Genomic DNA, 114,271 nt, shown 5'->3' with positions numbered 1-114,271 from the left:
AACGGCATCTTGACGGGTGGCGATTGGCGCCGCTGCACCGCGCCCGCAGGTATCGCGACGCCAATCCACGCCGCGTTTGCCGCCGTCACCGCGGCGGCCAGCAGCATCGGCGTGCGCAGCGACATGGACGCCGCCCATCCTCCCAGCACGGGCCCGAGCATGAATCCGAGGCCGCCGGCAGCGCCCAGCAGGCCGTACGTCCGGGCGCGTCCTTCGGGCCGCGTGACATCGGCCGCGTAGGCGTACACGGCGCTGACTCCGCCTGCGGTGAGGCCGCCGACGATGCGCCCGGCCCACAGCATCGCGAGTGAGTCGCCGAGACCGATGACGAGGTAGCCCGCCGCGGCGCCCAGTAACGAGAGCAATACGACGGCGCGCCGGCCGATCCGATCGCTCCATGCGCCGAGCACGGGCGCCGCGATGCACTCGCATAGCGCGTAGACGGCGATCACGAGCCCCACGACAAGTGGTACGCGATCCGCGACCGCGTAGCCTCCGACGAGGAACGGAATGACGGGATCGATCAGCGTGAAGCCGACGGCATTCAGGAAGACGGAAACGAAAAGCACGCCGGTGCGCAGGTTTGCGGGCGTGGGAAGTGCGGTGTCGCGGGTAGTGTCCATGGTGGGCTCCGATCCTTCAATGAGGATTCATCCGGAGCGCGGAGCGGTCGGCACGAGCACCACGGACGAATCCATACGCGATTGCGATGGAATCGTCGGGGGAACTCATGCATGGCACGGAACAGAACTTCCCGGTGGGAAGGGCTTGGGCCTACCCAGACCAAGCCTGCCTTTTTCGACCGGGCGAGTATGGAGGGCGGCGGCCGCGTTTGTCAAGCGGCCGCCCGCTCACGGCGACGGCCGCAGCGCGATGCCGTGCTCGAACAGGCGCGGCAGCCAGGCGTGCTCGAAGATGCGGCGGAAGCCGAGGTTCGTGGGATGCATCTCGTTGGCCCAGTAATCGCGGTACGTGCCGTCGCGCGGCAGGATGCCGCGGCTGTCGATGTACACGACGCCGGGGATCGACGCGGCGAGCGGGCGCAGCAGGTCGTCGTTCAGCCGGTCGATGAGGTTGCGCGCGATTTCATCCCGCAGTGCCATGTCTGGCGGCACGCCGCGCCTGTCCATCGCGGGCGCCAGCCACGGGCCGGCGTGGATCAGGCCGAACTCGAAGCCGCGGCCATCCGGGATCGGGTAATCGTAGCCGTGCACGAAGATCGGCGGCGGCGTGGGCTTGTCGCGCTTGGCGAAGCGGATGCTGGCGATCAGCCGCGTGAGCGACTGCTGGAGCCGGAACAGCATGGCGTCCATGCCGTCGCCGTCGACCCAGCCCTCGGCGTCGGTGCCGGGCGGGCAATGGTCGCGCAGCGCCAGGTCGACGTCGACGGCGTCGTTGCCCGCGCCGCTGATGTAGAACTCCGAGAACACCTCGACGAAGCCTGGCCGTAGAAAATGCTCGACCGTGTCGGCATACTTGCCTTCGCCGACGTAATCCTTCAGCCGCGCGCCGTTGTAGCCGACGAGCTGGATGTTGCGATGGTCGTCCGACAGGGCGCGGTGATTGATCATCGTGCCGAGGATGTTGTTGTTGACGTACCAGAACCAGGAATCGCCGATGGCAAGCGCGGACGGATAGCCGATGTCGGCGTTGTCCCAGCGTTCCTCGGGTTTGTAGATGTGCGGCATTGCGGCCTCCGTATCGATAGGGCGCGCCTGTTCGATTGCGCGCTGATCTCTATCATGCGGAAGGCTTGACGCAAAATAAAGCGCATTTTGCGGGAGGGGTTCGTGGACGTGCGTGCTGCAATGCCTCGACATTTAACGTGATGCATCACGTGAACAATTTTACGTGTCGTGGATGGCTTTGGCGGTGGAGCGCGGTCGCAGATGCGCGCGGCATTGATGCGTCGAAGTGCCTATATTTGCTCCCCGGGGGGGCGCCGTCGACACGAGCCACGATGCCACGACGACGGTCGCAAGCAGAACCGCCGCCTCGACCAACAAGATGCGCTTGAAGCGGCGTGGGAGCGCCGGCGGTGCTGCATCGTCCGCGGCTTCGGACGAGAGCCATGGTGGCATCACGACAAGGCGGTTGACTCCGCCCAGCAGCACCGCCACGGCCACGAGGAGTAATTTTGCGACCAGAGTGTTCCCATAAGGGGTGCCGACGAGGTCATCGATACTGCGGACGCTCCGCCACGTGGCGTAAAGGCCTGTCACGACAATGCCTGCCAGCGCGGTCGTCGCAGAGTCGGACAAGAACGTTACGTAAACCGCCCGGGCGCGCCGATCGGCCGTGGCCATGGCGCGAGTCGCACGCAACATGATCCCGCCGGCCACAATCACTTCGCCGACCCAAAGGTTGATGAGGCCGAGGTGTACCCAGTCGGCCAGCATGCGCACGCTGAAGTCGCCGTCGCTCGCCGCGTGGCTGACCATGCTGCGCGTGTACCAGAATACCGCGAGTGCCGCCACCGCCGCGATGGACGACCATGTCCTTCGGCCATCTCCGATGCCCGCGAGGATGGCGGCAACGGTCAGCGCGGCAAACCCGACGCCCCAGGCTAGCCCGAGATGCGTGGAGGTCGCCATCGTCCACGTGGCGTTGCTGGCCGCGTAGACCGGAACTTCGGCCATTGCGGCCGATTCCATCCAGAGCCAGACGATGTCGGACGCCAGCGCGACGACGGCGCCGGCAAGCGCGACGCTGCGCACCGGCCGGCGCCGCATGTCGGCCCATCCGGAAGGGTGCCGCGCCAGCCACCAATGTGACACAGTCGCGCCGGTGAACACCGCCACGGCCAGGTTCAGCAGTGCAGTGACGAGAGGGTGGGCGGTTTCCAGGCCCGACCCCATCACTTGACCTTGAACGTGAATTCGCCCTTGACCTTATGTCCGTCGTGCGCCATCGCGGACCACAGTACGCGGTATGCGCCTCCAGGCAGCGCCGGCAGCGGCGCCGTCAAGACGGTCGGGTCGGCCTTGTCGACCGTCGCCGCGGCCACACGGATCTCGGTGTTGTGCGGGCCGGTCAGCCTGATCTTGCTGAACGCGGGCTCGAGCGCTTCGTTGAACTTGAGGCGCACCTGCGCCGGTGCCGTGTCGAGCGTGCTGCCCGATCGGGGATCAGACGATTGAAGTGACGCATGTGCGAAGGCGGACGATGTGACGGCACCGGCGAGGCCGAAGGCCGCGACGGCGAAAATGCGTTTGACAGACATATTGGCTCCCGCGCTGCTCAATGAAATGAAAGGCGCATTATCCACGGCGCCGGCAAGGAGGAGGGCGCAAACAGGTAAAAACCAGCCGCCGCTCTTCAATTTGCTTGAATGTTGCGATCCCGTATCGTGCGATGACACGACTTTGCATGATGTTACCGTCGGCCTCGCGCAGCATCCGCCGCTTTCCACTTTCAATCATGGCGCGGGTCGGCACGGCACATCCCGCGACTCCAACTGGGTCCTGAAGGAGTTTCAATCGACATTGACAAGGAGCAGATGATGCAAAACCAACAATACGAATCCTGTATCGAGGCGTGCAACGATTGCGCCGACGCATGCGATACCTGCGCGGCGGCATGTCTCAAGGAAGACGATGTGAAGATGATGGCGCGCTGCATCGCGCTCGACATCGATTGTGCCCAGTTGTGCCGTCTGGCCGCTGCCGTGATGGTGCGCGGCGGCGAGGCGGCGTCGGCTATTTGCCAGGCGTGCGCCGACGTGTGCGACATGTGTGCGGACGAGTGCAGCAAGCATGACGCACAACACTGCCAGGACTGCGCCGCCGCATGCCGCCGCTGCGCGGCCGAATGCCGCAATATGGGTGGCATGGGTGGTGGCCGGACGACGGGCATGGGCGCGGGAGCACATTGAGGGCTGCCGGGAAACGGCGCGGTCAGGAAAGGCCCGTCGCGTGCGGGCTTTTTTTTGTGATGCGTCACGCAGGCTGGATCGGAGGCGGGTTGGTACGCGGCGTGTCGTCCTGCACGTGCAAAAACACGTGACGGTCGCGGAGCTCGGCCTCACGCGCTTCAGACGCGTGATCTCTGGAACACACCAGGGTACCCGTGAGCGACCCGTGAGCGCATCGCGGACAACGCGTTCGCTGCGGCGTAGGCGGCGCGCCAGCTGGGACAGTGAGATCCCGGTGACGTAGAATGCGAACTCGGCGGGATTGCCGTATCTCAGGGTTGGGTCGCGCATAGCGTGGTCAATTTTCCGTGTTAAACAGGTTCCTAGCCTGGAAGTCGAATTACGCATAATCTATATTATGTCAAATATGATCCGCGCTTGTATCGTGCCTGGCTGCATTGCCCTCACCGACGGGGTAAACCCATTGATCTGCCCGGTCACGCCCAGGCTGCCCGATCCGGTACCGTAGCCGGTTCGGCTATCGTTTTCTGGTGAGGCCACCGGCAGCGCAGACCCGTCCGGCGCTGTGTGGTGTTGGCGGTCCGAGGCCAGCAGCCGCTTGCATGCGTGGATTCTCGCCGGGTCCGAGCCGTTCCGCGCGCCTCTCGATACGCCTGGACTTCGTCCGCGGATCGCCCTGTGCGTTGGCTCCCGGGCGCACCCGTCCCACAGTCGCGCCCGCCAGCGCCTCGGCGCAAACGTTCAGCCCGATGTCGGCAGCGCCGACATCGGGCCCATGACCTATGCGGTTGCGGCGCGACTGGCGAACGCTGCCTGAGCCGGCGCAACGAAAATGGCGTTCAGTCAGGCGAACGGACGCGCGGCTCAGCAGCGGCCGAGTTCCTCTAGCCGGCCGATCGAGAGAACGACAGGTTCGCGGTCGCCGGTGTTGGGAGCTCGGAGTCCGCAGATCACCCAACGCCGCTGGCGAGCGCCCTTGCTGGCACCACGTGGCGAACGTCACCGGGCAGAACGCTCGCCAGCGCGGCGCTTATGGCGCATCCATGATCCGGATCATGTCCCTCGTGTCGAAAAAACGCGGAGGCGGCGAACTAAATAATCGACATTACGGAACATATTGTCGATTTAAATAAATAGGGATGCTTGACGAAAATCTGAAACACATCGAACACGAACATCACCACACGCTTCGCGGACAACATTCCCCAGCCACACCGCCCGCATTCGGACTCCTGACCGCTGTCAATAACGTTCGGCCCATTTGTAACGATAGTGAATGGCGCCCGAATTTAGTGCGGGCCGGTTGACGTTACTCTGCAAAAAGATTCAATCGGACGTCCTATTGTCTCCGGCGCTGCAAGTCATTTCAATGAACCAGGAGTGATGCCGTGAAACTATCGTCAGTAGAAATCGGGAACCAGTTGGAGGCCTCCGCCCCGCATGTCAGGACCGTCGAAGTCATGCTGCAAGAGATGGAAAATAATCCGCCCCCTGCTCCTCGCGCAATTGCGCAGGGAAAATCGAAGCCATTCCTCCCTACCATGCCGGCCGACGAATACGAGGAATTGAAGGCGACGCTGCTGGCACGCGGCCCGGCCGCCGAAAAGCCTTCCGAATTCGAAGCGGAGGCGCTGCCGCATGCCCCTGTCATCCTCGTCGGCCCGAACGTGCCTGGTGCGACCGATGTGGACGGATTGATTCCGCCGGACACCCACGGCGCCGTCGGTCTCGACCATTTTGTCGAAGTCACCAATTCGCACGTCGATATATTTGTTCGGACGAATCCGAGCCAGCGCACCAGTATTTCCCTCGCGGCCTTTTTCGGTTATAGCGCCCGCGTATTATTCGATCCGCGCGCCGTCTATGACAGCACCTGGAATCGCTGGATCGTCACGGCCGATGCATTTCAGGAATCGACGAGCCGTCAATTGTTTTTCGTCGCCATTTCCACGACGCCAAATCCGCTCGGCTCCTATTTTATCTACGCGCTGAACGTGACGTTCAACGCGGGCGATTTCTGGGATTATCCGCAACTCGGCATGGATCAGGATGCCGTCATCGTGACGGCCAACGTGTTTACGTCGTCCGGCGGATTCAGGGGCGCCGACATGTTCGCGGTCGCGAAAGCGCGCCTTTACAATGGCCTTGGATTTTCCGTTCCGGTCTTCACGGGCCTGCGCGCCACGCTGGCGCCGCCCATTGTGCTGGATCAGAACGCGAAAACCTTCCTGATCGCCGCGTCAGGCGGCAGCGCGCTGAGCTTGTATGCGCTCACCAATTCGAGCAGGCCGAACGCCATCCAGTTGATGGGTCCCGTGAATATCTCGGTGCCGTCGTACACCGCCCCGCCCCCTGCTCCACAACCCGGTACCAATGCGAAGCTCGATACCCTCGACGGCCGCTTCGTCAACGCGAGTACCCAGATCGGCAATTTCCTGTGGCAGGTGCACACCGTCAACCTCGTCGGTTACGCGGCGCCGAAGTTCTACCAGATCAATACCGCGACGAATTCGGTCGCGCAAAGCGCGTTCTTCTTCGGCACGTCGACGTCGTTCGATTTCAATGCCTCGATCGCGGCCAATGGCGCCAACGACGTGTTCGTGACCTGGACGATGACCGATCCGCCAAACGGTACCAACGCCCAGGTGCGTTTTTCCGGCTATGACCACAACAACGGAGGGACGTACGTGCTCAGCCCGGGCACGGCGGCCTTTACGAGCCCAACCTCGTTCGGCGGCGGCCGCTGGGGCGACTATTCGGCCGTGACGGTCGACCCGCGCAACGGCCGGCGCGCTTGGCTCGTCAACGAGGATATTCTCTCCAACCATGATTGGGGCAGCCGTATCGTCGGCATCGGCTTCGCGTCGTGACATGTGGGCGGGCGCGCCACCCTGCCCGCCCATTGGTCGCATGCCTTCACCCGATGCTACTGACGTAGGCGATGTGGACGGGCATGAACCGCCCCTCGGCGACGGTGACGGTTTGCGTGGGGGGCATGCGGATAGATCGCTGTGCACCTCGGCGATGGTCCGATCAAGGCCTGGTAAGCGTGTGCCCTGCTTCCGTCGACGGCACGCCGATCGTTCGTGCCGATATTCAGTATAGCGAATGTGCACGGCGCGCGACCCGCGCAGCGGACTTACAGGATGCCGCGTCCATTCACGGAAGCGATGATCTCGTCGTAGCGCTCATTGTCCGTCTTGTGCAGGTAGGCGGCCGTCGTCGCGATGTTCGCGTGGCCCGCCGTGTCCTGCAGCGTCTTCAGTTGCACGCCGTTGTTCGCATGGTTCGTCAGCATGCTGTGGCGCAGCCAATGTGCCGAGGCCTGGCGCAATGTGGCGGCCGTGTCCGCGTCGCCGCGCGTGGCAGCAGCAGTCGCCGCATCGGCGAAGATCGCCTTGATGGCTTCCGCCGCCGCTTCGTCGGTAATGCGCGCGAGGGCGCGGCTGCGGCTCGACAGGACGAGCGGCGTACGGTCGGTCCGGCTCGTCTGCGGAGGTAGCTCGAATGCTTCGCGATATGCGCGGTACGCGTCCAGCATGGCGGGCGGCACCGGCAGGCGGCGCGGTTTGTTGCCCTTGCCAACGACGTCCAGCCACCAGCGGTCGTTGCCTTCCGTGTAGATGGAGCCCATTGCCGCGCCGACGATCTCGTTCAGGCGCGCGCCCGTGTGCGCGAACGCCACGAGCAGGAAGCGGTCGCGCGCACGCCGCTTCATCGCGGCCGGCGTGTCGGCAAGGCGGGTCGCGACGGTGTCGAGCGCCAGTCCGATCGCGGTCTGTGTCAGGTAGCGGGTGATGCGGCTCGCTGTCGGCGTCCGTACGTTGCGCACGAGCGCGCCCGGATTGCGGCGCAGGTAGCCCGTCTGCTCGGCGAAGCCCATCAAGCCCTTCACGGCGATCAACGCCTGACGCCGGCTCGCATCGGACAACGGTCCCGTAAATGGCCGGTAACGAGGGTCGGTCCGCGGCCATTTCGTCGTCGACACCCAGTCGGGCGGCGGATCCTTGAGGAATTCCTTGTACGCGTTCAGGTCGGCGACGTTCAGCTGCACGAGTGTCTTGCCGGCTTCTTCGCGGCACCAGGTCAGGAAACGGAACAATTCCTTCTGCGTATTCTGGATCGACTTGGCGCTCAGTTCGCCGTGGGCGATGAATTCGCGCGCCAGATCGATGTCGGTCGTCGCCTCGGTGATCGCGTCGTCGAGTTGGCGGTACATCTTGACGTGCAGCCGGCTGCTGGCGCCGGTCGCGATCTGTTCCGGTGACGTGGGGCCAAGATCGATGGGTGTGAAGTTGGGCATGGTGGTTCGTGGCGATACTGTGTTTATATACAGTATAACACTCGGCCGCGCACGCTTGAACACCGTTTGCAGGCCGGCCGCGCCTACGGGACAATGGTCCTGACGACGCGCAAACCGAAAGGAGCTTGCATGACCATCACGGTAAAAAACACGACGCCCGATACGACGCGGGTCACCTTGTTCGGCGAATTGCGGAACGGCAGTTTCGATGCCCGCATCATGGCCGAGACGGACGTGCCCTATACGCGCTGCTGGGACGACCAGATCGAACAGCGGATCATCTATATCCAGCCCGATCCGGACCAGTTGAAGGCGATCCTAGTCGCCCTCAACGAGCGGCGCCTCTCGCTGGAGCAATTGCAGGAGTTCGGGAGCGTGAGCGGCGGTACGTCCGAGATTCCCATCTGAGCATTCGCGCCGGCATCCTACACGCACGCGCAGCGCGTGCCGACAGCCGGCGCTCGCTCACGCGGCGACAATCGCTCATCGACCACGGACCAGGAGGCGAGATGAACACACCATCGACGAACGGCGGCACAGGCCCGCAGAACGAACAAGCGGCGACGATCGGCGTCGGCAACCCGACGAGCGGCGAGGAAGGCAGCACCCTCACTCACGAGACGATGGCCGAGACGGGCGGCAGCGGCGGCCCTGCCCTGACGAAACCCCGTCCCGAGGAAGAGGCACCGTCGGCGTGCGGCAACCGCCAGCGCGCGTCAAGCGATGACGCCGAGGGCGCGGGCACGGCCGCGACGGCCATCAACCGCGGCTACCAGGACACGCGCAGCCGCCAGGCCAGCCCGGGATCGACGGGACTCGGCGCCCCGGAAACGGGCGGCAACCAGGACGAGGACGACCTCGCGCCGCCGCGGCGGGGCTGAAGCACGCGCGCGCCGCGTGCACGGCGCCTTCGCGCGCGTTGCGTCGTTCAAGACCAGGAACGTTCGGACGACAGCGCACCGGTCGCCGGGGCTGCGTCCGCGCGCGGCGTCGCCAGCCGATACCAGTTGCGCCACGACACCATGGCATTGACCCAGAAGCCAGCGTACAGCACGGCCGTCAGCGTGAGGCCGCGGCTGAAATACAGCGGTGCGGCGATGCTGTTGACGAGCAGCCAGAATGCCCAGTTCTCGACGCGGCGCTGCATCATGAGGATCTGGCCGATGACGGAAAAGACGAGCACGGCCGAATCGAGGAAAGGAGCGTACGCGTTCGTCGTGAAATGGAGCAGCGCGCCATAGCCCGCCGTGGCGACGGCACCCAGTGGCACTGTCCACGCGAGGTTCGCGACGCTGGCATGCGTGATCGGCAGCGGATCGCCATGGTCGCCGCGCGCCCATTTCCACCAGCCCGCGACGCTCGTCGCCACGAAAAAGCCCTGCAGTGCCACGTCCGCATACAGCCGGCTCTCGGCGAACAGGATGGCGAACAGCGTGCAGCCCACGATGCCCGTCCACCACGTATGGACGTTGTTGCGGCCGGCCAGCACGATCGCGACGGCGGTCATGCCGTTCGCCGCCCATTCCAGCGGCGCCGTCATCGCGTCCTGCCCTGCCCGTCCCGTTTCATGCACGCTCCCCGAAGAAGCGTGTACTGTACGCCAGGCCACAGGTTCATTGCAAGGCAGGCATCCCGCGCCGCCGGGGTGTTACAGCTTCAACGTCCGGTGTTCCGCGTCCATGTCGGGGCGGGTGCCCGTCATGGCCGCTTTTGCGTAGGCGAACATGCGGACCATCTTGCTGTCGTTGGAATCCCAGTATTCGGCCGAATGCGGCTCGACGCGGATCAGCACGGCATGCTCGTCGTCCGGGCCGGCGGGAAACCATGCCTGCGCGCCCGTGTTCCACATGGCGCGGATGCGCTCGCGGTCGACGACCCGTTCCGCGAGGCCGCTCACGGAGACGAACAGGCTGTCTTCCGGCTTCGCGAACGACAGGTTGACTTGGGGCCGGTGCCCGATGCAGTCCCACAGTGCGGTCTGCGTCGACGTGAAGAACCAGATGCCGCCGCCGTCGTCGACCTCTTCCTGTGTCATCGGCTGGCTCAACAAATGGCCGTGCTCGTCCTGCCATGTGAACATAGGGAAGCGGACTTCCTTGATCCGCGATGTCAAATCGGCGATGGCCTGCGTGTCGTGTGTGCTCATGTTGGGTCCTCGTGCGGATGGAAGCGCCATCGTAGCGCGCGCCCGTCCGGCGTTCGGTGCGGCGCCGTACCGATCGCCTGTCGGCATGCGCGTTGGACAGCGCCGGGCGCCCGCTGCTGCATGCATCCGCCCCATTCTTGAGACGAGTCAACGGCGTCAAAAAGCGAAAAAAACGCCGCGTTGCAGCGCAATATAATGGCCCCTGCGTCGACCGGGCACCCCGCTCGGCGCCACCGTCAACGAGCGTGGGAGCCGCCATGAAGCACACCGACCGCCATGCAGGATCGCTTGTCGCCGGGCGCATGCGCCGGAACGTTCTGTTCGGATTCTGACGCGTGGCCACATGGGCGCCCAGCATCCCGCAGCATTGTCGCTGCCCGAGTCCGGTGGGGCCGCGCGCCTGGTCGTGCACGTGGTCGACGCGCTCGACACGGCGCAGGCCGAGCACGGCTTGCTGAACCTGATCCGCCACCTGCCGCCCGGGCGCTATCGGCATGCCGTCGTCTGCCTGCACGACCGCGGCGGCTGCGAGGGCGAGATGCGCGAGCACGGGGTCGAGATCGTGAACCTGCACAAAGGCGTCGGGCGGGATCCACTGTATTACGTGCGCATGTTCGGCGTGCTGCGTGCATTGCGGCCCGACCTTGTCCACACCCGCAACGGCACCGGGCTGCCCGCGCAGGCCGTCGCCGCGCTGGCCGGAGTACGTCTCCGCGTGCATGCGGAGCACGGGCGTGCGACGGCGCACGGCGGCGTCCCCGCGCGCATCCTGCGCCGCCTGCTGTGCCCGTTGATCGACCATTTCATCGCCGTCAGCGGCGATCTCGAGCAATGGCTCATCGAATCGGTCGGTGCCGAGCCGGCGCGCGTGTCCCAGATCGCGAACGGTGTCGATACCGTGCAATTCCACCCGCGGCTGGGGCCGTCCGCGGCCGTGGGCCCGCCCGGCTTCATGCGCGACGGCGTATTCGTCGTCGGCAGCGTGGGCCGGATGGACGACCCGGCCAACCACACGACGCTCGTCGAGGCATTCCTGCGGCTGATCGCATCACCGCACCCGGCCCACCAGCGGCTGCGGCTGCTGCTCGTCGGCGACGGCCCCGCGCGCACGGAGTGCCAGGCGCTGCTGCATCGGGCGGGCGCGGCCGCGCGCGCGTGGCTCCCCGGCGACCGGGCCGACATCCCGCAACTGCTCCGCGCGATGGACCTGTTCGTGCTGACGTCGCTCGCCGAGGATCGCTCGCACGCGATCCTGCAGGCGATGGCGACAGGGCTGCCGGTCGTGGCATCCGCGGTCGGCGGCAACACGGAACTGGTGCATCCGGGTTTCACGGGCATCCTCGTGCCGCCGATGGCGACGGACTTGCTGGCGTCGGCGATCGCCGACTACTGCCGCATCCCCGAACTGGCGACCCGTCACGGCGCGCGGGCACGCAGCCAGGTGATCGCGCGCCACAGCATGCCGGCGATGGCGCGCGACTACCTGGCCGTGTACGACGCGCTGACCGGCAGCGAGCCGCCGGTCCGGATGGGACGGGTGCGCTGATGCGCGTCCTGCACGTCCTCGATGCCGCTTGCGCGCGCCCGACGGACTACGGCCGCCGCACGCAAGCGCTGTTGGCGGCCCTGCGCGCGCAGGGCGTGCAGACGGTGCACCTGAGTGCGCCCGATGCGCACGACGGGCCGGCCGACGCCGGTCCGGCGCCGCCACCGGATGCGTGGCCCGGCGATGTCTGGCATTTGTACCGCACGCCCGTGAGTCGCTTGCCACGGTGGCTGGGGCGTCCGTGCCGTGGCGTCACGGCGACGGCCTTGCTCGCGGTCCGGCTGCGCGAGATTGCCCGCCTGACGCGACCCGACCTGATCCACGTGCACCCGCCCGGCGCGCACGCGGCGGCCACGTGGCCCATGGCGTGGCTGGCACGGATGCCGCTCGTCGTCGATGTCGACCGCCGGACTGCGCTCGGACATGGCCCGTCGGCATTTGCGCGATTCGCGTACGCGCGGGCGCACGCGGTCGCCGCACCCACCGCCGAGATGCGGGCGGTGCTGTGTGCAGCCGGCGTGCCTCCGTGCAGGATCGCGATCCTGCCGCCGCCCATCGGTGTGCAAGCCGGCGCACGGCACGCCGTCCGGGCACGGGAGATGCTGGACGCGCCCCTGCTCGCTTATGCCGGGGATCTCGATCCGGCGGCCGGCATCGACCTGCTGCTCGACGCACTACGTGACCTGCGCCGACGGTGCGGCACGCTGCGCCTGCTGATCGCGGGTGGCGGCAGGCATACAGAGGCGCTCGAGGCGAGGATCGCGACGTACGGACTGGGCGGGTACGTGCACGTGACCGGGCCGTTGGCGGGCCGCCGCACCGTCGACGTGCTGGCGCGCGCCGATGTGGCCGTGTTCGCGACGTTGCCGAACGCCGCCGCGCGCACGCCGTCGCGCCACCTGCTGCAGGCGATGGCCAGCGGGTGCGCCGTCGTCGCGTCCGACATTGCCTGCCACCGCGAACTGCTCGTGCACGGGCACAGCGGGATGCTGTTCGCGGCGGGCAGCCGGGCTGCGCTGGTCGACGTGCTCGCCCAGTTGCTGGAACAAACCTGCCGCCTGCGTGCGCTCGGGTTGGCCGCCGCGCGCAGCGTCGCCGCGACGCACGACTGGACGGCGACGGCCACGCGCTATCGGCGCCTGTACGAAACCGTCCTGGCGGATACGCGGCGGCGTCGATCGACCGGAGGATAGTGAACAGGCCTCTCTTCGGCACACGCGCGCCAAATGGTCTATAGTGATGCCTCTTTACAAAAGCAAAACCAAGAGAGTGCGATGAAATTTGACGTAGCCATCGTCGGCAGCGGCCTGGCCGGCCTGTCGGTCGCCCTGCACCTGGCGCAGACGCGCAAGGTTGCCATCATTTCCAAGCGCGAGCTGCTCGACGGCGCCAGCAACTGGGCGCAAGGTGGCATTGCCGCCGTGCTCGACTCGGGCGACAGCCACGACCAGCACATCGCCGACACCCTCGTTGCCGGCGCAGGCTTGTGCGACGAGGCGGCAACCCGCTACATCGTCGAGCATGGGCGCGAAGCGATCGAATGGCTGATCGAACAGGGCGTGCCGTTCACGCGCGACGAGACGGCGGAGCTCGGTTTCCACCTCACCCGCGAAGGTGGCCACAGCCAGCGGCGCATCATCCACGCGGCCGACGCGACGGGCCACGCCGTGCAGGTGACCTTGGAGCAGAAGGTCCGCGCGCACCCGAACATCTCCCTGTTCGAGCACCATTGCGCGATCGACGTCATCACGTCCGACAAGCTGCAGCCGGACGGCGTGCACAGCGGCCCGGCCCTCGTCGGCCAACCGCGCTGCCACGGCCTGTACGTGCAGGACGAAAAGAGCGGCAAGGTGCAGACGTTCGAGGCGGAGCATACGGTGCTGGCCACCGGTGGCGCCGGCAAGGTCTACCTGTACACGACGAATCCCGACACGGCGACTGGCGACGGCATCGCGATGGCCTGGCGCGCGGGCTGCCGCGTGTCGAACATGGAATTCATCCAGTTCCACCCCACCTGCCTGTATCACCCGTTCGCGAAATCGTTCCTCATCACGGAAGCCGTGCGCGGCGAAGGTGGCCTGCTGAAGCTGCCGCCCGAGGCGGGCACGGCGGCCGGCACGCGCTTCATGCCCGCGCACGACGAGCGGGGCGAGCTGGCCCCGCGCGACGTCGTGGCGCGCGCCATCGACTTCGAGATGAAGAAGCGCGGTCTCGACTACGTCCACCTGGACATCTCGCACCAGAGCCCGGAATTCATCAAGGAACACTTCCCGACGATTTACGCGCGCTGCCTCGAGCTGGGCATCGACATCACGAAGGAACCGATTCCCGTCGTGCCTGCCGTGCACTTCACGTGCGGCGGCGTCGTGACCGACCTCGCGGGCCGCACCGACATCCCCGGCCTGTACGCCGTCGGCGAGACCGCGTACACGGGCTTGCACGGCGCCAACCGCCTCGCCAGCAACTCGCTGCTGGAATGCCTCGTCGTCGGACGCGCGTGCGCGCACCAGATCGCCGCCGCGCCACCCGTCGACCTGCCGCAGCTGCCCGCGTGGGACGAAAGCCGCGTCACGAACGCGGACGAGGAAGTCGTCATCGCCCACAACTGGGACGAGCTGCGCCGCTTCATGTGGAATTACGTGGGCATCGTGCGTACGACCAAGCGCCTGGAGCGCGCGCAGCACCGCATCAAGCTGCTGAAGGAAGAGATCGACGAGTACTACCGCAACTTCCGCGTCACCAACGACTTGCTGGAGCTGCGCAACCTCGTCGAGGTGGCGCACCTGATCGTGCGCAGCGCCCTGTCGCGCCACGAGAGCCGCGGCCTGCACTTCTCGCGCGACTATCCCGACACGCTGCCGAAGGCCCTGCCGAGCGTGCTGACGCCGCGCCGGCGCTGAGCGCGCATCCCGTCGCGGCCGGTGCATGCATACCGGTCGCCGTCCGTCGTAGCCGATGAATCAGAAACTCACGCCGTCCACCGTCCTGCTGCTGACCGTCCCGCCCCTGCTGTGGGCGGGCAACGCGATCGTCGGGCGTCTCGTGCGCGCGGCCGTGCCGCCGATGACCTTGAACCTGCTGCGCTGGACGATCGCCCTGGCCGTCCTGTTGCCGCTGGGCTGGGCCACGTTGCGCCAGGCGGGCGTGCTGGACGGCATCCGAATCCGCTGGCGCCGCTATGCGCTGCTGGGTCTGCTCGGTATCGGCATGTACAACTCGCTGCAATATCTTGCGCTGCAAAGCTCGACGCCGATCAACGTGACCCTGGTCGCGTCCGGCATGCCCGTGTGGATGATGCTCGTCGGCCGCCTGTTCTACGGCGTCGCCGTGCGCACGCGCCAGGTGGCGGGTGCGCTGCTGTCGATCGTCGGCGTGCTCGTCGTGCTGTGCCGGGGCGACGTCGACCAGTTGCTCGCGCTGCGCCTCGTCGCCGGCGACCTGACCATGATCCTCGCCACGATCGCGTGGTCGTTCTACAGCTGGATGCTGCTGCAGCCGCAGGACGCGCCCGCGTTGCGCGCCGACTGGGCCGCGTTCCTCGGCGCGCAGGTCGCGTTCGGCCTGCTGTGGTCGGGCGCGTTCGCCGGCGTCGAGTGGGGGCTGGGCGCGCAACCCATTGCGTGGAGTTGGCTTGTCGCGGCCGCGCTCCTGTTCGTCGCTGTCGGCCCGGCGGTGTTCGCGTTCGCGCTGTGGGGCGCGGGCATCCTCCGCGCGGGTCCCGGCATCGGCGCGTTCTTCGTCAACCTGACGCCGCTGTTCACCGCGGTGCTGTCGTCCGCCTTCCTGGGCGAAATGCCGCACGGCTATCACGTGCTTGCGTTTGTGCTGATCGTCGGCGGCATTGTCGTGTCCGCCAAGCGTTGACGGCGCCCCGTGGCGATGGCCATGGGAATCGTGTTTTCGTGCGAGCATCGGGGATGTTACGATCCAGCCGGGAGGAGCACATCTGTGGCCGAAGCATTCACCATCCACGATCACGCGGCGCGCATCGCCGCATTTCTCGACCGTCACCCGCGTGCCCTCGTGCTGACGGGCGCCGGGCTGTCGACTGCCTCCGGCATTCCCGATTACCGCGACCGTGACGGCACACGCCGCGGCCGGCCGCCGATCCACGGGCCCGACTTCCGCAAGTCGGACGCCGTGCAGCGCCGCTACTGGGCGCGCAGCATGATCGGCTGGCCCGTGCTCGCGCAGGCGCGCCCGAACCGGGGTCATCAGGCTATCGCGGGCCTGGAACGCATCGGACGGATCGGCTCCGTGCTGACGCAGAACGTCGATGGCCTGCACGGCGAGGCCGGCACACACGGGGTGCTGGAGCTGCACGGCAATATCCACACGGTCGTCTGCCTGGAATGCGCGGCGCTGTTTCCGCGCGCGTTCGTGCAGGGACAGCTCGAGGAATTCAATCCGCAGATGGCGGGCGCGAACGCGACGCCGCTGCCCGATGGCGATGCGTCCGTCGAGCCGACGGAACTGGCCAGTTTCCGCTTGCCGTACTGCACGTGCTGCGGCGGTACGTTGATGCCCAACGTCGTTTTCTTTGGGGACAATGTGCCGCCAGCACGCACCGCGATCGCGCTGGAACAGATGGAACGCGCGGACGCACTGCTCGTCGTCGGCTCGTCGCTGATGGTGTATTCCGGCTTCCGGTTCTGCCGCATGGCGCAGGCCGCCGGCAAACCGATCGCCGCCATCAACCTCGGCCGCACGCGCGCCGACGACCTCCTCGACATCAAGATCGAAGAATCGGCCGAGCGCGTGCTGCCGCTCGCGCTCGAATTGTTGACCAGAGGTTCGGATCAGACCGACGGAGACACACCATCCATACCACTTGACGGGGGAATACTGTGACGAACACCTTACGCAGCACGGGCATCAAACCATGGCAAGCGGGAGCGGCGCTGGCCGGCCTCGGCTTGCTGGCCTCCTTCTTTTACGTGCGTTCGAAAACGAAACAGGCCGAGGCCGACAATCCACCGCAAGGCCGCTTCGTGACCGTCGACGGCGTCCGCCTGCATTATGTCGAGCGCGGCAGCGGTCCCGCGCTCGTGCTGCTGCACGGGAACGGCGTCTTCGCCAGCGATTTTCAATGCAGCGGCCTGATGGACAAGGCGGCCGAGCACTACCGCGTCATCGCCTTCGACCGTCCCGGCTTCGGCTACAGCGAGCGCCCGCGCAACAAGGTGTGGACGCCGCAAGCCCAGGCGCGCCTGCTGCACCATGCGCTGCAGGAGATCGGCGTCGATTCCGCCATCGTACTGGGCCATTCGTGGGGCACGCTCGTGGCGCTGTCGATGGCGCTGGAAGTGCCGGATTTCGTCCGGGGTCTCGTGCTGCTGTCAGGCTATTACTACCCGAGCCTGCGCGCGGATGTCCCGCTGCTGTCCGGTCCCGCGATCCCGCTCGTGGGGGACCTGATGCGCTATACCGTGTCTCCGCTCGTGACGCGCATGCTGTGGCGTCCGCTGACGAAACGGGTGTTTTCGCCGCAACCGGTCGACGCCCGCTTCCGCGACCTGCCCGTCTGGATGTTGCTCCGGCCCGGCCAGTTGCGCGCCAGTGCGGCGGAGACGGCGATCATGGTGCCGGCGGCCGTCGCGCTCGCCAAGCGCTATCCGGAACTGAAGGTGCCCGCCGTGATCATGGCGGGGACGCAGGACAAGATCGTCGATTTCGGCCACAACTCCGAAAGGCTGGACGAGCGCCTGCCGGACAGCGAGCTGCAATTGCAGCCCGGCGTCGGGCATATGACGCATTATGCGCACCCGGACAAGGTCTTGGCCGCGATCGACGGGATCGCGGCGCGGGTCGGGGAATCCGTCTACCGGCGCAATCCGCAGGCAGAGGCGCTGGCGCGGGCCAGCGAGAGTGGGACGTAACGATCTGCGTGATGGCGGGCACCCCGTGCCCACCATGCACATTGTTAGCCGACGATACGCAACGAGTAATCGGTGGCCTCGACATCCTTGGTCAGGCTGCCGATCGAAATTCGGTCGACACCGGTTTCTGCAATCGCGCGCACGGACTGCATATTGATGCCGCCGGACGCTTCCAGCAACGCCCGCCCACCGTTGATGCGGACGGCGTCGCGCATCATGGCCAAGTCGAAATTGTCGAGCAGTACGGACGTCGCGCCGGCAGCCAGCGCCTCTTCCAGCTCGGCGATCGACTCGACTTCGATCTGGATCGACACGCCCGCGTTCAGCGCGGCGGCCGCCTGCAGCGCGGGCGTGATGCCGCCCGCAGCCGCGATGTGGTTTTCCTTGATCAGGATGCCGTCGTACAAGGCCATGCGCTGGTTCGCGCCACCGCCCACGCGCACGGCGTATTTTTGCGCGAGGCGCAGGCCCGGCAAGGTCTTGCGCGTGTCGAGGATCTGCGCCTTCGTGCCCTCGATGACGTCGACGTAGGCGCGAGTCGCCGTCGCCACGCCCGACAGCAGCTGCAGGAAATTCAGTGCCGCACGCTCGGCCGTCAGCAAGGAGCGTGGCGAACCTTCGATCATGCAGACGATGCTGTCGGCGGCCATCGTGTCGCCTTCGGCGTACTTCCAGTCGATCGTGATGTCCGGATCGACGGCGAGCATGATGCCTTCGAACCACGGCGCGCCGCACAGGACGGCCTGCTCGCGCACGAGCACGCGCGCCCGCGCGCGGGGCGTCTCCGGGACGAGCTTGCCCGTGACGTCACCGGTGCCGACGTCTTCCAGCAGCGCGGCGAGTAAATTCTGTTCGAACGCGGCTTGCAGCTTTTCGTCGAATTGTCCCTCGGTGGCGTAAGGATTGCGCAAATTGCTCATGCAGGTCCGATTCCGTTGAAAAGTTTGGCTTCCTGTTCCAGCGCGCCGGTCGGCAGCGCCTTGGCTTTTTTCGCGGCGGCGAAGTCGAGCATGCGGTCGATCGCGCGCTTGGCCTGCTTGCCGATCTCAGGATCGACAAAGATCTCGTTCGCGCCGTCCGTCGCTTCCAGCACGTCGGCCAGGTTCTGCAAGCCGTTCATCGCCATCCACGGGCAGTGCGCGCAGCTCTTGCACGTCGCGCTGTTGCCTGCCGTCGGGGCTTCGATCAAGGTCTTGCCGGGCGCGGCCATGCGCATCTTGTGCAGGATGCCGTTGTCGGTGGCGACGATGAAGTGCGTCGCGTCCATCGTCTGCGCGGCGTTGATCAGCTGCGTGGTCGAGCCGACGACGTCCGCCTGGGCGACGACGTTCGCGGGCGATTCCGGGTGCACGAGGACTTTCGCTTGCGGGTATTCGGCACGCAGCAGGTCCAGTTCGATGCCCTTGAATTCGTCGTGCACGAGGCAGGAACCCTGCCACAGCAGCATGTCGGCGCCTGTCTGCTTCTGGATGTACGAGCCGAGGTGGCGGTCCGGCGCCCACAGGATCTTCTTGCCCTGGTCGTGCAGGTATTTGACGATCTCCAGGCCGATCGACGACGTCACCATCCAGTCCGCCCTCGCCTTCACGGCCGCGGACGTGTTCGCGTAGACGACGACGGTGCGATCCGGGTGCTGGTCGCAGAACGCGGCGAATTCATCGGCCGGGCAGCCCAGGTCGAGCGAGCACGTCGCGTCCAGGTCCGGCATCAGGATCGTCTTTTCCGGGCTCAGGATCTTCGCCGTCTCGCCCATGAAGCGCACGCCCGCCACGACGAGCGTCTTGGCCGGGTGGTCGCGGCCGAAGCGCGCCATTTCCAGCGAGTCCGAGACGCAACCGCCCGTCTCCTCGGCCAGGTCCTGCAGGTCGGCGTCGACGTAGTAGTGGGCGACGAGGACGGCTTCGCGTTCCTTCAGCAGGCGGCGGATGCGGTCCTTCAATGCCGTCTTTTCCGCAATTTCCAACGGGGACGGCGTACGGGCCCAGGCCTCGGCGGTGGAACAGACGCCGCCGACCGGACGGTCGTATTCGAAGATCTTAACGGGGGCAATGGTGTTCATAGCAATATCATCGCATGGCGGCGAAAATGGTGCCGGCGTGGGCCGGATTATCGCCGATTGTATTACGTTGTCAGACGTAGGGTGGGCACCCCGGTGCCCACGCGTAAGGCGGCGTGACGCGAACGTCCGCGCGGGTCATTCAGGCCGGGGGCCTGAATGACGAGAGCCCACCCTACCAATGCGCGACACGTCGTGTCGCGTCACGACAATCATTCGAGACCCTGGCTCTTCAGGTAATCCTCGTAATTCCCCTGGAAGTCGATGATGCGGTCTTCCTTGATCTCGAGGATGCGCGTGGCCAGAGACGACACGAACTCACGGTCGTGCGACACGAAGATCAGCGTGCCGGCGTATTTGTCGAGCGCGATGTTCAGGGACTCGATCGATTCCATGTCCATGTGGTTGGTCGGCTCGTCGAGCAGCAGGACATTGTGGCGGCCCAGCATCAGCTTGCCGTACATCATGCGGCCCTTCTCGCCGCCGGACAGCACGCGCACGGACTTCTTGACCTCGTCGCCGCCGAACAGCAGGCGGCCCAGGATCGAGCGGACGGCCTGGTCGTCGTCGCCTTCCTTCGTCCACCGGCCCATCCAGTCGGTCAGGTTCAGGTCGGTGGCGAATTCTTCCGTCGGGTCCTGCGGCATATAGCCCGGGTTCGCGTTCTCGGCCCACTTCACGCGGCCCGTGTCGGCGTCGAGGCCCGTGATGGGGCCGCTGCCGATGCAGCGCAGCAACGTGGTCTTGCCGGCACCGTTGGCGCCGATGATGGCGATGCGCTCGCCGGCCTCGACCATGATCGAGAAATTCTTGAAGAGCTGGCGGTCGTACGACTTCGACAGGCCTTCCGTCTCGACGGCAAGGCGGTGCAGCTTCTTCTCGCCTTCGAAGCGGACGAACGGGTACGCGCGCGACGACGGCTTGAATTCCTCGATCTTGATTTTCTCGATCTGCTTGGCGCGCGACGTCGCCTGGCGGGCCTTCGACTTGTTCGCCGAGAAGCGGCGCACGAAGTCCTGCAGTTCGGCGACTTTTTCTTTCGCCTTGGCGTTGTTCGCCAGCTGCTGGTTCCTGGCCTGCGTCGACGCTTCCATGTAGTCGTCGTAGTTACCCGGATAGACCTTCAGCGTGCCGTAGTCCATGTCGGCGACGTGCGTGCAGACCGAGTTCAGGAAGTGGCGGTCGTGCGAGATGATGATCATCGTCGAGTTACGCTGGTTCAGCATGTCGGCCAGCCAGGAAATCGTGTGGATGTCCAGGTTGTTGGTCGGCTCGTCGAGCAGCAGGATGTCCGGATCGGAGAACAGCGCCTGCGCCAGCAGCACACGCAGCTTCCAGCCCGGCGCCACGGCGCTCATCGGGCCCTGGTGCAGGTCGGTGGCGATGCCCAGGCCCAGCAGCAGTTCGCCGGCGCGCGCTTCGGCCGAGTAGCCGTCGTATTCGGCGACCTTGCCTTCGAGCTCGGCGGCCTTCATGTAGTCGTCGTCCGTCGCTTCCGGGTTCGCGTAGATGGCGTCGCGTTCGCGGATGGCGTTCCACAGCTCCGTGTGACCCATCATGACGACGTCGAGCACGCGCACGTCTTCGTAGGCGAACTGGTCCTGGCGCAGCTTGCCGAGACGTTCGTTCGGGTCGAGGCTGACGTTGCCGCCGGACGGATCGAGGTCGCCGCCGAGGATCTTCATGAAGGTCGACTTGCCGCAGCCGTTCGCGCCGATGAGGCCGTAACGGTTGCCGTCGCCGAACTTGACGGAAATATTTTCGAACAGCGGCTTCGCGCCGAACTGCATCGTGATGTTGGCTGTACTGAGCACTGGGAAACCTTATGGCTTGGGTTTTCGATTAACCGTGCATTTTACCACTGAGGGGGGGGCGCGTCAGCCGCGCTGCAAGGTCGGGTAGCCGGACAGCGTCAGCGTCCAGCGGTCGCCGTCGCAGGCCAGACGTCCCTGCGCACCGAACGGAATCGTCACGTGGCGCGCGATGTGGCCGAACTCCAGGCCTGTCAGCACAGGCACGGGCAACGTGGCGCGCACATAGCTCAGCATTTCGTCGAAGTTATAGCCATTGTCCATCGCGCCCAGGCGGTAGCCGGAGAAATCGCCCAGCACGATCGCGCGCTGCTGCGCCAGTACGCCCGTATGCATCAGCTGCAGCAGCATGCGTTCGACCCGGAACGGGTGCTCGGCAATGTCTTCCAGGAACAGGATGCCGCCATCGATCTGCGGGAAGTACGGCGTGCCGATCACGGACATTACCATGGCGAGGTTGCCGCCCCAGACGGTGCCGGTCACGTCCAGCCGCGGGTTTGCGGCGCCGTGCCCGTAGACCGTGTGCGTGGGCCCGGTCAGGCAGTCCAGGAAGTCGTCGAGCGTGAACTCGTCGGGCTCGGCGGTACCGATGTCGCTCGTGAACATCGGGCCCGCGTAGCTGAGCGCACCCGTCTTCGCATACAAGCCCATGTGGAAGGCGGTGACGTCGGAATAGCCGACGAAGATCTTGCCGCTCGCCGCCATGCGCTCGAAGTCGATGTCCGGCAACAGACGGGTGATGCCGTACGATCCGCGGATCGCCATCACGACCTGCACGTCCGGGTCGGCGGCGGCCTCTTCCAGCTGGGCCAGGCGCTCCGCGTCCGTCGCGCCGAAGCGCTGGTGGCGTTCCTCGTGCTTGTAATAGTTCTTGACCAGGATGCCCTGGGCTTCGAGGCGCGCGATGCCGCGCGGGATGGCTTCCGGTTCGGGCGCGTAGCCGGCCGGCGCGATGAGGGCGATGCCCAGTTTCGGGATGGTCACTGTTTGACGAAGAGCCTTGGTGTCGAGTCGGGCGCCATCTTACCGTGCGCATGGGCGTCGATCAAGGCGAGGAGCCGCTCCAGCAGCTGGGCCGGCAGGTCGTGTCCCATGCCCTCGATGACCTCCAGCCGGGCACCCGGGATCGCGTTCGCCGTGTCGATTCCGCACGCGAGCGGGACGAGCGGATCGGCCGCGCCGTGGATGACGAGCGTGGGCGCGACGATCGTCTGCAGTTCCGGCGTGCGGTCGCCGCACGCGGTCACGGCCAGCATCTGGCGCATGACGCCTCCGGGGCAGCAATTGCGGCGCAGCGCGCGTGCGACGCGGCGGCGGAGATGCTTTTCCGGCGTGGGATACGCCGGACTGCCGACCGCTTGCAGCAGTTGCACGTTGTAGTCGACGGCGGCGTCGATGTCGCCCGCGCTGGCCCAGCCGCGCGGCCGGCGCAGCAGCGCGCGGCGGGCGGCCTGCGTCGGACCCGGCAAGCCGCGGCGGCCCGTGCTGGACATGATCGACGTGAGGCTGAGGACGCGCGACGGGAATTTTGCCGCCATCAACTGGCCGACCATGGCGCCCATCGACATGCCGACCACGTGCGCGCGCGCGACGCCGAGCGCGGACAGCACGCCGATCGCATCGTCGGCCATGTCTTCCAGGGTGTACGGCGACTTCAACGGGAGGTGCAGCAGCGATTTCAGCCAGGCCAGTGTGAGGCTGGGCGTGCCGGCGTGCTCGAACTTCGTCGACAGGCCGCTGTCGCGATTATCGAAACGGATCACGTAAAAGCCCAGGTCGACTAGGCCTTCGACGAATTCGTCCGGCCAGGCCGTCAGCTGCAGGCCGAGGCCGGAAATCAGCAGCAAGGGCACGGCTTTCGGATCGCCCGCGGTGTCGAAGGCGATGCGGATCCCGTTGGCGTTCAGACTAGGCATGGCGGCGTCGCCGGCACCGGGTCGACCGGATCAGGTAGGGGTGCCGAGCGTTGATCGTATGGTCCAAGGAATACTCCCGTGCCGAAATGTGGCGGGGGCTTTGGACCAGCATACCATTTTCGTAAAAGCGGTGGCGTCAGCAGTGTGCGCGCAACACTCGCCGATGTTCAGTCCGTGGAGCCGGACGCGGCAGCGTCCGGCACAGGCGTGCGCCGTGCCGCGCGCCGTTCGGCGAAAAAGGCTTTCAACATGGCGCTCGCCTCGTCGGCGAGCACGCCGCCGACGACGTCCGTATGGTGGTTCAGCTGTTCCAGCGCGAACAGGTCGACGATGGAGCCGCATACGCCCGTCTTCGGGTCGGGCGCCGCGTACACGACGCGGGCCAGGCGCGCGTGCATCATCGCGCCCGAGCACATCGCGCACGGCTCCAGCGTGACGTACAGCTCGCAGCCCGGCAGGCGGTAGTTGCCGAGCTTTTCGGCGGCGGCGCGCAGCGCGACGATCTCCGCATGCGCCGTCGGGTCGTGGCGGCCGATGGGCTGGTTGAAGCCGGCGGCGATGACTTCGCCGTCGCGCACGACGACCGCACCGACAGGGACTTCGCCGGCCGCCCACGCCTTGCGGGCCTCCTGCAGCGCGAGGCCCATATACGTATTGTCGTCCGCTTCAGGCATCCGTGATTTCGGCCCAGCAGTTCGGCGTTTCGTGCAGCACGAGCTTCTGCAGGCGCAGGCCCGTGCCGTAGCGGTCCTTGTACGCGGCCTTGAGGATGTTCCACGCGACCTGTGCGAGGTTCTCGACGGTCGGGATGCGGTCGATCACGACGGTCTTGTGGTTCGGCAGGCTGGCGAGGAAGCCACGCACGGGCTCGTCCTTTTCATAGACGAGGAACGCATGGTCCCAGACGTCGACGAGGTGCTCCTTCGCGAGCGCCTTGATGTCCGAGAAATCCATGATCATCCCGTTGTCGGAATTGCCTTCGACGTCGATGACGGCGCCCGTCAAGGTGATTTCCAGGGTGTAGCGGTGCCCGTGCAGGTTGCGGCACTGGCTCTTGTGGTCGGGAATGCGGTGGCCGGCGTCGAATTCCAGCTTGCGGGTAATGGTCAGCATTTGCTTCAGGGAATGTTCAGGAGTTTATGGGTCTGGAGGCTCAGCTTCCACTTCGGATTGCGCCGGCACGTATCGATCGCCAGCTGCGTGTTGAAGGCCGCCAGCGGGCCGTCCATCGGCTGCACGAAGAAATTGTCGAAATCCAGGCGTTCGTAGGCGGACAAGTCCTGCCCGGCCTGCGGGATCACGACCTTGATCTCGTTACCCCGTTCGACGACGAGCGTCGAACCCATCTTCGGGCTCACGCAGATCCAGTCGACCCCGGCGGGCACGGGCAACGTGCCGTTCGTTTCGATGGCGATCGTGAAACCGACGGCGTGCATCGCGTCGATTAGCGCCGCGTCCAGCTGCAGCAACGGCTCTCCGCCCGTGAACACGACGTACTTGCTCGCCGGGTAAGAAGCGGGCCACAGGCTGTCGATCTCGGCGGCGAGACTGGCCGCGTCCTTGAATTTGCCGCCCCGTTCGCCGTCGGTGCCGACGAAGTCCGTGTCGCAGAACTGGCAGACGGCGGTGGCGCGGTCGCTTTCGCGTCCCGTCCACAAATTGCAGCCGGAAAAGCGGCAGAACACGGCGGGACGGCCCGCGTGGGCGCCCTCGCCCTGCAGGGTGTAGAAGATTTCTTTGATGCTGTATGTCACGGTAACAATCCGGGTAAGGCTCGCGTCAACCTTCCATTATACCGCGAGTGGCGGCCGTCGCCGAAGCGCTCCCTCGCCAAGCATGGTCGATGTAAAGACGCTAAAATTGACGACGAGCAAAAACAGACCGTTCAGAAAGCCGTACCTTTGGATACGGAAAGTTCCTAACAGCGTCGTCCTAGTCCTCGTCGAAGGGATCGTCATGAAAACCCTGCTGCTCCAGTCGCTGCGCGCCATCGTCGGGGTCTTGCTGGTGCTGACCGTATGGCTCGGATGGGCCGACCGCGACCGCATGCTGGCGATGCCGGGCCGACTGCAGGCGGGCGCGCTGGGCCTCGCCATGATGGCCGTGCTGTTCGCGCTGTTGTGGCGGCGCGTGCGCAGCGAGGACCGCATTGCCCGGCTGGAAGCCGCGCTGTGCCGCGAACAGAAGGCGCGCAGCCAAGCCGACCAGGCGCTGGCCGAGTCCGACATGCTGCTGGGCCGCTTGACGGGTGGCAGCGATGCGCGCCGAGGCAACCTCGATCCGCTCGCGCAACTGGTCGCCATCCAGTCCGAGCTGCTGCAGGTACGCCGCCAGTATGCGCTCGAAGATCCGTTGCTGGCGTCGCGCATCGACCTGCTGTGTACCCGCGTCGACCGCGTCGCGCAGGCCGTCATCGCCGTGCATGCGGCCGAGTCGGGCTGATCACCGCTTTTCTCTTGAAAAAAATCAAGGGGCGTTATTGTCTCGAGCGCACAATCGGTTCTCGTCAGCAAGAAATTGCTCAATAGACAGAACCGAAGGACGGCTCATGACAAGCACAACAACAATACAGCGCCTCATGGATTCCTCGGGCGCTGCGGATCGCGCATTCGCCCACCAGCTGATGGAGACGCTGGCGATTCCCGTGTTCGTGCTCGATACGTCGTCGCGCGTCATGCTGTGGAACCGTGCCTGCGAACGGTTGACGGGCGTGCCGGCGCGCGACATCCTCGGCACGCGCGACCACTGGCGCAGCTTTTTCGAAGACCGCCGCCCTACCCTCGCCGACCTGCTGATCGAAGAGCGCGCCGCCGCGGACGGCCGCATCCCGACCTTGCACGGCCCGGCCGACGACCAGCATTTGACGGCCGAAAGCTGGTGCGACATGCCGCGCGTGGGCCGTCGGCGCTACCTGGCCGCGGACGCGAGCCCGATCTACGACGAACGCGGCCGGCTGGCGGCCGTCGTCGAGACCTTGCGCGACCTGACGGACGAAAAGCTGGCCCAGATCGCGCTCGAGCAACTGGCCACGCGCGACGGGCTCACGGGCCTGGCCAACCGCCGCTGCTTCGACGATACGCTGCACGCCGAGTGGGCGCGCTCGCTGCGCCAGCGCCAGCCGCTGTCGCTGCTGATGGTGGACGTCGACAATTTCAAGGCCTACAACGATGCCAACGGCCACCTGGGCGGCGACGAATGCCTGAAGCGTATCGCCACGGCGGTCGCGAGCGAGATGCGTGCGAACGACCTCGTGGCGCGCTACGGCGGCGAAGAATTCGCCGTGATCCTGCCGAACCAGTCGCTGAAAGGCGCCGCCAGCGTCGCCGAGCGCATCCGCACCCGCGTCGAGCAGCTGCAGGTCCCGAACCGCCAGGCGGCCCGGCACGGGACCGTGTCGATCGGCGCCGCCACCGCCATCGCCGCGCCGGACAACAGCGCCAGTGAACTGGTCGCCATTGCCGACGCCGCGCTGTACCGCGCCAAGCACATGGGGCGGAACCGGATCAGCCTGCCGTTGTCCGAAACCGCCTGACCGGCTTTACAGCGTGGCGCGGTCCCAGCCGTGCCGGATAGCCGCCTTCATCTTCTCCCAGGTAGACGCGCCGCCGGTGCCGTAGCGCGCATCCCAGTCCGCCCGCAGGTCGTTCTCGACGTCGGACCAGTCGCGGTTGCGGTAGCGTACGTCGTTGCGCATCTGGGCGCCGTAGCGGTAGGCCGGCGCGGTGTCGTCGTAGCTCGTGCCGCTGGAGGCGTACTGGCTCGACCAGTGCGTGCGGTAGTAGCTGTCGTCGTCCGCGCTCGTCGTGTCGCCCGTCATCTTTTCCCAGCCGTGGCGTACGGCCGCCTTGATGCGCTCCCATGCGGACGGCTCGCCATGCGCGCCGTATTTGCTGTGCCAGTCCTGCTTGAGGTCGCTTTCGGCATCGTCCCACGAGCGGTCGCGGTACGTGTCGCTGCTGCGCATCTCGTTACCGTAGCGGTAGGCCGGCTCGACGTCGTCATAGTCCGTCCCGGTGGACGCGTAATTGGACTCATAATGCGAGTGGTAGTACGTGGAATCGTCCATGTCGGGCGTGATCTTGTCCCAGCCATGGCGCACGGCGGCCTTGAATTTTTCCCACGTGGACGTGCCGCTCGTGTAGCGCGATTCCCAGTCGGCCTTCAGGTCGGACTCGGCGTCGTCCCAGTGGCGGCTGCGGTATTTCTGCAGCCGGCGCGCCTCGTCGCCGTAGCGGTAGGCCGGCAGATAGTCGTCGTATTTCTCGTTGGCGTTCGAGTAGCGCGCGTTCCAGTGCGTGCGGTAGTAGCGGTCGTCGTCGATGTCCGGGGTGATCTTGTCCCAGCCGCGGCGTACGGCGGCCTTGAACTTGTCCCACGTGGAGGCGCCCGGGTAGCGCGACTCCCAATCACGCTTCAGATCAGATTCGACCTCGTCCCAGGAGCGGTCGCGGTATTTGGAGGTCGCACGCATCTCGGTGCCGTAGCGGTAGGCCGGCTCGTACTCCTCGTAGCCGCCGCCCAGGCTCGAGTAATTGTCGTGCCAGTCGGAGTGGTACCAGTCGTCCGTGTTCAGGTCCGGCGTGATCTTGTCCCAGCCGTGGCGCACGGCCGCCTTGAATTTCTCCCACGTCGACGCGCCGGGGTTGCGGGCTTCCCAGTCCGTCCGCAGGTCGGATTCGACGTCGTCCCACGAGCGGTCGCGGTATTTGGCGTTCCTGCGCATCTCCGTACCGTAGCGGTATGCGGGTGCATAGTCGTCGTAGCTGTCGCCCAGGCCCGAGTAGTGCTGGGTCCAGTCGTTGCGGTAGGCGTCGTCGTAGGAGCTGCCGATGTCCTTGTCATGCGAGAACACGCGCACCTTGCCGCGCGAGCTCGACGTGGACGTGTCGCGCTGCATCGAACCTGACTGGGTGCCCATCATCGCGGTGCCGCCCAGCGACGTGTCGTCCGAGCCGGGAATCGACGCCGTGCCCTGCAGGACGGAGCCGGACTGGTTCAGCGAGCCGCCCTGCGACGCCTGGCGCGATGTGCCCGGATTCAGCGACGAGCTCTGCGTGCCGCTCAGCGTGTTGCCGCCGGTAGCGCTGTCGAGCGAGCCGCCGGATTGCTCGTTGGCCCCCAGCGGTTCCTGGTACGTCATGTCCTTCGGGACCGGATCGTTGATGTTCTGCGTGCCGAAGAAATTGCGGTCTTCCTCGGACGAGTATTGCAGCGAGCCCGGTTCCGTCCCCGGCGGCGTGCCCTGGTACGAGCCGGACGATGCGGCGCCGCTGCCGGCGCTGCCCGACTGCGCCGACATGCTGCGCGACTGCTGCATGCCGGACGCGCCCGCGCCGAGCACGCCCGCGCCGCCCGTCTCGCGCGCCCACTTGTCGTGGTGCTCGTCGATGTCGACGGGGCCGAAGCGCTCGATGATGTCCGCCGCGCGCTCCACTTCCGGCTCGGATTCCGTCGAGAGGGTCAGGACGTGGTGGCCGCGCGTGACGGCGTACGAATACTTCATCGCGTGCTCGTTCGTGTCGGACCCGAACAGGCTCGTGAAGAAATGCTTGATCGACGCGCCGAAGCCTTCCTCGTGTGCGCCCGCGAGCAATTCGTCGTTGCCCGTGACGCTGTTCGACTGGCCCGTGGGGTCGGCGCTGGAGAGGCTCGCATCGGTGCGCGAGAAGCCCGACGCCAGCAATTCGTCCAGCGCGTTCTGGGCATCGCTTCGGTTGTCGAAGACTGCTACTAAGGTATGTCGCATGATGGTTTCCTCCGGTGTCATCGTATGTTGCCGGCCTTGCCGAAGCGCGCCACGCCGACCTGCTCGCCGCCGAGCATGACGTTTTCCGCGTGGAGATCCTCGTGCCGGTTCCTTGTCGAGACTACTCCAAAGCGGCAGCGTTGCGCGCACCATTGACCCCGTACAACTCATGCGTAAACACCCTCGCGCGCGCCCTTGAAAAACGGGCCTCGCGGCCCGTGTCATCGATGGGTTTCGTGCGTACGCGCACGGACCGGCAAGCGCTCAGCCGAACGGATTCGCGACGGTCTTGACGTCCGGCGGCGGCAGCTTGTCCGGCAGGTTTTTCGCTTCCAGCGCGGCGACGACGCGGCCCAGCAGGTCGTGCAGCTGGCGGGCCTTGGCGAGGCCGTCCTTGTCGGCCGTGAGGTCGACGTCGCCGGACACCGTGATCCGGTCGACGCGGTTCTCCACCATCAGGCGTCCCACTTCGACGACGTCGGCTTCATTTTCGTACGGGGCGAAATTCGGTTTGCTGCTCATGGACTTCCTTTCAGTGGCGGTTGCGCCGGCCGCGCGGCGCCTTGTCGTGGATCTCCGGCAGGTCCAGCACGCGCTCCTTCTCCGCGTCGGAGAGCGCGGGCAACAGGTTGATGCCGATGATGCGTTCGAGCTCCGGGATCGGGATCACGTTCGCCTTGGCGTCCGCCGTGTTCTCCACGAACCAGGCGGCGCCGGCGCGCTGGCGCGGGCTGTACACCAGTTTATACAAATGCGTGGGCACGAGCACGTTGCCGATCTTGCGCAAGTCCGTGCCGAGGAATGCGGGACCCGTGACGACGTACAGGTCGCCTTCCTTCTTCGCCATGCGGCGGACGGCCCCTTCGATGCCGGCCCACAGGTTGCGGTTGTTCTCGCCGTCCTGCGGGACGATGTTGGCAAGGCTGAAGCTGTCGCGCTGGCTGTCGCGGTCGGGCATGTCGCCGTTCGGCGCCATGTGGCCGCGGTCGTAGCCGCTGCGCGCATAGTCGGACAGCTCGGCGCGCTGGTCGGACGGCAGCCGGGGCTCCGGGTGGAACGAATTTTCACGCGACAATTCCTGCGCCGCCTCGATGTTCTGCGCCTGCAGGTGCTCCGCCGACCACAGCGGCGTGCGCGTGACGCCGGAGTGCAGAACGCTGAACACGTTGAAGCACAGCGCCTCCGTTTCCTTGCCCAGCCGCGGGTTCGTGATGCGCGGCGGTTCGCCCGCCATGAAATGGTCGTGGCAGGTCTGTGGGCGCGGCGCGCCGGCGTCCGCATGCGCTGCCGTGTCGACCGCCGCCGGTCGCGCGGACCCGTGCGCGGCCTCGCGGTGGCAAGCGCCGAGCGACAAGAGCGACGTCAGCAGGAGTGCGGGTGTTAGCAACTTCTTCAGCATGATGAATCGACAAGATCAAGAATCCCACCATTTTAGCCGACGAGAGCTTGATCTCCCGCACGGGTTCCTGTCGCGAATACCGGGCGCACGGTTGCAAGCACACATGCATGTGCCGCAGGAATACTATAGAATCCCAGTTTCAAAATATAAAGTATGTTTGTCCAAACGTAGATGGCGATGGATAACTCATCCATACCCGAGGACCTCCGGCGCTTCGTGCTGACCAGCATTCCGTCGGTTCCTTTCCTGGAAGCGTTGCTGCTGATGCGCGCGGCGCCGGGCCAGATGTGGCACCGCGACATGTTGGCGCGGCGTCTGTACGTGCGCGAAAAAACGGCCGAGGATCTGCTGGACGAACTGTGCCGGGCGCGAGTCGCCGCCCTCTGCACGGAGCACGGCGTGGAAGGCTACCGCTACGCCCCCGCCGATGCCGGCCTGCGCGAGCGCATCGACCGCCTCGCCGACCTCTACGCGACCCACCTGGTCGAAGTCACGCACCTGATCCACTCCTCCCTCGACCGCAAGGCGCAGCAATTCGCGGACGCGTTCAAATGGCGCAAGGATTCCTGATGGCGATTACGATCTATACGCTGTGCACACTGACGTCGCTGGCTTGCGCCTGGCTGTTGTTCTGCAGCTACCGGCGCACCGGCCACCGCCTGCTGTTCTGGAGCGGCGCGTCGTTTGCCGTACTGACGATCAACAATGTGTTCCTCATGCTGGACAAGGTCGTGTTTCCCGACGTCTACCTGCTGCCCGTGCGCCAGGTGTCGGCCCTCGTGGCCGTGCTCCTGCTGCTGTACGGCCTGATCTACGAGAAAGAATAACGGGACCGATATGAGCGACCTGTTCTCCGGCGCCATCGCCATGGCCTCATTCATCATCGCGCTGTTCTTCCTGCGCTTCTGGCGCGATTCGCGCGACCGCTTCTTCCTGTACTTCGCCCTGTCGTTCGGCATCGAGGGCGTGCACCGGATCGTGTCGGCACTCAGTTACGACGACAACGAGGACTCGCCGCTGCACTACCTCGTCCGCCTGCTCGCATATGGACTGATCCTGTGGGCGATCCTGGAAAAGAACCTGCCCGCGCGCGGCGGCGGCCGGGAAGACGGCCGTTAGCGTGCGCCCGGCCACCCTCCCCTGCGCCATAATCGGCCTTGAGATCACCATCGGGAGGACGGCATGACCCAGCAAGACAAACCGAAAGACGGGCGCAGCGAGCAGCGCGCCGACCCCGGACAGGCGCAACGGGCGTCCAGCGGCGCCAAGGACCGCTCGGAGAACCTGCTGCCGGCGGACGACGCCGAGGACGGCCGCTACGACGTGGCCGAGGAAGTGAACCTCGACCAGCAATCCGACCAGCTGCGCCGCGTCGGCAAGCCGCCGAAGGACATCCCCGGCCGCTAACCCATCACTCCCATGCGCAGGCCCTCGATCGTGTGGGCCTGCTCGATGTTTTCCAGCGCCGGGACGATGCGGCAGCGCAGGTGATCGCGCACGGCATCCGGCAGCGCATCCCAGTACCCTTGCGTCACCTGCAGGTCGTGCTTGTCGGCGTTACGGCCGTCCGGCGCGTCCACGCCCAGCACGAGCACGGGCCGCGACTGGTTGCTGCGGTTCGCCGTGCCGCGATGGATCGTCAGCGCCGAGCGGGCCGAGATGTCGCCCACTTGAGGCAGCTTGCGCTGGGCGCGGGCCTCGTAGCGCGGATACAGCGACTGGTCCGGAAACATCGGATCGCCACCGGCCAGGTCGTCCCATTGCGTCCCCGGCGCGATCTCGAACGGCCCGATCTCCTCCGTCACGTCGACCGTCGTCAGGTTGAACGCGAGCGAATTCAGCCGGCGTCCCACGAGCGTCTCCGGCGGTGCCGGGAAGTCGCGGTGCCACGGCTGGTGCATGGCGCCGGGGAACGGGATGTCGAAGCCGACCTCCACGATCTTGTAGTCCGGCCCGAGTACGGCCCGGCACACGGCCACGACCCACGGATGCGTGGCCAGCTCGACGAAGCCGCGCAGCCGCTCGGGATGCACCTCGACGTAATAGCGGAACGGGCCGCGCTCGAGGGCGCCGCGCGGGCGCGCACGCGCCTCGGCGAACAGGGTTTCGATGTCTTCCTTCACTTGCGCCACCCATCCGGCGCTGAGGGCGCCCTTGCAGGCGATGATGCCGTCGCCGTACAGGCCGCCCATGATGGCGGCCACGTCGTAGCCGGCGCTCTCGTTCGATACTTGCATGGTGTTCTCCTTGCTGTGCAGCGGGACCGGCACGGTGGACCGGCGCGCCCGCGGCCCCATCCTACCGGCGATGCGTGGCACACGGCGCCCGGCTGTCCGGAGGCAGTTGACAGCGGGGCCCGCAACTCCTACATTCGGAACACAATGAACTCGACACTCTGCATATGCATGCCGCGGTAACGACCGCTCCGGACGCGTCCCGGCGCGCGCCGTGCCTCGCGCCTGCCGCGCGCGGAGCATATGCATGAGTGGCGCCTCCCAAGGACGCGTGCTGTTCCTGTGCGACCGTCCGGTCCCGGACCCGGCCGTCGGCACCGTCGCCGCGGAACAGGGCTATGAGCTCGTGCGCGCCCGCACGCTGGACGAGGCCCTGTGCCACGCGCGCCACCCGGACGACCAGCCCGGCTTTGCCCTGGTCCTGGCCGGCTATTCCGGCGATACCGGCCTTCTGCTCGAGAGCGTGCGCCGGTTGCGCGCGGCGCTGCCGGAAGCGCCCGTCATCGTCCACGGCATCCCCGCCGCACCGCCTTTCACGCTGGAGTCGCTGTACGATGCGGGGGCGCTCGCCGTGCTGCACGACCCCGTATCGCTGCCGATCCTGCGGGCCAAGGTGCGCTTCTTCCTCGATGCCTACGCGACGGCGGACAAGCGGCGGCATGCGGAAGCGGCGTTGCAGGAAACCCGCGCGCGCCTGGAAGCCATCATCACCGCCGCCGAGGTGGCCGTGTGGACGATGGACATCGCGACCGGCCGCGTCATTGCCGACGCCCGCATGGTCGAGATGTTCGGCCTGGCGCCGGAGGACGGGGCCGGCGCCGACGTGGCGGCCTATTTCGCCGTCATCCATCCCGACGACGTGCCGCCCACGCAAGCGCTGCTCGGCCGCGCCATGCAGACGGGCGAACCGTACGACGCCACGTTCCGCGTCCGGACGGCCGACGGCGGCTGGCGCTGGGTCATCGCGCGCGGCCGTCTGGACCGCACCGGCGGCGGCCCGCGCGGCATGATGCGGGGCGTCGTGATCGACGCATCGCTGCAGAAACAGGCCGAGGAGCGGCTGCAGGCCAGCGAGGAGCGCTACCGCACGCTGTTCGATGCGATCGGCGAGGCCGTGTGCGTCATCGAGATGGTGTACGATGACGCCGGCATCCCGTGCGACTACCGCTTCCTCGAAGTGAACCCCGCCTTCGTGACGGCCACCGGCCTCGCCGGCGCCGCCGGGCACACGGTGCGCGCGCTGGCGCCGTCGGAAGCGGCGCGCTGGCTCGACGCCTTCGCCAAGGTCGCGGCAGGCGGCGCACCCGTCCACTTCGTCGACCAGATCGAGCGGCTCGAGCGCTGGTACGACGTGTACGCGGCGCGCGTGGGCCCCGTGGGCAGCCGCAAGGTCGTCGTGCTGTTCACGGACATCACGGAACGCCGCCGCACCGAACTCGAACTGCGCCGCCTCGCCGACGACCTGGCCGAGCAGGACCGCCGCAAGACGGCGTTCCTCGCGACGCTCGCGCACGAGCTGCGCAACCCGCTCGCGCCGATCCGCAGTGGCCTGCAGCTGATGCGCCGCACCCGCTCGGACCCCACCGCCATCGCGCGCGTGCAGGACATCATGGACCGCCAGCTCGACCACCTCGTGCACCTCGTCGACGACCTGCTCGACGTGGCCCGCATCACACGCGGCCAGGTCGAACTGAAACCCGCGCTCGTCAACCTGGCCGACGTGCTGAACGCGGCCGTCGAGACGAGCATGCCGCTGATCGAGGCGGCGCGCCACCGGCTCGACGTGCGCCTGCCGCCGCAAGCCTTGACGCTGCATGCGGACGCCACCCGCATCACCCAGGTGGTCAGCAACCTCCTGAACAACGCGGCGAAGTACACGCCGCGCGGCGGCCATATCGTGCTGGCGGCGGAACGCGACGGCGACCAGGCGTTGATCGCCGTGTCCGACAACGGGATCGGCATCCCGCCCGAATCGCTGGGCGAGGTCTTCCAGATGTTCACCCAGGTGGCCCACGCGGTGCAGCACATGCCGGGCGGGCTCGGGATCGGCCTGTCGCTCGTGCGCAGCCTCGTCGAACTGCACGGCGGGACGATCACGGCGGCCAGCGCCGGCACGGGCACGGGCAGCGTATTCACCGTGCGGCTGCCGCTCGCGCGCAGCGCGCCCGCGACGGACACAGTCCCGGCGCCGGCACCCGCCGAGGCGCCCGCCGTGCACGCGCTGCGGCTGCTCGTCGTGGACGACAACCGCGACGCCGCCGACACGCTGGCCGCCCTGTTGTCCGTGATGGGGCACGACGTCGTCGTCGCGCATGGCGGGCACCAGGCGCTGCGCATGCTCGACGGCTTGCAGCCGGACGCCGTATTCCTCGACATCGGCATGCCCGGCATGTCCGGCTACGAGGTCGCCGAGGCGGTGCGGCGCGAGCCGCGCAACGATGGCGTGATGCTGGTCGCGCTCACGGGCTGGGGCGGCGCGGCCGACCGGGCGCGCACCGCGGAGGCCGGGTTCGACGCCCACCTGACGAAGCCGGCGACGGTGACGGCGATCGAATCCGTGCTGCGCGACGTCGAGGCGCGCCGTGCCCCCTCACCAGCCGATCGCGAGTAGCCGCGCGGCCATGCGCGGCCAGCACAAGGTCGCCACTTCGTCGCGCGTGGCCCAGCGGAAGCCGTCCATTTCCGGCGTCGGCGCGCCCGTCGCGTGGTGCGGATACATGCTCGTGCAGGCGAGGTGCGCGAGGTCCGGCAACGTGGCGCCGACGTCCACGCGGTACAGGTGCAGCACCTTGTCGCGGCGGTAGTCGAAGCGCCCCAGTTCGCGGAACGCTTGCGGCGCAAATTCCAGGCCCATCTCTTCGCGCAGCTCGCGCATCGCCGCTTCCAGCGTGGTCTCGCCCGGGTCTTGCAAGCCTTTCGGGATGTCCCAGCGGGGCGTGTGCGTCACGTGGCCCAGCAGCAGGCGCCCGGTCGCGTCGACGACGAGCGTGCCGCATGAGACGTCGACGGTGGTTGGTCCCTTCCTCATGGCAGTGTGCGCCCGGCGGCGGCCAGCGCCTGTTCCAGCGCCTCCAGGCTCACGGGCTTCGTCAGGTGCTGGTCGAAGCCCGCATCGTGCGACTGCTGCTGGTCGCTCTGCGCGCCCCATCCCGTCAGCGCGATGAGGACGATCTGGCGCACGCCCTGGCTGTGGCGGATCGCGCGCGCCACCTCATAGCCGCTCATGCCGGGCAGGCCGATGTCGAGCAGTACGAGGTCGGGCCGCACGTCCAGCGCCAGGTGCAGGCCTTGCGGACCGTCGCGCGCGACCCACGTCGTGTGGCCGAGCACTTCCAGCAGCGCGACGAGGCTGTCGGCGGCGTCCGCGTTGTCGTCCACGACGAGCACACGCAGCGGCGCCGGCGGCCGCGGCTCGGCGTTGTCGCCCGCATCCGCGCCGGCCGTGCGGGCGTGCGGCGAACCGGGATGCAGCGGCAGGCGCACGGTGAACGTGCTGCCCCGGCCGCGCCCGGCCGAGAACGCGCTGACGCGGCCGCCGTGCAGTTCGACGAGGCGGCGCACGAGCGAGAGGCCGATGCCGAGGCCGCCCTGCGCGCGGTCCAGGCTGCCGCGCACCTGCGTGAACATCTCGAACACGGAGCCGATCGCCTCGGGCGGGATGCCGATGCCCGAGTCGGACACGGCGACGACGGCATGCCCGTCCTCGCGCCAGGCGCCCAGCGTGAGGCGCCCGCCGGACGGCGTGTACTTGGCCGCGTTGTTGAGCAGGTTCGACAGCACCTGCACCATCCGCGTGACGTCCGCCAGCAGCGGGAGCGGCTCGGCGGGCACGTCCACCTCGAGCCGGTGGCCGTGGCTCTCGACCAGTGCGGCGCTGGTCTCGACGGCCATCTGCACGATGGCTTTCAGGTCGACCTCTTCCTTCTTGAGCTCGATCTTGCCGCGCGTGATGCGGGCGATGTCGAGCAGGTCGTCGACGAGGTGGATCAGGTGGCCCAGCTGGCGGTCCATCATCGCGTGCACGCGGGCGGCCGCGTCCGGGTCGCGCGGGGCCATGCGCAACAGGTCGAGGCCCGTGCGGATCGGCGCGAGCGGGTTGCGCAGCTCGTGCGCCAGCGTGGCGAGGAATTCGCTCTTGCGGTGGTCCGCTTCCGACAGGTCGGCGGCCACGCGGCGCAGCTCGCCCTCGGCGCGCTTCTGCGCCGTGATGTCGCGCGTGATCGTGGCGAGCCCGATGTTGTTGCCGTCGGCATCGCGCACGGCAAAGCCCTTGAAGTAGACGGGGACGGGTTCGCGCCCGTCCGGCTGCGCGAGGCGCAGTTCGCCTTCCCACGCGGCAGCAATGCCCGTCAGCGCGGCCATCACGTGGTCGCGCACGAACGGCCGGTCCTCGCGCGGGAAGAAGTCGATCATGCGCCACGCGGCGATGTTCGTGCGCTCGTCCAGGCCCGTGAGGCGCCGTCCGGCCGGGTTCAGGTAGATGCCGCCCGCATCCGGCGTGAAGATGCCGATGAAGTCGGACGACTGCTCGGCCACCGCTGCCAGCCGGCGGATGCCCTCCTCGGCGCGGCGGCGGTCCGTCTCGTCGCGGAAGTACAGCGCGAGGCCGCCCGTTTCCGCGCCGGCCGCGTCCATCGGGAAGGAATTGATCTCGATCCAGCGGTGCTGGTCGTCGTCGTACGCTTCGATGCGGCTGCGCGTCCGCTCCAGCGCCGTGCGCCGCAGCGCCTGTTCCTGCGCGCCGCCCCGCAGCCGCGCGAACAAGTCCCAGAATTGCGCGCCGACGAGCTCCGCGCGCTGCCGGCGCGTGACGGCTTCCGCCGCGCCGTTCGCGTACGTGATGCGCCAGGCCGGGTCAAGCGCGATGAAGCCCTCGCTCATGCTTTCGAGGATTGCGCGCGAGCGGTGTTCGGCCGCCTGGCGTTCGGCCGCCTCGTGACGCTGGCCGATCACCAGCGACGCCGTGTTGGCCAGCAGTGCCAGCGCGGCTTCTTCGTGCGGCCCGGGCAGGCGGCGATCGCGGTAGTACAGCGTGAACGTGCCCAGCACGGCGCCCGACGGGGCCAGGATCGGGAGCGCGCGCGCCGCGGCCAGCCCGTGCGCCCGGGCGATCGCGACGTATGGCTGCCATAGCGGGTCCGTGGCGATGTCGGCGCAGCCGATCGGTTCGCCGCGCCACGCCGCGCTGCCCGCCGCGCCGGCCACGGGGTCGACGGGTACCGCGTCGATCGCGCGCTGGAATTCGATATCGAGCGACGGCGCCGCGGCGTGGCGCAGCCGGCCGTCCGGCGCCATCAATTGCACGGAGGCGAGCGCCGCGCCGCCGCCGTAGTCTTCGGCCGTGCGGGCCAGCACGTCCAGCACGTCGCCCAGCGGCGCATCGGTGACGGCCAGTTCCAGCGCACCGCGCTGGCCGATCGCGAGCAGGTTCGCGCGCGTGCGTTCGGTGACGTCCACGCCGTGAAGGAGCACGCCGGACACGCTGCCATCCGGGTCGCGCAAGGCCATGCAGACGAAGTCGAGGAAGTGTTCGGCGATGGCGGCGCCTCCGGCATCGGCATCGGCATCCTGCAGCATCAGCAGACGCACGTTATGGCCTTCGACCGCCTCGCCGCTGCGGTAGACGCGATCGAGCACGTCGACGAAGCCCTGCCCTTCCAGTTCCGGCAGCGCGACGCGCACCGGGCGCTGCGCGAGCGGGCGGCCGCCGGCCAGTTCCAGGTAGCGCTGGTTGGCCATCTCGATCACGTGTTCCGGTCCGCTCATCACGCACATGATGGCCGGGGCGCGATGGAAGATGTCGCGCATGCGTTCGCTGGCCGCCTGCAGTTCGCGCAGCAGGCGCTCGCGTTCGGCCTCCGCCTCGCGCCGGCTGTCGTCCAGGAGCTGCTCGCTCTCCGCGAGGCGTTCGGCGGCGAGCTTTTCCGCCGTCGCGTCGCGGATGATCTTGGCGAAGCCCACGTGCGTGCCCGCCTCGTCGCGCAACGGCACCAGCACGCCGTCGGCGTAGAAGCGGGTGCCGTCGCGCCGCACGTGCCAGCGGCGGTCGTCCGCGCGGCCCTGCTCGAGCGCGCGCCGCGCTTCCTGTGCGGGCACGCCGGCCGCCGCGTCGTCCGCCGTGAACAGCACGTCGGCACTGCGGCCGTGCACGGCATCCGCTTCCCACCCCGTGATGGCGGCCGCGCCGCCTTCCCATTCCGTGATGATGCGGTCGACGTCGGTGCCGATGAACGCGTAGTCGCGAATGTTGTCGAGGATGAGGCGCAGCCGTGCGTCGCGCGAGCGGATCTGCGCGCGATGGCGTTCTTCCTCGATGCGCGCCAGCTCCGCACTCTTGCGGAACAGGTCGATGAAGACGGCGACCTTCGCGCGCAGCACGACGGGATTGAACGGCTTGGTGAGGTAGTCGACGGCGCCCAGCGCGTACGCGCGCTCGAGCGGGAATTCGTTGGCGTCGCCGGCGGTCAGGAAGATGATCGGCAGGCTGTGCGTTCGCGGGTGTTCGCGGATCAGGCCGGCGAGCTCGAAGCCGTTCATCGTCGGCATGCGCACGTCCAGCAGCACGACGGCGAAGTCGTTGGCGAGCACTTCGCGCAAGGCGGCCTCACCCGACGTCACGGCGACGAGCGTCTGGCCCAGGTCCGCCAGGATGGCTTCCAGCACCGCCAGGTTGGCCGGCTGGTCGTCGACGAGCAGGATCTTGGTGGTCTGTTCGGGGGCCATCGGCTGTGCGGCAATATGAATTGATGCAAATAAGACAATGTATGCTGCGTCCTGCTGAAAGTCAATTGTGCGCGGCGTGGCGGCGCCCGCCCCCAAACTAGCGGCTGGCTTTCGCACCTCTGGAGTGTCTCGATGATGTTTCCGTTCCTGTCCCGGACAGGCCATTTTTCTTTTCTCGGCAACCCGTTCGAAGCCTGGGTCGCGGCGCTGGCGGTGACGTTGGGCGCCGCGATCGCGATGGTGTTCGTGCGGGCCTTCGTGCTGCGGCGCGTGGCTAACGTGGCGCGGCGCACCCGCACGCGGCTGGACGATTTCGTCACCCGGATGCTGTCGCAGACGTATCTGTTGTTCATCGTCGTGTTCGCGATGTATGCCGGCAGTACGTTCCTGGAGCTGTCGGCGAGGCAGGAAAAATTCGTCGCCCGCATCGCCATCGCGGCACTGATGCTGCAGGCCGCCGTCTGGGGCGACACGGGCCTGCGCGCGTGGCGCGACCAGTTCAGCATCGGTCCCGTGGACGGTGAGCGCCGGGCATCCAGCAGCGTGTTGTGCTTCATCTCCCGCCTGCTGCTGTGGGTCGTCGTCACGTTGATGATCCTCGACAATTTCGGGATCAATATCACCACCCTGGTCGCGAGCCTGGGCATCGGCGGCGTTGCCGTCGCTCTGGCCACGCAGAACATCCTGGGCGACCTGTTCGCCTCGCTTTCGATCATGCTGGACAAGCCGTTCGAGGTCGGCGATTTCATCATCGTGGGCGACGTCCTCGGCTCCGTCGAGCACATCGGCCTCAAGACGACGCGCGTGCGCGGCCTGGGCGGCGAGCAGGTCGTGTTTTCGAACGGCGAACTACTGAAAAGCCGCATCCACAATCACAAGCGCATGCAGACGCGGCGCGTCGCCTTCGTGCTGCGCGTCGCGTACGGTATGCCGGAAGACCTGCTGTGCCGCATCCCAAACATCATCCGGGCGATCATCGCGAGCAAGCCGAACATCGACTTCGAGCGTGCGCACTTCTTCGCCTGGGGCCAGTGGTCGCTGGATTTCGAAGTCGTCTACCACTACCGCAGCCCGGACTACATCCTGCACATGGACGCGCAGCAGGACATCTTCCTCGAGATCTACCGCCGCTTCCAGCAGGAGGGCATCGAGTTCGCGCACCCGTTGTCGATCGTGCGCCTCGACGACCCGAGGCTGGCCGAGACCTTCCTGCGCCGCGATGGTGCACCGCCGCCGCCGGGCCCCGCATTCCACTGACTGTTGCACCAAAATGGACAGACTCATCCTACAAGCCAGCCGTGAGAACTCCTATTCCGCACGCATACCGCGGGTCTTAACATGCACCCACCTCTTCCCGACACGGCGGCTTCGACAGCCCGGCCGCCAGGGAAGTGCACCGGCGATTAACCAACTTTAAGGAGAACGATCATGGCATCGAACAACCAACAAGGCGGTAACAAGGGTAACAACCAGAGCGGCGACACCAGCAACCGCGGTTTCGCATCGATGGACCCGCAGAAGCAGCGCGACATCGCCTCGGAAGGCGGCAAGGCCGCCCACGCTTCGGGCAATGCCCACGAGTTCACCTCGGAAGAAGCACGCCGCGCCGGCTCGCAGAGCCACAAGAACGACGGCAACCAGCAAAGCCAGGGCGGCGGCAGCCAGCAGAGCGGCAACAGCACCCGCGGCGGTACGCCGGAGCAGCACGCCAAGGCCGGCTCGCAGAGCCACAAGAACGACAACAAGCGCTGATCGCAGCGCCTGCCCGGTCAGTCCGGGCAGTATGTCGACCTTCGAACCGCTGGCTTCGGCCGGCGGTTTTTACGTTTGCCGTCGCCGCAATCACGCATATTCCGTGACGCGTCCGAAAATGTTCCCGACCATCCCTCCAGCACGCCTTTCATTCGTATTGACGCGCCCGCCCGCTCTGCTGCCCCGTCCAATTGTGCGGGGCAAAACGACTGAACGATGATATATTTTTTGCACTATATTTCACATTCCAATCGTTCTGTAACCGCAAGTCGTTGCGGTGTTTACGCATGAACAGTGGCGCGAGAAATAGAAAGCACGCGGCGTGCGACAGGGTGCCATCTACTCGATAAAAAGCACAAGCGACAGGGGAGAAGACAAGCAAACCGGCAACGCATGCGCGGCAAGGCGTCCGTACGCACGGACGGCAAGGACAACCATCACATCAGGATAAGCGAATGAAAAAGAACATTGCCATCGTCGGGGCTGGATTTTCGGGAGCGGTCATCGCCAACCAGTTGGCCCATGCGGGCTACAACGTCGAGATCTTCGAGGCGCGCGACCACATCGCGGGCAATTGCCATTCGGAGCGCGACAGCGAAACAGGCGTCATGGTCCACGTCTATGGACCGCATATTTTCCACACCGATAACGAGCGCGCCTGGGAATTTGTGAACCGCTTCGCGGAATTCAAGCCGTACGTGAACCGCGTGAAGGCGATCACGGGCAACCGCGTCTTCACGCTGCCCATCAACCTGCTGACGATCAACCAATTCTTCGGCAAGACGTTCCGTCCCGCCGAGGCGCAGGCATTCATCCAGTCGCTGGGCGACAAGACGATCGAGAATCCGCAGACCTTCGAGGAACAGGCGCTGCGTTTCGTGGGCCGCGAGCTGTACGAAGCCTTCTTCAAGACCTATACGATGAAGCAATGGGGCCTGCATCCGAGCGAACTGCCGGCCAGCATCCTGAAGCGCCTGCCCGTGCGCTTCAACTACGACGACAACTACTTCAACCACAAATACCAGGGCATGCCGGCCGACGGCTACACGGCGCTCGTCGAGAACGTCCTGAAGGTGCCGGGCATCACCGTGCACCTGGGCACGCGCTTCGATCCCGCGTCCAAGACCGACTACGACCATGTGTTCTACAGCGGCCCCATCGATGCGTGGTTCAAGCACGTCGAAGGCCGCCTGCCCTACCGCACGCTGGACTTCGAAGTCTTCCGCGACACGGGCGATTACCAGGGCAATGCCGTCATCAACTACTGCGACGACGCCAAACCCTACACGCGCATCACGGAGCACAAGCATTTCTCGCCGTGGGAACAGCACGAGCGCACGGTCTGCTACATGGAATACAGCCGCCAGTGCGAGGAAAACGATACGCCGTACTACCCGATCCGCCAGGCGCGCGAAAAGGCGCAGCTCGAAAAATACGTGAACCTCGCACGCAACGAAACCAATGTGACCTTCGTCGGCCGCCTGGGCACCTATCGCTACCTCGACATGGACGTGACCATCCACGAAGCGCTGCTCACGTCGGACAAATTCCTCGAGGCCGCACGCGAAAAAGTGCGCATGCCGGCGTTCGCCATCGATCCACTGGCCTGATCACCGCCGCTCGACGACGACCGACTTGCCTGCCTCCAGCGCCAGTTCGTAGCGGCCGTCGCCTGCCTGGCGGATCGTGCCGGTGTCGCTGCGGGGCGGCGTGCTGCTGGCGAAGTGCAGCACGCCCGCGCCGGCAGCGGCCGCCGTGACCTTGATCCGCGCCGCGTCCGCGAACACGGCGACGTCGCCATGCGGTGTCGGGACCTTCCCCTCGATCCATTGCAACCCGCCCAGGTCGGGTTCCACGACGTACGCCGCGTATCCCGGCTGCGTCGGCTTCACCCCGAGGTAGTATCTGCCGAGCAGGTACAGTGGACTGGCACCCCACGCATGGCACAGGCTCTTGCCGAAGGGCTTGCCGTACATGGCATAGCGTGCGGCGCCCTGCACGTTCGGGTCGTACTCTTCCCAGAAACAGGTCGCGCCCGCGCGCAGCATGCCGCCCCAGTAATCCTTGATCTCGCGCGTCACGCGGGCCTGCTGCCCGCTCTCCGCGAGCGCCGCCAGTTCGTAGAATCGCATGTACGGCGTCGTGATCTTCGGCACGGCGTCGTTCATGAGGACGTTGCGGCGGATGGCGTCGGCCTGCCCGCCGTCCACGTCGCCGAACAGCAGCGCGAACATGTTCGGATGGCGCGTCACGAGCGGATTCGTTTTGCCGTCCTTGCGGCCGTGGATGAACGCCTGTCGCTGCGGGTCCCAGAACGCGCTCCGGATCTTCGCCTTCAGGTCGGCGGCCAGCCCACGGTACGTGGCCGCTTTCGCATCGTCGTGCGCAAGTGCCGCGCAGTCGGCCATCGCTTCCAGGCTGCGCGCGAACAGCAGCTGGATGACCGTCAGCTCGCCGTCCTTCGGCATGTCGGCCCAGTCGACGAATACCCAGTCGCCCGGCTGCCCTTCCAGCATGCCGTTCGCGTTGCGCCGCCCCAGCACGAAGTCCATCAGCGTGACCATGCGCGGATAGATGGCTTGCACGAACTCGGTGTCGCCCGTGTACTGGACATAGTCGCGGATGCCGATGAACCAGTACAGCGAATAGTCGAGGATCGTGTTGATGTGCATGTCGACGGGGTCGGCGCCGCGCAGCGCCCACGTCGTCCGCTTGACCGTGTCGCCGTCGAAGGAGGCGTAGTAGTTCATCAGGTACGCCTGCACGGCGTCGCCGGACCAGATCCAGTGATCGCGCTTGACGCCGTCGATGAAGAATTCGCGTGTGTTGAGTTCCAGGGTGCGCTGCGCAACGTCCCAGATGCGGTTCAACTCGTCGTCCGAGCTGCGGAACGCGCCGCGGTGTGTGACGGGCAGGTATTCGTACTGGAGTGCCACGTCACCGAAGCGCAAGCCGCGGTCGGCGCGCACGCGCACGTAGCGCATGGCGCGTGACGTGGGCGCCGCGAATGTGCGGTGGTGATGGGCTACGGTGAAATTGTCGAGCGTTTCCGCGCCCTCTTCGGACATCGCCTCCTCGCGCGATTCGCCGTAATAGAAGGTCACGCGGCCGCTGCCAATCAGGTTCTTCAATTGAACGAAGCCCGTCGTTTCCTGGCCGAAGTCGACGAGGACGCCGTGCGCATCACGCTCGACAGCGACGGGACGCACCTCGCGGGTGGCCAGCCGGTAGTGCGACGGCGGATCGTCCGGCGCCGCGAAATGCCAGTGCGCGGCATGGTCGGCCGTTGGCGCATTCGGCCGCGGTCCGACCGTCCACGACGAATCGGACCGGATCGTCGTGCCTTGCACGAGCACGGCCGGCGGCGATGCCGGATTGTAGACCTGGATATTCAGCGCATGCCTGCCGGCCGGCACGCGGATGTGCCGCTGGTCGCCGTGGACGAAGCGGCCGTCGATGGCGACGTTGTACGTGCCTTCGACGGTGATGACGATGTCTTCCGGCGCGGCGAGGTCCACCCGCCGCATGAAGTTCACCTGCGGCTGGTGGCTGTACATGCGCCAGAACGGCGGCCAGGCGACGTCGCGTTCGACGCGCTGCACCTGCATCCGGTTGCTGAGCCAGATATCGAAATCGCCCGGCGCCCAGATCCAGGTCGCCGCGTCTTGCGCGCCCGCGGCGCCGCACAGAAGTGTCAGCACGAGGCCGATGAAGAGTGAATACAGTCGCATCGGCGCATTGTATTCACGAGATGCCCCGGCCAGGACGGGCTACGCGAAATAATCGGCCGGCTGAGCGATTTCTGACTGATGCGCGTGACGCGTGATGCGTCACACAAAAGGCCGGCGCGCCTGCGCCGGCTCGTGGACCACCTTAGCCGGCGGCCTTCGCCATGCCATCCTTCGGCACCATGCGCGACGCCAGCGCCGCGATCGGCAGCGGATTGACGTTCTCGGCATTGACGACGTCGTCGAAGTCCGCCTCTTCCGCCCGCGCGATGAAGCGCTGGGCCTTGTTGCTGGGGGCGGTCGTCTGGATCAGGTGGTGCATGCTGGCGGCCGTCTTGTCCCACGACGTGTTGGCGACGATCGCACGCATGCGGTCGACCAGCGCCGACTTCTGCTCGTCGTTCATCGCGAGCATGCGGTCGCACGCGGCGATGAATTTTTCCGGCGTGTCGGCGATGGCGACGACGTCCCCGTACGGCACCTTCACGTCCGTGATCGGCGTGCTGACGGACGGCAGTTCGGCCGCCATGTATTCCAGCACCTTGGTGGGGCTGATGAACTTGGTCGATTCGTTCAGCGCGAACGGCAACAGGCAGACGTCCCAGCCGGCCAGGAATTGCGGCAGCTGGTCATACGTGCGCTGCCCCATGTAGTGGATGTTGTTCGCGCGCGGCAGGTTGGCCGGGTCAATCTTCACCACCGGGCCCACGAGCACGATCTGCCAGTCCGGGCGGGCTTCCGCGACCTGCGTGATGAGGTCCGTGTCGAAGCGTTCGTCGATCACGCCGTAGAAGCCAAGGCGCGGACGCGGCAGGTGGTTCTGTTCGGCGTGGCTGTCGTCACGGTCGAGGGCCTTGCGGAAGTGCTTGGCGTCGACGCTGCTGGAGAAGCAGTGCGCGTTGGCGTGGCGGTCGCGCTTGGACTGGTACAGGCTCGGGCCGCCCGTGAAGCACAGGTCGGCGATGTTCAGCAGCGCGTTCTCACGCTGCAGCAGCTGTTTCGGGGCATTCTTGAAGGCGGCCAGTTCGTCCATGCAGTCGTAGATGACGAGAGCCGGATCGAAGCCTTGCAGCAGCGGCAGGGCCATCGGGGTGTAGAACCAGACGACGGGACGCTCGCCTTCCGGGACGAGGTCGGCCAGCAGCGTTTGCAGCGTGGGGATCTGGTCGTCGTGGAAGCCGGGGGCCTGGATACCGGTATGCGGCTGGCACACCGTGATGTTCGGCGCGACGGCCGTCTTCTTCAGGTGCGCCTCGCCCGCGTCATACACCGGCTCCTCGACGAACAGGATTCGGTAGTGTTCCGCCAGGCGAGTCATGAGGTGCTGGGGGCGCTGGAAGACGAAGTCCCAGCGCAGATGGCAAAACACGATCAGGGTCGGCATGTTGATTTCCTTTCGCCTTGGGGCGTTCTAGTTGATCTGGATTCAAGGCCAGCCACTGATGCATCGATGCTTGGAAAACACCGACAGATCAGATGCCGGACCAGTGAATCGTATCATGCAAATTTCTTAAGATTTTCATTTATGCATTGCAATATTTGCATCAAGAAAGGTGCGAACGGCGCGACTGTCCGGGTCTCCCTGGGAGAGCTCGGCAGAGCGCCCAACCTTGTAGGTTCCCTCCTACGGGGACAGAGGAAAAAGCACTACGAAATCGCATCGTCTGCGCTTGCGCGACAGCCCGTGCGCACGGGCTGCGAATGGGGATTTTCAGAGGGAGAATGCCGCGCCGGACGGCGCGGCGACAGCGCCGGGCGGGAACGTCCGCACCCGCCACGCATGACGGTTGAGGTCAGGCCGAAAGATAGGGTTCCGCGCTTTCCGGCTCGCCCGCCGCATCGAAGCCGCGGGCCAGCAGGATGCCGTCCAGGCCGACCGTGCCCAGCGCATCGCACAAGTCTTCCAGTTCGGCTTCCAGGTGGGCGGCCAGGTCCAGCGGCTTGTCCACGGTGGCCAGCGGTGGGCCGCCGTCCAGCGGGTACAAGTTGATGCGCAGTACGGCTTCGCCGTTCGCTTCGACGGGCGCGACGACGGCCTTGATGCGGTCCGGCGCGCGCTGCTGCTCGTCGAGCCGCTGGTTGACTTCGGCCAGCGTCGCCAGCATCGACAGCTCGGCCACGCCTTGCTCCTTCGCGCCGTAGAACAGGTCCTGGTACAGGAAGTTCAGCTCGACCCCGGCCGGGTGACTCGACAGGCAGCGCTGCAGCAGCGGTGCGACACTCCCTGCCCACATGCGGTAGCGGGCCATGCGTCCTTCGAAATAGGCGTCGCCGGCCGCCTCGTCGGCCGGTACCTCGTAGAACGGGTCGTCCGCGGCCTTCAGCGCGAAGCCGAGGAGGAAGCGCAGTTCCATCGCCTCGTCGTCCGGACCGTAGTCGCCGCCCTCCCACGGCCGCATGCTGGCCGCGATGGCGGGCGTGGGCACGAGCTTGCGCGAGCGCATGGCGGCATAAGCTTCGCGCAGCATCTCCTGCAGGTCGCTGTAGCGGATGCGATCGACGCCGTCCAGGTCGTACAGATGGCGCACGACGACGATGCGCGTGCCTGGGCTGGCGAGGCCGGCCTGGCGGAAACTGTCCATCAGTGCTTCGAAATCGGCGTCGTCGCGGAACACGTCCGTCTCGACGAGGCCGCCCGTGCTGTGCACGAACAGCGGGATCATGAACGCGTCGATCTCCATTTCCACGTCGTCGTCGCCGCGCACGTGCAACGTGGCCGCTTCTTCCTCGACGCGTTCGCGCAGCAGGCGGCAGCAGTCGGCGTCCGTGTAGCGGGCGACCTCGATGGCGCCGCCCAGCACGTCGTCGTGCTTGCGTCGCAGCAGCCGGCGGATCAGCACCGTCAGCTCCTGCCGCCGCGCCGCGAGCGTGGCCGGGTCGGCCGATTCCCGCTCGGTGATCTCGAGCGCCAGGTCGACGAGGTTCTGCGCGAGCGCGTCGGGATCCGCCTCCACCGGCTTGGCGGGTTTGCGGTTGGGCTGGGCCGACGGGCCCTTGGCCGGGCGCTTGTTGTTGGGCATGGCAGACTTCATCAAAGTGGACAAGGTGCCATGGTAGCAAATCGGTCGCGCGGGACCCAAGCCCGACGCGCGTCCGGACGTCGCATCAGCGCGCGGGCCGGGTGTCGAGGTGCGTCGTGAAGAATTCCGGACGCAGTTTGCGTGTGATTTCCAGGACGGGCATCACGTGGTCGAGGTGTTCGCGCATGGCGGCGACGGCGCGGGCCGGATCGCGCGCCTCGATGGCGTCGACGACCGCGCGGTGCTCTTCCAGCACGCCCGCCATGCGGCCTTCCAGCGGCAACGTGAGCTGGCGGTAGCGGTCCATCTGCGTCTTGGCCTGCTGGATGATGGGCCACACGCCCGGATAGCCGGACAGTTCGGCGAGCAAGGCGTGGAAGCGCTCGTCCGTGCGGTGGAACGCGCCGAAATCGTTCGCGCCGATCGCGGCTTCCTGCTCGGCCAGGATCGCGCGCAGGCGCGCCGCGTCGTCGGGGCCCACGCGTGCGGCCGCCTTTTCGATGATCGCCGTCTCCAGCGCATGGCGTACGAGGTTCGCCTCTTCGAGCGCGTCCAGCGGGATGCGCGCGACGAACGTGCCGGAGCGCGGCACGATCTCGATCAGTCCCTCGTCGGCCAGCCGCTGCACGGCCTCGTGCACGGGCGTGCGGCTCGTGCCGAATTCCTCGGCGATGTCGCGCTCGACGACGCGCGTGCCGGGCAGCATGGCCATCTCGACGATGCGCCGGCGCAGGCACAGGTAAACGCGGCGCGATGCGCTCAAGCCGCTTTCGGCCTCGCCCACGGTGGCGGGTGGAATCGGAGTGTTCATGGTCGGCAGTGTAGCGAAACTCTGGTGTCCGAGGAGCGTGTTCACTCGCCCGGCATCGCGTCGCGGGGGATGATCGCGCCGCGGTGGCGGATGACGGTCCCGGCCAGGCGGTGGCCGGCGCGCGCCGCGTCGTCCGGTCCCTTGCCGGCCAGGCGCGCGGCCATGTACGCGGCGCCGAACGAGTCGCCGGCCGCCGTCGTGTCGATGACGTCGCGTACGGGCGCGGGCGCGACCTCGTGCAGGATGCCGTCGTGCCAGACGACGCACGGCGCCCCGCCGCACTTGACGACGACTTCGCCCACGCCCAGCGCGCGCGTGCGCTCGACGACCGCGCGGGCATCGGCCGGGCCGTACAGCGCGACCTCGTCGTCGAGGGTGAGCAGCGCGATGTCGGCGTGCGCGAGCACGCGGCCGTAGACGTCGCGCGCCACGGCCGGGCTCTCCCACAGGCGCGGGCGGTAGTTGTTGTCGAAGACGACGGTGCCGCCCGCGGCGCGGCATTGCGCCAGCGTGGCGATCAGGCGATCGCGGTCGCCAGGGGCCAGGATCGCGAGGCTGATGCCCGACAAATACACCATGCGCGCGCCGGACAGCCGGTCGAGCACCGCACCCGCGCCAGGCGCCGCCAGCCAGTGCCGCGCGGCCGAATCGCGGCGCCAGTAGTGGAAGCGGCGTTCGCCGTCCGGGTCGGTCTCGATCATGTAGATGCCCGGCAGGCGGTCCGGCAGTTGCTGCACGCACGACGTGTCGATGCCCTCGCGCGCCCACGCGGCCAGCATCTCGGCGGACATGCCGTCGGCGCCGAGGCCCGTCACGTATGCAACGTTCGTCTCGGCAGGATCGAGCAGGCGCGCCATGTACACGGCCGTGTTCAGCGTGTCGCCGCCGAAGCGGTAATCCATCGTGCCGCCCTGCCCTTGCGCGGTCTTCTGCAATTCGATCATGCATTCGCCGATCGCGTAGACGGTGTGTGCGCCCATCGTTGGTCCTTGTCGTCGTGTGGTTGGTGTTGGTCAGCCCGGCAGTTTACCGGATGCCGGCGACGGCCGGGGCATCCGTTTTGACGGGCGTGCGCGGGCCGCCCTCGCGCACCAGCGTCCACACGACGATGGCCGCGAGCACGTCGAACACGGCGAGCACGACGAACATCGGGCTGTAGCCGGTGTGCGTGACGAGCACGCCGAACAGCAGCGTGAACAACGTGGCACCCAGGTAGCCGGACATGCCGGCCAGGCCCGTCGCCGTCGCCACCTCGTTCTTGCCGAAGACGTCGGACGTGATCGCATAAAGCGCGCCGGACAGCGTCTGGTGCGCGAAGCCGCCGATGCAGAGCAGGAAGATGGCCGTGTACGGGCTCGCCACGAGGCCGATGCAGCCGGGTGCGATCATGCACAGCGAGCCGAACGCCATCACCCACTTGCGCGAGTCGAACAGCGACACGCGCAAGTGCCGATGCATGAACGGCGACAGATAGCCGCCCAGCACGCAGCCGATGTCGGCGGCCAGGAACGGCAGCCACGCGAACGCCGCGATTTCTTTCAGGTTCATATGGCGTTCCGTCGCCATGTACAGCGGAATCCACGCGTTGAACGTCTGCCAGGCCGGTTCGGACAGGAAGCGCGGGATCGCGATCGACCAGAAGTTGCGGCTCCTGACGATCTGGCGCCACGACGCCTTCGCTGCGCTGTCCTGGTGCTTCGCTTCCTGGCCCGCGAGGATGTAGTCGCGCTCCGCGTCCGACAAGCGCTTCTGGTCGCGCGGGTGCTTGTAGAACACGGACCACAGCACGGTCCACGCGATGCCCAGCACGCCGACGATGACGAACGCCCACTGCCAACCCGCGTGCAGGATCGCCCAGACGACGAGCGGCGGCGCGCACAGGGCGCCGATCGACGAGCCGATGTTGAACCAGCCGATGGCGACGGAGCGCTCGCGCGCCGGGAACCATTCCGTCGTCGCCTTGACGCCGGCCGGGATGCCCGCCGCTTCCGTCAGGCCCAGCAAGCCACGGAAGAACGCCATGCTCTGCCAGCCCGACGCCAGCGCGGCGCACGCGCACGCGAGCGACCACGCGAACGCGAACACGGCGAAGCCGATCTTGGTGCCGATCGCGTCCAGCACGAAGCCGGCGACGGGCTGCATGACGGCATAACAGACCTGCCACGCGACGACGATGTACGAATACTGCTTCGTGTCGATGTGCAGGTCGGCCATCATCGTGGGGGCCGCCACCGACAGCGTGTTGCGTGCCAGGTAGTTGACGATCAAGCCGAGCGTGACCAGCCCCACCATCCACCAGCGCATGCCCTTCAATTTTTTCATCGTGTCTCCTCCGGCGCCTGGTCGGGCGCGCGATCCCGGACCGCTCGGCGCGCCGGCGGTCTCTCTCGATCGGTTGATATTGGTGAATTAACCCAGCAGTGCCCGGATGCCCAGTCCGTCGATGTCGCGCAAGTTCGCGGCCAATTGCGCGGCCAGGCCCGGCACGGCGTTCAGGTCGCGGCCCCACAGCGCGCTGTGGGCGAGCCAGCCGCGCGCGAGGTCGTCCAGCGTCCACTCCCCTGCGCCCACCTTGTCCCAGCCGGCGCGGAACCAGGCCAACGTGGCGGGATCGTCCGCCAGGTCGATGACGCCGCCACGGTACAGCACCATCGTCGCGGCCATCGCGAGCACGAGGCGGCGCGGCAGGCGGCCGTCGTGCAGCTCGGCGTAGCGCAGCAGCTGCGGCAGCACGCGCGCGGCGAACTTGCTCCAGCTGTTCAGCGCGATCGACGCGAGCCGGTGGTGGATGGCGGGGTTGCGGAAGCGACGCAGCACGTCGGCCGCGAACGCATCGAGGTCGGCGCGGTCCATTTCGAGCGCCGGGATGATCTCCTCGTCGATGGCGGCGCGCAGGAACGCGCCGGCCTGTTCGTCGTCGACGGCCGGGCCGACGGCTTCCAGGCCGGCCAGCAAGGCGACCGGCACGAGCGTCGTGTGGCCGCCGTTCAGGATGCCCACCTTGCGCTTCTTGTACGGCGTGATGTCGTCGACGAGCTTGACGTTGAGGTCCGCGCCGGCCAGCTTCAGTTCTTCGCCGACAAGGGCCGGGCCCTGGATCACGAACAGGTAGTAGTACTCGGCCGCCACGAGGAACGGGTCGGGATAGCCCAGTTCCTGCTCGATCTGCGCCGCGTCCGCCGCCGGATAGCCGGTGACGATGCGGTCGACGAGCGTATTGCAGAACGTGCACGCGTCGCCGATCCACGCGGCGAAGCCGGCCGGCAGCTGCCACAGGCGCGCATAGTGCAGCACGGCGTTCTTCAGCGCGTCTCCGTTCTTGTCGATCAGTTCGCACGGCAGCAGGATCACGCCTTTGTCCTGGGCGCCTTCGAACGCGAGGTAGCGCGCGAACAGCAGTTGGGTGAGCTTCGCGGGGAACGTCACCGGCGACGCGTCGGCATAGCGGTCGGTGTCGTTGACCGTGATGCCGGCCTCCGTCGTGTTCGAGACGACGAAGCGCAGGTGCGGATTGGCGGCCTGTGCGAGGTAGTCCGCATACATCGTCGCCGGGTCGATCTCGCGCTGCACGCATTCGACGGTGCGGTATTCCTTCACGGGCTGGCCCGCTTCGTCGAGACCGCGCACGAGCACCGTGAACAGGCCGTCCTGCACGTCCAGCAGCGGTGCGGAACCGCCCCCGCGCGGACGCACGACGACGACGCCCGCATCGAGGCCCGTGCGCTCGTTCAGCAGGTCGACCTGCCAGTCGAAGAAGCCGCGCATGAAGTTGCCCTGGCCGAATTGCAGGATTTTGACGGGATGCGCGAACGGTGTGGTGCGGCGGAGTTGGTTCATGAGGGTCCTTACAGCGAGATATCGCGTTTCCAGAAAATGAAGTCGTATTGCTGCAGCCGGTCGGCCTTGCACTTGTATTGGCCACCCGCCGTCGCGACGACCATGTCGAACAGGCCGCGCGCCACGTCCGGCAGCGGCTGGCCTTCGATGATCGGGCCGCAGTCGTAGTCGATCAGGTCGGCCAGCTTCGTGGCGACGCGGCTGTTGCTGGAGATCTTCAGCACCGGCACGATCGGGTTGCCCGTCGGCGTGCCGAGGCCCGTCGAGAACAGCACGACATTCGCGCCCGACGCGACGATGCCCGTGACGGATTCGACGTCGCCGCCCGGGGTACACAACAGCGCGAGGCCCTGCTTGTCGGTCTGCTCGCCGTAGTCGAGCACGGAGACGATCGGGGACGTGCCGCCCTTCTTTGCGGCGCCGGCCGATTTCATCGCGTCAGTGATCAAGCCGTCGCGGATGTTGCCCGGGCTCGGGTTGTCGGCGAAATGCGTGCCGACGGCGAGCGCGCGCTGTTCGAAGTCGCGCATCATGCCGAGGAAGCGGCGCTTGTCCTCGTCCTCGACGCAGCGCTCGATCAGGCTCGCCTCCACACCGCACAGTTCCGGGAACTCGGCCAGGATCGACGAGCCGCCCACGGCGACGACCATGTCCGACACATAGCCCATCGCGGGATTCGCCGAGATGCCGGAAAAGCCGTCCGAACCGCCGCATTTGACGCCGATCTTCAGGTGCGACAGCGGCACGGGCCGACGCGTGACCTTGTTCGCTTCCTTCAGGTGCGACAGCGTGTCCTGCAGCACCGCCTTCATCATCTTTTCTTCGCTGTCCCACTGCTGCTGCTCGTAGATCAGCACGGGCTTGTCGAAGTCGGAATTCTGCTTGGCGAGCGCGTCCTTGAACATGCCGATCTGCGCGTTCTGGCAGCCCAGCGAGAACACGGTGATGCCGGCCACGTTCGGGTGGTCGGCATACGCCGCGAGGATCTTGCACAGCGAGCGCGCGTCCGCGCGCGTGCCGCCGCAGCCGCCGTTGTGCGTGATGATGCGCACGCCGTCCACGTTCGGGAACGGGCGCACGACGGGCTTCGGCGCTTCCATGTCCTCGCCGAGCAGCTGGAACGTAAGCGACGCGAGGTCGTTCGTCGCGTAGCCCAGCGGGCCTTCGAGGGCGTTGCGCAGGTGTTCGACGTTGCGGTTCTCGCAGAACACGAGGGGGAAGATCAGCCAGACGTTCGCCGTGCCCACGCGCCCGTCCGCGCGCATGACGCCGTCGAACGTCGCTTCCTGCAGGCCCGCCACGTCGGGCGGGGTCCACGTATAAGGCTTCGACTCCCCGATCTCGACTTCGGATGCGTAGTGGGCGAGATTGTCCGTCGTGACGGCCTCGCCCTTGCGGATGGGCTGCGTGGCCTTGCCGACGACGACGCCGTACATGCTCAAGAGGTCGCCCTCTGCGAAGGCGCGGCGCGCCAGCTTGTGCTTCGTCTTGATGGGCGTCGATACGAGGATGTTCTCGCCGTTCCACGTCACGACATCACCCGGCGCCAGGTCGGCCAGGGCGACCAGCATGCTGTCGTCCGGGTGAATGCAGATCACTTTTTGCATGGTTGCCCAATCAGAGCTTGAAGTAGTTCTTGGCGTTGTCGTAGCAGATGCCGCGCACGATCGTCGCGAGCGCATCGAAGTCGTCCGGGTACTCGCCGGCGGCGACCCATTCGCCCAGCTGGCGGCACACGAGGCGCCGGAAGTAGTCGTGGCGCGGGTACGAGGCGAAGCTGCGCGAGTCCGTCACCATGCCGACGAAGACGCCCAGCACGGAGTGGTTGCCGAAGGCGATGAGCTGGTTCAGGTTGCCGAGCTTGTGGTCGTTGAACCACCACGCCGGGCCGAACTGCACCTTGCCTGCGACGCTGCCGTCCTGGAAATTGCCGACCATCGTCGACAGCACCTCGTTCATCGCCGGGTTCAGGTTGAACAGCATCGTCTTCGGCAGCTGGTCGTGGGCGTCCAGCGCGGACAGCAGCGCGACGAGGCCATTACTGGTCGTCATGTCGGAAATCGAATCGAAGCCCGTGTCCGGGCCGAGCGTCGCCAGCATGCGTGCATTGTTGTTGCGCATGGCGCCGATGTGGAAGCACATCGTCCAGTCGTATTGCGCATAGACGGCGCCGATGGCTTCCAGCAGGCCGCGCAGGTACTGCGCCTGTTCGAGGTCGTCCAGCAGGTCGCCGCGCATGCGCTTCGCGAACATGCCTTCCAGCTGCTCCGGCGTGGCGGCGACCGTTGGCAGCGCGATGTCGATCGCGTGGTCGGAAATGCGGCCGCCGCGTGCGTGGAAGTAGTCGACGCGCTTGGTCAGCGCGGCGATCAGCGTCGCGAACGAATCGATCCGCACGTCCGCGACTTGCGCCAGGTGCGCGACGTAGTCGACGTAGCCAAGGTTATTGATGCGCATGGCCTTGTCGGGTCGGTAGGCCGGCAGCACGCGCGTCTTCAGCGCGGACTTGGCGATCTCGCCGTGCTGCAGCAGGTCGTCGGCCGGGTCGTCCGTCGTGCAGGCGATTTCCACCTTCGCCTGCTCGAGGAACGTCCAAATGTCCATCGTCGCGAGCTTGGCGTTGGCCTGCTCCCAGATCGCTTCGGCGTTCTTTTCGTTGATGACGAGGTCGATGCCGAAGATGCGGCGCAGTTCCAGGTGGCTCCAGTGATAGATCGGGTTGCCGATGGCCAGCGGGAGCACCTTGCAGAACGCGAGGAATTTTTCCTTGTCCGACCGCTTGCCCGTGCAGTAATCCTCGGATACGCCGGCCGTGCGCATCAGGCGCCATTTGTAGTGGTCGCCGCCCAGCCACAGCTCGGCGATGTTGCGGAACGTCTTGCGCGCGGCGATCTCGCCCTGCTGCAGGTGCGAGTGATAGTCGATCACGGGCAGGTCGGCCGCGACCTCGTGGTACAGCTTGCGGGCGACGTCGGTCGTGAGGAGGAAATCCTGGTCCATGAAGGCGGTCATGTCGTGTTGCTCCTGGCGGTTGAACTGATATATCAGGATGGTAAGGCTAATATATTAGTGGCGCAACCATTTTGTTTTTGAATGTTCACTATCATCCCGGCCGCCTGCGCCGGGCCGGGGGCCGGATGTTATGCTTCGGTCATCGGACTCGCATACCAACAACAACGGGTCCGCAACCATGCCTTTGGAGCCAAGACCCCATGCTGGAACAATTATTCAAACTACGCCAGAGCGGCACCGACACCCGGACGGAGATCCTCGCCGGTGTGACCACCTTCCTCACGATGGCCTACATCATCTTCGTCAACCCGACGATCCTCGGCGACGCCGGCATGCCGAAGGACGCCGTCTTCGTCGCCACCTGCATCGTCGCCGCACTGGGCAGCCTCGTCATGGGCCTGTACGCCAACTACCCCATCGCGATGGCGCCGGGGATGGGGTTGAACGCCTACTTCGCGTACGCCGTCGTGCTGGGCATGAAGGTGCCCTGGCAGGCGGCGCTGGGCGCCGTGTTCGTGTCCGGCTGCCTGTTCATCCTCGTCTCCGTGTTCGGGCTGCGCGCGCTGATCGTGAACGGCATCTCGCGCTCGCTGCGCGTCGCGATCACGGCGGGCCTCGGCATGTTCCTCGCACTGATCGCGTTCAAGAGCGCAGGCATCGTCGTCGCCAGCCCGGCGACGCTCGTGCAGGCGGGCGATCTGCACAAGCCGGAAGCCATCATGGCCGTCGTCGGCTTCCTGCTGATCGTCACGCTGGACCGCCTGAAGGTGCGCGGCGCGATCCTGATCGGCATCGTCGTCGTGACGATCCTCTCGTTCTTCTTCGGCGGGAACACGTTCCGCGGCCTCGTGTCGGCGCCGCCGTCGATCGCGCCCACCTTGCTGCACCTGGACGTCAAGGGCGCGCTGGGCGTCGGCATCCTGAACGTCGTGCTCGTGTTCTTCCTCGTCGAGCTGTTCGATGCGACGGGCACCCTGATGGGCGTCGCGAGCCGCGCGGGCCTGCTCGTCGAGGGCAAGATGGAGCGCTTGAACAAGGCCCTGCTGGCCGACAGCGCCGCGATCGTCGCCGGTTCGCTGCTCGGCACGTCGAGCACCACCGCGTACATCGAAAGCGCCGCCGGTGTGCAGGCTGGCGGTCGCACGGGCCTGACGGCGCTGACGGTCGCCGTGCTGTTCCTGGCCTGCCTGTTCATCGCGCCGCTGGCCGGCGTCGTGCCCCCGTACGCGACGGCGCCCGCCCTGCTGTTCGTCGCCTGCCTGATGCTGCGCGACGTCGGCGACATCGATTGGAGCGACACGACGGAAGCCGTGCCGGCCGCCATCACGGCGCTCGTGATCCCGTTCACCTACTCGATCGCGGAAGGCATCGCATTCGGCTTCATCACCTACGCGCTGCTGAAACTCACGACGGGCCGCGCGCGCGAAGTCAAGCCCGTGATCTGGGTGATCGCCGCCCTGTTCGCCTTCAAGATCGTCTACATCGGGACCTGACCCGGCCCGCGCGCGAGCAGCTTTGCCAATTGCGGCGCGGGTACGGCCCGGCTGAACAGCCAGCCCTGCACGTGATCGCATCCGAGCCCGGCCAGCAGTTCCAACTGGCCGGGCGTCTCGACTCCTTCCGCCACGACGGACAGCCGCAAGCCGTGCGCCATCGCGATGACGGCGCGCGCGATCGCCAGGTCATCCGCGTCCGTTTCCAGTTCGTGCACGAACGACCGGTCCAGCTTCAGGCGGTCGACGGGAAAGCGTTTCAGGTAATTCAGGTTCGAATAGCCGGTGCCGAAATCGTCTATGGCGAGCCGGACGCCCAGGCCTTTCAACTGGTCCAGCAGCGCGCAGCTCTTGCCCGCATCGGCCATCGATGCACTTTCCGTCAGTTCCAACTCCAGCAGCTCCGGCGCGAGGCCGCAGTCGTCCAGCACGCGCCGCACGGTGCCGAGGATGCTGTCGTCGAACTGGTGCGCGGACAGATTCACCGCGATGGGCACGACGGGCACGCCCGCGCGGCGCCAGGCACGCAGTTGGCTGCACACCTGTTCCAGCACCCATTCGCCGATTTCGAGGATCAGGTCCGACTCCTCGGCGAGCGGCACGAACTCCACGGGCGGCACGAAGCCGCGCTCCGGATGTCGCCAGCGCAGCAACGCCTCCGCGCTGGCGATGCCGCCGCCGACGGCCACCTGCGGCTGGTAATGAAGTTCCAGCTCGCCCCGTTCGAGCGCGCGGTGCAGCGCGTTCTCCAGCTTGAAGCGGTCGTTGGCGCCGCGGTTCAGCTCCGGGCGGTAGAACGCGTAACGCTGGCTGCCGCTGTCCGCGGCCTGGCGCAGCGCCGTCTCCGCGCCGCGCGCCAGCGTCTCGTAGGCGACGCCGTCGTTCGGATAGACGGCGATGCCGATGGCCGGGTCGAGGTGAAACTCCTCGCGGTCGTACGCGTACGCCGCGCCGAGTGCGGCGAGCACGCGGCGGGCGGATACGGCCAGCTCCTCGGCGTCGGCGCGCAGCAGCAGCATGGCGAACGCACCTTCCGAAAAGCGCGCGACGACGTCCGGCGCGGCCGTCTCGCGCAGCCGGGTGCCGGCCTCCTGCAGCAAGGCCTGTTCAGCGACCGGCCCGAGCGCTTCGCGGATCAGCGCCATGCGCCCGAAGCGTACGAGCATGAAGCCGAGGATGCGGCCGCCGTCCCGCGCCTCGGCCTTCATGCGGCGCAGGCGCTCGCGCAACAGGTCGCGGTTCGGCAGGCCCGTGACGCTGTCGTAGTTGCTGGCATAGTGCAGGCGTTGCTCCGCCCCGCGCAGTTCGGTCACGTCGACGCCCGTGGCGAGAACGGATTCGACGCTGCCGTCCTCGTGCCGCAGCGGCGTGTGCGTCCACGCGATGCTGCGCGTGCGGCCGTCCGGCGTGCGCCATTCGCCCTGCAGGCGCTGCGGCGGCTCGCCGTCCGCCAGGCCCGCGAGCACGCGGCGCATGGCATCGGGATCGTCGACACCCCGGACGACGTCCCAATAGAAGCGCCCCAGCGCCTGGCGCGCGCGCCAGCCCAGCGCTTCCTCGCAGGCGCGGTTGAACGTCACGACGCGCCCGTCCGGATCGGTCTGCAGCACGAGGGTGCCGGCCGACTCCACGATGGCGGACAGCCGGTTGCGTTCCGAGCGCAGCGCGGCCGTCCGCTCGACGACGAGCGCTTCCGCCCGCGCGTACAGGCGCGCGCGGTCGAGCGCGAGGGCGAGCTGTTGTGCCACGCTGTCGAGCAGCTGCCGGTCCTCGGCGGCGAAGCCGGCCGGTACCGCGCGCACGTGCAGCAGGCCAAGCGGGCGACCGCCCGCGTGCAGCGGCACGCACACCACCACCGTGGCGCCGGGTGCGTTGTCGGGCGCGCAGCCGCACTCGCTCGGTCCGGGCACGTCGCCGCCCTGCGCGAGCGGGCGCGTACTGCCGTCCGTGTCGAGCGCGCCGATGGCGGCGCCGGCGACGGACGGCACGCGCAGCAAGTGGTCGAGCGCGGCCTGGGCGACGTCGGCCTCGCCCGCGGCCTCGTTGAGCGCGGCCGCGATCTTGCCGACGACGGCCAGCGAATCGACCGTCCGCGCCAGCTCCGCCCGCTGGGCGGCCAGTTCGGCATTCAGCCGCAGCGCCTCGTCATGGGTGGCGACGAGCAGTTCGTGGATGTGGCGCCGTTCTTCCGCCATGGCGTCCAGTGGCCCGGCGGGACTGCCCGCGTCGCGGCCATGCAGGATGCGGCGCACCCGGGCGCGCATCTGGGCGTCGTCGTAGGGCTTGCGCACGAAGCCGTCCGCGCCCGCCTCCAGGCTGCGCACGAGGTCCTGCAGGCTGGTGAGGCGGGTGAACAGGAGAATGGGCACGGTGGCCAGCCGCGGGTCGTCCTTCAGCGCGCGGCACAGCGCGTAGCCGTCCATGCCGGGCATGGCGACGTCGCTGATGACGAGGTCGGGCACGTGCTCGCGCGCGGCCTGCAGCGCGGCCGTGCCGTCGGCCGCCACGCGCACGTGGCAATCCTGGTCCTGCTCGAGCAGTTGCGCGAGATGGCGGGCCTGGGTCGGGCTGTCCTCGGCCACGAGAATGTCGTACGGCCGGGCGGATTTCTCCGTCGCGTGCGTTGTCGTCATGAGATGCCCCCTGTCCGTGACTCGGTCAGCGGCCGTGACGGCACGCTGCGGCCAGCGGTGGCTTGTACACGCCGGCCCTCGAAATAGTGCTTTGATATTAGCTAAGATAGCGAAGCATTAACATTCGACTAAGGGCCGGCAGCCGCCCGCGACCGTCTTTACGACTGCAGGGGCCGTCTGTAGTTTTACACGGATTTCACACTTGATGACACAATCTCATGTCGTAGATTCGACATTTGCTGTCACGAATATTATGACAAGCATACTTTAACATTGTTGCAATATTGGAACAAAAACAATACCATCATCGGGTTCATCCGGCCAGGCCGTGCTGCAGCGCGTAGCGGATCAGCGCGGCGTTCGTCGACAAGCCCATCTTGCGGAAGATGCGGCTGCGGTACGTGTTGACGGAACTGATGCTGATGCCCAGTTCGGCGGCCACCTGCTTGATCTGCAGGCCTGCCCCGATCAGCGCGACGATTTCCGCCTCGCGCGGCGTCAGGCTGTGGTGCGCTGGCCGGTCGCCCGGCAGCGCTTCCTGCGCGAGCAGCGCGCCTACGCGGGGGCCGATCCACGTGCCTCCCACGGCCGCGCGGCGCACGGCGTCCACGAGCTCGGCGGATGCCATCGCCTTCGACACATAGCCGAGCGCACCTGCACGCAACGCGGCAAGCGCGTAGCGCTCCTCCGGATGCATGCTGAGGATGACGACCCGCAGGTCGGGAAAATGGCGGCGCAACTCGGCGAGCCCGTCCAGCCCGTCGAAGTCGGGCAACGTCAGGTCCAGGATCACGACGTCCGGGTGGACCTGGGCGATGAGGGCGATGGCTTGCTTCAAGTCCGCGGCTTCGCCGACGATTTTTAGGTCGACGCAGGGCCGTACGATCTTCTTGATTCCTTCCCGGATCAATTCATGATCGTCGGCGATGACTAGCCTGATCAAAGTGCTTCCTTCATACATTCACGCCGGTATGTCGGCAAAGTAGAGATTTTAGGCAACACTTGCCTGGAATTGCAAACACAATCATTCTTTAGTTAACAATTGCATTATCTTTCGACCCGTTCCCGCACGTCAATATGTAAAATTTCCGCGCGAAAGTATTTCCGGCGGCGCTTTGGGCTACAATGTCGCCTCCGCCGGCGGAGCTCGCCCGGCAGACGATCCGTGAACCCAGGCTGTGCATCGCTTCGATGGCGACGGAAGGCAGCCGTACCAATGCCCATGAAATCTCTGATGCTTTGTGTGCTGGCCCTGTCCAGCGCGGGAGCGGCGATGGCCGCTCCGGACGACCTCGGCGACAGCGTGCCTTCGTCCAGTTACTTCACCCAGGCGCCCGCGACCGCGATACCGGAAGGCAGCAACTGGTACACCTCCGCCGAACTCGGCGCGATCACGACATCGGGCAACACCGAAGGTACGTCCGTGACGGGCAAGATCGACGCGCGCCACGAAATGGCCAACTGGAGCAACGAGTACATCTTCAGCGGGTATTTCAAGGAAGACGTCACGCACAACGGCGACGGCAGCACGACGCGCACCCGTTCGGCGGAACGCTACTCCGTCTCCGCGAAGGCGGCGTTCAAGCTGCTGGAAGACGGCAACCGTGCTTTCCTGCTGGGCTCGCACGTGAACGACAAGTTTGGCGCGTACACGCGCTATTCGTCGGTGGGCGTCGGTTACGGCACCCAATTGCTCAAGCGCGATAACGAGACCGTGGACGTCGAAGTGGGTCCGGGTTACTTCCACGGAGAGAATGCGGCCGGCGGCGTCGAGTCCGGCATGACCGTGCGCGGCGCCGCGCAACTGCGCTGGCGGGTGAGCCCGTCCGCCGCGTTTTCGCAGAGCGTCAGCGTGGAGCGGGGCACGTCGAACATGCACTCGATCGCCGAGACGGCGCTGAGCACGAAGATCAACGGCACGATGCAGATGAAGGCGGCGTTCAGCGCCCGCAACGATACGAACGTGCCGGAAACGAAGAAGAACACGGATACGCAGACGTCGCTGACGCTCGTCTACTCGTTCTAAGTCCTTGCAAAGAAAAACGGCCGGGTCGCCCCGGCCGTTTTTTTTTCTCCTGCGCTTACTTCGCCAGGATCGTGCCGGACAGCTGGAGCGTGCCCTGCCCCGTCACGAGGTCCTCGGTGCCGGTCAAGTCGCCGCCGCCGCTCGCCTTCGCGTAACGGCCCGTGCCGCCCGTGATCTGGAACGTGGCATTGCTGAATACGTATTTAGCGCCGTCGCCCGTCGGCACGAACTGGCCGCTGTAATTTGCAAAAATCAGCTCGCCGGTCATGGTCGTGACCATGAACTTGCCGTCGCTGAAGGTATAGGTCGCGCCGTTCGGCGTGATGCAGTCGGAGGCCAAGAACGTGACCTTGCCGACAGTGCTGGTGCCATAACCCAGGATGGTGCCGCCGTAATTCGACGCGCAGCGCGAGGACGGCCCTGGAATTTCCTGCAGCACGCCGGACACCTTGAAGTCCCTGTACGTCGCCGAGTCGGCGGACGCGCACAGAGCGGCCGACAAGAGGACAGTACCGGTGGCAAGACGCAGGACAGACTTGAACATGAAGTTCTCCGTGTAAATGGGTGGAACTCCATTTTATAGATCTGCTAACGTTTCGTGCTCATCCTTATGTACTATATTGTAAGTTTGTTGCAAAGATACCGATGAGTGTGTCTTCCGCGTCAATACTATTTGGCTTGATCGCGTGTCTTGGGGTAACGCGGCAAGCTGTCCGCGAGGTACAACCAATGCACGCGCTGCGCCTCGTACGTGTGGTCGGCGGGCGCGACGGCGTTCGGATCGTCCAGGCTCCCCATCGTCACGTCGATCTCGTCCGGTGCATGGGCGCCGCGCCACGTCAGCTGCGTGCCGCACGCGCTGCAGAACTGCCGTTCGACGCCGGGGCTGGACGGATTGAGCGCGGGCGTGCCGCGGGTCCAGTGCAGCGCGTCGCGCCGGACGCTGAACCATGCGAGTGCGGGCGCCCCGCTGGCGCGGCGGCAATCCACGCAATGGCATAGCGTCGGGTGGAACGGCTCGCCCTCCGCCTCGTAGCGCACCGCGCCGCACATGCATCCGCCCAAGAGTCCCATCGCTCCTCCCGTCTCGTTATCGTCAGCGCGCGGCGGCCGGGGCGCCCCGGGGCGCCGGTGCCGTCAACAGCAGCGCCACGAGGCTGATGACGGATGCCGCACTGAGATACCAGCCCACCGTCTGCAGGCCGTAGTTCGTCGCGAGCCATGTTGCCACATACGGGGCCAGCGAAGCGCCCAGGATGCCGGACAGGTTGAACGTCAGCGACGCCCCCGTGTAGCGCACCTCGGGCGGGAACAGTTCCGACAGCAGCGTGCCCAGCGGGCCGTACGTGAGGCCGATCAGGCACTGGCCCAGCACGAGGAACAACGCGACGAGCGTCAGCTTGCCCGAACCGAACATCGGCCCGAACAGCAGGCCGAACAGCGCCAGCCCGACGGACACGAGGATCATCGCTGCGCGGCGCCCGTGGCGGTCCGCCAGCACGGCCGCGATGGGAATCGTGAGGCCGAAGAAGACGATCGCGCCCAGCTGCAGTAGCAGGAACGTCTGGCGCGAATAGCCGAGCGCGGACGTGCCCCAGCTCAGGGCGAACACGGTCATCAGGTAGAAGACGACGAACGTGGCGAGCGCGGCCAGCGTGCCCAGCACGAGTGCGCGCGGATGGTCGGCGAACACGGCGGCGACCGGCAGCTTCACGCGCTCGTTGCGGTCGAGGACGGCCTGGAAGTCCGGCGTTTCCGTGATCTTCAGGCGGACGTATAGCCCGACGAGCACGAGCAGGCTGCTGGCCAGGAACGGGATGCGCCAGCCGTAGCGGAGAAACTCGGCGTCGCTGAGCGTGCCGGACAGCAGCAGGAACACGCCACTCGACAGGAAGAAGCCGATCGGCGCGCCCAGCTGCGGGAACATGCCGTACCAGGCGCGCTTGCCCGGAGGCGCGTTTTCCGTCGCCAACAGGACGGCGCCGCCCCATTCGCCGCCGAGGCCGAGGCCCTGGCCGAAGCGGCACAGTGCGAGCAGCAGCGGCGCCGCCGTGCCGATCGTGGCATAGGTGGGCAGCAGGCCGATCACGACGGTCGACAGGCCCATCGTGAGCAGCGCTGCGACGAGCGTGGCCTTGCGGCCGACACGGTCGCCGAAATGGCCGAACACGGCCGAGCCGACGGGGCGCGCGAAAAACGCGATGGCGAACGTCGCCAGCGATTGCAAGGTGGCCGCGGCGGCGTCCCCGGCGGGGAAGAACAGCTTCGGGAACACGAGCACGGCGGCGGTGGCGTAGATGTAGAAGTCGAAGAATTCGATCGTGGTGCCGATCAGGCTGGCGAACAGGACGGTCGCCGGCCGGTTCCGCGCGGGCGCGTGCGTGGCGGCCCCGCTCATGCGGCACCGGCCTGGGTCAGCGCGTCGGCCAGCTCGCGGCTGTCGACCGGACGCACGACGCGCGCGACTTCCTGGCCATCCTTGAGCACGACGACGGTGGGCCACAGCTTGACCTTGAACGAACGGCCCAGCTTGCGGCCGGGGCCGTCCTCGACCTTGATATGTTGCACGCCGGCGTACGGCGCCAGCGCGGCGTCGATGTGGCTGGCTGCGGCCTGGCAATAGCCGCACCAGTTCGTACCGAAATCGAGGGCGACCACCCCCGGCAGCGCGTCGATGGCGCTGCGTTCGGGCTGGGCGGTGTCGTAAGGCTTCGTCATGCAAGTCTCCTGGTTGTCGATCGCGCTAGCCTACAACAAAACCCCCTGCTGCCGTAAGCCCGGAGCAACCCGCGACAGGCAGTTTGCCGGCCGAATGGCGAAAATACATGCGTGTCATGTTCCCGCAGCGTGAAACACCGAACGGAATACGGCCACGCCCCCTGGCATCCTGCGCTCATTCCGACCAAGGAGGCCATCATGTCCGACAATCTGCAGAACCGCGGTGGGCAAGACCGTTCGCGCATCAACATGCACGAGAAATGGGAAGTCCAGTACTGGACGAAGGAACTGGGCGTCACCGAGGAAGAGCTGGCCAAGGCCGTCAAGGAAGCCGGCAACAGCGCCGACGCCGTGCGCCAGCACATCTCCGCCACCCGTCACTGACCGACGCGCGGCGCGGCTCCCGCACGCGCCGTCGCCACCCCGCTTCTCCGCCACCGGACGGGGCAATGCCCACGGGCGTTGCGCGGCCGCGCGTACCCTGGCGCCGTCTCTCGCTCCCCTGAACGCCTTCCGAAAGGAGCCCAATGACTCTTCGCACTTATGTTGCCGGTCTCGCCATCAGCTGGACCGATGCGTCCATCGCGCTCGCGGCGGCCGTCGTGAGCTTCGTCGCCATCCACGGCGCCGTGCACCTGGTCCGCCGCAAGCTCGACCAGCTGGACGGCCCGCGTGCCCACAAGCCCATCGTCGACGTATTGCGCCACACGATCGCGCGCACGAGCAACCTCGCGATCGTCGCCACGTCGCTGCTGATCGGCGCGTCGCTCCTCGACCTGCCGCCCCCGTGGGACCAGCGCATCGGCCACCTGTGGTTCATCACGCTGGGCGCGCAGCTGGCCGTGTACCTGCACCACGCGATCGCCGTGACGGCGCGCCGCTATTTCCGCGTGCACGGCCGCGGCCTCGAAGACGAGCAGGTGACGGTCGCGCACACCCTCGTGATCTGGGCGCTGCAATGGAGCGTGTGGACCGTGTTCCTGCTGGCGATGCTGTCCAACCTGGGCATCAACGTGACGACGTTCGTCGCGAGCCTCGGCATCGGCGGCGTCGCCGTCGCGCTCGCGGTGCAGAACATCCTGGGCGACCTGTTCGCGTCGCTCGCGATCGCCACCGACAAGCCGTTCGAGGTCGGTGACGCCATCTCGGTGCCGGAATTCTTCGGCACGATCGAGCACGTGGGCCTCAAGACGACGCGGATCCGCGCGCTGTCCGGCGAGCAGATCGTCATCGCCAACGCGGAACTCCTGCGCAAGACCGTGCACAATTTCAAGCGCCAGAACACGCGCCGCGTGCAGTACACCTTGCGCGTGAACCCGGCCACGCCGGCCGACCTGGCGGCCCAGGTGCCGGAGCGGCTGTCCGCCATCATCGGCGCGAAGGACAAGGTGAAGCTGGACCACGTGAGCCTGACGACGATGGACCAGAACTACCTGGAATACGACATCGTCTACAACCTGTCCGACGCGAACTACGCGCTGTTCCTGGGCACCCAGCAAGACGTGCTGCTGGAGACGATGCGCATGCTGCGCGAGATGGGCATCTCGACGGCGCCGCGCGCGCAGGAATTGCTCGTGCACGAACCTGCGGCCAACGACGGCGACACGCGCCGTCCCGACGGGCGCCAGGTCCGGCCGATGCATTGACCAGCGGAACGGGACGCCGCGTGCCGGCGTCCCCGCCTAGAATCCGTGGCTCCACGTTTTTCGAGGAGGTCACGATGCCCGCAGAACAGCAGCGCCAACAGCCCCCGCAACAACAAACCCCGCCCGGCCACGAAGCCGCGCTCACCCCGCAGGCCGACCATGGCGAGACGAGCTACGTCGGCCATGGCCGGCTCGCCGGCAAGGTCACCGTGATCACGGGCGGCGACAGCGGCATCGGCCGCGCCGTCGCCCTCGCCTTCGCGCGCGAGGGGGCCGACGTCTTGATCTCCTACCTGGACGAACACGAGGACGCGCGGACGACGGAGCGCCTCGTGCGCGACGCGGGACGCAAGGCCGTATTGGTCCCGGGCGACATCGCCGACCCGGCCCATTGCCGCGCCATCGTCGACCGCGCCGTCAAGGAGTTCGGCCGCATCGACGTCCTCGTCAACAATGCCGCGTTCCAGATGACGCGCAACTCTCTGGACGAGATCCCGGACGACGAATGGGACCGTACGTTCGCCGTCAACATCACGGCGATGTTCCACCTCTGCAAAGCGGCCGTGAAGCACATGAAGCCTGGGTCGAGCATCGTCAACACGACGTCCATCAACTCGGACAACCCGAAGCCTACGTTGCTCGCGTACGCGACGACGAAAGGCGCGATCGCCAATTTCACGGCGGGCCTCGCGCAGTTGCTGGCCGAGAAAGGGATCCGCGTGAATTCGGTGGCGCCCGGGCCGATCTGGACGCCGCTCATTCCGTCGACGATGCCACCCGATCAGGTGGCGAGCTTCGGCCAGCAGGCGCCCATGAAGCGGCCGGGCCAGCCGGCGGAAGTGGCGCCCGTGTATGTGCTGCTGGCATCGGACGAGGCCAGTTACATCTCGGGCGCGCGGGTGCCGGTGACCGGCGGCACCCCGATCTTGTAGGGTGGACGGGTCCCCCGTCCACGCGTCCAACCGGCATGTGCGCGGTCGCGGCCAATCTTGTTCGGTTTGAACGCTACGCGTCGTTCGGCGGCGGCAGTGTGATGCCTTCCGGCTGCTGGTCCGGCTGCGGCGGGGCCGGCGGCTCGTTGTCCGGCGGCTGCGGCGTATCGGCCGGCGGGCCGCCTTCCTGCTGCATGTCGCCGCCCTCGTCCATGTCCTCTTCCGGCGGCGCTTCGTCATGGCGGATCACCGGTTCGGGCTTGTGCCCGCCGGGGAACAGGGCGTCCGCACTGATCTTGCCGCTGCCAAGCACCGACTTGAAGAAGTCTCCGACGAGCAGGATGGCGCTGTGGCCGCCCTGCCCCCAGTAGTTGGAGCGCATCGTCACGCGGTTGTCGTTGAAGCCGACCCACGCGCCCGCGACGAGGTTCGGGTGCATCATGATGAACCACGCGTCCGCGTTGTTCTGCGTGGTCCCGGTCTTGCCCGCGACGTCGGCCGTGATGCCGAAGCGGTAGCGGATGCCCGTGCCCGTACCGCGGTTGATCACGCCGCGCATCATGTCGATCAACGTCACCGCGGATTCCTGCGACAGCACGCGCTGCGGCGTCTGCTGCCCGAAGTCGGCGATGACCTGGCCGTTGCGGTCCGTGATGCGGCGCACGAACACAGGCTTGCGGTACTCGCCTTGCGCCGCGATCGTCGAATACGCGTTGACCATCTCGAGCAAGGTGACCGGACTCGTGCCCAGCGCGATCGACGGCACCTTCGCCAGTTTGCTCGTGCGGACACCCAGGTCCTGCGCGAGTTTGACGACGGGCGCCACGCCGATGTCGCGCACGACCTGCGCCGTGATCGTGTTCTTCGAGTAGACGAGGCCATCGCGCAGCGTGAGCTGGCGCCCCGTCGTGCCGCTGTTGTCCGTCGGGCGCCACTCGGTGCCGTCGGCAAAGCGGATCGTCGTGACGGCATCGAGATAAGGGTGGTCGGGGGCGATGCCTTTTTCCAGCGCGGCCGCGTAGACGATGGGCTTGAATGTGGAGCCGGGCTGGCGCGCGGCCTGCGACACGTGGTCGTACTGTTCCCGCTCGAAGTCGCGGCTGCCGACCCAGGCCTTGATCTCGCCCGTGTTCGGATCCATCGCGAGGAAACCCGCCTCCAGGCGCGACTTCGAGGCCTTCAACTGGCGCATGAAATTGCGGTCGGCCTTCAGGCGCTTCAGCGCCGCGACGGGATTCTCGCCGCCGTCCACGGCTTTGCGGTAATCGGCCGATTCGCGGATGAACGTCTCGAGCAGCTCGCCGTGCGACGACCAGTAGTATTCAAACGGGTTCACGTTCGCGCGCATGTCGACATACGTCTGCGTGGTCGTCGCGTTGATGGGCCACGAGTGGGCCCAGTCGACGTCCGCGATGGCCTGCAGCGCGCCGGCCTGCGTCTTGACGGCCTGCAGTGCGGCCTGCTGCAGGTCGTAGTCGAGCGTCGTCTGCACGACGAGGCCGTCCTGCTGCAGGTCGGCGTCGTTCTTGTCGGCCCACTCGACGAGCCAGCGCCGCACGTACGCCGTGAAATGGTCGTCGCGGCCCGTGTGCTCGGCCAGGCGCGCGAAGTGCACGCGCAGCGGGCGCTTGAGGAGCTGGCGGTATTTCGCCTCGTCGAACACGCCCGCCTTCAGCATCTGTCCCAGCACGACGTTGCGCCGCGCCAGCGAGCGCTCTGGATTCGTCACGGGGTTGTAGTAGGCCGTGCCCTTCAACATGCCGACGAGCGTGGCCGCTTCCGTTTCGTTGAGCTGGGCCGCCGTCTTGTTGAAGTACGTGTGCGCCGCTGCCTCGATGCCATATGTGTTGTACAGGAACGGCACGGTGTTCAGGTAGGCTTCGAGGATTTCCGGCTTGCTGTACGTGTTCTCGATCTTGAACGCGGTGATGAGTTCCTTCAGCTTGCGGTTGATGTTGCGCGCCCGCCCGATCTCGTCGCGGAACATATTGCGCGCCAGCTGCTGCGTGATCGTCGAGCCGCCCTGCGGATCGCCCTTCAGGCTGGCGACGAGCGCGCCGCCGATGCGGGTGAAATCGACGCCGTGGTGGTCGTAGAAGCGGTGGTCTTCCGTCGCGATGAGGGCGTTGACGACGTTCGGCGACACCTGCGACAACGGCACCTTCATCTGCACGCCCTGCTCGAAGCTGGCCAGCTGGCGGCCGTCCGCGGAGACGACGACCGTGGGCCGCGCCACGCGCGCCTGCCTGACGTCCTCGATGCCGGGTGTCAGCGGGAACAGCAGCGCGATCCACAGTGCGAACAGGGTGACGAGCAACAGGAACAAGCCTGCCGCGATGTACAGCCAGCGCACGTGCGGCGGTTTCGTCATCAGGTGGCCGTGCGCCCGTGCATAGGCTTCCCTGGCGCGGGCACCCGCGCGGTCGATCATGCGGCGTTCGCGCCCGTCCCAGCGCTTGCCGTCGTTATGGTCATCCACTCTTGTTTCCTGTCGGCTTCCTTGTCGATACGGCGACAAGTATAGCCGACGGCCCGAGGCCGGTCGGTTAGGCCGCGCTCATACGGTCGCATTGTGCGGCAGCATGTGGCGGCCCATGCGCAGCAGGCGCTCGACGTCGGCGCCGGACGACGCCTGTGCATACACGTGGCCCTGCACCTCGTCGCAGCCGCGCCGGCGCAGGTAGTCGAGCTGCGCCTCCGTCTCGACGCCTTCCGCGATCACGCGCATGCGCAGGCCCCGCGCCAGCTCGATGATGGCGGCGACCATCGCCGCGTCGTCCTCGTCGAACGGGATGTCGCGCACGAAGCTGCGGTCGATCTTGAGGACGTCGACGGGAAAGCGGCGCAGGTACGACAGGCTCGAATACCCCGTGCCGAAGTCGTCGATCGACAGTTTCACGCCCATCAGCTTCAGTTCGCGCATGGTGCGGATCGCGCTTTCGACGTCGCCCATCACGAGGCTTTCCGTGATCTCGACTTCGAGGCACGAGGCCGACAAGCCCGTCTCGTCGAGCACGCGCGCGATCTCGGGCACGAGGTTAGGTTCGGCGAACTGGCGCGCCGACAGGTTCACGGCGATGCGCAGCGGGCCGAAGCCGGCATGCTGCCACGCGCGGTTCTGGCGGCACGCCGTGCGCAGCACCCACGCGCCGATGGGGACGATCAGGCCCGTCTCCTCGGCCAGGTTGATGAAGCGGTCGGGCCGGACCATGCCCATGCTCGGGTGGCGCCACCGGATCAGCGCCTCGAACCCGACGACGACGCCGGACTCCAGGTCGACCTGCGGCTGGTAGTACAGCTCGAACTCGTCGTGCAGCAGCGCGCTGCGCAGCGCGCCCTCCAGCGCGAGGCGTTCGCGGGCGCGGGCGTTCATCGTCGGCATGTAGAACTGCACCATGTTGCGGCCCAGCTCCTTCGACCGGTACATCGCCACTTCCGCATGCTGGATCAAGGTCGCCGCGTCGCTCCCGTCGGCGGGATATGCGGCGAGGCCCGCGCTGCCCGTCAGCACGAGATCCTGCCCGGACAGCTCCAGCGGATGGGCCAGCGCCTGCAGCACGGCGCGCACGGTGGCGGCCGCGTCGGACTCGTTGTCGCGGCCCGGCAGCACGAGCACGAATTCGTCGCCGCCCGTGCGCGCGACCGTGTCCGCGCGCTCGACGGCCGCGCTGATCCGCTGCGCGGCCGTCTTCAGCAACTGGTCGCCCGCGTCGTGCCCCAGCGTGTCGTTGACGAACTTGAAGTGGTCCAGGTCGAGTGCCGCCACCCACACGGCGCCGCGCCCGGCCGCCATATTGATCGCGTTGTCGATGCGGTCGTGCAGCAGCGAACGGTTGGCGAGTCCGGTCAGCGTGTCGAAGCGGGCGCGCGCCTCCAGCTCGGCCTCGTAGCGCTTGGCCATCGTCACGTCGTATTGGGTCATCACGAAGTGCGTCGTGACGCCGTCGTCGTTGTTGACGGGGGCGATGTAGACCTCCGCATGCATATCCCGGCCGTCGCCGCACGACAGCCGCATCGACACATGGCCTTCGCGCCGTTCGCGGATGGCGGCGCGCAGCTCGGCCACGGCGGCCTGGTCGGGCTCGCGCGCGCCCAGCTCCGCCAGGCCGCGCCCGATGACGTCGGCCGCGGCATAGGCCCGGATGCGCTCGTACGCGGGGTTCACGTATTCGACCGGATAGCCGGGCCGCGTCGCGCTCACGAGGATGACGGCATTGGCGCTCGCGTCGATGGCGCGGCGGTACAGCCGCAGCGCGTCGAGCGCCTCGTGCAGGTCGGACGTGCGGCTCTCGACGAGCGCCTCGATGCGGCGCGTGCGTTTCACGCGGCTCTGCACGTAGGCGGACGTCGCCATGCTGACGAGGCAGCCGAGGATCAGCGCCATGAGCGGCCCGGCGCCGCCTGCCATCGCGCTGGACCGTCCCGTGACGCGCAGCTCCCACGGCATGCCGGCCACGAGGAAAGGGTGGCTGTTCGTGAACACGGCGTCGCCGAACCACGTCTGCCAGGCCGGCTGCAACGACTTGTCCAGCGAGTCATGCAAGTAGGCGCGCTGCGGGCCGTTCATGCCCGGCCCGTACAACTCGATCTTCAAGCCACTGCGGTTGAGCATGTTCGATTTTTCGAGGGTCGAGCCGACCAGCGTGGCCACGTCGATGATGACGGCCGTGTCGCCCAGCGCGGCGGCGCTGCGCGCGGCCGCGTTGTCGAGCGGCGCATCGCGCCGGTACACGGGCATTATCAGGTGAAAGCCGAGGTGGTCGCCGCGCTGCAGCAGCGGCAGCATCTGGCTCGATGCCGGCCGGGCCGTGTCGATCGCGCGCATGAACGTGGAGCCGTGCGGTGCGAACGAGAAGGTATCGTAGCCCAACGTGACTTCGTTGCCCCGCATGGGTTCGATATAGTCCACGACGAGATAGCGCGGGCGCGGCGCCGCGCGCACGAGCGACACCTCGCCGCCCCGCACGCGCCGTTCGCGGATTTCGAAGTCGGGGCGGAAGCGGCGGTTCTCCGCCTCGAACGCGGGCCGTTCCGCGCTGCTCACCATGCGGTGGAACACGACGCCCTGCAGGTAGGGGTGGTTGGCCAGGAGCGGCTGGGCGAACGCCCCGAACTCGGCGCGGGTCGCGATGCCGACAGAGGAAAACAATGCGTTCGCCGCCTGCAGCACGTCGAGCGCGTCGCCGAAGCTGCGGGTGACGGTGGCATTGCGGATTTCGGCACGCTGCAGGAATTCGGAGCGGGCGCGCTCCCGTTCGGCGTCCACCATGCCCACGACCAGTACGGCAGTAAGGCCCAGTCCCGCCAGCAGCGTGAGAACTGCGGCGGGCGTCGGAGGCCGCGGGCGGGCGCGGCCGAGGCGCACTTTCCGTGTCAGCATGCCCCATCCTAGCATAGTGGGCATGCGCGACCGTCTCTTGTTGCCGTGCCGCTTCAGTCCGCCTCTTCGAGTGGTTCCGGCGCCACGACCGGGGCCGGAATCCGGGCCAGTTGCATCCTGGCCAAGGTCGGGTACAACGGCCGGCTGATGAGGCGTGCGACGGCGAACGCGATCAGCGCGCACGCCATCAGGCTCAACACCATGGCATGCCCGTCGACCATTTCCATCACGATGATGAAGGCAGTCAGCGGTGCCTGCGTGGCGGCCGCGAGGAAGCCGACCATCCCGAGCGCGATCAGCGCGGGCACCTGCGCGTGGTACAACAGCAGCGCGACGTCGTTGCCGAACGCGGCGCCGATCGCCAGCGACGGCGCGAAGATGCCGGCCGGTACGCCGGCCCACGTCGTCAGCCACGTGGCGAGGAATTTGAAAGGTGCATACGCGAACGGCATCGCGGCGCTGCCCTCGACCATGTGGCGCGTGCTCGCATAGCCGGAGCCGAACGCGGCGCCGTCCGTCGCGAGGCCGATGATGGCGACCGCGAGCCCGCACACGGCCGCGAACAGCACGGGCCGGCGTGCGCGCAGCCGGCTGGCGACGTCCCTGCCGCCGCTCGACAGCGACGCGATCATCAGCCGCGAGAACAGGCCGCCGGCCAGCCCGGACAGGATCGCCACGAGCAGGCCGGGCAGCAACAGCCACAGGCCTACCCTCGGCGCGTGGATGACGCCGAAATAGGCGCCATCGCCGTGCGCAGAGACGCCGACGAGACCGGCCAGCACGATGCCGGCAATGATCAGGCCGCTGGAGCGCTGTTCCGGCGCACGCGCCAATTCCTCGATCGCGAACATGACCCCGCCCAGCGGCGTGTTGAACGCGGCCGCGATGCCGGCCGCGCCGCCCGCGACGAGCAGGCCGTGGATGCCGACGGCGCTGCCGGATGGGATCAGCCGGCGGGCCTGCAGCATCACGCCGGCCGCGATCTGCACGGACGGGCCTTCGCGGCCCAGCGACAGCCCGCCCAGCAGGCCGCCGGCGGTGAGCAGGATCTTGGCGATCGTCAGGCGCAGCGACACGAACAGGCCGCGCTCCGCGTCGCCGACTTTGGTGTCGAGGGTGGCCATCACTTGCGGGATGCCGGAGCCGGCGGCGCCCGGGAAGTAACGGCGGGTGCACCAGACGACGAGCGCCGTGCACGCGGGCGTCCAGATGAGAGGACTCCACCAGGCGAGCGCGCGCAGCGCGAGGAAGCGCTCGTACGCCTGGTCGGCGAGCCAGGAAAACCAGACGACCGTGAGGCCGGCCGCCCCGGCCAGCAGCATCACCGTGGCGCGCACGGCCCACAGGCGCCAGTCGCCCAGTTCGCGGCGCAGGTCCGGTGCCGCGTTCATCGTGGAGCCCGCGCGTGGCGTTGTCTGATCGTCATTTTGCGGCGGGCCGCCCGGTTTTCCGCTATCATTCTTGCATGTCCTCGTCTTCTCATTCCAACCCGGCCGCCGAGCCGGACACGCCGCCGTCGGGGCCACCTTCGACCCGGGTATTGCGCCAGTTCCGCGTTGTCTTCAATGCCGTCAAGACCCATTTCCGCCAGGTCGAGCGCGAGGCGGGTGTCGGCGGCGCCCAGCTGTGGGCGCTCTCCGTCATCGATCGCCGCCCCGGCATCGGCGTGACGGACCTCGCGCGCGAGCTAGACATCCACCAGTCCACGGCCAGCAACCTGATCAAGAGCCTCGTCGAACGTGGCCTCGTGGCGACGAGCCGCGAAGGCACGGACCGCCGCAGCGTGTCGCTGCGCATCCAGCCGGCCGGGGCCGACGTGCTGGGCAGCGCGCCGCTGCCCTTTGCCGGCGTGCTGCCGGACGCGCTGTCGGCGCTCGACGCGGCCACGTTGTCCCGCCTCGAGCACGACCTCGGCAAGCTGATCGCCCTGCTCGAAGCCGACGAAGCCAGCGGCAACGTGCTGCTGTCGCAGATGTAGCGCGCCGCGCACACATGAAAAATGGCCCGCGGCGCACCGCGGGCCCAAACAAGCAATCCTCATCGCTGATCGCGGGGCGGCTGGACGCTGCCCTGCTCACACGCTCATTGTGACACAAGCGATGTATCGCGGGCAATCACTTTTGTGGCAATGTAGTTTATGCACGCCACCTTCACACCTGCGGCACGGCGCAGCGGGAATGGCGTCCCGTCACGGTGCACGTATTGCGCTCCCGGCCGTCGCGGTCGTGGACGACGACGCGCCACGTGTCCGGACCCGTGCGCTCCATCGTCATGAATCCGAAGCCGTCGATCCAGGAGCTCAGTGCCTCGAGCACGGCGCCGGGCGCGGGCGACTGCCCGGCCGGCGGCGTGCGCGGCAAAGGGACGATGTCTTCCGCCGTGCCGGCGAAGCCCGCGACGAACTGTGTCGGGTGGTCGGTCGCAAAGCTCGTCTGCTCCCATAAGTGCACGTGGCCGGACAGCAGCACGTCGATCGACGACGGCAGCAGGCGCGGGTCGAGTGCGCCGAACGCCTGCGTCAGGCCGGCGTCGCCGCCGAACAGCGTGACGGCATCCGTCTTCGCATCGCGGGTCGCGCCGAACGCGTACAGCGGATGGTGGTCGACGGCGATGTTGTGGCGCCGCTGCCGCGCCAGCCGGTCGATCTTGCGCCACGTCTCGGCATAGCGCTGGATGCGCGCGTCGCCGGGCGCAAAGCCTTTCCAGTTCGTGTCCGCCGTATCGAACACGATCAGCTGGGCGTCGCCGCCGAGCGGGACGGCGTATGGATCCGTGTAGTCCGCGCGGCCGTCGGCGGCAGGATCGTCGCAGTTCGCGGCCGGGTCGTAGGCGTGGGCGTCGAGGAAGCGCCACCAGCCCTGCCCGCCCCGCGCGCACGTCTCGTGGTTCCCGCGCGCGAGCACCCACGGCGCGGCCGCGAGCAGCGCGCGCCCGGGCGCGAAGAAATCGGCATTCCACGCGTCCCAGCCGTAGCCGTACGGACTGCCCGCGCAACCGGGCCGGTCCGCGGGACACGGGTCTTCCCGGTAGTGATAGTCGCCCACGTGCACGACGAGGTCCGGCTTCCACGCGGCCGCGCTCGCGGCCACGCGCGCGAACGGGTACGCGGTCGGGTCGTTACAGTCCTGGAATTCCTTGCCCTTCAGGCGGCAGCCCGTGTCGCCGATCACGACGATGCGCGTCACCTCCGCCTTCGACAGCGGCAGCGCCTGGCCGGCGACTTCCACGTGCATGCTCCCAGCGGGGATCGTCGTCTCGCAAGACAGGACGGGGCTCGATGGCGCGTCCGGATGAAAGCTCGCGCTATGGCCCTTGCCGCGCGCCGGGATCGGCCCGAACGGCGCGCGCACCGCCATCGGCGCCGTGCGGCCGTCGATGGTGATCGCGGGGCAGCTGCGTGCCGTCGTGATGGCGCGTGCCTGCGCGGCGCCGTCCGCGCCGATGACGACGAACGCCGCTGCGGGCGGCTGCTGCGGGCCGAGGCCGGCACAGCCGGCCAGCAGCAGCGCCGCGGCCAGCGCGCCGGTGCGGGATTGGAGGAGCATAGGGGTCATCGCGTGTGTCCGGTAAAGCCGGCAATGTAGCACGGGCGCGCCGCTTACTTCACGCGCTGTTTTTCCAGCTTGCGCGCGAGCGTGCGGCGGTGCATGCCGAGCCGGCGCGCCGCTTCCGAGATGTTGAAGTCCGTCTCGGCCAGCACGGCGTGGATGCGTTCCCATTCCAGGGTCTTGATCGACGTGGAGCGGTTCGTCAGTTCCAGGTCCGTATTGCCCGCGACGTGGCCGAACGCGGCTTCGATGTCATCGGTGTTCGACGGCTTCGCGAGGTATTGGCAGGCGCCCAGCTTGATCGCCTCGACGGCGGTGCCGATGCTGGCGAAGCCCGTCAGCACGACGATCTGCATGTCCGGGTCGTGCGCATGCAGCATCTGCACGCACGCGAGCCCGGAGCTGTTGCCCTTCAATTTCAGGTCGACGACGGCATAGTTGGGCGTATGGTCCTTCAGCAGTTCCTGCGCCTCGTCGAGGCCCGGCGCCTGCAGCACCTTGTAGCCGCGCCGTTCGAACGAGCGGCCCAGCGTGCGGGCGAATGCGTCGTCGTCTTCGATGATCAACAGGAGGCGATCATCATCATCTTCTTCATGGGGCATGGTGGACATCCTTGTCGAGCGCGATCGCGGACAGCGGCAACGTCAGCGTGACGGCGGCGCCGCCTTCCGGGCGGTTCACCGCTTGCACCGTCCCGCCCAAGGTGCGGGCCACGTTCACGACGAGGAACAGGCCCAGGCCGCCGCCGGGGCGGCCTTTGCTGGACTGGTACGGTTTGCCGAACTGGGCCAGCATCGCCGGGGCGAAGCCGGGGCCGCGATCGAGCACGGTCAGTGCCAGCGTGCCGTCCGACACCTTCGCTTCCACACCGACCCAGTCGGGCGAGGCTTCCAGCGCGTTGTCCAGCACGTTGTCGATCATTTGTTTCAATGCGGAGTCGAATGCGACGGGCAGGTCGTGCTCGATGCGGTTGCGGTAGTCGAATTCGCGCACGGGCCGGCTGTGCTGCCATTCCTCGACGAGCTTGTCGAGGAAGCCGCGGATCGTCGTACGCACCGCGGATTCACCGCGCGCCTCGCCGGCCGACAGCAGGATGCCGCTCACGATGGACTTGCAGCGCTTGAGCTGCGTTTCCATTTCCGTGATCTCATCCAGCAGGTCGGGGTTCGCCTTGAATTCGCGCATGCGCTTCCAGTCGCCGAGGATCACGGACAGCGTCGCCAATGGCGTCCCCAGTTCGTGCGCGGCGCCCGACGCGAGGAGGCCCATCCTGACGATGTGCTCTTCCTCCGCGGCGCGCTGGCGCAGGTCGGCAAGCTGCGCGGCCTTGCCCTTCAACGTGTTCGTGATGCGCGAGATGAACACGACGAGCAGCGCCGCGTTCAACGTGAAGCAGATCAGCATGCCCTGCACGTACAGGCTCGAGATGCCGCGCGCGTGGTCGAACGGCAGCGCGAGCGGCTTCGCGAACACGGACAGGCCCGCGAGGCACGCGAGCGTGATGGCGACGATGGTCCACGTGGACCACGCTTCCAGCAGCACCGCGGACAGGATCACCTGCAGCAGGTACAGGAACGCGAACGGGTTCGTCGTTCCGCCGGACAGGTACAGCTGCATCGTGAGGCTGGCCACGTCGACGAGCAAGGCGAGGAACAACTCGCTGTTCGTGACGGGCCGGTGTTCGTGCCAGCGCAGATGGCTGGCGATGTTGAAGGCGATCAGGCACGCGAGCACCTCGAGCATCTGCACGAGCGGCAGCCGCACGTCGAACACGAGGATCGCGCCGGCGATGGTCGTGACCTGGCCGATGACGGCGATCCAGCGCAGCTCGATCAGCTGCAGCATGTTCTTGTGGCCCGCGACGTATTCGACGTCGGCGGCGGACGCCGTGCGGGCGCGCTGCGCCACGGCGTCGACAGCCTTGTCGGCGCCCCGCTCGACCATGCGCTTCAACAGATCAGTCGTGTCGTTCATCGTCCTCGTGTTCCCGGCCGTGGCCGCGCGCGACCCACCACCATGCGCCTGCGACCATCAAACCGAGAGCATACCAAGTGATGGCGTACACGAGGTGGCTGTTCGGGAAATTCACGACGGTGAGGCCGCCGACGGGCTGGTCGGGACTGTCCGGCGGATTCTGGCGCGCGGCCGCATCGACGAAGAACGGTGCTACGGCGCGCGCACCGACGAGTCCTCGCGCGGCGGCGATGGCGCCCACGTCGCGCGTGTACCAGCGGCCCGCGGCCGGGTCGTTCGTCCGTGTGAAGGCGCCGCCATGCTCGCTCGCGCGCAGCAGCCCCGTGACGTCAGCCGCAGCGCCATGGGCGTCCGCACAGGGATCGCCGGATGCGCGCCGCGGCGTGTAGCGCGTGCGTGCGCCCAGCTCGGCGGGAATGAAGCCGCGGTTGACGATGACGATCGCGCCCTCCGCCGTGCACATCGGCGTGAGCAGCCAGTAGCCGCTGCCCTCTTCCGTGAGGGCCTGGATGGGGGTCGTGAGATCGTAGAGATAAGTTCCGCGCAGCGCGACGTGGCGGTACTCGTCGGAAGCGGGAGTGATGCCGGCCCAGCGTTCGCGCGGCGGCGGAGGCGCCGGGGCGGCGTGCACGCGTGCGTTCACGCGTGCGATGAGGTCCAGTTTCCATTGCAGGCGGTAGACCTGCCAGGTGCCCAGACCGGCAAAGAGGACGATCAGCAGCAGCGCGCTCGCCGCCAGCAACGGAGAAGCAACCCGGTGCCGGCGGGCCGGCGCTGCCGCGGAATCGTCCCTCGCCATTACTGCATGTCGTGCATGCCGTGTACCGCGCCGCCGTCGTTGCCCATATTGGGCATCATGTTGGCGTTCATGTGGTACATGACCCAGACCGAGCCGGTCAGCACGATGAACAGCAGGATGACGGTGAGGATCAGCGCCATCATGTTCCAGCCGCCTTCCGACTTCGAGTTCATGTGCAGGAAGTACACCATGTGCACGACGACCTGCACGGCGGCGAAGCCGAGGATGACGAATTTCGTCGTGCCCGGTGCCAGCTGGTGGGTCATCACGACCCAGAACGGGATCGCCGTCAGGATCACGGACAGGATGAAGCCGATCGTGTAATCCTTGAAGCTGCCGTGGGCATGCAGGTGGTCGTCGTCGTGGTGGCCGTGACCATGGTGGTCGTGGTGGCCGTGGGCGTGGTGAAGATCGCTCATGGCAGAACTCCCATCAGGTAGACATAGGTGAACACGCCGATCCAGATGACGTCCAGGAAGTGCCAGAACATCGACAGGCAGGCGAGGCGGCGGTAGTTGGCGGCGTTGATGCCGTGCTTGCCGACCTGGACCATCAGCGTGACGAGCCACACGATACCGAAGGTCACGTGCAGGCCGTGCGTGCCGACCAGCGAGAAGAACGCGGTCAGGAAGCCCGAACGCCACGGGCCGTTGCCTTCGTGGATCAGGTGCGCGAATTCCTGCAGTTCCAGGAACAGGAAGCAGGCGCCGAAGATGCCCGTGACGAGCAGCCACATCTGGGTGCCCTTCACGTTCTTCTTCTGCGCGGCCAGCATGGCGAAGCCGTACGTGATCGACGAGAACAGCAGGAACGCCGTGTTCAGGGCGACGGTCGGCAGTTCGAAGATCTCGGCGCCCGACGGACCGCCCGCGTAGTTGCGGCCGAGGACCGCATACGTCGCGAACAGGCAGGCGAAGATGAGGCAGTCGCTCATCAGGTAGATCCAGAAACCGAGCAAGGTGCCGTTTTCCGGATGGTGCTCGCGCACGTAATAGCGCGAGCTCGGGTCGGCGCTCGCGGCGCCGGCGTGGGTTACGTTAATGTCAGACATGGGCTTCCAGCAAACGGGTGCGTTCTTCTTCCGTGCGGGTCACTTCGTCCGCCGGGATGTAGAAGTCGCGTTTGTAATCGAACGTGTGGTAGATGGCGACGGCGAGCATGCCGACGAAGGTCAGGCCCACCAGCAGCCACATGTGCCAGATGATGCCGAATGCCATCACGAACGTGATGCCAGGGATGACCGGACCGGCCCACGTGTTCTTCGGCATGTGGATGGCGACGTAGTCCTTCAGCGGACGCTTGTAGCCGTTCTTCTTCATGTCGGCCCACGTGTCGTTGTCGTGCACGACCGGGGTGAACGCGAAGTTGTAGTCCGGCGGCGGCGACGACGTCGACCATTCCAGCGTGCGGCCATTCCACGGGTCGCCCGTGACGTCGGCCAGTGCCTTGCGGTTCAGGATCGACACGAAGATCTGCATCAACAGGCAGCCGATACCGGCGGCGATCATCAGGGTGCCCAGCAGCGAGATCTGGAACAGGTAGTGGATCGACGGGTCGTCGAAGTGGCTCATGCGGCGGGTCACGCCCATGAAGCCGAGGATGTACGGCGGGGTGAACGCGACCCAGAAGCCGATCGACCACAGCCAGAACGAGTACACGCCCCACTTGCGGTCCAGGCGGAAGCCGAACATCTTCGGCCACCAGTAGTTGACACCCGCGAACAGGCCGAACAGCACGCCGCCGATGATGACGTTGTGGAAGTGGGCGATCAGGAACAGCGAGTTGTGCAGCACGAAGTCGGCCGACGGGATCGCCAGCATCACGCCGGTCATGCCGCCGATGATGAAGGTGATCATGAACGACACGGTCCACATCATCGGCAGTTCATAGCGGATGCGGCCCTTGTACATGGTGAACAGCCAGTTGAAGATCTTGGCGCCGGTCGGGATCGAGATGATCATCGTCGTGATGCCGAAGAACGAGTTCACGCTCGCGCCCGAACCCATCGTGAAGAAGTGGTGCAGCCACACGAGGTACGACAGGACCATGATCACGACGGTCGCATAGACCATCGACGAGTAGCCGAACAGGCGTTTGTTGCAGAACGTCGCGACGACTTCCGAGTAGATGCCGAACGCCGGCAGGATCAGGATGTAGACCTCGGGGTGGCCCCAGATCCAGATCAGGTTCACGTACATCATGGCATTGCCGCCCAGTTCGTTCGTGAAGAAGTGCGTGTCGAACAGACGGTCCAGGCCCAGCATGGCCAGGGTGGCGGTCAGGATCGGGAAGGCCATCACGATCAGGATGTTGGTGCACAGGGCGGTCCAGGTGAACACCGGCATCTTCATCAGGTCCATGCCTGGTGCGCGCATCTTGACGATGGTGACGACCAGGTTCACGCCTGACAGCAATGTGCCGACACCCGCCACCTGCAATGACCAGATGTAGTAGTCGACGCCCACGTCCGGACTCGCCAGGATGCCGGACAGCGGCGGGAACGCCAGCCAGCCGGTACGGGCGAATTCACCGACGAACAGCGAAGCCATCACGAGGATCGCGCCGGCCGTCGTCATCCAGAACGAGAAGTTGTTCAGGAACGGGAACGCCACGTCGCGCGCGCCGATCTGCAGCGGCACGACGTAGTTCATCAGGCCCGTCACGAATGGCATCGCCACGAAGAAAATCATGATCACGCCGTGGGCGGTGAAGACCTGGTCGTAGTGGTGCGGCGGCAGGAAGCCGTGCGAATCGCCGAACGAGAACGCCTGCTGGGCGCGCATCATCAGCGCGTCGGCGAAGCCGCGCAGGAACATCACGAGACCCAGCACCATGTACATGATGCCGATCTTCTTGTGGTCGATGCTGGTGAACCACTCGTTCCAGAGGTAGCCCCACAGCTTGAATTTGGTCAGGAGCGCCAGGCCGACGATGCCGCCCAGTGCCACCATGATAAAGGTACCGATCAGGATCGGCTCGTGGTAGGGAATCGCTTCCCAGCTGAGCCGACCGAAGATCAACTTCGCTAAGTCAAATTGCTCGTGCATGATTACTTCTTCTTTACGGAATCATTGGGCGTGGTGCAGACCTCGCCGTTGGCCTGGGCCAGGCGGGTCGCTGCCGCGTGTTGTGGCATGTTGCGCATCGCCATTTCGCGGGCCTTCTTGGCGTCCTCGTTCATCATCTTGTCCTGGCAGACGACGCCGTCGGCGACGCAGCGGTTCAGGACGCGATAGTAGAGGTCGTCGTCGACGGCCGCATAGCGGTGCACCGGCTCCTTGATGCTCGGCTTTTCGAGCGTCAGGTAGTTCGCGCGGTCGAGCTTGGCGCCGCTGCCGGTCTTGACCGACTGTACCCAGCTATTGAAATCGCCCTGGGGCACGCCACGGTAGCCGAAGCGCATGTCCGAGTAACCGGCGCCGCTGTAGTTGGCGGAGAAGCCCACCGACTGGATCGGCTTGTTCTGCACGGCGTTCAAGGTCGTTTCCATGCCCGGCATCGCGTAGATCATGCCCGCGAGTTCCGGCACGTAGAACGCATTCATGACCGACGTCGCGCTGATCTTGAAGCGCACCGGCACGTCGGTGGGGACGACCAGTTCGTTCACGGTGGCGATGCCCTGCTCCGGATAGATGAACAGCCATTTCCAGTCCATCGCCACGGCCTCGATCACGAGCGGCTTGGCCGACGCGGGCACCGGGCGGCCTTCGGCGAGGCGGTCCAGCGGGCGGTACGGATCGAGCTTGTGCGTCGAGATCCAGGTCACGAGACCCAGCACGATGATGATCAGCAGGGGCGCGCCCCAGATGACCAGTTCCAGCTTGGTCGAGTGGTCCCAGTCCGGCTCGTAGGCCGCTTCGGTATTGCTCGCGCGGTATTTACGGGCAAACCAGATAATCAGGATCATCACGGGGACGATAATCAGCAGCATCAGGATCACCGAAACGACGATCAGATCCGCCTCTTGCTTGGCGATGTCACCGGAAGGGTTCATCACCACCGTGTTGCAGCCGGCAAGGGCCGCTAACAGTGGGGAGAGGAACACTCCGCGACGGAGGGTCTTTGGAATCATGCTTTGTGTTTTACGTTACATGGGAAAAATAACATGCTAATGTAACGCCAACGGCGTGCGTTTGGCGATTGGACGTTTTGTCCTACCCTTATCCGTTTTGCAGCTTTTTTGAGGGGCCAAGGGCCGTCGGCAAATAAGGAGACGAAGACATGCAAGGCACCCCGAATACCTACGGCGGCGCAGGAGCCGCTCCCATCACAGCACCCCACTCCGGGGCCCGGAACATCAACACCCGCGACACGAACATTGCCCCGGGCGAGATCGCGGTCGGTGTCGTCATCGGCCGCGCTTCCGAATACTTCGACTTCTTTGTTTATGCGATCGCTTCGGTGCTCGTGTTTCCCGCCGTGTTCTTCCCGTTCGCCGACCGGCTGGAGGGCACGCTGTATTCCTTCGCCATCTTCGCGCTGGCGTACGTCGCGCGACCGATCGCGTCACTTGTCTTCATGGCAATCCAGCGTCATTACAGCCGCGAGATCAAGCTGACGATCGCGCTGTTCCTGATGGGCTCGGCGACGGTCGCCATCTCGATGCTGCCCACGTACTCCCGCTGGGGCGAGTGGTCGATCGTCTCGCTGGCCATCCTGCGCATCGGCCAGGGCGTGGCCCAGGGCGGGTCGTGGGACGGGCTGCCGTCGCTGCTCGCACTGAACGCACCCGAGAACAAGCGGGGATGGTACGCGATGTTGGGACAACTTGGCGCACCAACGGGATTCATCATCGCGGCGGGGCTGTTTTCCTACCTGATGGCGCAGCTGTCGCAGGACGATTTCCTCGTGTGGGGCTGGCGCTACCCGTTCTACGTGGCGTTCGCGATCAACGTCGTCGCCCTCTTCGCCCGCCTGCGCCTCGTCTCGACGCCGGACTACACGCACCTGCTGGACGAGCATGAGCTCGACCCGGCCCCGGCCCGCGAAGTGATCGGCAACCAGGGTACGAACATCGTCATCGGCGCCCTCGCCGCCCTGTGCAGCTATGCGCTGTTCCACCTTGTCACCGTATTCCCCCTGTCGTGGATCCAGCTCTATGACACCCGCTCGATGGCCGACTTCCTGCAGGTCCAGATCATGGGCGCGGGGCTGGGCATCGTGGGCGTGCTGGCCTCCGGCCTCATCGCCGACAAATTCGGCCGCCGCAACACGCTGGGCACCTTGGCCGCGCTGATCGCCCTGTTCTCCGGTTTCATCCCGACGTTGATGGACGGCGGCGTGGCCGGCCAGAACGCGTTCATCCTCATCGGCTTCCTGCTGCTGGGCCTGTCGTACGGCCAGGCCTCCGGCGCCGTGACGTCGAACTTCCTGCCGCAGTACCGCTACACGGGCGCCGCGCTGACGTCCGACCTCGCCTGGCTCGTGGGCGCAGCCTTCGCCCCGCTCGTGGCGCTGGGCCTCGCGGCGAACTTCGGCCTGGGCTACGTCAGCCTGTACCTGCTGTCCGGCGCCGTCGGATCGCTGGCCGCGCTGAGCCTGAACCGGGCGCTGGAGATCCGCAACTGATTCACTGTTTGAAGGAAGCAGAGCTTATGCCCCGGTTCGCCGGGGCATTTTTTTGCGGCCGCCGCCCCGGCGGCTATACTGAACACCCCCGATAACAAGAGAAAGACGACGGAGGAGCGATGCGCAGACGGGCGACGTTCGTCCTGACCCTGCTGGCGGCCGCGCTGGCGGCGGCCGGGCCGCCGTGGCTCGCGTTGCACGAAGCGCGGCGGCAGGCCTACGACACGGAAGCCGGCCTCGCGCTGAATTATGCGCAAGACGTGCTGCATCGTACGGACGAGACGGTGGGCCAGGCGCTGGACGCCATCGTGCAGCTGGAACGCGCCGGCCTGGCCTCGTGCACGGAACGCGCCCGAGCCGCGATGCGCGAAATCGACCTCACGTCCAGCTATATACAAGCCGTCGGCCATGTGCGCGACGGCACGATGGAATGTTCCTCGCAGGGCGGTCCGCCGGTGGCCCTCGACAAGCCCGCGTTCCGCACGTCGCGCGGCGTCTTCGTGTACGACGTCGTGCCGCTCGTGGCCGGCGGACCGAACCCGCTGCTGGGCCTCGCGCGCGGCGGCATCATCGTCCTCGTGCACCGCGACCTGCCGCTCGACATCTGGACGGCCGTGCCGGACGTCACGCTGGAGGTACTGCACCTGGAGGCCGGACGCACGCTGATGGCGCGCGGCCGCGTGGATCCCGCGTGGCTCGCGCGCCTGGGCACGCGCGATGCCGTCACCTTCGTTGCCGGAGACCGGCTCGTCGCGATGGTCCGCTCGCAGCGCTTCGTGTCGACGGCGGCTGTTGCCGCGGTGCCTGCGCATCACCTGGAACAGCGCGTCGCGACGACGACCCGCCGCCTCGTTCCCGTGGGGCTGTTCGCCGGCCTCGCCGCCGCCGCGGCGATCCTGCTGCTGGCGCGCCGCCAGACGTCGATGGCGGCGGCGCTGCGCGCCGGGCTGCGCCGCGACGAGTTCGTCTTGCTGTACCAGCCGCTCTTCGACCTGCGTGCCGGCGCCTGCGTCGGCGCGGAAGCTCTGCTGCGCTGGCGCCGCCCGACCGGGGAACTCATCGGGCCCGACCTCTTCATTCCCGTCGCCGAGCAGTCGGGCCTCATCACGCGCGTGACGGCGCGCGTGCTGGAGCTCGTCGAAAGGGACGCCGGTGGCTACCTGGCGCGCCACCCGGAGTTCCACATCGGGATCAACCTGGCGCCGGCCGACTTGCGCTCCCACGCGATCGTGGACGCGATCGACACGTTCCTGGCGCGCACAGGAGCGCGGCCGGCGAACCTGATCGTGGAAATCACCGAGCGCGGCTTCCTCGACCTCGATTCGGCCCGCACCGTCATCGCGGCGCTGCGCGGGCGCGGCATCGAAGTCGCGATCGACGATTTCGGCACCGGCTATTCGAGCCTGTCGTATCTGGAAACGCTCGACCTGGACTTCCTCAAGATCGACCGTTCCTTCATCGAGGCGATCGGCACGGACGCGCCGACGAGCCAGGTCGTCGGCCACATCATGGCGATGGCCCGCACGCTCGACCTGCGAATGATCGCGGAAGGTGTCGAGAGCGAAGCGCAGGCGGCGTTCCTGCGCACCCACGACGTGCACTACGCCCAGGGCTGGCTGTTCGGAAAACCGATGCCGTTCGCCGACGCGGCGTGGCTCGCCTCGTCGGCGCGCCGGCCATCCGTCCAGGCGGGCGCCGCCTGAACGGATGGATTAGCGGCATCAGTGCAGCGGCGGCGACCCGGGGCTCGGCTTTACCCCCGGGCTCACGGTCCGGCCGTCGGCCAGGGTCTGGTTTCCCATGCCCAGTTCCGCCCCGGTCTGCGGGTCGGAGCCCGGATCGGACATCGTCCGCTCGGCCATTTGGCGCAGAATGTCGACGTCCTTGGCCGGCAGCTTGACCTCCGCCTCGCCCGAGCCGCCGTCGACGGCTATCTGCTTGTCGCGGTCCGTCACGAAGTCCCAGTTCTCGCCCTGGTTCCACGGACCGCGCACCTCACCGGGACCCTGCGACATATTGAAATACGTGTTGGCGAAGCGCGGGTCGCCCGGCATTTTCCCCGGAGGGAAATTCGGGGTGATCGCGTACAGCGCCTTCTCGAACGATTTCTGGTGCGCGATCTCGCGCGTCATCAAGAAGCCCAGCGCCTCCTTCACGCCGGGGTCGTCCGTCAGCGCGATCAGGCGCTCGTAGACGATCTTGGCGCGCGCCTCGGCGGCGATGTTGGAGCGCAGGTCGGCCGTCGGCTCGCCGATCGTGTCGATATAGGCCGACGTCCACGGCACGCCGGCCGAGTTCACGAGCGCGGGGCCGCCGCCGTACAGCACTTGCGTCACGTGGCTGTCGTTGCCGGCACCCTGGATCTTCTTGTACAGGTCGGCCTCGCTGTCGACGGCTTCCGCGAGCTCGCCCTTCGCGCCCTTGTTCAGCATGGCGACGATGTGGCCGATCACCTCGAGGTGGCTCAGTTCTTCCGTCGCGATGTCGAACAGCATGTCCTTGCGGCCCGGATCGTCCTCGCTGACGGCCTGGGTGAAGTAGCGCATCGCGGCGGCCAGTTCGCCCTGCGGGCCGCCGAACTGTTCGAGCATGAGGTTGGCCAGACCCGGATTCGGCTCATTGACGCGCACGGTGTATTGCAGGCGCTTGTTGTGTGCAAACATTCCGATCCCTCCAGAGTGTGATTGGATGGCCGCGCGCCACGCGTTCTGCGTGATCGCGCGGACCTGCCGTCATCTTCGCAGTGTTACGGAACGCCGACGTCAGAAACGAAGCCGTGTCTGTGTAGGAGTCGAAGCGACGACCTGCCGAACCGACGGTACGCCGATTGCAGGCCCGGACCTCGTATCCCATGCGTCATCGGCCGACAGGATGGTGCGCCGCCCTCCTACGCGGCAGCGCTAGCGCGCGCACTACCATGCATCTATCCCGACGACACTGCACACAGGAGACGCTCATGTTTTCCCTGAAAAAACTCAGTCCGTCCATCACCGACATGATCCGTTTCGATCACTCGCACGTGATGGTGACGTTCCACCAGTACACCCGCGACAAGCGTCCGAGCGTCAAGAAGGCGCTGGCCGAAACGATCTGCGACGCGCTGGAAATTCACGCGACGCTCGAAGAGGAAATCTTTTATCCCGTCATGCGCGAACGCACCCACGACCAGAAAGTCATGGACAAGAGCGTGCCGGAACATGACGAGATGCGCGCCGTCATCGCGGAATTGCGCCGCACCGATCCGACATCGCCGCGCCACGACGACCTCGTGTTCGAACTGATGCGCGACGTGCAGCACCACGTGGCCGACGAGGAAACGGTGTTGCTGCCGGAAGCGGAGCAGGCGCTGAGCCGTGACCGCCTGTCCGAGCTGGGCGTGCAGATGACGAAGCGCCGCCTGGAACTGGTGACGCCGAAGGCCGGCAAGATCGCGAAGAACACGGCCGTCGCCTTCTCCGGCAGCACGGCCGCCATCGTCGTGGGCGTCGCGAGCGCCCTGTTCGCCGCGCGCGCGTTCACGCGCAAGCAGCCGGCTTGAAGTTTCCGCTGCGGCGCGAGCCGCTGCGTTACCGTTCCTGCCGCAGCGGCGCAAGCCGCATGCGCTCCCCGGCGGGACCTCGTGTCCTCGCCTCGCCCGCCACCGCGTCCGCGCGCGGTGGCGGGTTTCTCATTGGCCGAACCAGCCGAGCAGCAGCGGCACGAGCCACGGTGCCAGCAAGGCCGTGAGCACACCGTTCAAACCCATGCCGAGGCCCGCATAGGCGCCCATCTCCGGGCTGACCTGGAACGCACGCGCCGTGCCGATGCCGTGCGCGGCGACGCCCAGCGCGAGGCCCTGCGCCGCCTGCGACTCGATCCGCAGCGCGGCCATCAGGAAGCGCGCCGTGGCGGCGCCGAAGATGCCGGTGCCGACGACGAGGACGGCGGTCAGCGCCGGCAGGCCGCCCAGGTGTTCGGAGATGGCCATCGCGATGGGCGAGGTGGCCGACTTCGGCCCCAGCGACCGCGCGAGTTCCGGCGACGCGCCCATCAGCATGGCGATGCCGACGGCGCTGACGATCGCCGTGACGCAGCCGCACAGCAGCGCGCACGCGAGGGGAAACAGGCTGCGCCGCAGCCGCGGCACCTGGCGCGCGAGCGGCACTGCGAGGGCGACGGTGGCGGGCCCCAGCAGGAAGTGGACGAATTGCGCACCGGCGAAATAGCGCTGGTACGACATCCCGCTCGCCGCGAGCACCAGGCTCACGAGCGCGATCGCGATGGCGACGGGATTCGCCAGCGGCGAAAACCCGCAGCGCGCGTACACCCATTGCGCGAATAGATAGGCGCACAACGTGACGGTCAGGCCCAGCAGGGGCGAGGCCGACAGGTAGACCCAGAAATGGGTGAGTTCGTGGAAACTAAACATCGCCCCGCCCCTTCTTGTGCGCGGGTGTCAGCGCCTGCAGCACGAGCGCCGTGACGGCCAAGGTGAGCAACGTGCTGCCGACGACCGCCGCGCAGATCGCCAGCCAGTGCCCGTTGCCGCTGGCGGCCGCCACGACGATCCCGACACCGGCTGGCACGAACAGCAGCGACAAATGGCGCAGCAGCTCGTTGGCGCCCGCCTCGACGGTCTCGTGCAGCCGCGGATACGCGACGAGCGCCACGAGCAACAGCAGCATGCCGGCGACGGGACCGGGCACCGGGAACCCGGTCAGGAATACGAGCCCTTCTCCGAGACACTGGAATACGAGTAAAACGGCAAACGCGAGCAGCACGCGACCTCCTACGGCGACTTCATATTAGATGCGACCCCGGCGGGCCGCGCCGTCCGAAGCATAGCAGCAACGCGCAGGGCGCGTAGCCGGCCGGTCAGCGCCGCGTCGGCTGCACGAGGCTCGTCATCGCGTCCACGTACAACGTCGTGTCGTCCGCGTACAGCGGCAGCAGCGGCGTCACGGACACCTGGTTCAGCTTCGTGCGGCGCATCTGCCCGCTGGCCGGATCCTTGAACACGGCATATGGCACATCCTGGATCACGTACGGCTCACCGTCGACGTGACCGATGATCATCAGGACGTGGCCCGGCACGACGACGAGGTCGCCGACCTGCGCCTGCCGCAGCGCCTCCACGCGCGATGCGTGCGTGTCCTTGTCCGTGAACAGGCGGTGGCGCACGGCCGTCGTCGTGCCCTGCAGCGCGGAGCTGTGCTGCAGCAGGATGCCCGTGCTGCGGTAGGTTTCGCTGACGAGGCGACTGCAATCGCGGGCGTCGAACTGGTGGCCCCAGCCATAGCGCTCGCCGAGGAATTTGAAGGCCTGCCGGATGATGTTGGCGCGCGTGAGCGGCAGATAGCCCGGCGCGGTGTCGGCGCTGCGCCGGATCAGCGCGGGACGGAACGCCAGCGTGCCGTCGGCTTCGCGCACTGGCAGCTGCACGGCCCACGATGCGTACGGGCTCGCGCCGTTGACGGGGGCGTCCGCCGCCACGTCCGCACGTGGCAGCGCGACGCCCATGTCGAGATCCAGTGCCGAGACGGCCGGCAGCTCCGGCGTAAAGACGGTGCGGACGTGGTCGCCCGTGACGACGCGGCCCGGTGCCTTGTCCGCATAGCCGAACACGGCGTCGGCCGCGCCTTCGGCGATGTCGTCGCGGTGCACCCAGGCCGGACCCTGCGTCGTCACGGCGAGCAGCCAGCGCCCGTCCGCGCTCGCGTGCGCGATGAGCAGGGGTTCGCCGGGGAACAGCGTGCCGGCGGTCAGGCTTTCGTAGTCGCGCTGGTCGGCGGCCGCGTAGAACGCGCGGTCCGACGGCAGCGTGCGCATCGCGGCACGGCGCACGGCCAGGCCGTAGCGGGCCGGCGCCGTGGCGGCGATGCGGTTCGCGGCCTTGTTGTCGCGCAGGGATTGCAGCGTATCCGCGCCGACGGGGCGCCCCATGTCGTCGACGGCAAGTTTGACGGGCGATTGCTCCGCCTGGCGGATCCAGTCCACGACCGCGTCGTGCGTGAGGGGCGCGGGCAGATGGCGGATGTCGATGAAACCGCCGCCAGGAGCGTACGCCGCGGCGCGCTGGGCCGCCGTGGCCCGCGCATCGAGCAGCACCGCGTCCGGCGCGGCGGCGCGGTGGATCCAGTAATCGGAGGACAGCATCGCGTCGCTCAATGCGGGGATGCCAGAGACGGACAGCGCCGGCGGTGCCGCGGCGGCGCCCGTCGCGAGGGCGAGGCCGCACGCGAGCGCCGCCAGCGCGGGGACAAGTCGGTGGGTGGGCGGGGCTGCGCGCTTGGACATCGGTCTGCTCCGGATCGTTGGATCCGCAAGTGTAGACCAGTTGCCGGCGACGCGCAGCGCCTTGCGGTCAGGCCGCGGCCAGCAGTTTGCGCGGTGCCGGCGCGCCCAGCGCGGCACGAGCCGGCGCGCTCGCAGCCTCGACGCCATCGAGGCGGAATTCGCCGACGAGGGCCACGAGCAGCTCGGCCTGTTGATGCAGGCTGTCGGCCGCGGCGGCCGCTTCTTCCACGAGCGCTGCATTCTGCTGCGTCGTGCCGTCCATCTGCACGATGGCCTGGTTGACGTGGCCGATGCCCGTGCTCTGTTCCGCGCTGGCGGCCGTGATCTCGGCGACGATGTCGCTCACCTGGCGCACGCTGGCGACGACGTCGGCCATCGTTCGGCCGGCGTCCTGCACGAGCGCGCTGCCCGCCTCCACTTTGCCGGATGCGTCGCCGATCAGGGTCTTGATTTCCTTCGCGGCGCCGGCGCTGCGCTGGGCCAGCGCCCGCACCTCGGACGCGACGACCGCGAAGCCGCGGCCCTGTTCGCCCGCACGCGCCGCCTCGACGGCCGCGTTCAGCGCGAGGATGTTCGTCTGGAACGCGATGCTGTCGATCACGCCGATGATGTCCACGACCCTGCGCGATGCCGTGTCGATCGCGGCCATCGTCCCGACGACTTCCGCGACGACGGCGCCGCCGCGCTGCGCCGTCTCCGACGCCGACAACGCGAGCTGGTTCGCCTGGCGGGCATTGTCCGCGTTCTGCTTCACGGTCGACGTCAGCTGTTCCATCGACGCCGCCGTCTCTTCGAGCGCGCCGGCCTGCTGCTCCGTGCGGCCCGACAGGTCCATATTGCCCTGGCTGATCTCGACGCTCGCGGCGGCCACACTGCCGGCGCTCGCGCGCACCTGCACGAGGACGTCCTGGATTTTTGCCACGAAGCCGTTGAAGCCGGCGGCGATGAGGGCCAGTTCGTCGTGGCCGCGCGCGTCGAGGCGGGCCGACAGGTCGGCATTGCCGCCGGCCAGGTCCGTCATCGTGGCGCCGAGCACGCGCAGCGGGCGGGTCAGGCGGCGCTGCACGGCGACCATCACGATCGCGGCGACGATCGCGCAGATCAGCGACGCGAACAGCGAATAGCCGATCAGCTGGCGCGCGCTGGCCGTCGCCACGCTCTGCGGGAATGTGAGCTGGATGGCCCACGGCGCGATGTCCTCGTGCAGCCGGAGCGGCTGCAGCAGGTGCACCATGTGGGCGCCGTCGACGAATTCGTACGTCCGGCCCGCGCGCACGGCGGCCAGCGCGGCGGCCGGCAGGTCGGCGGCCTTCTTGCCGGTCTTCGCCGCATCCGGGTTGCTCGCGTACAGGCCGCCGTTCGACACGAGCGACAAGTGGCCGCCATCGAGGACGCGGATCGCGCCGAGGATCTCGCCCAGGTGCGTCAATTGGAAGTCGGCGCTGGCCGTGCCGCGGAACTCGCCCTTGACGAGGATCGGCGCGACGAGCGACGCCATCATGATGTCCTTGCCGTTGACGGGATACGTGTACGGCTCCGTGAAGAACACCTTGCCGGTGCGCTTCGGGATGTCGTACCAGTCGTTCGCGCCCGGCGTCGTCGGCCACACGATGGGTTCCACGTGCATGGTGCCGTCCGTGTTGCGCGTGTAATACGGCATGTAGCGGCCCGTCGCATCGTATTCGGGGCCCTTGCCCGCGTAGTCGGCGTCCTTGCCGTCCAGCGCGTTCGGTTCCCACGTCACGGCGCCGCCGATGAAGTCGCCCGAACCGCGGATCGTCGCCTGGGTCATCGCGGCGGACTGCTCGCGGGTGGGCGCGATGTCGCCCGCGCGCAGCGTGCTCATGGCGCCGGCGAGGTTGGCGACGGCGCCCAGCTTGGCCCCGAGCTGCGCCTGCACGGCGGCGGCTGCTTCGCGCGCGGACGTGCGCGCGAGGTGCATGCTCGCGTCTTCGGCGGAATCGCTGCTGCGCACGGCGATGACGGCGGACGTGACCGCGAGGCTCAGCACGACGAGCGTGGTGGCCGTGGCGCAGATCTTCGCCGTCAGGGACAGCGACGACAGGGGGGTGCGGTTCATGGATTCTCCTAGAATTTGCGGGTCAGCGACAGCACGATGGCGCGCCGCGCGACGTTCGACACGGCCAGGTGGCCGTCGGAACGGGGCACGCCCGTCGTGTAGCGGTCATAGACGCCCGTCGCGCCCAGCGCGCGGGTGTAGTTCACGGCGACGGTCCAGCCGTCCTCGAGCTTGTGGGTCAGGCCGGCCTTGACGTCGCGCCAGTCCCAGATGCCGTTGCCGCTGCCGGCCACGCGGCCGTCGCCCGCGTGCAGGTTCAACGTCAGCGACTTGGTCAGCGGCTGGTCGGCACCGACGTCCAGGTAGCCCGTGCCGCGGGCGTTCTGGATGCCGAAGAAATCGCGGCTGAACGTGTAGTTGTAGCGGGCGTACAGCGACTTCCAGCTGATGCCGCCGGACAGCTCGCCATAGTCGAACGACGTATCCGTCGCGCTGATGCGGGCGCCCGGGTATTTGTACCAGTAGACCATCGCGGACCAGCCGATGGGGCCGGCATTGCCGCTGTAGCCGCCGTACAGGTCCCATTCGACGGAACCCTTCTCGATGAAGCGGTCGTCGACGTTGATGACGGACGTGCCCGCCGACCAGCCGCTCGGATGCGCGTAGTCGACGGCGGCCATCGCGGCCGGCCGGCCCCACGTCTGGCGGATGCCGCGCGAGATGTATTGCGAGCTGACGGACACCGTCGCGCTCAGCGGGCTCTCGGCCGTCGGCGTCTCCGCGGTGATCGGTGCGTCGGGCGTCGCTTCGCCCGCGTGCGCGAAGGTGCAGGCGGCCAGCAGGCAGGCAAACGGGGCGAGGCGCCGGGTCGGCGCGAGGGCCGGACGGTGTCGGGTGCTCATGGTGTCGGTAGTCGGGGTTCGTGAACGGCGACGTGCGCCACCGTGGGTGGCCGAGCCGGTTCGGTTACTGAAAGTCGATCGGCATTAGTGCCGTACGGAAATTCTAGTGTGTGCTCAGCGTTTTTTGGTTACAAATTTGCGTGAAATTTGTGGGAAACGCTGGAATGAGACATGCGCGCAACAGTTTGAGGTTGCGGCATTATTTGACTGGAAATGAAACGAACGAGCGTTCTTGGAGAAGCGCCAACATGCTGAATTGATGAGGGTTTTGTAGGGTGGACGGCTCCGCCGTCCACGCGTTCAAGACACGTTGGCATCGCACCGGCGTGCTTTTCGTCCAAACATGCGCTTGTTGGACGCGTGGACGGCGAGCCGTCCACCCTACGACGGCGCCGATAACGATGGTTACGCGGCGGTCTTGAGCGCCCCGCGCTTGAGCTGGTCGCGCTCGATCGATTCGAACAGCGCCTTGAAGTTACCTTCGCCGAAGCCCTCGTCACCCTTGCGCTGGATGAATTCGAAGAACACGGGCCCCAGCTGCGTCTCGGAGAAGATCTGCAGCAGCAACCGCTGATTACCGTCCTCCACGGTGCCGTCGACGAGCAGGCCGCGTGCCTTCAGCGCTTCCACGTCCTGGCCGTGGCCCGGGATACGCCCTTCCAGCATCTCGTAATACGTGCCTGGCGGCGCGGCCATCAGCGGGACACCGGCCGCCCGCAAGCCGTCGACGGTCGCGAAGATGTCTTCCGTCAGCAGCGCGATGTGCTGGATGCCTTCGCCGTTGTACTTCAGCAGGAATTCCTCGATCTGGCCGCCGCCCGCCTTGCCCTCCTCGTTCAGCGGGATGCGGATCATGCCGTCCGGCGCCGTCATCGCCTTCGACGTCAGGCCCGTGTACTCGCCCTTGATGTCGAAGTAGCGGATCTCGCGGAAGTTGAACAGTTTCTCGTAAAAGCCGGCCCAGTAGGTCATGCGGCCGCGGTACACGTTATGCGTCAGGTGATCGATGATCTTCAGGCCATGGCCCACCGGGTGGCGCTCCGTGCCGTCGATCCATTCGAAGTCGATGTCATAGATCGACTTGCCGTCTTCAAAACGGTCGATGAGGTAGAGCGGCGCGCCGCCGATGCCCTTGATAGCCGGGAGGCGCAGCTCCATTGGGCCGGTGGGAATGTCGAGCGGCTGGGCGCCCAGCTCGAGCGCGCGCGCGTAGGCTTTATGGGCGTTCTGGACGCGGAACGCCATGCCGCAGGCCGACGGGCCGTGCTCGGCCGCGAAATAATACGCGGCGCTCTTCGGCTCGTTGTTGACGATGAAGTTGATGTCGCCCTGGCGGTACAGCACGACGTCCTTCGAGCGGTGCACGGCGACTTTCTTGAAGCCCAGTGCCTCGAACACGGGTTCCAGCACGCCCGGGGTGGGCGATGCGAATTCCACGAATTCGAAGCCCATCAGCCCCATCGGATTGTCAAACAGGTCGGCCATTGTCTATTCCTCTATCATTAAAATGTTCGCGGCTCCCGGCGCGTTCGTCTGTCATTCCGCGAACACGTCGGCAATCAGTCCCCGCAGCCACTGGATGCCGGGATCGTGGTTGAAGCGCCGGTGCCAGAAGACGTTGGTCTGCAACGTCGGCAGGGCGAGCGGCGGCTCGATCCACTTCAGGCCGAACGGGCTTGCCGCGCTCTCGGCCAGTTTTTGCGGCACCGTCACCACCAGCTCGCTCGTGCTGACGATGTACGGCACCGCGGTGAAATGCGGCACCCGGAAGCGGGCGCCGGCCGTCACCCCGGCCTTTTCCAGTAATCCATTGATGCGGTCGTAAGGGCTCTGGGCCGCATCGACGATCAGGTGCGGCGCCGCCACGAAGCGCGCCAGGTCCACCTTGCCCTTCGCCAGCGGATGATCCTTGCGGAACATGCTCACGAAGCGCTGGCGGAACAGCGCGCGGTGGTACAGCGCTTCCGACACGTCCTCGAACGCGCCGATCGCGAGGTCCACCCTGCCCGTCTCCATGTCGTCCTTCAAGGTCAGCCCGTTCGCCCGGATCGACGCGATTTCCACGTTCGGGGCGATCGCCCGGCAGCGCTCGATCAGCACCGGCATGAAGTACACCTCGCCCACGTCCGTCATCGCCAGCGTGAAGCGGCGGCCGCTCGTGGCCGGGTCGAAACGGCTGCGCTGCGACAGCGCGAGGGCCACCTGGGCCATCGCGGCGCCGATCGGCTCGGCCATCTGCTGCGCGAGCGGCGTGGGCTGCATGCCGTACGCCGTGCGCACGAACAGCTCGTCGCCGAACGTACGCCGCAGCCGCGCCAGTGCGTTGCTCACGGCCGATTGCGTCAGGCCCAGCCGCCTCGCGGCGGCCGAGATCTGGCGTTCGCGATAGACCTCCTGAAATACCGACAACAGATTCAGGTCGATGCTAGAGGGTTCGATCATGCACGAGATAGTGTTATTGATAGTCTAAATAGTCTACATTTTTGTATTCATCTCGTAAAACTGCGCTTAGTCCTCTACAGTGTCGTAAACACCACGCATTCTGGAGAGACCCTTGACTGTTTCGACTGACGGCTACCTGTCCGGCTTCGGCAACGAGTTCGCGACGGAGGCCCTGCCCGGCGCCCTGCCGGCGCACCGCAATTCGCCGCAGCGCGTCGCTTACGGCCTGTACGCTGAACAATTGTCCGGGACGGCCTTCACGGCACCGCGCGGCCACAACCGCCGCTCCTGGCTGTACCGCATCCGGCCGGCCGCCATGCATGGCCCGTTCGAACCGATGGGCAATGGCCGCATCGCGGCCGGCTTCGACGGCATCGCGCCGTCGCCGAACCAGATGCGCTGGAGTCCCCTTCCGATGCCGGATGCGCCCACCGACTTCGTCGACGGCCTCGTGACGATGGCGGGCAACGGCTCGCCGGCCGCCATGACCGGCTGTGCGATCCACGTGTATGCGGCAAACCGCCCCATGCAGGGGCGCTATTTCTACAGCGCGGACGGCGAGATGCTGATCGTGCCCCAGCAAGGACGCCTTGCCATCGCGACGGAACTGGGCCTGCTGGCCGTCGAACCGCAGGAAATCGCCGTGATCCCGCGCGGCGTCCGTTTCAAGGTCGACCTGCCAGACGGCGAGGCACGCGGCTATGTCTGCGAAAACTTCGGCGCCCTGCTGCGCCTGCCGGACCTCGGGCCGATCGGCTCGAACGGCCTCGCGAACCCCCGCGACTTCCTCACCCCGGTCGCGCGCTACGAGGATGTCGAAGGCGATTTCGAACTGGTCGCGAAATTCGGCGGCAACCTGTGGAAGGCCAGCATCCGCCACTCGCCGCTGGACGTCGTCGCGTGGCACGGCAACTATGTGCCGTACAAGTACGACCTCCGGCACTTCAACACGATAGGCTCCATCAGCTACGACCATCCGGACCCGTCCATCTTCCTCGTGCTGCAGGCGCCGTCCGACACGCCCGGCGTCGACACCCTGGACTTCGTCATTTTCCCGCCCCGCTGGCTGGCTGGCGAGGACACGTTCCGCCCGCCCTGGTTCCACCGCAACGTCGCGAGCGAATTCATGGGTCTCGTGCACGGCGCCTACGATGCGAAGGCCGATGGCTTCGTACCGGGCGGCGCCAGCCTGCACAACTGCATGAGCGGGCACGGCCCGGACGCCGCCACGTTCGACAAGGCGAGCGGCGCCGACACGAGCCGCCCGCACAAGGTCACGGACACGATGGCGTTCATGTTCGAGACGCGCAATCCGCTCGTCGCGACGCCGTATGCGCTGCAATCGCCTCAGCTGCAAGGCAATTACCAGGAATGCTGGGCCGGCATCGCCAAGCATTTCAATCCAGCAAAGCCCTGATTGGCCGGGTCGAGCTGTGCGACCCGACCCCGTTGCGTCATGCGATGATCGATCCGCCGGCGGGCGGCGCGGGCCGCCCCGGCAGTGTCCGGGACACGCATGGCCGACGTCGTCATCATCCTCGCCCTCATCCTGCTCAACGGCGTGTTCGCCATGTCCGAGCTCGCCGTCGTGTCGGCCAAGCGCCTGCGGCTGGAAAAGCTGGCGGCAGCGGGCAGCGCCGGCGCCCGGGGCGCCCTCGACCTGCACGAAGACCCGACCCGCTTATTGTCTACGGTACAGGTCGGCATCACCCTCATCAGCATCTTCAACGGCGCGTTCGGTGAAGCGTCGCTGACGACGCAGCTGACGCCCGGCCTCACCCGCCTCGGCGTGCCCGAGGGCTATGCGCGCCCGGCCGCGCTCGCGATCGTCGTCGCCGGCATCACGTTCGCATCGATCGTGCTGGGCGAGCTGGTGCCCAAGCGCATCGCGATCCTGTACCCGGAACAACTCGCGGCTGCCATGGCGCGGCCGCTCCACGTGCTGTCGCGCCTCGCGCACCCGTTCGTGCATCTGTTCGCGATGACGACGGACGGCATCATGCGCCTGCTCGGCATGCATCACCGCAAGGACGAGACACCGACCGAGGAAGACGTGACGGGCATGATCAAGGAAAGCGCGGACGCGGGCGTGTTCGAGAAGGCCGAGTACGACATCGCCGCGCGCGCGCTGCGGCTGGACGACTGGCATCTGCGCGCGCTGATGACGCCCCGCGTCGACCTCGACTGCCTCGATCTCGACCAGCCGCTCGGCCACAACCTCGAGCGCATCGCCGCGTCGCCGTACGGCCGCTTTCCCGTGTACCGCGGCGACCGGTCGCAGGTGCTCGGCATCGTGCGGGCGCGCAACCTGTTCGGCCAGGCCATCCGCGGCCAGTCCTTGCAGGGCATCGACATCGCGGCGGCCATCGAGCCGATCCTGTACGTGCCGGATTCGAGCAGCGCCATCGACTTGCTGGAGCAACTGAAGCTGGCGCGCACGGAAATCGCGCTGATCGTCGACGAATACGGCGACATCCAGGGCATGGTGACGTTGACGGACGTGATGACGGCGCTCGTCGGTGGCGTCGCGCCGCCGGTCGATCGCGGCCAGCCGGATGCGGTCCGGCGCGAGGACGGCAGCTGGTTCGTGGACGGCAGCATGGTGCTCGACCGCTTCCGCCACCTGACGGGCGCCGCCATCCGCTTTCCCGACGAGGACGGCGGCGCGTACCACACGCTGGCCGGATTCATGCTGTACCAGCTGACCGTCATCCCCCGGCCCGGCGACTGGCTGGACTGGGCGGGCTGGCGCTTCGAAGTGGCCGACATGGACGGCAACCGCATCGACCGCCTGCTCGCCACCCCATCGACACCTACGGAGGAGCCATGACCCATCCACGTTTCGCCGCCGCCCTCGCTTGCACGGTGCTCGCCACGGGCGCCGCCGCCCAGCGCACGCTACCACCCACCGCACCCGCGGGCGCGCCCAAGGCTGTGGGCACGCGCGCGCTCGAGTCGGGCGCGCGGATCCTGCAAGGAAACGCACCGCTGGCCGGCTTCGACATCTACCTGGACGGCTTTCACCCGATGAAAGACCATCCGGACATGCAGGTGGAGGCGCACCACTTCTGCCGCCAGGTGAACGAAGACCTCGCGCAGTGCGCGCTATTCGACGGCAATACGCGCACGGCGAATCTGACAGGCATCGAGTACATCATCTCGGAGCGGCTGTACGCGACCTTGCCAGCGGACGAGCGGCAATACTGGCACCCGCACAATGGCGAGATCCTCAGCGGCCTCCTCGTCGCGCCCGGCTTGCCGGAGGCGGCGGAACACGCGCTGATGGCCAAGAAGATGAACAGCTACGGCAAGACGTGGCACGTGTGGAACACCGGCGCGAACGGCAAGCCGGGCGACGCGCTGCCGCTGGGCGCGCCGATGCTTGGCTGGTCGTTCAACCGCGACGGCGAAGTCTTCCCCAGCATGGTCGAGGAGCGCGACATCCGCATGAAAGTGCACACCGGCAGCAAGCGCAAGGCGCGCGCGGACCTGAAGCCGCAGGCCCATCCGCAGGGCGGCGTCGATGCATTGAAGGGAACATTCCAGCAGGCCACGCAAGACATTCCGGGAGTTGTCGACAGCGGGGCGCCGGCGCGGTAGATTGGGGCTTCTTGTCTTCTTAGGAGGACTGATCATGCGCATCGACTGGCTGCACTTCACGCCGTGGGCGTCCTTGTCTGGCGGCATCCTCATCGGGCTGGCAACGGCCCTGCTGCTGCTCGCGAACGGCCGCGTCGCCGGTGTCAGCGGCATCCTCGGCGGCGTGCTGCGTCCGGCGCGCGGCGACGTCGCCTGGAGGATCGCATTCGTGCTCGGGCTGTTCGTCGCACCCATCGTCTGGCTGGCGATGCGCGCGATGCCGCCCGCGCAGATCGACCATTCCCCGGCGCTGCTCGCGATCGGCGGGCTGCTCGTCGGCGTCGGCACGCGGTTCGGGTCCGGCTGCACGAGTGGCCATGGCGTGTGCGGCATCGCCCGCCTGTCGCCCCGCTCGCTGCTGGCGACGGCGTGCTTCATGGCGGCCGGCTTCGTCACCGTGTTCGTCGTGCGCCACGTGCTGGGGCGTTGAGGAGACCGCGATGAACCTCGTCACCGCCTTTCTCGCCGGCCTGCTGTTCGGGGCCGGGCTGATCCTGTCCGGCATGAGCAACCCGGCCAAGGTGCTGGCCTTTCTCGACGTCACCGGCCAATGGGACCCGTCGCTGCTGTTCGTGATGCTGGGGGCCGTGCTCGTGGCCGCCGTCGCGTTCCGCGTCGCGCGCACGCGCGTGCGGCCCCTGTTCGGCAGCGCCATCCACGTGCCGGGCGCGGGCCGGATCGACATGCCGCTCGTGCTGGGCAGCGTGACGTTCGGCGTCGGCTGGGGCCTCGTCGGCTATTGCCCGGGACCGGCGCTGACGGCGCTCGCGGTCGGCGGCCGCTCGACCTTGCTGTTCGTCGTCGCGATGGTGGCGGGCATGGCCATCTACGAGACGGTCGAGCGGATTCGCGCCGGCCTCGCGGCGCACGGCGGCGCTGCCCACACCGCGGCCGGCCCGCCGGGAGAATGAATGCAGACGAATCCCATCCAGCTGTTCGACACGGCGTCGTCGACGTACACCTACATCCTCGCCGGCCCGGGCGGCGACGCGGCTGTCATCATCGACCCGGTCGACCATCATTGCGCTCGCGACCTCGCCCACCTCGCGCGCCTCGGACTGCGGCTGGACTACGTCATCGAAACGCACGTCCACGCCGACCACGTGACGTCGGCCGGCCGCCTGCACCTGCTGACCGGAGCACACACCGCTGCACCGAGCGGATGCAACGTGCCGTCCGCGGAAGTGCAGCTGCACGACGGCGACGTCATCCGCTTCGGCGCCGGCGAGACGATCGCCGTGCTGCACACGCCGGGCCACACGGCCGGCCATCTGTCGTACGTCTGGCGCGGCAACGTGTTCACCGGGGACACCTTGCTGATCGACGGTTGCGGCCGCACGGACTTCCAGGGCGGCAGTTCGGCCGCGCTGTACGACAGCATCACGAATAGACTATTCGCGCTGCCCGACACGACGCGCGTGTGGCCCGCGCACGACTACAACGGACAGGCCGTGTCGACCATCGGCTGGGAAAAGGCGCACAACGCGCGGGTCGTCGGCCGCAGCCGCGAGGCATTCATCGCCTTGATGGACAACCTGCACCTGCCGCCGCCGAAGCTGATCGACATTGTGGTGCCCGCGAACCGCAACCTCGGCTTGCCGCACGGCGGGTAATCGCCGCGGCGCCCGTCACACCTGGCCGTTGCGTTGCCGGTACAGCCGGAAAGCGTCGCGGATGTTCCTGACGAGTTCGCCATCGTCCCACGGCGTCGTCATGAACTTGAAGAGTTCGCCCTGGTTCACGCTCTCCGTCACCGCCGCGAGGTCGGTGACTCCCGACAGGATGATGCGGATCGTGTCCGGATAAAGCTCCCTGACGATCCCCATGAACTGGGTGCCCGACATGCCGGGCATGTGCTGGTCGGCGACGATGACCCGCACCTTGTTCAGGGCGAGCAGGTCGAGGCCTTCCTGCCCGCTGCTGGCCGTCAGCACGCGGTAGCCTTCCCGCTGCAGCAGGTGCCTCAAGATCGCCAGGTTGCCGGGTTCGTCGTCGACGATGAGCAAGGTCTCGTCATCGAGCTGGTGCCCGAGCATCAGCTGCATCTTGTGGACGAGCATGACTTCGAATTGCGCGGCCGGCACTGCCTCGGTGACGTAGAACCCCTGGATCTCGTCGCAACGGCGCCTGCGCAGGAACTGCAACTGCCCTTCCGTTTCGATGCCTTCTGCGACCACGCGCAGGTGCAGGCTGTGGGCCATGGCGATGATCGCGGTGGCGATCGCCGCATTGCCCGTATTCGAATTCACGTCGTGGATGAACGCCCGATCGATCTTGACGACGTCAAACGGAAAGCGCTGCAGGTGGGCGAGCGACGAGTGGCCGGTGCCGAAATCGTCCAGCGACAACTGGATGCCCAGCGCCTTCAAGGCCTGCAGATGGGACGCCGCCGTCTCCACGTCGTTCATCACCATCGATTCCGTCAGTTCGAGTTCGACATGGTGGGCCGGCAGCTGGTGCCGGGCCAGCGCATCGATGATGTTCTGGACGATCTTCCTGTTCTTGAGCTGGGCCGCCGACAGGTTGACCGCGATCGGCACGACGGCGAGCTCGCGCTGCAGCCAGCTTGCCTGCTGGGCGCAGACGGTGTCGAGCACCCAGTCGCCGATCGGCTCGATCAGCCCGACCTCTTCCGCCAGGGGAATGAAGGTCCCGGGATACACGAGGCCGCGCTGCGGGTGCTGCCAGCGGATCAGCGCTTCGGCACTGACGATACGGCCGCTCAGCAAGTCGACGCGCGGCTGGTAGTACACGACGAATTCGTGTGCGTCGAGCGCGTGCTGCAGCTCCGATTCCAGCACGAGCCTGGATGCGTGGGCGGCATTCATCGCCGGCGAGTAGTACAGATAGTTCTTGCCCAGCCGCTTGGCGCTTTGCAAAGCCGCTTCCGCGTGCTTGAGCAGCTTTTCGGCATCGCTGCCGTCGCGGGGAAACAGGGCCAATCCGGCCCGCGCGTGGACGCGCGCCTCGTGCGGGTCGAGCTTGAAGTGCTGATTGATCGTCGCCAGGACCGCTTCTTCCACGTTGTATTCGAGATCGGCGTCGTGCGCAAGTTCGGGAATAGCGATGGCAAACGTGGCGCCCCCGATCCTGGCCAGGCTGGCCCCACCCGGGAGTGCCTCGTCGAGCCGCCGCGCGACCTGCTTCAACAGCGCGTCGCCCACGTGGCGTCCGAGCGCATCGTTCAATTGCGTGAAGCGGTCGATGTTGACGACGATCGTGCCGATGCCGTGCCCCGGCTGCGACGTATGAATGAACTGCGCCAGCCGGTCCTCGAACAGCCGGGCGTTCGCGAGTCCCGTCAGCACGTCGTAATACGCCAGGTAACTGAGCCGCTCCTTGTTGTCGATGAATTGCAATGCGAAGTTGAGGTCGCCGACCAGGTCGTCGAGGAGCTTGACTTCTTCCCCATCGAAGAAGCCGACGGTATCGGCGATGAACACCATCACCGCATCCACGCGGCCGCCCGACGACAGCGGCATGGCGGCGATGGCCCGATGGCCTTCTTCGAGAATGTCCTGCGCGATCGGCGCCAGGCTCGGGTCCGTCGACACGTCGTTGCAGATCACGACGCGCCCTTCGCGCGCGGCCACGCACGCGGGCCTCGAGCTGTCGAGGCTGTCGGTGCGCAACGTGAGGCGCACCCGCTCGACGTGGCGCCGTTCGCTGCCGAACCAGGAGACGACGCGGCCGTCGACGGCACCGGGATCGAACACGCCGATCCATGCCGTCCTGAACGCGCCGTCGTGCACCGCGATGCGGCACACTTCGTCGAACAAGGCGTCGCGCGTGTGGATGCGGGTGATGGCGGCATTGATCCCGCTCGACACGGCGTAGATCCGGCTGAGGCGCATGATCTTGGCGTGCGCGGCCAGGCGCTCCGTGACGTCGTGGGCCAGCACGAACCGGCACGCACGTTCGTTGAACCACAGGGGATGCGACGTGATCTCCACGTCGATCGGCGTGCCATCCTTCTTGACGTGCTGCCATGTCCCGGATTTCTCGATGGTCGGCACGGATGGCTGCCGCAGGTTCTCGGCCAGCCGTGCCTGTTCTTCCGGCAACCGGATGTCGTGCAGGGTCATGGCCAGGAATTCGGCCTCCGAATACCCGTAATGCACGACTGCCGCCGCATTGACCGCCACGAACCGGAACGTCTCGAGGTCGTAGACCCACATCGGTACGGGATGCGCGTAAAACAGCGCGGCAAACCCGGCATCGGAAGGTTGAATCATGACATTCTCACCTTGAAGGTTCGTCGTCCGGTCCAGAGACGAATTCGCTTTAAGAGTGCTTGATTTAAAGCATGTTTGCAAGTTATTTGTGACAATTCCCCGCCGCCTCCGTTTGCTTTAGAATCCTTGTCTTTTAGCAAGCGGACATCATGGCCTCCGACGACACCCAACTGCACCGCGGCCTCAAGAGCCGGCACATCCAATTGATGGCCCTCGGCGGCGCCATCGGCACGGGCCTCTTCCTCGGCGTCGCGGAGACGGTGCGGCTGGCCGGGCCGTCCGTGTTGCTAGGCTACGCCATTGCGGGCTTGATCGCTTTTCTGATCATGCGCCAGCTGTCCGAGATGATGGTCGACGAACCGGTCGCCGGCTCGTTCGGCCACTTCGCCGACAAATACGGTGGCCGCTTCGCCGGCTTCGTCTCCGGTTGGAACTACTGGGTGCTGTACGTGCTCGTCAGCATGGCGGAGCTGTCGGCCGTCGGCATCTACGTGCAATACTGGTTTCCGCACGTGCCGACGTGGGTGTCGGCGCTGGGCTGCTTCCTGCTGGCGAACGGCATCAGCCTCATCAACGTACGGGCGTTCGGCGAGAGCGAGTTCTGGTTTTCCGTCATCAAGGTGGCCGCGATCGTCGCGATGATCGTCTACGGCGTGTTCCTGCTGGCGAGCGGCGGCGCCGGACCGCAGGCATCCGTCGCCAACCTGTGGACGCACGGCGGCTTCTTCGCGCACGGCGTCAAGGGCCTCGTGATGTCGATGGCCATCATCATGTTCTCGTTCGGCGGGCTGGAGGTCATCGGCATCACGGCGGCCGAGGCGGCCGACCCCGCGCGCTCGATCCCGCGCGCGACGAACCAGACGCTGTGGCGCATCCTCGTGTTCTACGTCGGCGCGCTGGCCGTGCTGCTGTCGCTCTACCCCTGGGACCAGATCGTGCCGGGCGCAAGCCCGTTCGTCCTCATCTTCAAGGCGCTGGACGCCGGCATCGTCGCGCACGTGCTGAACGTCGTCGTGCTGACGGCCGCGCTGTCCGTCTACAACAGCTGCGTGTACTCGAACAGCCGCATGCTGTACGGCCTCGCGGCGCAAGGCCACGCGCCGCGCGCGCTGCTGCGCGTGAACGAGCGCGGCGTGCCGCTCGCGTCGCTGGGCGTATCCGCCCTCGCCACCGCGCTGTGCGTGGGCGTGAACTATGCCGTGCCGGGCAAGGCGCTGGGCCTGCTGATGGGCCTCGCCGTCGCCGGCATGCTGATCAACTGGGCGATGATCAGCTGGAGCCATCTGCGCTTCCGCGCCGCCAAGCGGGCGGCCGGCGTGCCGACCGCGTTCCCGAGCCCCCTTTATCCGCTGACGAACTGGGTGTGCCTCCTGTACCTGGCGGGCATCGTCGCCATCATGGTTGCGACGCCGGACCTGCGCCCGTCCGTGTGGATGATCCCGGCATGGCTCGTCGTGCTGGGCGTGGGCTACCGCGTGGCCGAGGGACGCCGCGCGCGCGTCGGACGGGTCACGTCCTGACGCCGCTGGCGGCGCTGCCGGGGCTCGTATCGTGCGGGACGAATGGTACACTTCCCGAATCACGAACCGCGAACTGCAACCACTGCGAGCCCGGCATGGAACAACAGGCATTTCTCGATACCTTGAAGGCGGAAGGCTATGCGGACCCCGTCCGCGTCCGCCGCGAACCGAACGGCAGCCTCGCCGACCACGCCCATCCGTTCGAGGCGAAGGCGCTGATCCTCGCCGGCGAGATCCGCATCCACGCGGGCGGCGAGATCAAGATCTACCGCGCGGGCGACGTATTCCACCTGCGCCGCGACGAGCCGCACCGGGAGAGCTACGGGCCCGAGGGCGTCGACTACCTGTCCGGGCGGCGCTAGACGCGCGTTTCCCTGCGCGTCGCGCACTCGTCCGCAAGCACGAGCACGGGCGGTGCGCCGGTCGCGCAGAACACGACGGCGAAGCAGTCGAACCAGTCCTGCGGGTCGGGGCAGCCATCGGCCAGCATGGCGCGGTACTCGTCCTCGGCCAGATACGCGTAGGTGACGATCACTTCCCCGGCCGCCGTGCCGAACCATGCCTCGTCGTCCGCATCCGGGCGTATGCCGCGGCCGTGGCGGCCGTTCCAGCCGTGTACCGCCGGGTCGAACAACAGCACTTCGCGCCCGCACACGGGGCAGGCCGCGTAGACGGGCGCGACGGGCGCCGCGACCATCCTGCGGCCAAACAGCCCGCGCCGCTCGCGCCGCCGCGCCGTGCGCAACTTCAGCTCCCAGCTGCCGCACGGGCAGCCCAGCCGCCGGGCGACGACGTCCGCACCATGCGGCAGCCCGCGCACGGCGGGCACGGCGACGTTGGCCAGCATGAACGGCGCCAGGTTGGCGGGGATGCGGGCACCGAGCAGGGCGATCAGGTCCGACACGGTCAGGTCCGATATCAGAAATACTTGGATAGATAGTACACGCCGGAGTCGGGAAACACGGTTGCGATCCGCTTGCCGGCGAGGCGCGGCAGCAGCACCGCGATGCCGGCCGCGACGCAACCGCTCGATCCGCCGGCCAGGATGCCCTCTTCCCGGGCGAGCCGGCGGCACCAGGCGAGCGCCACGTCGTCCGCGACCTGCACGACGTCGTCGACGACATCGGGGTCGAAGCTGCGCGACGGTATCCGCTTGCCCACACCTTCCACGATGCTGGCGAACGGCCCGGCGGCGGGCGTGGCCGTGACGGCTTCACGGTACGCGGAGTTGCTGGGCTCGACGCCGATGACGACCAGGCCGGGTTGCTGCTCCTTCAGGTAGCGGCCGATGCCCGAGATCGTGCCGCCCGAGCCGATGCCGCACACGAATACGTCGATCTCGCCCGCCATCTGGCGCCACAGTTCCGGCCCCGTGTCGAGGTAGTGCGCTTCGCGGTTCAAGATCGACTGGTACTGGTCTAGGTAATGGGCGCCGCCCTCTTGCGCGAGCCGTTCCGCCACGGCGTGGTAGCCGCCGGCCGGATCGCTGCCGTCGTCGGGCGCGCACGGATGCACCTCGGCCCCGTAGGCGCGGATGCGCTTCATCTTCTCGGCGCTGGTCGATTCCGGCACCGTGACGTCGCAACGCAGCCCCAGCACGGCGCTGGCCATCGCGAGCGCGGCGCCCGTGTTGCCCGACGAGCTTTCCACGACGCGCGCCGTCCCGGCCGGCAGGCTTTTCAGCATGTGCCGCACCATCCGGTCCTTGATGCTGCCGCCGGGGTTCATGTATTCCAGTTTCGCCACCACGTCCGCGCCGGGAAACAGGCGCGCCAGCCTGACGACGGGCGTGTTGCCGATTGCGTCCATCACGGAAGACTTGACTTGGGATTCCACGCCGATCCTTTCACATAGATTGCCGCTAAGAAAGACTAGCACAACAATTCCTTCGATGGCGTCGGATTGGAAACCGTGCACGCCGCGCGGGCAATCGACCACCTTACCCAACAAGGGTGGCTCGCGGCAAGTCGCACGCGGCAAACTGTCGCCAATTTGGTTCAGTTCGGCAATCGTGATGTCCGGATGATCACGCCGCCGGCCGTCCCGGGCGTTTCAGCCGGCAATAACTGCATTTGTAATGCATCTTTGCTAGAATGGAGGTCCCGGGGCGATCCGCGCAGCCGGGACCGCATTCATTCCACGCAGAGCCCCGCATGACTTCTCCCGCCATCACCGAATCGTCGATCGTCCGCCTGGTTGACACGTTTTACGCGCGCGTGCGCGACGACGCCGTGCTGTCGCCCGTGTTCGAGGCGAAGCTGGCCGGACGGTGGCACGAGCACATGCCGCGCATGTATGCGTTCTGGACGAAGGTGCTGCTCGGTACCGGCGAATTCCAGGGCAATGTGTTCGGCAAGCACATGGCGCTGTCGGGCATCGAGACGGAGCACTTCGTCCGCTGGCTCACCTTGTTCCGCCTGACCGCGATCGACGTGTTCGGCATCGACGGCGCGACCGAGGCCCTCGCCGTCGCGCAGCGCATCGCGTCCAGCCTGCAACTGGGCTTCTTTGGCGATATCCGCGTGTGACGCGTCACGCGCGCTGGGCGGTCGCCGTGCGATCGGCCACGGCCGCGAGCAGCGCCTGCTTCAGTTGCAGGTCGGTGAACGGCTTCGTCAGCACGCGCGCCGTGACGTCGGACACGCCCGCCACCAGGCTGCCGTAGCCTGACGCGAACACGAGCGCCACGCCGGGATAGGCGGCGACGATGCGCCGGGCCAGCGTCAAGCCGTCCAGGTCGGGCAGGCTGTAGTCGACGACGGCGGCGTCATACCGGTCGCGCGCCAGCAGCTCGAGCGCTGCGCCGGCCGTCGCCGCTTCGTCCGCCTGAATGCCGGCCGACAGCAGGATGTCGCGATACAGTTCGCGCGCTTGCGCATCGTCTTCCACGAGCAGCACCCGCAGCAGGGCCGCCGGCGCGCGCGGGGCCGGGTTGGACCGAACCTGCGCGGCCGCCGCCGCGTCCGGCGTACCGAGCAAGTGGCGCACCTTGCTGGCGAGCTTCTCCCGGCGGTAAGGCTTCGACAGCAGCTCCACGCCGGGGTCGAGCCGGCCGCCATGGATGATGGCGTTCTGCGTGTAGCCGGACGTGTACAGCACCTTCAGGTCCGGCAGCAGCGCCTTGGCCTGGCGCACCATCTCCGTGCTTTTCAGCTTGCCCGGCATGACGACGTCCGTGAACAGCAGGTCGCAACACACGCCGGCCTTCAGCACCGCCAGTGCCACGTCGGCATCGTCGGCGCGCAGCACGTGGTAGCCCAGTTCCGTCAGCATGCCGACGACGGTCGCCTGGACGTTCGGATCGTCCTCGACGACGAGGATCGTCTCGGTGCCGCCCCGCACCTCGCTCGCGACGGGTTCCGGCAATGTCTGTTCCGCCTCCAGCGCGCGCGGGAAGTAGGCCTTGATCGTCGTGCCGTGTCCCACTTCGCTGTAGATGCGGAAGTGGCCGCCGCTCTGCTTGACGAAGCCGAACGCCATCGACAAGCCGAGGCCCGTGCCCTGCCCCTCGCCCTTCGTCGTGAAGAACGGCTCGATCGCGCGCTCGCGCACGTCTGGCGTCATGCCGGTGCCCGTGTCGGAAATTGCGAGCAGCACATACTGCCCGGACGGGACTTCGTGCGCGGCGCTCACGTAGGTGTCATCCAGCATCGTGTTCGACAGTTCGATCGTCAGCTTGCCGCCGCCCGGCATCGCGTCGCGCGCGTTGATGGCGAGGTTCAGCACGACGTTTTCCAGCTGGTGCGGATCGAGCATCGTGTTCCACAGCGACGCCGACGCCACCGTCTCGACCTCGACGTGCTCGCCGACGGCGCGCCGCACGAGCTCTTCCATGTTGCGCACGATGCGCCCCGGATTCAGCACATATGGCTGCAGCGGCTGGCGGCGCGCGAACGCGAGCAGCTGCGATGACAGCTTGGCGCCGCGGTCGACGGCACCCAGCGCCATCTGCAGATGCCGCTGGCCGGACGGCTGGCCAGCGACGGCGCCGCCCAGCAATTGCAGGCAGCCGCCGATCACCTGCAGGATGTTGTTGAAGTCGTGCGCGACGCCGCCCGTCAGCTTGCCGACGGCTTCCAGGCGCTGCGCATGCTGCAGCGCATGCCGGGCTTCTTCCAGTTGCACCCGCTGCGTGACGTCGCGCGTGATCTTCGCGAAGCCGACGAGACGGCCCTCGGCATCGCGGATCGCATCGACGACGACGTCCGCCCGGAACCGCGAGCCGTCCTTGCGCACGCGGACGCCTTCGCCGTGGAAGCGGCCATGCTCGCGCGCCGTCGCGAGGACGTGTTCCGGCAGGCCGGCGCGCCGGTCTTCGTCCGCATAGAAGCGGCTGAAATGCGTGCCGATCACCTCGTCCGCCGTATAGCCCTTGATATTGCGTGCGCCCGCGTTCCACGTCGTGACGAGGCCTTCCGGCGACAGCACGAAGATCGCGTAGTCGATCACGCTGTCGACGAGCAGCCGGAACTGTTCTTCGCTGCGGCGCAGCGCTTCGCGCGCCAGTTTCTTGTCGCTGATGTCGCGCGTGATCTTGGCGAAGCCGAGCAGCTGGCCATCGTCGTCGAGGATGGGATCGATGACGACGGACGCCCAGAAATGGCTGCCGTCCTTGCGCACGCGCCAGCCTTCCGCCTCGAAGCGGCCCTTATCCAGGGCCGTGGCAAGCGCCCGCTCCGGCAGGCCGGCCGCGCGGTCGGCCGGCGTATAGAAACGCGAGAAATGCTCGCCGAGGATCTCCGCTTCCGTATAGCCCTTGAAGCGGCGTGCGCCCGCGTTCCAGCTCGCGACCGTGCCGTCCGGATTGAGCATGTAGATCGCATAGTCGGCGACGCGCTCGATCAGCAATTGCATGCGGCGCTGCGTGTTGAAATCGGAAGTCATGGCGGCATAAAGGTCAAACGTTCACAATCTCAGTATAACATTCGCGGAAATTTTAATGCTCAGGTTGAAACGTTTATATCCTAGTAGACAATGTTGCATGCCCTTTATCACTTGCCGGGGCGGGAACGGGACGCGTTCGCTACAATCCGGGCGTCCGGCCGTCGCCGGGTCGCGTCAACGACCGTTTGGGAGAGCCACGCGACACCGCGCAGCCAGTTCGTCATCGTGACCCTGCAGCCCGGCGAGGAAATCGGCCTCGGGAAGCACGAAGGCCACGACCAGGTCATCCGCGTCGAAGCGGGGCGCGGGGGCGCCATCCTGGACGGCACGGAACACAACGTGCTCAACACGTCCGACAGCGAACCGATGCGCCTGTGCACGCTGTACTCCCCGCCCGAGCATCTCGACGGCACCGTGCACGCGACCAGGGCGGACGCGGACGAGTACGAAACCAGCACGGCCACCACTGATCCACAGCCGGCACGCGCCTAGCCGCGGCACGCGAAGCCATAGCGCGTCATCGCGCAGCCGCGCCGGATGCACTGCCGTTCGTCGTAGCCGTGCGCTCGGCATTGCATCAGGGTTTCCTCGCGGCGCTCGCGGGGGGACGGCTCCGTCACGACGGGCGGCGTTTCCGCCACGGGCGCGCGCCGTATCTTCGCTGCGGCGCGCTTGCGGGCAGCGGTCGTGCGGTGGGCGGCATGCCTGGGCGGGTCGAGGTCGACCGTCGCCACGGAGCGCGACGCGGCCGCGGCCACGTCCGGTGCGGGGGCTGGCGGCGCGGGCCGGACCACCGGTTCGGCCGGAGGCGGCGGCTTCACGGCCTCGACGGGTGCGGCCGATGGCGGGGACGGTTCGGGCGCAGGGAGCGCGGGCGGCGCCTTGACCGTGGGGGCCGGCTCGCGGGCAGCATAGGCCTGCGCACCGCGCGTGGCTGCGGACGGCGCCGTGTCCGCGGCGACGGGCACGCCCTCGGTGTGACTGCCCGCATACAGCCACCCGGCGCCACCGCCCACGACCGCCGCAAGTGCGCCGGCAGCGCTCCACGCGACGACGCGGCGCTTCCACAACCTGCGCCAAGGAGACACAGGCAGCGCCGCCGCGGCCGGGAACGGCGCCGCGTTTTTCTCCAACGCCGGTTCCGTGCGCGCCTCGGGCACGGACGCGCGCGCGAACGCGGGCGGCGGATTCGCGGCATGTTCCTGCGCCGGGATGCCGGGCACGGCCGCCGCTGGAGGTGGCGGCGCGTTCCGCTGCGGGGCTGGTGCGGGTTCGCCGACCGCAATGCCGGGCACCTCGGTACGCAATAACGTCGTATGGTCCGGATCGGCGCCGAGGGGCGGCACGTCGTTCAGGTGCGGACGACGCGGGACCGCGGCAGCGCCGGCCGGTGCGTCGTGCGTGCCGACTAAGGGCGCTGCGCCAGGTACCGGCGCGACTTGCTGTCCCAGTGCCGAGTCACCGGACGCGGCCGCAGGGGGCGGTGGCGACGCCGCGGATTCCTGCCCCGTCGGGCGCACGACGCCCGGCCGTTCATGCCGGCCGAAAAACGCGGCGACGTCCATGGTCGGCCGCTCCGGTGCTGGCGTCCCGCCCGGCTGCAGCGCCGGCGCCGGCCGGGAATCGGCTGCGCCGGCCTGCGCGGCCCGCTCGGCCCACGCTTCGATGGCGACGCCCACCCCGCGCGCCGCGATGTCGGGCGCACGCCGCGCGGCACGCGGCGCGAGGCGTTGACCAGGCGTGCCCGCGTCGACTCGCTGGGCCGCTGGGCCGTGCCAGACGGCGGGCCTGTGCGGCAGATCGGGTAGCGTACGCGCGCCGTCCGCCGACCGCGCGGGCGGCTCGGGCGACTGGATGGACGGCGCCCGCGCGTCGCCCGCCGACCGCACAGGCGGCTGGGGCGGCTGAATGGAGGATGGCGCCCGCGCGCCGTCCTCCGGCGGCGCAGGCGGCTGGGGCGGCTGGATGGAGGATGGCGCACGCGCGTCGTCCGCCGACAGCGCAGGCGGCTGTGGAGGCACGGTGGATGGCGTACGCGTCTCGTCCGCCAGCACGATGGGCTTGCGGCGCGGCTGGCCGGTTGCCGGCACCGCTTGGTCGGCGGGCGGCGGCGTCGAGCCGCTTTCCTGGAGGTCTTGCAACAATTGGATCTTCATGGCGCAGTCTGCGTTCCGGTATCCCGGATGGGCAGTGTACCGAATCCGGTACAAGTGCGGAGCGCGCCTGCCGCCACGGATCGTGCGCCGTTGCCGCGGCGTACGATCCATGACCCTGTCACAAGACCACGTCAACGTCCAGCTGCGCCGACCGCACGGCCGGCAGCGGCACGTCGAGCACGCGCCGCGCCGCGTCCCAGCGAAACGCGACGGCCTTGCCGCCCGCGCGCACGGCGCGTGGACGCGCGCCCACGTTGTGCACCTTGAGGTCGAACGTGCGGGCCGTCGGCGTCGCAGCGGCGCCGGCCTCGGGCGTGATCGTGACCGTCAAATGGCCGTCGGCCCAGCGGCTCGCGAAGCGCACCAGCTCGTAATTGCCGGACTCGTACGCGTGCGCCGTGTGGCCATCGTCGTCGTACAGGTGCCCCTGGGCGCTCGCGACGCCGGCATCGTGCCAGTAGTGCAGGTCCAGCTTCGCGGTGGAGTAATCGCGTGTGCTCTGCACGGGCTGTGCGAGCGGAACGAACGCGCCGGCGCGCACGAACGTGGGGATGCGGTCCGGGCGCGTGGCGACGACTTCGATAATGCCGCCGCGGTGCGGCTCGTCCGTGTAGAAATCGAACCACACGCTGCCCTTGCGGGGGAACACGACCTCCTTGCGCGCCGCGCCCGGCTCCGTGACCGGGGCGACGAGGAAGTCCGGGCCCCACAGATACGTCGACGCGACGTCCTTCGTGGACATCATCTCGTTGTCCGGATCGTCGAACAGCACGGGCCGCATCATCGGCATGCCGGTGACGCTGTCGTCGAACGCGGCCGTGTAGTTATAAGGCAGCATGGCGTAGCGGAGACGGATCGCCGTGCGCGCCAGCGCCTTCACGGCCGGCGTGCGGAACACGGCTTCCGCCGGCACCTCTTCCTGCGCGTGCGGGCGGAAGATCGGCTGGAACACGCCGTACTGCAGCCAGCGCACGTACAACTCGTCGTCCAGCACGGGGCCTGCGAAACCACCGAGATCGGAATGCATGTACGCCTGGCCCTGCATGCCCATCTGCAGGGCGATCTCCATCTGCGACTGCAAGCCGTCCCATCCGCGGTGCACGTCGCCGGACCACGGAATCATGCCGAAGCGCTGCGACCCCGAATAGCCCGACCGCATCAGGATGAACGGGCGTTCCTGCGGGTAGTCGCGCGCATAGCCGTCGGCGATCAGGTGCGCCCACTCGTGGCCGTAGATATTGTGGACCTGGTCCGCGGTGCCCGTCGCATGGTGCGCGGCCGCCGGGTGCATCTCCGGTTCGCCGAGGTCGCCCCACCAGCCCGCGACGCCGCCCGCCTTGAGGTCCTTGTAAATGTGCCAGAACCAGTCGCGCGCCTGCGGCTTGAAGACGTCGACGAGGCCCGTGTTCCCGAAGAAGAAGTCGAACGTGAACGGCTTGCCAGCGGCGTCCGTGGCAAGGACACCCTGCTGCACGGCTTCCTGCCAGCGCTTCGACGTCGTCAGCACGAACGGTTCCGTGATGACGATGGTGTTGACGCCCTTCTTCTTGAAGTCGGCCATCATCGCTTCCGCGTGCGGGAAGCTGTCGCGGTCCCATGCGAGATTGCCCATCGTGCCCTTGACGGTCTTGCCGAACCAGTACAGGTCGAACACGATCGCGTCCAGCGGGATGCCGTCCGCGATGAA

At 67.2% G+C, this 114,271-nt stretch carries 99 protein-coding genes and 1 pseudogene (2 of these 100 running past the window's edge); 39 read left to right on the top strand and 61 right to left on the bottom strand.

Annotation, left to right across the window (positions count from 1 at the left end):
• The 4 genes from NX784_RS01440 to copC all read right to left on the bottom strand — a co-directional run.
• Positions 1 to 623, bottom strand: partial view of an MFS transporter gene (locus tag NX784_RS01440; protein WP_258814895.1) — the 5' portion only. It extends 580 nt beyond the left edge of the window; only the first 623 of its 1,203 coding nucleotides appear in the window; its start codon is at positions 621 to 623; its stop codon lies beyond the left edge, outside the window.
• Between the two features lie 228 nt (positions 624 to 851).
• The gene (locus tag NX784_RS01435; RefSeq protein WP_258814894.1) at positions 852 to 1,688 is read right to left on the bottom strand and encodes a hypothetical protein; all 837 of its coding nucleotides are present in this window, start codon (positions 1,686 to 1,688) and stop codon (positions 852 to 854) included.
• 159 nt (positions 1,689 to 1,847) lie between these two features.
• Positions 1,848 to 2,858, bottom strand: coding sequence for a CopD family protein (locus tag NX784_RS01430; RefSeq protein ID WP_258814893.1), 1,011 nt, complete (start codon positions 2,856 to 2,858; stop codon positions 1,848 to 1,850).
• On the bottom strand, positions 2,858 to 3,223 hold the full coding sequence (gene copC, locus NX784_RS01425) for a copper homeostasis periplasmic binding protein CopC (protein ID WP_258814892.1): 366 nt from the start codon (positions 3,221 to 3,223) through the stop codon (positions 2,858 to 2,860). The genes NX784_RS01430 and copC overlap by 1 nt, the downstream gene beginning before the upstream one ends.
• A 279-nt stretch (positions 3,224 to 3,502) precedes the next feature.
• Here copC and NX784_RS01420 point away from each other — a divergent pair, with 279 nt between their 5' ends.
• Positions 3,503 to 3,874, top strand: a complete 372-nt coding sequence (locus NX784_RS01420) for a four-helix bundle copper-binding protein (RefSeq protein WP_258814891.1) — start codon at positions 3,503 to 3,505, stop codon at positions 3,872 to 3,874.
• A 1,388-nt stretch (positions 3,875 to 5,262) separates the two neighbouring features.
• Positions 5,263 to 6,744 (top strand): hypothetical protein, encoded by a 1,482-nt coding sequence (locus NX784_RS01415; protein WP_258814890.1) that lies wholly within the window; start codon positions 5,263 to 5,265, stop codon positions 6,742 to 6,744.
• Between the two features lie 269 nt (positions 6,745 to 7,013).
• Here the strand turns inward: NX784_RS01415 and NX784_RS01410 are convergent, their stop codons facing one another.
• On the bottom strand, positions 7,014 to 8,177 hold the full coding sequence (locus NX784_RS01410) for a tyrosine-type recombinase/integrase (protein WP_258814889.1): 1,164 nt from the start codon (positions 8,175 to 8,177) through the stop codon (positions 7,014 to 7,016).
• Between the two features lie 129 nt (positions 8,178 to 8,306).
• Between NX784_RS01410 and NX784_RS01405 the strand changes: the two genes are divergently transcribed.
• On the top strand, positions 8,307 to 8,585 hold the full coding sequence (locus tag NX784_RS01405) for a hypothetical protein (RefSeq protein WP_258814888.1): 279 nt from the start codon (positions 8,307 to 8,309) through the stop codon (positions 8,583 to 8,585).
• 101 nt (positions 8,586 to 8,686) lie between these two features.
• Complete coding sequence (locus NX784_RS01400; RefSeq protein WP_258814887.1) at positions 8,687 to 9,058, top strand: hypothetical protein; 372 nt, start codon at positions 8,687 to 8,689, stop codon at positions 9,056 to 9,058.
• Positions 9,059 to 9,105: 47 nt separating this feature from the next.
• On the opposite strand, the gene pnuC is transcribed toward NX784_RS01400, so the two are convergent.
• Positions 9,106 to 9,750 (bottom strand): nicotinamide riboside transporter PnuC, encoded by a 645-nt coding sequence (gene pnuC, locus NX784_RS01395; protein ID WP_441295337.1) that lies wholly within the window; start codon positions 9,748 to 9,750, stop codon positions 9,106 to 9,108.
• 75 nt (positions 9,751 to 9,825) lie between these two features.
• On the bottom strand, positions 9,826 to 10,323 hold the full coding sequence (locus tag NX784_RS01390; protein WP_258814886.1) for a pyridoxamine 5'-phosphate oxidase family protein: 498 nt from the start codon (positions 10,321 to 10,323) through the stop codon (positions 9,826 to 9,828).
• A gap of 343 nt (positions 10,324 to 10,666) precedes the next feature.
• On the opposite strand from NX784_RS01390, the gene NX784_RS01385 reads away from it, so the two are divergent.
• From NX784_RS01385 to NX784_RS01360, 6 genes are all read left to right on the top strand, one after another.
• Entirely contained in the window at positions 10,667 to 11,869 is a 1,203-nt protein-coding gene (locus tag NX784_RS01385) for a glycosyltransferase (RefSeq protein WP_258814885.1), read from the top strand.
• Positions 11,869 to 13,062 carry a glycosyltransferase family 4 protein gene (locus tag NX784_RS01380; protein WP_258814884.1) on the top strand — a complete coding sequence of 398 codons (1,194 nt, stop codon included), beginning with the start codon at positions 11,869 to 11,871 and terminating at the stop codon, positions 13,060 to 13,062. Before NX784_RS01385 ends, NX784_RS01380 begins: the two co-directional genes overlap by 1 nt.
• Positions 13,063 to 13,095: 33 nt before the next feature.
• On the top strand, positions 13,096 to 14,769 hold the full coding sequence (gene nadB / locus NX784_RS01375; protein ID WP_258814883.1) for an L-aspartate oxidase: 1,674 nt from the start codon (positions 13,096 to 13,098) through the stop codon (positions 14,767 to 14,769).
• Positions 14,770 to 14,824: 55 nt separating this feature from the next.
• On the top strand, positions 14,825 to 15,733 hold the full coding sequence (locus tag NX784_RS01370; RefSeq protein ID WP_258814882.1) for a DMT family transporter: 909 nt from the start codon (positions 14,825 to 14,827) through the stop codon (positions 15,731 to 15,733).
• An 84-nt stretch (positions 15,734 to 15,817) separates the two neighbouring features.
• Complete coding sequence (locus NX784_RS01365) at positions 15,818 to 16,720, top strand: NAD-dependent protein deacetylase (RefSeq protein ID WP_258814881.1); 903 nt, start codon at positions 15,818 to 15,820, stop codon at positions 16,718 to 16,720.
• Positions 16,717 to 17,748 (top strand): alpha/beta fold hydrolase, encoded by a 1,032-nt coding sequence (locus NX784_RS01360; RefSeq protein ID WP_258814880.1) that lies wholly within the window; start codon positions 16,717 to 16,719, stop codon positions 17,746 to 17,748. Before NX784_RS01365 ends, NX784_RS01360 begins: the two co-directional genes overlap by 4 nt.
• A gap of 44 nt (positions 17,749 to 17,792) precedes the next feature.
• Here the strand turns inward: NX784_RS01360 and nadC are convergent, their stop codons facing one another.
• The 8 genes from nadC to queE form a co-directional block, all read right to left on the bottom strand.
• Positions 17,793 to 18,668 (bottom strand): carboxylating nicotinate-nucleotide diphosphorylase, encoded by an 876-nt coding sequence (gene nadC, locus NX784_RS01355; protein ID WP_258814879.1) that lies wholly within the window; start codon positions 18,666 to 18,668, stop codon positions 17,793 to 17,795.
• Positions 18,665 to 19,807 carry a quinolinate synthase NadA gene (nadA, locus tag NX784_RS01350; RefSeq protein ID WP_258814878.1) on the bottom strand — a complete coding sequence of 381 codons (1,143 nt, stop codon included), beginning with the start codon at positions 19,805 to 19,807 and terminating at the stop codon, positions 18,665 to 18,667. The genes nadC and nadA overlap by 4 nt, the downstream gene beginning before the upstream one ends.
• Before the next feature lie 209 nt (positions 19,808 to 20,016).
• On the bottom strand, positions 20,017 to 21,618 hold the full coding sequence (locus NX784_RS01345) for an ABC-F family ATPase (RefSeq protein WP_258814877.1): 1,602 nt from the start codon (positions 21,616 to 21,618) through the stop codon (positions 20,017 to 20,019).
• Positions 21,619 to 21,681: 63 nt separating this feature from the next.
• Positions 21,682 to 22,599: a muramoyltetrapeptide carboxypeptidase gene (gene ldcA, locus NX784_RS01340; protein WP_258814876.1), complete on the bottom strand. Its 918-nt coding sequence runs from the start codon at positions 22,597 to 22,599 to the stop codon at positions 21,682 to 21,684.
• Complete coding sequence (locus NX784_RS01335) at positions 22,596 to 23,531, bottom strand: alpha/beta fold hydrolase (protein ID WP_258814875.1); 936 nt, start codon at positions 23,529 to 23,531, stop codon at positions 22,596 to 22,598. The genes ldcA and NX784_RS01335 overlap by 4 nt, the downstream gene beginning before the upstream one ends.
• A gap of 167 nt (positions 23,532 to 23,698) precedes the next feature.
• Positions 23,699 to 24,205: a tRNA adenosine(34) deaminase TadA gene (gene tadA / locus NX784_RS01330; protein ID WP_258814874.1), complete on the bottom strand. Its 507-nt coding sequence runs from the start codon at positions 24,203 to 24,205 to the stop codon at positions 23,699 to 23,701.
• On the bottom strand, positions 24,198 to 24,644 hold the full coding sequence (gene queD, locus NX784_RS01325; RefSeq protein WP_258814873.1) for a 6-carboxytetrahydropterin synthase QueD: 447 nt from the start codon (positions 24,642 to 24,644) through the stop codon (positions 24,198 to 24,200). Before queD ends, tadA begins: the two co-directional genes overlap by 8 nt.
• Before the next feature lie 5 nt (positions 24,645 to 24,649).
• Entirely contained in the window at positions 24,650 to 25,285 is a 636-nt protein-coding gene (queE, locus tag NX784_RS01320) for a 7-carboxy-7-deazaguanine synthase (RefSeq protein ID WP_258814872.1), read from the bottom strand.
• 202 nt (positions 25,286 to 25,487) lie between these two features.
• Here queE and NX784_RS01315 point away from each other — a divergent pair, with 202 nt between their 5' ends.
• On the top strand, positions 25,488 to 25,973 hold the full coding sequence (locus NX784_RS01315) for a hypothetical protein (protein WP_258814871.1): 486 nt from the start codon (positions 25,488 to 25,490) through the stop codon (positions 25,971 to 25,973).
• 106 nt (positions 25,974 to 26,079) lie between these two features.
• Positions 26,080 to 27,063: a sensor domain-containing diguanylate cyclase gene (locus tag NX784_RS01310; protein WP_258814870.1), complete on the top strand. Its 984-nt coding sequence runs from the start codon at positions 26,080 to 26,082 to the stop codon at positions 27,061 to 27,063.
• Between the two features lie 6 nt (positions 27,064 to 27,069).
• Here the strand turns inward: NX784_RS01310 and NX784_RS01305 are convergent, their stop codons facing one another.
• From NX784_RS01305 to NX784_RS01295, 3 genes are all read right to left on the bottom strand, one after another.
• Complete coding sequence (locus NX784_RS01305) at positions 27,070 to 29,277, bottom strand: general stress protein (RefSeq protein WP_258814869.1); 2,208 nt, start codon at positions 29,275 to 29,277, stop codon at positions 27,070 to 27,072.
• A gap of 264 nt (positions 29,278 to 29,541) precedes the next feature.
• Complete coding sequence (locus NX784_RS01300; RefSeq protein ID WP_258814868.1) at positions 29,542 to 29,799, bottom strand: hypothetical protein; 258 nt, start codon at positions 29,797 to 29,799, stop codon at positions 29,542 to 29,544.
• Positions 29,800 to 29,809: 10 nt separating this feature from the next.
• Positions 29,810 to 30,676 carry a DNA/RNA non-specific endonuclease gene (locus NX784_RS01295; protein WP_258814867.1) on the bottom strand — a complete coding sequence of 289 codons (867 nt, stop codon included), beginning with the start codon at positions 30,674 to 30,676 and terminating at the stop codon, positions 29,810 to 29,812.
• Positions 30,677 to 30,853: 177 nt separating this feature from the next.
• On the opposite strand from NX784_RS01295, the gene NX784_RS01290 reads away from it, so the two are divergent.
• The 4 genes from NX784_RS01290 to NX784_RS01275 all read left to right on the top strand — a co-directional run bounded on the left by NX784_RS01290 (position 30,854) and on the right by NX784_RS01275 (position 32,083).
• On the top strand, positions 30,854 to 31,246 hold the full coding sequence (locus NX784_RS01290) for a hypothetical protein (protein WP_258814866.1): 393 nt from the start codon (positions 30,854 to 30,856) through the stop codon (positions 31,244 to 31,246).
• Positions 31,246 to 31,503: a DUF5985 family protein gene (locus NX784_RS01285; RefSeq protein WP_258814865.1), complete on the top strand. Its 258-nt coding sequence runs from the start codon at positions 31,246 to 31,248 to the stop codon at positions 31,501 to 31,503. The genes NX784_RS01290 and NX784_RS01285 overlap by 1 nt, the downstream gene beginning before the upstream one ends.
• A 10-nt stretch (positions 31,504 to 31,513) precedes the next feature.
• Positions 31,514 to 31,795 (top strand): DUF5985 family protein, encoded by a 282-nt coding sequence (locus tag NX784_RS01280; protein ID WP_258814864.1) that lies wholly within the window; start codon positions 31,514 to 31,516, stop codon positions 31,793 to 31,795.
• Between the two features lie 63 nt (positions 31,796 to 31,858).
• Positions 31,859 to 32,083 carry a hypothetical protein gene (locus NX784_RS01275; RefSeq protein ID WP_258814863.1) on the top strand — a complete coding sequence of 75 codons (225 nt, stop codon included), beginning with the start codon at positions 31,859 to 31,861 and terminating at the stop codon, positions 32,081 to 32,083.
• Here NX784_RS01275 and NX784_RS01270 read toward each other — a convergent pair.
• A complete protein-coding gene (locus NX784_RS01270) occupies positions 32,080 to 32,913 on the bottom strand; it encodes a phytanoyl-CoA dioxygenase family protein (protein WP_258814862.1) in 834 nt (277 codons plus the stop codon). The genes NX784_RS01275 and NX784_RS01270 overlap by 4 nt on opposite strands.
• A gap of 244 nt (positions 32,914 to 33,157) precedes the next feature.
• Here NX784_RS01270 and NX784_RS01265 point away from each other — a divergent pair, with 244 nt between their 5' ends.
• Positions 33,158 to 35,521 (top strand): hybrid sensor histidine kinase/response regulator, encoded by a 2,364-nt coding sequence (locus tag NX784_RS01265; protein WP_258814861.1) that lies wholly within the window; start codon positions 33,158 to 33,160, stop codon positions 35,519 to 35,521.
• On the opposite strand, the gene NX784_RS01260 is transcribed toward NX784_RS01265, so the two are convergent.
• Together NX784_RS01260 and NX784_RS01255 are read right to left on the bottom strand one after the other, a co-directional pair.
• Positions 35,501 to 35,938: an NUDIX domain-containing protein gene (locus NX784_RS01260; RefSeq protein ID WP_258814860.1), complete on the bottom strand. Its 438-nt coding sequence runs from the start codon at positions 35,936 to 35,938 to the stop codon at positions 35,501 to 35,503. The genes NX784_RS01265 and NX784_RS01260 overlap by 21 nt on opposite strands.
• Complete coding sequence (locus NX784_RS01255) at positions 35,935 to 39,633, bottom strand: response regulator (RefSeq protein WP_258814859.1); 3,699 nt, start codon at positions 39,631 to 39,633, stop codon at positions 35,935 to 35,937. The genes NX784_RS01260 and NX784_RS01255 overlap by 4 nt, the downstream gene beginning before the upstream one ends.
• Before the next feature lie 132 nt (positions 39,634 to 39,765).
• Here NX784_RS01255 and NX784_RS01250 point away from each other — a divergent pair, with 132 nt between their 5' ends.
• The 3 genes and pseudogenes from NX784_RS01250 to glf form a co-directional block, all read left to right on the top strand.
• Complete coding sequence (locus NX784_RS01250) at positions 39,766 to 40,890, top strand: mechanosensitive ion channel family protein (RefSeq protein ID WP_258814858.1); 1,125 nt, start codon at positions 39,766 to 39,768, stop codon at positions 40,888 to 40,890.
• 171 nt (positions 40,891 to 41,061) lie between these two features.
• The gene (locus NX784_RS01245; RefSeq protein WP_258814857.1) at positions 41,062 to 41,385 is read left to right on the top strand and encodes a KGG domain-containing protein; all 324 of its coding nucleotides are present in this window, start codon (positions 41,062 to 41,064) and stop codon (positions 41,383 to 41,385) included.
• A gap of 419 nt (positions 41,386 to 41,804) precedes the next feature.
• A pseudogene (gene glf / locus NX784_RS01240) lies at positions 41,805 to 42,995 on the top strand (UDP-galactopyranose mutase); the annotation flags it as partial.
• Here glf and NX784_RS01235 read toward each other — a convergent pair.
• From NX784_RS01235 to uxaC, 9 genes are all read right to left on the bottom strand, one after another.
• Entirely contained in the window at positions 42,996 to 45,116 is a 2,121-nt protein-coding gene (locus NX784_RS01235) for an alpha-L-rhamnosidase-related protein (RefSeq protein WP_258814856.1), read from the bottom strand.
• 142 nt (positions 45,117 to 45,258) lie between these two features.
• A complete protein-coding gene (locus tag NX784_RS01230; protein WP_258814855.1) occupies positions 45,259 to 46,497 on the bottom strand; it encodes a glycosyltransferase family 1 protein in 1,239 nt (412 codons plus the stop codon).
• 409 nt (positions 46,498 to 46,906) lie between these two features.
• Entirely contained in the window at positions 46,907 to 48,133 is a 1,227-nt protein-coding gene (locus NX784_RS01225) for a hypothetical protein (RefSeq protein ID WP_258814854.1), read from the bottom strand.
• Positions 48,134 to 48,218: 85 nt separating this feature from the next.
• Positions 48,219 to 48,944 (bottom strand): GntR family transcriptional regulator, encoded by a 726-nt coding sequence (locus NX784_RS01220; protein WP_258814853.1) that lies wholly within the window; start codon positions 48,942 to 48,944, stop codon positions 48,219 to 48,221.
• A 41-nt stretch (positions 48,945 to 48,985) separates the two neighbouring features.
• A complete protein-coding gene (kdgK, locus tag NX784_RS01215; protein ID WP_258814852.1) occupies positions 48,986 to 49,924 on the bottom strand; it encodes a 2-dehydro-3-deoxygluconokinase in 939 nt (312 codons plus the stop codon).
• A 46-nt stretch (positions 49,925 to 49,970) separates the two neighbouring features.
• Positions 49,971 to 51,266, bottom strand: coding sequence for an MFS transporter (locus tag NX784_RS01210; protein ID WP_258814851.1), 1,296 nt, complete (start codon positions 51,264 to 51,266; stop codon positions 49,971 to 49,973).
• An 87-nt stretch (positions 51,267 to 51,353) separates the two neighbouring features.
• A complete protein-coding gene (locus NX784_RS01205) occupies positions 51,354 to 52,781 on the bottom strand; it encodes a tagaturonate reductase (protein WP_258814850.1) in 1,428 nt (475 codons plus the stop codon).
• Between the two features lie 8 nt (positions 52,782 to 52,789).
• Positions 52,790 to 54,388 (bottom strand): UxaA family hydrolase, encoded by a 1,599-nt coding sequence (locus tag NX784_RS01200; RefSeq protein ID WP_258814849.1) that lies wholly within the window; start codon positions 54,386 to 54,388, stop codon positions 52,790 to 52,792.
• 10 nt (positions 54,389 to 54,398) lie between these two features.
• Complete coding sequence (uxaC, locus tag NX784_RS01195; RefSeq protein WP_258814848.1) at positions 54,399 to 55,793, bottom strand: glucuronate isomerase; 1,395 nt, start codon at positions 55,791 to 55,793, stop codon at positions 54,399 to 54,401.
• 200 nt (positions 55,794 to 55,993) lie between these two features.
• Between uxaC and NX784_RS01190 the strand changes: the two genes are divergently transcribed.
• The gene (locus tag NX784_RS01190; RefSeq protein WP_258814847.1) at positions 55,994 to 57,286 is read left to right on the top strand and encodes an NCS2 family permease; all 1,293 of its coding nucleotides are present in this window, start codon (positions 55,994 to 55,996) and stop codon (positions 57,284 to 57,286) included.
• On the opposite strand, the gene NX784_RS01185 is transcribed toward NX784_RS01190, so the two are convergent.
• Both NX784_RS01185 and NX784_RS01180 read right to left on the bottom strand, forming a co-directional pair.
• On the bottom strand, positions 57,271 to 59,919 hold the full coding sequence (locus tag NX784_RS01185) for a GGDEF/EAL domain-containing response regulator (protein WP_258814846.1): 2,649 nt from the start codon (positions 59,917 to 59,919) through the stop codon (positions 57,271 to 57,273). The genes NX784_RS01190 and NX784_RS01185 overlap by 16 nt on opposite strands.
• A gap of 313 nt (positions 59,920 to 60,232) precedes the next feature.
• Positions 60,233 to 60,862 carry a response regulator gene (locus NX784_RS01180; RefSeq protein WP_258814845.1) on the bottom strand — a complete coding sequence of 210 codons (630 nt, stop codon included), beginning with the start codon at positions 60,860 to 60,862 and terminating at the stop codon, positions 60,233 to 60,235.
• Between the two features lie 279 nt (positions 60,863 to 61,141).
• Between NX784_RS01180 and NX784_RS01175 the strand changes: the two genes are divergently transcribed.
• Positions 61,142 to 61,945, top strand: a complete 804-nt coding sequence (locus tag NX784_RS01175; protein ID WP_307735687.1) for a DUF481 domain-containing protein — start codon at positions 61,142 to 61,144, stop codon at positions 61,943 to 61,945.
• A 55-nt stretch (positions 61,946 to 62,000) separates the two neighbouring features.
• Here the strand turns inward: NX784_RS01175 and NX784_RS01170 are convergent, their stop codons facing one another.
• From NX784_RS01170 to NX784_RS01155, 4 genes are all read right to left on the bottom strand, one after another.
• On the bottom strand, positions 62,001 to 62,489 hold the full coding sequence (locus NX784_RS01170; protein WP_258814843.1) for a hypothetical protein: 489 nt from the start codon (positions 62,487 to 62,489) through the stop codon (positions 62,001 to 62,003).
• A 125-nt stretch (positions 62,490 to 62,614) separates the two neighbouring features.
• On the bottom strand, positions 62,615 to 63,019 hold the full coding sequence (locus tag NX784_RS01165) for a GFA family protein (RefSeq protein ID WP_258814842.1): 405 nt from the start codon (positions 63,017 to 63,019) through the stop codon (positions 62,615 to 62,617).
• 22 nt (positions 63,020 to 63,041) lie between these two features.
• On the bottom strand, positions 63,042 to 64,343 hold the full coding sequence (locus NX784_RS01160) for an MFS transporter (protein ID WP_258814841.1): 1,302 nt from the start codon (positions 64,341 to 64,343) through the stop codon (positions 63,042 to 63,044).
• Positions 64,340 to 64,663 carry a thioredoxin family protein gene (locus NX784_RS01155; RefSeq protein ID WP_166859200.1) on the bottom strand — a complete coding sequence of 108 codons (324 nt, stop codon included), beginning with the start codon at positions 64,661 to 64,663 and terminating at the stop codon, positions 64,340 to 64,342. Before NX784_RS01155 ends, NX784_RS01160 begins: the two co-directional genes overlap by 4 nt.
• A 198-nt stretch (positions 64,664 to 64,861) precedes the next feature.
• On the opposite strand from NX784_RS01155, the gene NX784_RS01150 reads away from it, so the two are divergent.
• The 3 genes from NX784_RS01150 (at position 64,862) to NX784_RS01140 (ending at position 67,241) form a co-directional block, all read left to right on the top strand.
• Positions 64,862 to 65,047, top strand: a complete 186-nt coding sequence (locus tag NX784_RS01150; protein WP_258814840.1) for a DUF3606 domain-containing protein — start codon at positions 64,862 to 64,864, stop codon at positions 65,045 to 65,047.
• A gap of 143 nt (positions 65,048 to 65,190) precedes the next feature.
• Entirely contained in the window at positions 65,191 to 66,309 is a 1,119-nt protein-coding gene (locus NX784_RS01145; protein WP_258814839.1) for a mechanosensitive ion channel family protein, read from the top strand.
• 74 nt (positions 66,310 to 66,383) lie between these two features.
• Entirely contained in the window at positions 66,384 to 67,241 is an 858-nt protein-coding gene (locus tag NX784_RS01140) for a glucose 1-dehydrogenase (protein WP_258814838.1), read from the top strand.
• Between the two features lie 73 nt (positions 67,242 to 67,314).
• On the opposite strand, the gene NX784_RS01135 is transcribed toward NX784_RS01140, so the two are convergent.
• The 3 genes from NX784_RS01135 to NX784_RS01125 form a co-directional block, all read right to left on the bottom strand.
• On the bottom strand, positions 67,315 to 69,720 hold the full coding sequence (locus NX784_RS01135; protein WP_258814837.1) for a penicillin-binding protein 1A: 2,406 nt from the start codon (positions 69,718 to 69,720) through the stop codon (positions 67,315 to 67,317).
• 78 nt (positions 69,721 to 69,798) lie between these two features.
• The gene (locus NX784_RS01130; protein WP_258814836.1) at positions 69,799 to 72,621 is read right to left on the bottom strand and encodes a bifunctional diguanylate cyclase/phosphodiesterase; all 2,823 of its coding nucleotides are present in this window, start codon (positions 72,619 to 72,621) and stop codon (positions 69,799 to 69,801) included.
• A gap of 53 nt (positions 72,622 to 72,674) precedes the next feature.
• Positions 72,675 to 74,012 carry a chloride channel protein gene (locus tag NX784_RS01125; RefSeq protein ID WP_258814835.1) on the bottom strand — a complete coding sequence of 446 codons (1,338 nt, stop codon included), beginning with the start codon at positions 74,010 to 74,012 and terminating at the stop codon, positions 72,675 to 72,677.
• Between the two features lie 74 nt (positions 74,013 to 74,086).
• Between NX784_RS01125 and NX784_RS01120 the strand changes: the two genes are divergently transcribed.
• Complete coding sequence (locus NX784_RS01120) at positions 74,087 to 74,599, top strand: MarR family winged helix-turn-helix transcriptional regulator (protein WP_258814834.1); 513 nt, start codon at positions 74,087 to 74,089, stop codon at positions 74,597 to 74,599.
• A gap of 172 nt (positions 74,600 to 74,771) precedes the next feature.
• Here NX784_RS01120 and NX784_RS01115 read toward each other — a convergent pair whose 3' ends face one another.
• The 8 genes from NX784_RS01115 to cyoA are packed head-to-tail and all read right to left on the bottom strand — an operon-like array spanning position 74,772 to position 83,014.
• On the bottom strand, positions 74,772 to 76,166 hold the full coding sequence (locus NX784_RS01115; protein WP_258814833.1) for a metallophosphoesterase family protein: 1,395 nt from the start codon (positions 76,164 to 76,166) through the stop codon (positions 74,772 to 74,774).
• A 53-nt stretch (positions 76,167 to 76,219) separates the two neighbouring features.
• Entirely contained in the window at positions 76,220 to 76,771 is a 552-nt protein-coding gene (locus NX784_RS01110) for a response regulator transcription factor (protein WP_258814832.1), read from the bottom strand.
• Positions 76,761 to 78,113 (bottom strand): ATP-binding protein, encoded by a 1,353-nt coding sequence (locus tag NX784_RS01105; protein WP_258815069.1) that lies wholly within the window; start codon positions 78,111 to 78,113, stop codon positions 76,761 to 76,763. Before NX784_RS01105 ends, NX784_RS01110 begins: the two co-directional genes overlap by 11 nt.
• Positions 78,114 to 78,126: 13 nt before the next feature.
• Positions 78,127 to 78,942: an SURF1 family protein gene (locus NX784_RS01100; RefSeq protein WP_258814831.1), complete on the bottom strand. Its 816-nt coding sequence runs from the start codon at positions 78,940 to 78,942 to the stop codon at positions 78,127 to 78,129.
• Positions 78,942 to 79,361 carry a cytochrome o ubiquinol oxidase subunit IV gene (gene cyoD / locus NX784_RS01095; RefSeq protein ID WP_258814830.1) on the bottom strand — a complete coding sequence of 140 codons (420 nt, stop codon included), beginning with the start codon at positions 79,359 to 79,361 and terminating at the stop codon, positions 78,942 to 78,944. The genes NX784_RS01100 and cyoD overlap by 1 nt, the downstream gene beginning before the upstream one ends.
• Positions 79,358 to 79,993 carry a cytochrome o ubiquinol oxidase subunit III gene (gene cyoC / locus NX784_RS01090; protein ID WP_258814829.1) on the bottom strand — a complete coding sequence of 212 codons (636 nt, stop codon included), beginning with the start codon at positions 79,991 to 79,993 and terminating at the stop codon, positions 79,358 to 79,360. The genes cyoD and cyoC overlap by 4 nt, the downstream gene beginning before the upstream one ends.
• Positions 79,986 to 81,989 carry a cytochrome o ubiquinol oxidase subunit I gene (gene cyoB, locus NX784_RS01085; protein WP_258814828.1) on the bottom strand — a complete coding sequence of 668 codons (2,004 nt, stop codon included), beginning with the start codon at positions 81,987 to 81,989 and terminating at the stop codon, positions 79,986 to 79,988. The genes cyoC and cyoB overlap by 8 nt, the downstream gene beginning before the upstream one ends.
• A gap of 2 nt (positions 81,990 to 81,991) precedes the next feature.
• The gene (gene cyoA, locus NX784_RS01080; RefSeq protein ID WP_258814827.1) at positions 81,992 to 83,014 is read right to left on the bottom strand and encodes a ubiquinol oxidase subunit II; all 1,023 of its coding nucleotides are present in this window, start codon (positions 83,012 to 83,014) and stop codon (positions 81,992 to 81,994) included.
• A gap of 149 nt (positions 83,015 to 83,163) precedes the next feature.
• Here cyoA and NX784_RS01075 point away from each other — a divergent pair, with 149 nt between their 5' ends.
• Both NX784_RS01075 and NX784_RS01070 read left to right on the top strand, forming a co-directional pair.
• The gene (locus NX784_RS01075; RefSeq protein WP_166859213.1) at positions 83,164 to 84,510 is read left to right on the top strand and encodes an MFS transporter; all 1,347 of its coding nucleotides are present in this window, start codon (positions 83,164 to 83,166) and stop codon (positions 84,508 to 84,510) included.
• 119 nt (positions 84,511 to 84,629) lie between these two features.
• Positions 84,630 to 86,213 (top strand): EAL domain-containing protein, encoded by a 1,584-nt coding sequence (locus NX784_RS01070; RefSeq protein ID WP_258814826.1) that lies wholly within the window; start codon positions 84,630 to 84,632, stop codon positions 86,211 to 86,213.
• A gap of 18 nt (positions 86,214 to 86,231) precedes the next feature.
• Here NX784_RS01070 and NX784_RS01065 read toward each other — a convergent pair whose 3' ends face one another.
• Positions 86,232 to 87,173, bottom strand: coding sequence for a manganese catalase family protein (locus tag NX784_RS01065; protein ID WP_258814825.1), 942 nt, complete (start codon positions 87,171 to 87,173; stop codon positions 86,232 to 86,234).
• A gap of 293 nt (positions 87,174 to 87,466) precedes the next feature.
• On the opposite strand from NX784_RS01065, the gene NX784_RS01060 reads away from it, so the two are divergent.
• Positions 87,467 to 88,048 carry a hemerythrin domain-containing protein gene (locus tag NX784_RS01060; RefSeq protein ID WP_258814824.1) on the top strand — a complete coding sequence of 194 codons (582 nt, stop codon included), beginning with the start codon at positions 87,467 to 87,469 and terminating at the stop codon, positions 88,046 to 88,048.
• Positions 88,049 to 88,177: 129 nt separating this feature from the next.
• Here the strand turns inward: NX784_RS01060 and NX784_RS01055 are convergent, their stop codons facing one another.
• The 7 genes from NX784_RS01055 to NX784_RS01025 all read right to left on the bottom strand — a co-directional run bounded on the left by NX784_RS01055 (position 88,178) and on the right by NX784_RS01025 (position 96,150).
• Positions 88,178 to 88,918 (bottom strand): LrgB family protein, encoded by a 741-nt coding sequence (locus NX784_RS01055; protein WP_258814823.1) that lies wholly within the window; start codon positions 88,916 to 88,918, stop codon positions 88,178 to 88,180.
• Positions 88,911 to 89,270 (bottom strand): CidA/LrgA family protein, encoded by a 360-nt coding sequence (locus tag NX784_RS01050; RefSeq protein ID WP_258814822.1) that lies wholly within the window; start codon positions 89,268 to 89,270, stop codon positions 88,911 to 88,913. Before NX784_RS01050 ends, NX784_RS01055 begins: the two co-directional genes overlap by 8 nt.
• Positions 89,271 to 89,364: 94 nt before the next feature.
• A complete protein-coding gene (locus tag NX784_RS01045; RefSeq protein ID WP_258814821.1) occupies positions 89,365 to 90,786 on the bottom strand; it encodes an SH3 domain-containing protein in 1,422 nt (473 codons plus the stop codon).
• A gap of 67 nt (positions 90,787 to 90,853) precedes the next feature.
• Positions 90,854 to 92,866: a methyl-accepting chemotaxis protein gene (locus tag NX784_RS01040; RefSeq protein WP_258814820.1), complete on the bottom strand. Its 2,013-nt coding sequence runs from the start codon at positions 92,864 to 92,866 to the stop codon at positions 90,854 to 90,856.
• A gap of 8 nt (positions 92,867 to 92,874) precedes the next feature.
• Positions 92,875 to 93,708 (bottom strand): TorF family putative porin, encoded by an 834-nt coding sequence (locus NX784_RS01035; protein WP_258814819.1) that lies wholly within the window; start codon positions 93,706 to 93,708, stop codon positions 92,875 to 92,877.
• A gap of 405 nt (positions 93,709 to 94,113) precedes the next feature.
• Complete coding sequence (hppD, locus tag NX784_RS01030) at positions 94,114 to 95,193, bottom strand: 4-hydroxyphenylpyruvate dioxygenase (RefSeq protein WP_258814818.1); 1,080 nt, start codon at positions 95,191 to 95,193, stop codon at positions 94,114 to 94,116.
• 51 nt (positions 95,194 to 95,244) lie between these two features.
• Complete coding sequence (locus NX784_RS01025; RefSeq protein WP_258814817.1) at positions 95,245 to 96,150, bottom strand: LysR family transcriptional regulator; 906 nt, start codon at positions 96,148 to 96,150, stop codon at positions 95,245 to 95,247.
• 112 nt (positions 96,151 to 96,262) lie between these two features.
• Between NX784_RS01025 and hmgA the strand changes: the two genes are divergently transcribed.
• From hmgA to NX784_RS00995, 6 genes are all read left to right on the top strand, one after another.
• The gene (gene hmgA, locus NX784_RS01020; RefSeq protein ID WP_258814816.1) at positions 96,263 to 97,567 is read left to right on the top strand and encodes a homogentisate 1,2-dioxygenase; all 1,305 of its coding nucleotides are present in this window, start codon (positions 96,263 to 96,265) and stop codon (positions 97,565 to 97,567) included.
• A 99-nt stretch (positions 97,568 to 97,666) separates the two neighbouring features.
• Positions 97,667 to 98,980, top strand: coding sequence for a hemolysin family protein (locus NX784_RS01015; RefSeq protein WP_258814815.1), 1,314 nt, complete (start codon positions 97,667 to 97,669; stop codon positions 98,978 to 98,980).
• Entirely contained in the window at positions 98,977 to 99,750 is a 774-nt protein-coding gene (locus tag NX784_RS01010) for an OBAP family protein (protein ID WP_258814814.1), read from the top strand. The genes NX784_RS01015 and NX784_RS01010 overlap by 4 nt, the downstream gene beginning before the upstream one ends.
• A 34-nt stretch (positions 99,751 to 99,784) precedes the next feature.
• Positions 99,785 to 100,219: a YeeE/YedE family protein gene (locus NX784_RS01005; protein ID WP_258814813.1), complete on the top strand. Its 435-nt coding sequence runs from the start codon at positions 99,785 to 99,787 to the stop codon at positions 100,217 to 100,219.
• Positions 100,220 to 100,229: 10 nt separating this feature from the next.
• Positions 100,230 to 100,700, top strand: a complete 471-nt coding sequence (locus tag NX784_RS01000; protein ID WP_258814812.1) for a YeeE/YedE family protein — start codon at positions 100,230 to 100,232, stop codon at positions 100,698 to 100,700.
• Positions 100,701 to 101,402, top strand: coding sequence for an MBL fold metallo-hydrolase (locus NX784_RS00995; RefSeq protein WP_258814811.1), 702 nt, complete (start codon positions 100,701 to 100,703; stop codon positions 101,400 to 101,402).
• A 15-nt stretch (positions 101,403 to 101,417) separates the two neighbouring features.
• On the opposite strand, the gene NX784_RS00990 is transcribed toward NX784_RS00995, so the two are convergent.
• Positions 101,418 to 104,024, bottom strand: coding sequence for an EAL domain-containing protein (locus NX784_RS00990; RefSeq protein ID WP_258814810.1), 2,607 nt, complete (start codon positions 104,022 to 104,024; stop codon positions 101,418 to 101,420).
• Between the two features lie 149 nt (positions 104,025 to 104,173).
• Between NX784_RS00990 and NX784_RS00985 the strand changes: the two genes are divergently transcribed.
• Together NX784_RS00985 and NX784_RS00980 are read left to right on the top strand one after the other, a co-directional pair.
• Positions 104,174 to 105,544, top strand: coding sequence for an amino acid permease (locus NX784_RS00985; RefSeq protein ID WP_258814809.1), 1,371 nt, complete (start codon positions 104,174 to 104,176; stop codon positions 105,542 to 105,544).
• Positions 105,545 to 105,639: 95 nt separating this feature from the next.
• Positions 105,640 to 105,906: a cupin domain-containing protein gene (locus NX784_RS00980; RefSeq protein ID WP_258814808.1), complete on the top strand. Its 267-nt coding sequence runs from the start codon at positions 105,640 to 105,642 to the stop codon at positions 105,904 to 105,906.
• Here the strand turns inward: NX784_RS00980 and NX784_RS00975 are convergent.
• Both NX784_RS00975 and NX784_RS00970 read right to left on the bottom strand, forming a co-directional pair.
• Complete coding sequence (locus NX784_RS00975; protein WP_258814807.1) at positions 105,903 to 106,448, bottom strand: hypothetical protein; 546 nt, start codon at positions 106,446 to 106,448, stop codon at positions 105,903 to 105,905. The genes NX784_RS00980 and NX784_RS00975 overlap by 4 nt on opposite strands.
• Before the next feature lie 14 nt (positions 106,449 to 106,462).
• Entirely contained in the window at positions 106,463 to 107,380 is a 918-nt protein-coding gene (locus NX784_RS00970; protein WP_258814806.1) for a PLP-dependent cysteine synthase family protein, read from the bottom strand.
• Between the two features lie 317 nt (positions 107,381 to 107,697).
• Here NX784_RS00970 and NX784_RS00965 point away from each other — a divergent pair, with 317 nt between their 5' ends.
• Positions 107,698 to 108,072, top strand: a complete 375-nt coding sequence (locus tag NX784_RS00965; protein WP_258814805.1) for a group III truncated hemoglobin — start codon at positions 107,698 to 107,700, stop codon at positions 108,070 to 108,072.
• Between the two features lie 4 nt (positions 108,073 to 108,076).
• On the opposite strand, the gene NX784_RS00960 is transcribed toward NX784_RS00965, so the two are convergent.
• Entirely contained in the window at positions 108,077 to 110,428 is a 2,352-nt protein-coding gene (locus NX784_RS00960; protein WP_258814804.1) for a hybrid sensor histidine kinase/response regulator, read from the bottom strand.
• Positions 110,429 to 110,653: 225 nt separating this feature from the next.
• Between NX784_RS00960 and NX784_RS00955 the strand changes: the two genes are divergently transcribed.
• Entirely contained in the window at positions 110,654 to 110,920 is a 267-nt protein-coding gene (locus tag NX784_RS00955; RefSeq protein WP_258814803.1) for a cupin domain-containing protein, read from the top strand.
• On the opposite strand, the gene NX784_RS00950 is transcribed toward NX784_RS00955, so the two are convergent.
• Both NX784_RS00950 and NX784_RS00945 read right to left on the bottom strand, forming a co-directional pair.
• Positions 110,917 to 112,584, bottom strand: coding sequence for a hypothetical protein (locus NX784_RS00950; RefSeq protein ID WP_258814802.1), 1,668 nt, complete (start codon positions 112,582 to 112,584; stop codon positions 110,917 to 110,919). The genes NX784_RS00955 and NX784_RS00950 overlap by 4 nt on opposite strands.
• Before the next feature lie 118 nt (positions 112,585 to 112,702).
• On the bottom strand, positions 112,703 to 114,271 hold the 3' portion of the coding sequence (locus NX784_RS00945; protein ID WP_258814801.1) for a glycoside hydrolase family 31 protein. It continues 831 nt past the right edge of the window; the window shows 1,569 of its 2,400 coding nt (coding positions 832–2,400); the start codon falls outside the window, past its right edge — the gene reads right to left on this strand; its stop codon occupies positions 112,703 to 112,705.

Origin of the sequence: Massilia pinisoli, from assembly GCF_024753285.1 — a bacterium.
Lineage (GTDB): Bacteria > Pseudomonadota > Gammaproteobacteria > Burkholderiales > Burkholderiaceae_D > Telluria > Telluria pinisoli.
This window is presented reverse-complemented; position numbering and strand designations above follow the sequence as displayed.

Excerpts from the sequence above, each read along its gene's own strand:
- NX784_RS01435 (WP_258814894.1), bottom strand. The coding sequence starts at position 1,688 with ATGCCGCACATCTACAAACCCGAGGAACGCTGGGACAACGCCGACATC.
- NX784_RS01430 (WP_258814893.1), bottom strand. The coding sequence starts at position 2,858 with ATGGGGTCGGGCCTGGAAACCGCCCACCCTCTCGTCACTGCACTGCTG.
- copC (WP_258814892.1), bottom strand. The coding sequence starts at position 3,223 with ATGTCTGTCAAACGCATTTTCGCCGTCGCGGCCTTCGGCCTCGCCGGT.
- NX784_RS01420 (WP_258814891.1), top strand. The coding sequence starts at position 3,503 with ATGCAAAACCAACAATACGAATCCTGTATCGAGGCGTGCAACGATTGC.
- NX784_RS01410 (WP_258814889.1), bottom strand. The coding sequence starts at position 8,177 with ATGCCCAACTTCACACCCATCGATCTTGGCCCCACGTCACCGGAACAG.
- NX784_RS01405 (WP_258814888.1), top strand. The coding sequence starts at position 8,307 with ATGACCATCACGGTAAAAAACACGACGCCCGATACGACGCGGGTCACC.
- NX784_RS01400 (WP_258814887.1), top strand. The coding sequence starts at position 8,687 with ATGAACACACCATCGACGAACGGCGGCACAGGCCCGCAGAACGAACAA.
- NX784_RS01390 (WP_258814886.1), bottom strand. The coding sequence starts at position 10,323 with ATGAGCACACACGACACGCAGGCCATCGCCGATTTGACATCGCGGATC.
- NX784_RS01385 (WP_258814885.1), top strand. The coding sequence starts at position 10,667 with ATGGGCGCCCAGCATCCCGCAGCATTGTCGCTGCCCGAGTCCGGTGGG.
- NX784_RS01380 (WP_258814884.1), top strand. The coding sequence starts at position 11,869 with ATGCGCGTCCTGCACGTCCTCGATGCCGCTTGCGCGCGCCCGACGGAC.
- nadB (WP_258814883.1), top strand. The coding sequence starts at position 13,096 with ATGGTCTATAGTGATGCCTCTTTACAAAAGCAAAACCAAGAGAGTGCG.
- NX784_RS01370 (WP_258814882.1), top strand. The coding sequence starts at position 14,825 with ATGAATCAGAAACTCACGCCGTCCACCGTCCTGCTGCTGACCGTCCCG.
- nadC (WP_258814879.1), bottom strand. The coding sequence starts at position 18,668 with ATGAGCAATTTGCGCAATCCTTACGCCACCGAGGGACAATTCGACGAA.
- nadA (WP_258814878.1), bottom strand. The coding sequence starts at position 19,807 with ATGAACACCATTGCCCCCGTTAAGATCTTCGAATACGACCGTCCGGTC.
- NX784_RS01335 (WP_258814875.1), bottom strand. The coding sequence starts at position 23,531 with ATGCCTAGTCTGAACGCCAACGGGATCCGCATCGCCTTCGACACCGCG.
- tadA (WP_258814874.1), bottom strand. The coding sequence starts at position 24,205 with ATGCCTGAAGCGGACGACAATACGTATATGGGCCTCGCGCTGCAGGAG.
- queD (WP_258814873.1), bottom strand. The coding sequence starts at position 24,644 with ATGCTGACCATTACCCGCAAGCTGGAATTCGACGCCGGCCACCGCATT.
- NX784_RS01315 (WP_258814871.1), top strand. The coding sequence starts at position 25,488 with ATGAAAACCCTGCTGCTCCAGTCGCTGCGCGCCATCGTCGGGGTCTTG.
- NX784_RS01310 (WP_258814870.1), top strand. The coding sequence starts at position 26,080 with ATGACAAGCACAACAACAATACAGCGCCTCATGGATTCCTCGGGCGCT.
- NX784_RS01305 (WP_258814869.1), bottom strand. The coding sequence starts at position 29,277 with ATGCGACATACCTTAGTAGCAGTCTTCGACAACCGAAGCGATGCCCAG.
- NX784_RS01300 (WP_258814868.1), bottom strand. The coding sequence starts at position 29,799 with ATGAGCAGCAAACCGAATTTCGCCCCGTACGAAAATGAAGCCGACGTC.
- NX784_RS01295 (WP_258814867.1), bottom strand. The coding sequence starts at position 30,676 with ATGCTGAAGAAGTTGCTAACACCCGCACTCCTGCTGACGTCGCTCTTG.
- NX784_RS01290 (WP_258814866.1), top strand. The coding sequence starts at position 30,854 with ATGGATAACTCATCCATACCCGAGGACCTCCGGCGCTTCGTGCTGACC.
- NX784_RS01285 (WP_258814865.1), top strand. The coding sequence starts at position 31,246 with ATGGCGATTACGATCTATACGCTGTGCACACTGACGTCGCTGGCTTGC.
- NX784_RS01280 (WP_258814864.1), top strand. The coding sequence starts at position 31,514 with ATGAGCGACCTGTTCTCCGGCGCCATCGCCATGGCCTCATTCATCATC.
- NX784_RS01275 (WP_258814863.1), top strand. The coding sequence starts at position 31,859 with ATGACCCAGCAAGACAAACCGAAAGACGGGCGCAGCGAGCAGCGCGCC.
- NX784_RS01270 (WP_258814862.1), bottom strand. The coding sequence starts at position 32,913 with ATGCAAGTATCGAACGAGAGCGCCGGCTACGACGTGGCCGCCATCATG.
- NX784_RS01265 (WP_258814861.1), top strand. The coding sequence starts at position 33,158 with ATGAGTGGCGCCTCCCAAGGACGCGTGCTGTTCCTGTGCGACCGTCCG.
- NX784_RS01260 (WP_258814860.1), bottom strand. The coding sequence starts at position 35,938 with ATGAGGAAGGGACCAACCACCGTCGACGTCTCATGCGGCACGCTCGTC.
- NX784_RS01255 (WP_258814859.1), bottom strand. The coding sequence starts at position 39,633 with ATGGCCCCCGAACAGACCACCAAGATCCTGCTCGTCGACGACCAGCCG.
- NX784_RS01250 (WP_258814858.1), top strand. The coding sequence starts at position 39,766 with ATGATGTTTCCGTTCCTGTCCCGGACAGGCCATTTTTCTTTTCTCGGC.
- NX784_RS01245 (WP_258814857.1), top strand. The coding sequence starts at position 41,062 with ATGGCATCGAACAACCAACAAGGCGGTAACAAGGGTAACAACCAGAGC.
- NX784_RS01235 (WP_258814856.1), bottom strand. The coding sequence starts at position 45,116 with ATGCGACTGTATTCACTCTTCATCGGCCTCGTGCTGACACTTCTGTGC.
- NX784_RS01230 (WP_258814855.1), bottom strand. The coding sequence starts at position 46,497 with ATGCCGACCCTGATCGTGTTTTGCCATCTGCGCTGGGACTTCGTCTTC.
- NX784_RS01225 (WP_258814854.1), bottom strand. The coding sequence starts at position 48,133 with ATGCCCAACAACAAGCGCCCGGCCAAGGGCCCGTCGGCCCAGCCCAAC.
- NX784_RS01220 (WP_258814853.1), bottom strand. The coding sequence starts at position 48,944 with ATGAACACTCCGATTCCACCCGCCACCGTGGGCGAGGCCGAAAGCGGC.
- kdgK (WP_258814852.1), bottom strand. The coding sequence starts at position 49,924 with ATGGGCGCACACACCGTCTACGCGATCGGCGAATGCATGATCGAATTG.
- NX784_RS01210 (WP_258814851.1), bottom strand. The coding sequence starts at position 51,266 with ATGAAAAAATTGAAGGGCATGCGCTGGTGGATGGTGGGGCTGGTCACG.
- NX784_RS01205 (WP_258814850.1), bottom strand. The coding sequence starts at position 52,781 with ATGAACCAACTCCGCCGCACCACACCGTTCGCGCATCCCGTCAAAATC.
- NX784_RS01200 (WP_258814849.1), bottom strand. The coding sequence starts at position 54,388 with ATGCAAAAAGTGATCTGCATTCACCCGGACGACAGCATGCTGGTCGCC.
- uxaC (WP_258814848.1), bottom strand. The coding sequence starts at position 55,793 with ATGACCGCCTTCATGGACCAGGATTTCCTCCTCACGACCGACGTCGCC.
- NX784_RS01190 (WP_258814847.1), top strand. The coding sequence starts at position 55,994 with ATGCTGGAACAATTATTCAAACTACGCCAGAGCGGCACCGACACCCGG.
- NX784_RS01185 (WP_258814846.1), bottom strand. The coding sequence starts at position 59,919 with ATGACGACAACGCACGCGACGGAGAAATCCGCCCGGCCGTACGACATT.
- NX784_RS01175 (WP_307735687.1), top strand. The coding sequence starts at position 61,142 with ATGAAATCTCTGATGCTTTGTGTGCTGGCCCTGTCCAGCGCGGGAGCG.
- NX784_RS01170 (WP_258814843.1), bottom strand. The coding sequence starts at position 62,489 with ATGTTCAAGTCTGTCCTGCGTCTTGCCACCGGTACTGTCCTCTTGTCG.
- NX784_RS01165 (WP_258814842.1), bottom strand. The coding sequence starts at position 63,019 with ATGGGACTCTTGGGCGGATGCATGTGCGGCGCGGTGCGCTACGAGGCG.
- NX784_RS01160 (WP_258814841.1), bottom strand. The coding sequence starts at position 64,343 with ATGAGCGGGGCCGCCACGCACGCGCCCGCGCGGAACCGGCCGGCGACC.
- NX784_RS01155 (WP_166859200.1), bottom strand. The coding sequence starts at position 64,663 with ATGACGAAGCCTTACGACACCGCCCAGCCCGAACGCAGCGCCATCGAC.
- NX784_RS01150 (WP_258814840.1), top strand. The coding sequence starts at position 64,862 with ATGTCCGACAATCTGCAGAACCGCGGTGGGCAAGACCGTTCGCGCATC.
- NX784_RS01145 (WP_258814839.1), top strand. The coding sequence starts at position 65,191 with ATGACTCTTCGCACTTATGTTGCCGGTCTCGCCATCAGCTGGACCGAT.
- NX784_RS01140 (WP_258814838.1), top strand. The coding sequence starts at position 66,384 with ATGCCCGCAGAACAGCAGCGCCAACAGCCCCCGCAACAACAAACCCCG.
- NX784_RS01130 (WP_258814836.1), bottom strand. The coding sequence starts at position 72,621 with ATGCTGACACGGAAAGTGCGCCTCGGCCGCGCCCGCCCGCGGCCTCCG.
- NX784_RS01125 (WP_258814835.1), bottom strand. The coding sequence starts at position 74,012 with ATGAACGCGGCACCGGACCTGCGCCGCGAACTGGGCGACTGGCGCCTG.
- NX784_RS01120 (WP_258814834.1), top strand. The coding sequence starts at position 74,087 with ATGTCCTCGTCTTCTCATTCCAACCCGGCCGCCGAGCCGGACACGCCG.
- NX784_RS01115 (WP_258814833.1), bottom strand. The coding sequence starts at position 76,166 with ATGCTCCTCCAATCCCGCACCGGCGCGCTGGCCGCGGCGCTGCTGCTG.
- NX784_RS01110 (WP_258814832.1), bottom strand. The coding sequence starts at position 76,771 with ATGCCCCATGAAGAAGATGATGATGATCGCCTCCTGTTGATCATCGAA.
- NX784_RS01105 (WP_258815069.1), bottom strand. The coding sequence starts at position 78,113 with ATGGTCGAGCGGGGCGCCGACAAGGCTGTCGACGCCGTGGCGCAGCGC.
- NX784_RS01100 (WP_258814831.1), bottom strand. The coding sequence starts at position 78,942 with ATGGCGAGGGACGATTCCGCGGCAGCGCCGGCCCGCCGGCACCGGGTT.
- cyoD (WP_258814830.1), bottom strand. The coding sequence starts at position 79,361 with ATGAGCGATCTTCACCACGCCCACGGCCACCACGACCACCATGGTCAC.
- cyoC (WP_258814829.1), bottom strand. The coding sequence starts at position 79,993 with ATGTCTGACATTAACGTAACCCACGCCGGCGCCGCGAGCGCCGACCCG.
- cyoB (WP_258814828.1), bottom strand. The coding sequence starts at position 81,989 with ATGCACGAGCAATTTGACTTAGCGAAGTTGATCTTCGGTCGGCTCAGC.
- cyoA (WP_258814827.1), bottom strand. The coding sequence starts at position 83,014 with ATGATTCCAAAGACCCTCCGTCGCGGAGTGTTCCTCTCCCCACTGTTA.
- NX784_RS01075 (WP_166859213.1), top strand. The coding sequence starts at position 83,164 with ATGCAAGGCACCCCGAATACCTACGGCGGCGCAGGAGCCGCTCCCATC.
- NX784_RS01070 (WP_258814826.1), top strand. The coding sequence starts at position 84,630 with ATGCGCAGACGGGCGACGTTCGTCCTGACCCTGCTGGCGGCCGCGCTG.
- NX784_RS01065 (WP_258814825.1), bottom strand. The coding sequence starts at position 87,173 with ATGTTTGCACACAACAAGCGCCTGCAATACACCGTGCGCGTCAATGAG.
- NX784_RS01060 (WP_258814824.1), top strand. The coding sequence starts at position 87,467 with ATGTTTTCCCTGAAAAAACTCAGTCCGTCCATCACCGACATGATCCGT.
- NX784_RS01055 (WP_258814823.1), bottom strand. The coding sequence starts at position 88,918 with ATGTTTAGTTTCCACGAACTCACCCATTTCTGGGTCTACCTGTCGGCC.
- NX784_RS01045 (WP_258814821.1), bottom strand. The coding sequence starts at position 90,786 with ATGTCCAAGCGCGCAGCCCCGCCCACCCACCGACTTGTCCCCGCGCTG.
- NX784_RS01040 (WP_258814820.1), bottom strand. The coding sequence starts at position 92,866 with ATGAACCGCACCCCCCTGTCGTCGCTGTCCCTGACGGCGAAGATCTGC.
- NX784_RS01035 (WP_258814819.1), bottom strand. The coding sequence starts at position 93,708 with ATGAGCACCCGACACCGTCCGGCCCTCGCGCCGACCCGGCGCCTCGCC.
- hppD (WP_258814818.1), bottom strand. The coding sequence starts at position 95,193 with ATGGCCGACCTGTTTGACAATCCGATGGGGCTGATGGGCTTCGAATTC.
- NX784_RS01025 (WP_258814817.1), bottom strand. The coding sequence starts at position 96,150 with ATGATCGAACCCTCTAGCATCGACCTGAATCTGTTGTCGGTATTTCAG.
- NX784_RS01015 (WP_258814815.1), top strand. The coding sequence starts at position 97,667 with ATGGCCGACGTCGTCATCATCCTCGCCCTCATCCTGCTCAACGGCGTG.
- NX784_RS01010 (WP_258814814.1), top strand. The coding sequence starts at position 98,977 with ATGACCCATCCACGTTTCGCCGCCGCCCTCGCTTGCACGGTGCTCGCC.
- NX784_RS01005 (WP_258814813.1), top strand. The coding sequence starts at position 99,785 with ATGCGCATCGACTGGCTGCACTTCACGCCGTGGGCGTCCTTGTCTGGC.
- NX784_RS01000 (WP_258814812.1), top strand. The coding sequence starts at position 100,230 with ATGAACCTCGTCACCGCCTTTCTCGCCGGCCTGCTGTTCGGGGCCGGG.
- NX784_RS00995 (WP_258814811.1), top strand. The coding sequence starts at position 100,701 with ATGCAGACGAATCCCATCCAGCTGTTCGACACGGCGTCGTCGACGTAC.
- NX784_RS00990 (WP_258814810.1), bottom strand. The coding sequence starts at position 104,024 with ATGATTCAACCTTCCGATGCCGGGTTTGCCGCGCTGTTTTACGCGCAT.
- NX784_RS00985 (WP_258814809.1), top strand. The coding sequence starts at position 104,174 with ATGGCCTCCGACGACACCCAACTGCACCGCGGCCTCAAGAGCCGGCAC.
- NX784_RS00980 (WP_258814808.1), top strand. The coding sequence starts at position 105,640 with ATGGAACAACAGGCATTTCTCGATACCTTGAAGGCGGAAGGCTATGCG.
- NX784_RS00965 (WP_258814805.1), top strand. The coding sequence starts at position 107,698 with ATGACTTCTCCCGCCATCACCGAATCGTCGATCGTCCGCCTGGTTGAC.
- NX784_RS00960 (WP_258814804.1), bottom strand. The coding sequence starts at position 110,428 with ATGACTTCCGATTTCAACACGCAGCGCCGCATGCAATTGCTGATCGAG.
- NX784_RS00950 (WP_258814802.1), bottom strand. The coding sequence starts at position 112,584 with ATGAAGATCCAATTGTTGCAAGACCTCCAGGAAAGCGGCTCGACGCCG.